Genomic DNA, 115,343 nt, shown 5'->3' with positions numbered 1-115,343 from the left:
TTCAAACGATCGTATCGGTGTAGCAGGGACAACCCCTGGCAAAGATATGTTCTGGGATATGATTTCGCTGTTTTATGATGTTGAGGCGAAGAAGGAAAGCGATACGACTATTAACGTCGTGCAAGATTATAGCGCCGATGAGGTGACCGGTACTGCCGCGTATAAATTTGATAATTTACCTGAGCGTAGCGTACTTAAGATATTGCCTGAAAACTACGATATGTCGCGTATTGCTGGCTTGGTTCGAGTTGTGGGTGGTGCTGGTACTGATACGGTGACCGTTAACGCGCGAGATAACGCGGGTTTGGATATAACCCTAGAGAAACAAGCATTAGAAACGGTTGATTTTGATTTTAATCTCACCAAATTAGCAGAATTGACCGATGGTACCGGCTTTACGCCGGATGATTTGAAGAGTGCTTTAATCCGCGCTCATAACGACACCCAAGTCGGTGTTCTGGATGACCTACTCAATGGTGATGTTGCCGAAGCCAGCGTTACCTTGTCGAAAGACTTGTTGGTTGAGGAGTTTACCGCACTCGAGTACCTCAACCCATTGCAGGCGGCTGTCACGGCATTGGCTAACACCAATCCCGTTGTCTCGGATACGACCTTTATTGATCGCTTAGATGGGTTTGTGAAGCGCGGTCTGCAGCTAATGGGTGAAAACCTGATTAGCACCTATGATTTCTCTCTCGATGTATTGGATGCTTTGCTGATTGACCCGATGCTGGATGAAATATCTTCTTCTAGTCTGAAGAGCGATGTTGTGGCTCGCCTTGAAGGCTTGAGAAGCTATCTTGATCTGTCCGGTGTCCGTGCGCAATTGAAAGATGGCAGTTTGCCGGGTGGTCGAGTTTATGACATCGCCTCTGACTCTGCGCTTAGAGTGTATAAGCAGACTCAACTGGATACCTCAATACGATCAACGAGTTATGAATATTCTCAGAATATTTGGGATAACGAAACCTGGGATGCTGCTTATGATTGGAATGCGTCGTTGGGCGAGTATGTTCGCCGTTTAGACCCTAACGCTGATGATGTGCAAGCACTAACACGTAATGATAATGGTTATGGGGATGGCCCGCAGGCGGATAGTACAGTCGGTAAAACCAACTATAACGTTGTCCGTGAGATTGATACCCGTGAAGTACTGGCGATTCATTACACTGTTGGAGATACTTCAGGAATCGAAGGGGTCAATTGGGTTAGTGGTACGGTGGGTAATACCGATGCGACCCGGGGTAAAGATATTCTGCTTAATAATCAGTATGCAGAGATCGTGGATAATCTGGATCATTCTTATTACAGCTATTCCTACTACGGGGTTGGTGCTCAGCACGAAGAAATTCTGGAAGCGGTTGCGCTACGTCGCTTTAATCAGGATAGCAGTGCCAATGATGTGGCGGCGAGCAATCAATTAGATGACGGCGTGTATCTCACCGCGGATAACTGGAAGGATTACGCTATTGCTGTTGGCCAGGGTGCCTTGGGCGATCTTGACTTCAACGATGCCAACGTTACGCATTTAATCGAAACCCTTGATGGTGGGCAGGCTCTGCGTACTGACGTAGAAGCACCGTTGCTGGATGGCTTAATCATTACCCGTGATATCAATGGCACTGCCGTGGATCACGAGATAAATATCAATGCTGTGCAAGACGACTATGGCTTCTATTTGGCCGAGTCGGTAGAAATAATCATGACGATCAACGAAACGCTGGTGGTCACCGATGAGTTTGTTACCGGTAAAGGCGCCGTTGAGAATGTTGTCGCTTTCGATACGCTGCAAGGCTTAGGGGAGTATGCCGTCCGCATGGTCGGTGTAGAAGACATAGTACTTAACCTGAATGCCGATGATGCCAATGACAACAGTCAGGTTATTGTTGATAAGGTCTCGGTTGAAAGCCTGCATCACGCAACGGACATTACGGTGAATACCGGTGCTGGTGACGACAAGCTTTTTGTTTCAGCCGCGGGTGCGGAGAATATTCAATTGAACTCGGGTGAGGGTAATGACTTCATCACCCTGTCTGATACCGGCACATACGCTGAAGTCAATGCGGGAGCCGATAACGATACGATTCGGGTTAATTACAACGCTACTGATTTGCAAACCAATTTGAATGGTATTGCTGGTGAACTCGTCTTACGCGGCGAAGCGGGCTCCGATTGGTATTACATTGGCCTAGCCGGTGAAGGTGAGTCAGTTATTAGTATTGATGACGATGCGGCTGATACCGGTTTTGATCGGGTCGCAATTCAGGGTACTGACCAAGCGGATAACTTTTTATTCCGTCCGGATACTATTTTTGCACTAGAGGTGGATGCCGATGGCAACCCACTGATCGGTGCGCCTATTCAACGTGTTAATTACAACATCGATAGTAATGATGAAATCAATGTCTATGGTCGTGATGGACATGACAGCTTCACCTTTGATGACACCACTGCGAAGATGTCGGTTTATGGCGATGCCGGTGACGATACCTTCCAAGTGGGTCAAGTATTTAATTCGGCTAGAAATAATGTTGAATCTGGTCTGGCGCCTGAGGATTATTTTGATACAACCTTGGTAACGCAGGGCTATATCAGTAATGGTATTAGCTATGATACGTCTCTTAATGGCGGTATTGGCGAGGACAACTTTATTGTCTATCGCAATGTCGCTTCTGTTGATCTCAACGGTGATGAAGATAACGATACTTTCTTAGTTCGCAGTTTCGTACTGGTTGATCCCGATGATGAAAACGCGCCGGTTACCAATATTAATGGTGGTCAGGGCGCTGACTTCATCAACTACGCGATGAATGCGCCGGTTAATATACGTGGCGGCGATGGTTTAGATACCGTGACTATTCTGGGGACTGAGTTTGGTGATGATTATGTCATTACCGAACAGGGCGTTTTTGGAGCGGGTCGCTTTATTGGTTTTGAGGGCATTGAGCGGTTAATTATTAATGGCATGGAAGGTAATGATAACTTCTATGTATATAGTACCAGTGAAAACCTCGATCTGAACCTGATCGGTGGCTTAGGCAGCGACACCTTTAATACCGCTGGCGGTAATGACGGTGAGTCGATTACCGTGGTGGCGGATGATCTACAAGGCCATAGTGGCTTGTTGGAACACACCTTAACCACGGGCGATACTCGCTTTCAGGCATTGACCCAAACCATCTCTGTCGATGTGATGGACGATGATGAAGCCGGCGTTATTGTTCGTCCCGTCGGTTCATCAATACGTACATACGAGAAAACCGTCGGCGTTGTTTTAGCCGATCGCAATAAAACCAATAACACCTATGAAGTGGTTTTGACCCGAGCACCGCAGGATGTTGTACGGGTGACTGCCAGTGCCGTTTTGGCGACAGAACTGGAATTAAAACAGGGTGGTAAAGGCGTTGCCTTGAATGGTAGCGAAGACACCACCACGCTATTGTTCGATCGTACCAATTGGTTTATTCCACAGTTGGTGACGGTCACCGCGCCCGATGATGATCTGGCTGAAGGTGTCCGTAATATCGTGATCCGCCATTCGGTGAAAGAGGGTGATACTGATCAGGATGGCGATGAGTATGATCGTATTCTGGTGGGGCAGATTACAGCAGAAGTGGTGGATGATGATTTAACATCCCATAAAGTGATTGATGCCAACCCCGATGTTGCCGTGACCTTAATGAGCAATAATCGTTATGAGGTCGCGTTATCGCAAGCGCCTACGGCGGACGTTGTGATAGAGATCGAAACGCCAGACTCAATGGAGACGGATAAAACAACGTTAACCTTTACTGCAGCAGATTGGGGGCCACAAGTGGTCGCCTACAGTGATGCTAGTGGCGGTGCACCGGATGGTCTGATTTCTCACTTAGTGATTACCGATGATGCCTTCTTTAGTGGGCAGGTCATGGGCAGCCTCGATGTGCGCTCGGTATCGCCAACCATCTTAATCGCTAAGAGTAGTAGTGAACCGTTGGTTGCTGAAGCGGTAGCCGCTTTGCGCAGTGATAGCTATGAGGTGATGTTAAGCCATCAACCGTCTGACAATGTGACGATTACCATTGCGAGCGATGGTCAGTTAGCCACCGATGTTACTGAGTTGACATTTACGCCCGGCAATTGGAGTGAGGCGCAAACGGTTACCTTCACCGCCATCGATGATACGGATGTTGAAGGTATTCATTATGGTCGCTTGAGTCATACCGTGAGCAGTGCTGATCCGTACTACAACGGTCTGGCGATGGGTGTGGTCGACGTGACTATTGCGGATGATGAATCACCCACGTTGCTGATTATTCAAGAGAATGGTCGTGCGCAGGTGACAGAAACCGATGCTGAGGGTGTTCTCGGTGAAGGCATGGTGCTGGTTGATAGTACGGGGCTTTCGGTGCAGGCGAGTTTTGGTTTGGCGGAAGTGGACGAGCTGCAAGGCAACGACACCGTCAAATCAGCTCAGGATTTAAGTGCCGCCCGTTGGACAACCGCTACCGATCCGACGATTGCCCATTCTATAGCTGCGCCGCACATTACCGTTAATGGTCGGGGTGATGGCTCGAAAGATTATTTCCAATTCACCGTTACCCAGCCAATGATTGATAACGCAGGTTCTGCTGGAATTGATTTCTGGGCCGAGGTAGATTCCGATTATGCCTCCGGTGATAGTGTTTATTGGCAGAGTAGAACTAACCTATTGACGTTGGCACAGGGTAAAACGTCGGTGTTGCCGGCGAACTATATCAACAACAGTTACATTAATTACAAGATTACCGAAGCGGGCACCTATTTTGTCGAGGTTGAAGGCAATATCAGCAATACCAATCCAGCATGGGAAGGTGTACCTGAAGGTGCTGATTATAAATTGCATCTCAGCCTGCCGCAGCAGGTCACTACGGAGTTCGATTTCAGCCAGTCACCTTTACTCGAAATAGAGAATGAAACGGGTTTTGCTAATGGCGTCGGCGGTCAGCTTATCAGTGATATTGATGGCGTTAGTGGTACGGGGAGTGACAATAAGGGCTGGTATACCGATCCTAACATTCTCATTGGTAATGCCGACGTAGGCGGTGTCATTAATGATTCGATGTCACACATCACCATTGAAGGTGGTGGCTCCTATAAAGCGGATAGTTACCTCTTCGAAGTCACGGATGATATGTTGTTCAGCCCCGCGGGCTCGGTTCATGCGGACGACTCCAACTTAGGCAGTAAAAGCGGTTGGTACACCTCTGCGGGTATAAACTTCCCAGCGTCGGTTAAAGTGGGAGACCAGTGGCATGTGACTGTTTCTGGTGTGACTTATGATGTTGAGGCGATGGGCACCAGTGGTGCTGACCTGGCTGCCTCATTGTTAACTCAACTGAACGGCTTGGATAGCTTCTTTACCGCAGCTATTGGGAGTTCTGCCGACGATGTAGTGATAACGAATATCGAAAACGGCTTTAAGCTGTCTATTATCCATGAGACGGCTTATGCCGCTGATCAAACCTCGATCTCTTTGCAAGAAACCAATGTCGTGCTAAAAGCGCCATCATTTGGTGTGGAAAATGGACAGGATTGGATAGTCACCATAGATGGTCAGGATTACACCTTTGATAAATCGTCCGGTGCTAACAACCTCAATACCGTAGGCGCTGGTTTAGTTGGCGCGGTTAAGGATGTGCTAGGTACTGATTATCGTATTAAATACGACGATGCTAGCAAAACCCTCACCGTGACGGACGATGCCAGCAAAGCGGTCAGCGTTCGCGTGGTTGATGATCGCTCTGTTGATGCGGGCTCAACCCAGTTAATTGAGCGTAAGTTCACTATCGACACAGGTGTTGCCAACAATCGTACTTGGTCTGTTACTGTCGATGGAGAAACGGCTGAGTACACGAGTAGCTATACCGATGCCGCTAATGCGCCAACATTGGCTGAAATCACGGACAATATTCAAGCACAACTGGATAGTAAGTTAAATGGTAACTACAGCATTACCTATACCAGTGGTAATACATCCTTTGTCGTGAAACGCTCGGATGGCAACGGCATGACGACATCCGATGCGCGTTTCTCTACTTCACAGGAAGTACATCAACAAAAACTGGTGCTGGATAGCACCCTTACTGCTGAAAACTGGCGCGTATTGTCGGGCGCTAGCGCGGTGGCCAGTAATGTTTCAGCTACCGATGTGGACATTGTTGGTGCGGATCTCGCTACACAGCTGACCGCAGGTGATTATGTTGCTCATTATGAAGCCTCGAGTAATACACTGATGATAACCCGAGATAATGGTGCCAGCCCAGATTTGACGTTGAACGCGATGGTGACTGAAGATACTGAAGCGTCTCAAAGCACCGTTAATGTGACGGTTTATTCTCAGGCTTTAACTATCGATTCTGGTTACAGCCATAGCAGTAGTGATGTTTGGACAGTAACGGTTAAGGATAGTAACGGTGATGATGTCTCATACAGCGGCGCTTCATTGTCGACCATTTATGGCATTGCTGGAGCGGCTGGTGGATTAGCGGGTGTAGCGACAGCACTGACCAATGGTTTAGCTGGGATTACGGTAACCGTCGATACGGGTGCCTTAGTATTTGTTGCCGATGATGAGAGCCGCGTCTCTGCGAGCTTGAGTATTGAAAATATCGAAGTTCTACAGGGTCCACAGGTCGACGATAGAGATCGTTGGGATACCTATGCGTTAGATCTTACTGATGATGCTCTACCCGCGGTGGGTGATGCTTGGTCGATTACGGTTAATGGCATCACTTATACGTATCTCGTGAGCCAAAGTGATATTGATGCGCCTGAGTCGATTAATGACAAGGTTGCTACCGGTTTGATGGACCTGCTTCATGCTGCAGGCCTGAGTAGCACTGTAACAACCATCGGCAATCGGGTGTTGATTGATACGGTCGATGACGCCCTTGTTTCAAATGGACGTAAGACTCAGGTTCAGGGCTTGTTCGATATCGATTACGGTTCTTCTTTTAGTAACAGTTCGACTAACGTCTATCAAAGTGAGTCATTTTCATCTTCAGGTAATATTTTTACGACTGTCACAGAGACCAAGCGTGTAGTAGAAACACGGGTGACCTCTACGCAATCCTATTTGCCGTACATGAAAGTGTTTGATATGACGTCTGGCGCTGTTAATGGCACAGAGATGACCTTTGATAAAGACTTTAGCTGGCTGGCGGACAACGGCAGCAGCAGTCAGGGAGACCCTATGTTGGAGTTCCTGTTTGCTAATAAAGGCACTTATCGAGTTGAAGTGGGTTATTCGGTTACCTATACCAGTGATGTGAATGTGCGCACGGAAATTACTACGCTGGAGCGATCGTTATTTAATACCACTAGCAATACATCGGTAACCACTAACGGTAATAGTTATTCAAATACCTACCTAGAAGGTATGACAGAGAACTATAAGCTGAATATTTCGCTCGAGGGTCATGCCACCGATAGTAATTATGTGAAGATGGATGGCATGTTATTGACGGTGACGTCGGGTGATAACGCAGGTCAGACAGCCATTATCGAAAGCTATGACGCGCTAACCGATACCTATAATCTCAAGTCCAATCTAGTGTTGAGCGCAGGTGATCGTTTCGAAGTGAGTTATCTGATGAGCGGTGTGGATGGCTACGCTAATGAAAGCTGGCAAGATGACTCTTATCAAGTGGTCTTGTCGGGTGCACCTATGGTGCTTGATCCAGTCACGGGCTTGCTGGTGCCGGATTTAGTTACCGTTGATTTTGCCGGTATTGAAACACGGACTTATCATAGTAATTACGCCTTCGAAGACGGTAAAACGGCCGAGCATAATCAGGTTCAGGTAGGCACAGACACATCGAGTATTACCTTTGTAGGTGGTACGCCCGGTGCCGGCCAAGTAGCTTGGGATGATATTCAAACGATTACCTTGTCAGCGGCCGATGACGACATTATTGATGGCGGTGATGCCCAAGTATTTGCTCCGTTAGGCGAGCGTCTTAATAGCATTCGCGGGCCGATCTCTATCGATGGTGGCTTGGCGGATAGCGCCGCTCAAACCCTAAATAACCCATTGCTATTACCGGAAGAAAACAACTGGTACAAAATTGAAGGTACGCTCGCATCGATCGATAATGTTGGCGGCCATATTGTAGTGACTGACATAGCTGCTGAATATTGGGATAAAGACTCATCTACACACAATCCTGGTTTTAATTTAGACATTGAGAATGGGCTGTTTGAATTGGTTATGGTTGATAATGCTAGTGGTGAAAAGGTCACCATGGAGATCGCAGCGCAAAATGGTCAAACCTTAACCTTAGTGGGAGACTGGCCAAATGGTATTGCACCAATGACGCGTGACTATTACATCAACCCAGTCAATATGAATACACGGGTGACTGAAGTCACTCAAGTTGATGTGCTTAATTTGTATAACAGCGCTAGCCCCGCAGCAGAAAGTGGTACCTTAACGGCGGATACGATCACTGGCTTTGGTATGGGAGATAACATCAGGCTGGGTGATGAAGAGATTCCCGGCGGAATTCGTTATGCCAATATTGAAACGCTGTCGATTGAATTGGGCGACAGTGTTGATGATTTGACGATTCAGTCTACTCATATAGGTAGTACAACAATTGATACTCGTGGAGGCGATGATCAAATTAGCGTTGAAACAGTGGCGGGTGCTTTGACACTTAGAACCGGTGAAGGAGACGATGTTATTACCGTAGGTAGCCAGCAACAATTAGCGGATGAGATCGCGGCATTGTTAGTGGTCGATGGTGGAGAAGGTGATAACCAACTGATCGTAAATGATACGGGTGATGTTGATAGTAACGACGTACTAGTTACTGATGACAGCATCACCGGTTTGGATATGCCATCGTTGGCGGAAATTCAATTACTCTACATACGCGCCGTATCGGGAAGTTATATTCTCGATATTGATGGTGTAGCTATTAGTATTCCCGATCTAGACGAAGCGACGTTATTGGCGGCTTTGAAAACGCACTTCAGTGCAGGTCCAGGCTTAGTGGTTGAACGACAGGATATTGTGAATGGTTATACCTTCACTATCACCTTCGGTGGTGAATTGGCCGGTGAGCCTATTTCACCGTTGGCCATTACCGATATAGCGGGATTGAATGCGGCAGCTGATGCGACCGTAGAGGTTAAAACCAGTACCGTCAGAGAAAGCTCGTTAACCGCTCAAACTGGACTGATTCAAACAGTAACCCCAGCAGCCTCAGGCGCTTATCAGTTAGAAATTCTGGGTCAATTAACCGCATCAATCTCTGTTACGGCCACTCAGGCGGAAATTATTGAAGTGTTAAGGCCAGTACTGAATCCGAATAACAAGCCCGTCTCGGTTGTAAACGATGACTTGTCGGATCAACAGGATTACTTGCCGTACACCGACAATATTTCAGTTATTCGAGTTGGTAATGAATGGCTGATTCAGTTCCGAGGTGCCTATGCGGATGTTGAAATTACGAGCGTTGTTGGTGATGCTACCGTTGAGAAACGCATGGATGGCATCAACTATTACAATATTAGCCAGCTGGATATTAATTTAGGCAGTGGCAGTGATATCGTCAATGTTCAATCGTCCCATCAAAACACAGAAACCAGCATTAACACTTTTGCGGGTGAAGACTCTATCTACGTTACCAGCAATGCTAACGCAGACTTGACCAATCAGTCTGATGCCCATGGTACTTTGGATGGTATTAATGGCTTGTTGAATATTGATGCGGGAAGTGATGAAAACGCGCTGTATATCAGTGATTTTGATGATGTTGATGCTGATAACGTGAGCTTGAGTCGTGAACGTCTTAGCGGCATGGCTTTAGGCGATATTACCTATACTGCGACCAACGGTAATTATAATAACGACTTAGTGATCTGGGCCGGCAAAGGTGCCGATCAAATCTTGGTTAACAGCGTGTATGTTGAAGGTGTTAGCGCAACCTCTCTATATGGTAATGATGGTGACGATATTATTACGGTAACAGCTAGCGATAACCTGTCGAATCCAGCTCATACAGCGTTGGCGTCACTTAGTGACAGTGAAGCTCGCCGTTTAGATATCTTTGGTAACAAGGGTGACGATAACGTTTATGCGGGTGCCGCTACGATGGCCATCCGTGTATATGGTAACGAAGATAATGACTTAGTTTTCGGTAGCCGAGGCGATGACATTCTGTATGGCAATGAAGGTGATGATCGCATTTACGCGAATGAAGGTAACGATATCGTTTACGGTAATGCGGGACGCGATACATTAGAGGGTGACGAGGGTAACGACAGAATAATAGGCGGTTCTGAAGACGATATTATCAGAGGTAATGCGGGTGACGATGTCATCTTGGGTGACAGCGGTAACGACATTATCTTTGGTGAAAATGGCTCGGCACAAAACGCTGCAGGCAATGATTTGCTCGCCAGTGAGTTGGATGACCTTTCATTGATTACCAGCGATGACCTCAGTGCTGATGGCAGCGATACGATCGATGGTGGTGAAGGCGACGATCGCATTATGGCCGGTTTAGGTGGCGACGTTGTCACTGATATGAGCGGCGATAATATTGTGCTGGGTGACTTAGGCGCAATCGACTATATCGATGTTAGCGCCATTAGTGCCGGTGTTGTTACCTTGGTTCGCTCAAGTAGCGCTCAGGGGGGTGATGACGATATCCGCGTGGGAAGTCTCTCAGGTAATAATATTGTGATGGGCGGTCAAGGCGCAGACTTTGTCGAGACGAGTGTTGGCCATGACCGTATTATAGGCGATAACGGTGAAATCGTTATCGGAAACGATGGCGTGATCCAGACGATTCAGACTACCGGCATTACCAATGGCGGTGATGATGTCATTATCACCACAGGCGGTAACAATACTGTTCTGGCCGGTCAGGGTAATGACCGAGTCACGGCGGGTGCCGGTGATGATGATATCTTCGGCGATAATGGCCTGATTGAGTATGTTGATGGGGTGGTGGTACGTTTGCTGTCGACGGATGTCGATGAGACAACCACCGGCTTAGATACCATTGATGCAGGGGATGGCAGTAACCGCGTGATCGGCGGCTTCAACTCCGATAGAGTGACCACCGGCGATGGTGTGGATGTGATCTTGGGTGATGCCGGTGAGTTGATCTATGTTGATAATGTTATTACGCGAGTAACGTCAGCGAAAACCTCAATCGGTGGTGCTGACACTATTCAAAGCGGAGATGGTGATAACGTTATTCTGGCTGGTCCCGGGGCGGATAGCGTTGTCACGGGTATCGGTGACGATGTCGTTCTAGGCGATACCGGTGAGGTGCTATTTGAAACGGGCCGACTACAAAGGATTGTGACTAGCAACGAGGGCGATGGTGAAGACCATATCAACACGGATGCTGGCGATGACATTATCTTTAGCGGCTTGGGCAGTGATGTTATCAACTCTGGCGCAGATAACGACATTGTGATTGCCGATACCGGTGTCCTGAATTATAACTTTACCTCAGAGCCTGCCGTATTAATCAGAAATGATGTCGATGCGAATTTAGGCGGGAACGACATTGTTAATCTGGGTGCTGGTAATGATATTGGGCTTGGTGGTGCCGGTTCTGATTCGATTCGTGGCGAGGAGGGCGAGGATGCCATCTTTGGTGACTTTGTTAATATTACAATAGCGAATTCAGGGCTGAGGGATTTCCAGTCTACCTTACCTACCTTTGGCGCCAGTGACATTCTGTCAGGCGGAGACGGGTTTGACATTATGGTCGGTGGTAGTGGCTTTGATTATTTCGATGGTAGTTTAATCACCGATGTCATTATCGGTAACTATGCGCGTATTCAGGATTCCGCAGACTTCACCTCTTTATTGATTGTTTCTGACCCGACTAACCGTGAAGTTATATCTTCTAGCCTGTTTAGCATCTATGGTGTTAATACGGATATAGCGCAAGAAGAGGATGATGACATCTTTATAGACTTTGGGGACTCTGGGGACTCTGACGCTGAGCCACTGCGTATTGATACGGCCTTGCGTTTAACGCCATTGTTGAATGGCGAAGAGCTTTCCCGCTTGTCTGATCAAGAGCTGCAAGAGTTTTTGCGGAATCTTCCACTGCTTGGAGTTGAGCAACGAAGAGGATCGGGTCATACATCTACACCTGTTAGCGTACCAGTCGAAGAGCAGAAACCTGCAGTTCCTGTCGCGCCAGATGATGCCATAATTCCAGTGGCTATGATGAATGAACGGCCAGCGCAAGATAGGTCTTGGCTGTCAACCGCTAGCGATTCTGAAAAGAGTGTTGATTGTGAAGCAACGGAGCTGGACCGTGAGTATGCCACACCGGCAAGTGAACCCTTATCGGATTCATTGGCCATTGGTCTGCTGTTAGCGGCTAATGTAGCAGGGCAGCGAGGATGGCGACTTGGGCGCTTAAGTAATGAAGACAATGTTATTCAGGGAGATTTGCAAGACTTGCGAAGAGCACAGTTCAGTCGGAAGTATTCGATCTGGCAGAAAAAGGATTTAACATGAAGTTATTTAAACGAAAACATTGAGGAATTAAGATGTCTGGCGATACGGTAGAAAATAAGAAAGCAAGTGGACCGACAATTCGTTGGGACGACAGCAAGATGCGTAGTACTTACGCCAATGTGTGTAATGTTTCCAGTACACGCGAGGAAGTGACGCTGTTGTTTGGTACCAACCAAGCATGGCGTGCAGGTCAAAAAGAAGTCGGTATTGAGTTAACGGATCGTATGATTGTTAGCCCTTTTGCGGCGAAGCGTTTATCGCTGTTGTTGAATGGTGTTGTGGAAGAATATGAAAAGCGTTTTGGTAAGCTTGATGATACCGGCGTAAATAAAAACTAATGAGTCAAGAGTGGGTTAGTTTATAAACGCTTCGGTATGTTTTGGCATGCCGATGCATTTTTATATTTAGACACATAAAAAAGAATCTATTTATGGGTGAGATCACTGCTTCGTTGCCTGACTCTATTCAGCAGCTGAATGGGTTGTTGGATACCCATCATGATAATTGGCATTTTACCTGGCTGGAGTGGCTGTGCGGTCAATTACCCCAGGTTCGCGTCGCATTAGTTGTTGCCGATGAAGCACACAGTGGACAGTTTCATTCGATGGCCGTTTGGCCAGAAGTGGGCACTCAGGATAAGTTACTACTGGATGCAGCGGACGAGACTCTGAAGTCAAAACAGCCGCTGATCATGCCTTTAGATGATGGTAAACATCATATTGGCAGTTACCCCGTTTTTGTCGATGGCGCGTTGCGCGCGGTCGTTACTGTGTTGCTGAGCGCTACAGATGAAGTGGAGTTACACAAGGCGTTGGCGGTGATTGAGTATTGCGCTGGATGGCTTGAGTTACGCTTATCTCGAAACCTGTTAAATACGGTTGCCCAAGATAATCAACGGCAACATATTGTTATCGATAGTATTGCCCATGTACTTGGCGAGCGTGATTTTGAGCATGCAGCGCTGCGCTTTGTAAATTTGATGGGGCAATATCTAGACGCCGAACGAGTCGTGCTCGGATTTGTTAAAAATGCTGAGTTAGAGGTCCATTCTGAGTCAAATAGTAGCGGCCATAGTAAGAAACATGAGTTAGTTAAATTAACGACTCAGGCGATGCAGGAAGCCGTTGATCAACAAGAATCTATCGTATGGCCCGCTCTGGATGGCCATAACCGGGTAACACACGCGCATAGTATTTTGGCGGTAGAAAAAGGGCAGCGCACTCTGATGACGATACCGCTGGTTGATAAAGAAGACTGTTACGGTGCGGTGCTCTTTGATCGGCCGATTGATCAGCCATTCAGCCAAGAAGAACAGCTTACGGCTGAAGCATTGACTAACTTTGTCGGCGTGGTACTTGAAGAGAAACGTCAGTCTTGTTTACCTCTGTATGCCTACGTTTATCGTAGTGTTAAAAATCAATTAAGTTTGCTGTTTGGCCCTGGTCATCTTGGCCGGAAAATTACTCTATTTAGTCTGCTCTTATTATCTCTCTTTTTTAGTCTGATGCCCGGCCGTTACAATATCAGCGCGGATGCTGTCATCGAGGGCGCTGAGATCCGTTCTATCGTTGCCCCCTATGATGGTTATTTACAGAATGCGACACTCAGGGCGGGGGATACGCTAAAACAAGGGGCGTTGTTAGCCGAACTGGATACGCGAGAATTACGCTTGCAGTTGATGAGCTGGGTCAACCAAGAGGCTACATCGCGGCGTAAGTATGAAGAAGCCTTAGCGAGAAATGAGCGCACGCAAGTGCAGATTAATAATGCTCAGGGTAAGCGGGCGCAGGCTGAAATAAAGTTGCTTGAATATCAGATATCTCAGGCGGTAATGAAAGCGCCATTTGATGCCTTGATTGTGTCAGGGGATTTGAGTCAGAGAATCGGCACTCTGTTACGACAGGGCGATGTATTATTTGAATTATCTCCCCGTCGTCACTTCAGGTTAGCCATGTATGTGGATGAATTTAGAATTAATGATATCCGTCAAGGGCAAACCGGTCAGTTGGTGTTGTCTGCTCTACCTGACCAGAAGTTTTCGTTTACCGTCACGCGTATAAACCCTATGGCTGAAGTGCTAGAAGGGGCGACGGTTTATCGTGTTGAAGCTGATTTTGATAATAAGGATGAGATGTTACGTGTCGGCCTTGAAGGGGTGGCGCAGATATATGTTGATGAGCGTCTGTTGATCAGTATCTGGACGCGCAGCATGGTTGATTGGATGAAACTTCAATTGTGGCGTTTCTGGGGGTAGTGCCGTTGTCTCGGTGCGCAGATAGGGAATTATCATGAGTGCTAATTTGTTTTCCAGTGATTGGTATCAAATTGCCGAATTGAAACCGCGGTTACGGCACCATGTGACGGTTAATGCCCACCGTTATCGAGGCAAACGTTGGTATGTTCTTGAAGATCATGTCACCGGTCAGGTGAGACGGCTTTCACCTCAGTCTTATCTTATTGTTGGTTTGATGAATGGCGAGCGAACGATTGATCGGTTATGGGAGCTCTCATCACAGCGGTTAGGCGAAGAGATGCCGACGCATGAGGAGATGCTGCAATTACTGGCAAGCCTGTATCAAGCCAACCTCGTCGGTATGGATACGAGTGGTGATATCAGTGAATTATTTGAGCGTGGTAAAGAAGCCGAACGCACGCGCTGGATGTCTAAACTGAAGTCTCCGCTATCCATTAAAATTCCTCTGCTGGATCCTGAACGTTTCTTGGTTGCGACGCAAAAATATATCAAGCCTCTCTTCTCTCTTACGGCGTTATGTATTTGGTGCCTCTTGGTTATTGGCATGCTTGTTATGGTGGGTCAGCATTGGGAGGAGCTAACCTCGAATGTGACCGATCGGGTGCTCGCGGCGGATAACCTAGTGCTTTTATGGTTTATCTACCCCGTGATAAAACTCATTCATGAGCTGGGACACGGTTATTGTGTCAAGCGAGGTGGCGGTGAAGTTCATGAATTGGGTGTTATGTTATTGGTGCTGCTACCCATGCCTTATGTGGATGCTTCGTCAACCAATGCCTTTGCGGATAAGAAACAACGTATTTTAGTCGGATCTGCCGGTATCATCGTCGAGCTGTTTATTGCTGCGGTGGCGATGTTTGTCTGGGTGAATGCTGAGCCGGGCCTCATCAAATCGATAGCGTACAATATTATCTTTATCGCTGGATTATCCACCGTGATGGTGAACGGCAACCCTCTACTTAGATTCGATGGTTATTACATACTGGCGGATCTTATTGAGATACCTAATCTTGGTCAGCGCTCCAATCAATACTGGGGATGGCTGACAAAGCGTTTTATGTTTGGCGTTAGTGGCTTGGCGTCACCGGCCTATGATCGGCGTGAAGCACTGTGGTTGTTTTTTTACGGCTTTGCCTCGTATATTTATCGTATGTTCTTGATGGTCACCATTGTGTTATTCGTGGCGCAGCAATATTTCTTTGTGGGTATCGTTCTTGCGGTTTGGGCGCTGATTGGTACTTTAATCGTGCCAAACTTTAAGCTACTAAAAAAAGCATGGCAGGACTCGGATATTCGCACTGGACGACGCAGCCCGACCGTGATGATTCCCGTGGCTGCAGGTATTGTTGTGCTTCTTTTATGTGTCATGCCGTTGCCGTTGACCACCAGTGTTGAGGGGGTGGTGCAGATGGACGATCAACGCCGAGTTCTCGCCGAGGAAAATTGCTTTGTCGAGCAGCTGCATAAACCCCCTGGCTCCATTGTTGTGAAAGGCGATTTACTGATCAGCTGTAGCAATCCTCAGTTGCGTACTGAACAATTAGTTTTGCAACAGCAGTACCTCGAGTCCAGTGCAGAACGACAAGGCGTCTGGAATGATCCGGTGCAGTTAAAAATATATGATGATCAACTGTCACGGCTCAATTTGGAGCTGAAAGAGAGCGAAGCGCGGTTAGCATCTTTAAATCTTTATGCTCAGTCTGATGGCATTTGGTCGCTCAGAAATGCAGCGGATCTAGTGGGTATGTTTTTGAAACGTGGTGATCTTATCGGCCATGTTATAACCAATGATCATGTTTCTATTCTGGGTATGGTGCCGGAAGCTGATATTGAATTAGTGCGCGATAAATCAGTGGCTATATCTGCGTTGCAAACATCGGATCTTAATACACAGTTAACACCCACTAGTTGGTCGGTTTTCCCTGCGGCGACTAAAGAGCCTGTCAGTGGAATACTGACTGAAACGGCGGGAGGGAGCATCATTATGGATCCTTCTTCCTCTACTTCGGACACACCGCAATCACTGAGGCAGTACTTTATCGTTGCGTTGGAGTTTGGGCACTTTCCCATGGTGTTTGTTGATGAGCGTATCCATCTGAAATTTGAGCATCCGCCAGAAGCTATTATGTATAGGCTGTACCGCGTGGTTCGGCGTACTTTCTTGGAGTACTTCGATGTCTGAATATGCGAGTAAACAACCGGTTATAGCAGGCTTACGCAACGAATATAAATGGCAGGAAAGTAATTGGCTCGATACTTTTCTGAAGAGATCAAAGGAGCGGTCAAAAAAATTAGGCGGCAAGTTGTTGCGACGCAATGAACGGATGGTGAAAGCAATATTCAAACGCTCGGCGGCGCTCGAACACTATACAGCGGATGAGCTTGCGTTAGCGTTGGATACTAGTCGTCAGAAATTACGGTTAGAAGGCATCAATACTGCAACGATTATCGAAGCGTTCTCTGTGATAAGAGAGGTTAGTGGTCGCGTATTGGGGATGCGTCACCATCATACACAGATTCGGACCTCCTTAGCGATGTTGCGCGGCGGCATTGCTGAGATGTCGACAGGCGAAGGGAAAACCTTGGCGGCCACCTTGGCTGCGGCGACTGCAGGTCTCGCCGGTATTCCGGTGCATGTTGTCACTATCAACGACTATCTGGCCGAGCGAGATGGTGAAGAGATGTTGCCTCTGTATCAAGCGTTAGGGCTGTCTGTCGGTATTATTATCCATGAAAGAGAGCTGCAAGAACGGCGCGAAATATACGCCTGCAATATATGCTATTGCAGCAATAAAGAACTCACCTTTGATTTTTTAAAAGACAGCTTAGTATTAGCCCATCGAAAAACCACACGTATTCAGCAAGCCTCATTACTGACGGGGGATGCCTCCTGGTCGGACAATTTATTACTACGAGGTTTGCATTTTGCTATCGTCGATGAGGCCGATAGTGTGTTTATTGATGAGGCCAGAACGCCATTGATTATCTCTGGACAAGAAAAGTTTGGTCAACGGGAAGAACGCTTGTTAAAGACCGCGATGGAGATAGGGACAAAGTATAAAAAAGAGATCGATTTTAAGCAGGATGAAAATTCAAAGATACACCTGACTGCTGCAGGGCATAAGTTATTAGTCGATTGCTGTGAACCGCTGGATGGCTTATGGAATAGTAGTTTCTATCGTGAGCCCTTAGTGAAGCAGGCTTTAGCCGCTTTGCACGTATACCATCTGGATAGGGACTATATTATTGATGATGAAGGGGCCGTCCAAATTGTCGATCTGTATACCGGCCGTGTGATGCCGGGGCGAAGTTGGGGGCAAGGCTTGCAGCAAATGATCGAAATGAAAGAGGGCTGCGAGCTGACTAAACCTCGGGAAACAAACGCAGAAATAAGCTATCAAAACTTTTTTAGAAAGTATCATCATTTATGCGGCATGACCGGTACAGTTCGCGAAGTTGCAGGCGAGTTATTGGATGTTTATCGGCTGCGCAGTGAAACAATCCCCTTGCTGAAAAGGAGTCAGAGGAAAAAAGGCTACTGTGAGGTGTATTTAACCGAGCAGGAAAAATGGCAACGGGTTGCTGAAGTGACCCGTGAACTGGTAGCAAAAGGCCAAGCGGTATTAATCGGTACTAACTCGGTTGCTTCATCGGAGGCGATTAGTGAGGTACTGACGAACGTATCGATTGAGCACAAGATATTGAACGCGCGGCAAGATAAAGAGGAAGCCGATATCGTTTCAGTGGCGGGTTATCCTGGCGCGGTGATGGTGGCTACCAGTATGGCGGGGCGAGGAACGGATATTAAGCTAACGGATGAAACTCGCGCATCAGGTGGTTTACATGTTGTTATTACAGAGCTTCAGGATGCTGCTAGGATAGACAGACAGTTAGCGGGTCGTAGTGCGCGCCAAGGAGATCCTGGGGCTGTCAGTGAAATTTTATCATTTGAAGATCAGTTGGTTAAAAAGATGGCCGGGCCGTTACTGCGAAAGCTTATACAGGCGATAAACACGACAGGTATCTTGTTGCCGCATCGGTTGGGTTATCGCATCCAGTTCAGTTGTCAGAAGAAACTATCACGAAGCCATTACAAACAACGTATGCAACTCATCAAAGTGGATACTCAACGTCAACGGACGTTGGCATTTACTGGAGATAAAAAATGAAAAAACAGCCTCTCATATTTACTGTTGCGATAGGCCTTTTCTTTACTCAACTTAGTAGTCTTCAGGCGGAAGAGGAAGAGCTAAGGTTGTCAACCTTGGGTTGCATGTTAGAGCCGAGTGAAAAGGTGGAGATCAGTTCGCCGGTGATGGGGGTGCTGGATAAGGTGATGGTTAAACGTGGAGATAGCGTTGAAAAGGGGCAGGCCCTATTTCAGCTCAAAGCGGGAGTTGAAAGGGAAGGTGTTCAATTAGCGAAAGTCAGGGCTGAGTTTGCTAAGCGCAAAGCACAACGTAATCAGGATCTTTATGACGACGATATTTTAACGGCGAGTGAACGGGATGAGATTGAAACAGAATTACTTATTGCTAAGTCCGAACTTCGCTTGAAGCAACAGGAGTTGTCGTTGCGTAAAGTTTCCAGCCCTATTAAAGGTGTGGTTGTGAATCGCTTTAATAATGCCGGTGAATTTGTTAACACGGATCCTATCTTATCCCTTGCAACATTAGATCCATTGCATGTCGATCTGTTATTGCCTGCCAGTTATTTTGGGCTGGTTTCGCTTAAGCAAGAGTTGTTGATTAAGCCTGAGTCAGAGACGATTGATGCAAACACCGCTACCGTGGTTATCGTGGATCCTTTGATTGACTCTGCCAGTGGTACTTTTCGTGTACAGTTAGTGATGCGAAATCCAGATGGTAACATTCCGGCAGGTATTCGCTGTACCGCGCAGACTATCAGCAAGCCATAGCAAGCGACGACTGCTCAATTGTTTGGGCTGGGCATGTAAAAGTCTCAGGTCGTCTTATTAGCAAAGCCCTAGCGGGTTTACGGGCCTGTTTAATTGACGGACATAGTGGCGATCTACCAATAACATAAACAGTAGCAACGCTTTTCTGCTGTTTACTGAAATAGAGATCCCCCTTGTCAGCACGGGTAAAATAAGTGAAACAGCGGATTCAAATGCCGTATCCGCTTCGATCTTTAACAGTATTAAATTACAGCGGTGGTATAATCCGCCCATCTTTAGCACGCATTGCGAATAGGTCATGAAAGAGATCATCCTGCTTAACATCTCCGGCCAAGACAAGCCGGGCGTCACATCGTCTATCACCAGTATATTGACTCAGTTTGATATTAATATTCTTGATATCGGCCAGGCCGTCATTCATAACACCCTGTCATTAGGCATCCTTATTGGGGTGCCTGAAAAGGCCGAGGCATCCAGCCTATTGCGGGATGTGTTGTTTAAGGCACATGAGTTGGATATGAATATCCGCTTCGAGCCGGTGACTGAAGATGAATACCAAAGCTGGGTGAATGAGCAGGGTAAATCCCGGCACATCATTACCCTGTTAGCCCGTAAAATTACCGCTGAGCATATCGGTAAGGTTACTCAGACCGCTGCTGATCATGGTTTGAATATTGATAATATCAGCCGCCTATCAGGACGTTTGTCTATCGATGAGGTCTCTAAAGGGCAAACCGGCGAAAAGACCCGCGCCTGTGTCGAGTTCTCGGTGCGGGGCGCGCCAGCGGATTCCGCTCAACTGCGTGAAGAGTTTCTCCGTATCGCCAGTGACCTCGATGTGGATATCGCCTTCCAAAAGGATGATATTTACCGACGTAACCGTCGCTTAGTCGTCTTTGATATGGATTCCACCTTGATTGAAGCTGAGGTGATCGATGAGTTGGCTAAAGAAGCCGGTGTCGGCGATCAGGTAGCCGAGATCACGGAAGCGGCAATGCGTGGCGAGATCGACTTCACCGAGAGCTTTAAACGCCGTATGGCGCTGCTGAAAGGGCTTGATGAAGCGGTATTAGAACGTATTGCCCATAACCTACCCTTGACCGAAGGGGTGGAAGAGCTGGTGTCTAAGCTGAAAGGTTTGGGCTTTAAAACGGCTATTCTGTCCGGCGGCTTTAATTACTTTGCCAACTTCCTGCAGCAGAAGATGGGGTTCGATTACGTTTACGCGAATGAGCTGGAAATCGTTGCGGGTAAGGTCACTGGTAATGTTACCGGCACCGTTGTCGATGGTAAGCGAAAAGCAGAGCTGTTACGTAAGATTGCAGAAAAAGAGGGCATTCGTCTGGAACAGACAATTGCCGTTGGCGATGGTGCTAATGATCTGCCAATGCTGTCGATTGCTGGCCTCGGTATCGCCTTCCGAGCGAAACCGCTGGTGCGCAAGAGCGCCAAACAAGCAATTTCAACGTTGGGCTTAGATGGCATTCTCTATCTGATCGGTTTTCGGGATCGGGACACCCTATAGGTGTCTGATCGGCTGTTGCTGTATCGTATTAAAAAACCGCCAATTGGCGGTTTTTTTTACTCAAAAAAATCGTAATTCATCTCTTCAGAAGGCGGTTGCAGGTAATACCCCTGAATATAATCAACCCCAAATTTCCAGAGCTTACCCATGAGTTGAGTGTCCTCGACATAGGGGGCAATATTGCTAATGTTGGCATGCTTAAGATCTTTAATGAGGGAAGCAAAGGCTTTGTCGAATTCTGTTGAATTACTCAGATCTTGAATATAGGAACCATCCAACTTCACGAGGTCGGGTTTAAGCTTGATGCGTAACAGTTCTCGGTTTTCAGAGATGCCGAAGTGCTTGATACAGAATTTACATCCCAGTTTTTTCAGCCCAAATCTGAAATGCTCTGCCTGTAGCTGACTGGTACTCAGATCCGATTCACTGATCTGAAATACGACTAACTCTGCGGGAATGCGGTGCTCTTTCAGTTTGTCGGCAATCCAGCTAAGTTCATCTTGGTCCTGATAAAAACTAGCGGTGAGATTGATAAATATTCGACAGCGCTGCTTATGTTTCAGCTGTTCTGTCATCCGGCTAAAGGTGTGTTCAATGACCCATTTATCAATCTGAATGCTGGTATCTGAATGATCCATCGTTGAGAGGAATATATTGGGTGACAGTGCTTCATCGTCATCATTCTGCTGCAGTCGAAGGAATACTTCATAGTTTCCCCAGCCGTTAGCGGAGGCCAGTGCGACGATGGGCTGAAACAGCAGCCGGAACTTATCATTTTTCAGCGCATCTTGAATCAGCTTGATAGATGAATCATCGATTTCGTCTAGTTCGTCTTCGGGTGTTTCAAACAGTTTGACGCAGTTTCCGCGCAGGCCATTATGGCGAGCCTCGTCGGCGGCCTGTCGAGCTCGGTCGATCAGCTCGATATAATGGGGTGCGTTATCATTAATGGTGCTGACACCGATACTACAGCTGGTTTGTACGCTGGTGCCGGCAACATCAACCTTTAGTTGTGCAACCGAGTTACAGAGTAGCTCAGCTAGTTTCATCGCTTTATCGGGACTAGGGTCGTGAAACAGAATGGCGAACACGTCGTCTTCTAACCGAGCGCAGATATGGGTTTTGTTAATTTTGCGTCGTAGCAGGTCGGCAACATCCGATAGGACAATGTCGCTACCGGTGACCCCTAGTTCCGATTGCAACGCACTATAGTTATCAAATCGAATATACAGAAGACTGCAGTCGGCCCCGCCGATCAGTGCACGGTGGGCGGCTTTCTCCAAGGCGTTAATAATGTAGTCTGCATCATATAGCCGCGTGGTAGGGTCGAGGTTTTCGAAGGTTGTTTCGTTGTCGTCGCTATCGGGGCTAATCATGACCTGTAGGCAGTCTTGATTCAAATAGTGCGCATGTTGAATCGTAAATGCCGCTTGAAAGTTGGTGCCATCGATACGGCGTGCATTCAGCTCTGTTTTGATGATGTGGTTGCTATTATCAAGGGCATCTTGCAGCGCTGTTTTTAATCGGTCACGATCTTTTAGGACAGTAAATTTATCGAGAGTTTGGCTTTCTAAATGATTGTTGTCTTCTAGCCCGAATAGCTCGGTAAAGGCCGGATTACTGTAGATAGGCGCTAGGCTTTTGGTCAGGTAGACGATCGGCAGGCTGGCGAGGTCGGCGAGGTGCTGACACTGTTTCTCTGTTTGAGCCAGTTCGGCTTCAAGAATACGTAAGTGCCGTCGCGTCTCAAGATGTTCTAACTGTCGCCGGATTTGAATTAACAGCAGTTCTTGTTCTTCCAGCGAGATAACGGTCGCCATGCGTGCCTTAAGGCCTTGTAAGAGTGCTTGGCTACTACTTTTGGGGACGAGTTGAATAATGGGGATATCTTTATTCAGCCGGTGAATAATCTGGGCTGCTTCTCGTGCGCCAAACTGGCCTTCGACCTGCGGGCTTAGAATCAGATCCCAGGAACGCTCACTCAGCGCGGCATTCAACTCTTCAGCCGATTGTACCTGCTGCCCACGGGGGGCCATCCTGGCGCCACGTAACAGGGTGATGATCGGATCTATCTCCTCAGCGGTTAGGCTGAGAAAGAGGATATGGACATTTTTACGTAACCGTTGGCGCTTCTCTGAAACAATCCTTTTAAACAGTCCGCTCGGAGCGCCGGTTGTTGCTTGCTCATTCATTGTATTCTTCTGCGGTTAAAACTCCCTAGTCCTTGAGTGTATCTCCTTTGAACCATTCTGTCAGTGGGCAATGCTGTAAAAAGCGGTTGTACTTGTATGACATCATAAAGCGGGTGATGAGCCGTTGCTCGCCGTTCGCACATCAAGAAAACATAACTTGTTTATCGCTTGGGATATCTGCTTTATGTTGAGCTAGGAGGATTTTTCTTTATCCTCTATAGACGGTAAGTTATCTGCGGGCTTCGCTGAGCGCATCTCAAATGGTTGTAACATTTGTCGAACCTTGAGGTTCTCGATGGGTATTGGACGTGAGAGTATTTTTTGAGCAGAGTGGTGAAGTAAGAAATGGCTGGGGTAGGATGATTGATCCTTATCGTCTGATGACGATAAGTCCGCTGCGGGCTTCGCTGTCGCTCGTCTCAAATTGCTTCGCAATTAGTCGAACCTAAAGGTTCTTGTGCAAACTGAAAGTTAGGCGTTATATTTGAGTATTGCAGAGGGAAAAGAAATGGCTGGGGTAGGAGGATTCGAACCTCCGCATGACGAGATCAAAACCCGTTGCCTTACCGCTTGGCGATACCCCAGCAAAGATGGTGGCAATAGCGGGACTCGAACCTGCGACCCTCGCATTATGAATGCGATGCTCTAACCAGCTGAGCTATATTGCCATCTATATAACAGTGGGTTTAATAACCGTCATATAAATATGATGGGTAACTATTTGGATGAAATCCCAATAATTACCAATCTCTACTTAATCCTAATAGATAGGTTAAGAAGTTGGCTGGGGTAGGAGGATTCGAACCTCCGCATGACGAGATCAAAACCCGTTGCCTTACCGCTTGGCGATACCCCAGCAATGTTGAAAAGTGAATGGTGGCAATAGCGGGACTCGAACCTGCGACCCTCGCATTATGAATGCGATGCTCTAACCAGCTGAGCTATATTGCCTTAGCACTTATCAAGGCCGCGAATTATTCTCTTTTTTGGTAATCATGTCAACTGATTAGCGGGAAAAAACCGTTAATTTATCTCGTGTGTGCGAGGTAAAAAAATAGCCATGCTGAATGACTCCAGAATGGCTATTTTTTGTACTGTAATTTACATCAAATAATACGGTTGATTCGCCTGTATACCGGTTTAAACGTTAAAACGGAAGTGAACAACATCGCCATCTTTCAGGATGTAATCTTTACCTTCTAGACGCCATTTGCCAGCATCTTTTGCGCCGGCTTCGCCTTTATACTGAATGAAATCTTCATAGGCGATCACTTCTGCGCGAATAAAGCCTTTTTGGAAATCCGTGTGGATAACACCGGCGCCTTCAGGGGCGGTAGCTCCCTCTTTGACGGTCCAGGCACGGACTTCTTTAACACCCGCGGTGAAGTAGGTGTGTAGGCCTAATAGGGAGTAGCCTGCACGGATCACCCGATCAAGGCCCGGTTCTTCCATGCCCATCTCTTGCAAGAATTCGAGTTTCTCTTCATCTTCTAGTTCAGAGATTTCCGCTTCCATCTTGTTGCAAATAACAACCACGGCGGCGCCTTCCTCTTCAGCCAAAGCGATCACTTTGTCTAAATGAGGGTTATTTTCGAAGCCGTCTTCCGCCACGTTGGCGATATACATGGTCGGTTTGATGGTCAGCAGATGGAACTGATGGATCTCTGCATGTTCTTCATCGTTTAGCTCGAGTGCGCGAACGGGTTTCCCCTGTTCCAGTTGGGCGAGCACTTTTTCCAAAATGACTTTTGATTTCAGTGCGTCTTTGTCGCCGCTTTTAGCGATGCGCATCACTTTATTGAGCTGTTTTTCAACCGATTCAAGGTCAGCCAGCGCTAATTCAGTGTTAATAATCTCGATATCATCAATAGGATCGATCTTATTCGCAACGTGGATGACGTTTTCATCTTCGAAGCAACGAACAACATGGGCGATGGCGTCGGTTTCGCGGATGTTCGCGAGGAACTTGTTGCCCAGGCCTTCGCCCTTTGATGCGCCTGCGACGAGGCCGGCAATATCGACAAACTCCATCGTGGTGGGGAGTACGCGTTCAGGATCGACGATGGCTTCGAGTGCATCCAGACGGGGATCTGGCATAGGTACAACGCCTGCATTGGGCTCAATCGTACAGAAGGGAAAGTTTTCTGCACCAATACCTGCTTTGGTCAGGGCGTTAAACAGAGTAGATTTGCCTACGTTTGGCAAGCCAACGATGCCGCATTTGAAACCCATGGCTATGATCCTGTCGTCAGTTGTTCGGCTTAAAGGAGTGTAAAGTGTTCATTGCTTTGTGCCAGTCGCCGCTAGCGGCTTGTTCCAACACTCGCAAGGCTTCATCGCAAGCGGCTTCCGTCATACTGAATTCAGAGGCGGGCGCTTTTTTGAGGACGAAACCAATAACTTCGCCCGCGCTGCCCGGATGTCCGATGCCGATGCGCAGGCGATAAAAATTCTTGTTGTTGCCTAGCTTGCTGATAATGTCGCGTAAACCGTTATGTCCACCGTGACCGCCGCCTAGTTTAAAGCGAGCAATGCCCGGGGGAAGGTCGAGTTCATCGTGAGCGACAAGAATATTTTCAGCAGGAATCTTATAAAAGTTAGCCAGTGAGGCAACTGCCTGGCCACTGAGATTCATAAAGGTTGTTGGGATCAACAGATGAACAGCTTTGCCATTCAGGTTGATCTTTCCATACAGGCCATGAAACTTTGAATCTGGCTTGAGCTGGATAAGATGCTGGGCAGCAAGCTGCCCAACGAAGTCGGCTCCGGCGTTGTGACGGGTCTGGTCATATTTTTGGCCTGGATTTCCCAAGCCTACGATCAGTTGTATCTGGTCTTGCATACCGGAGCCTGTGGTTCAGCTATTAAGCGCCTGCTTTAGCTGCGCGTGGAGCGTAAGCCTGAGCAATACCTTGGTCACGATCAGAACCGCGACGCAATTGTACAATCTCAACACCTTTAGGCAGAGATACGCTAGACAGGTGAATAACCTGATCCATATCAACGCCTGACAGGTCAACTTCCAGAGCTTCTGGCAGATCTTCAGCCAAGCAGCGAACTTTAGTAGTGTTCTGCTGGATGGTGAATTTACCTGATGCTTTACCCGCTGGAGACTGGTTAAAGTTAACGAAGTTCAGCGGCACGATGATTTCGATAGGCGTAGACTTAGTCACGCGTTGGAAATCGATGTGCATAACTGAATCTTTCGCTGGGTGGCGCTGCATATCTTTAACGATAACTTGCTCTTCTTTGCCTTCCAGGTTCAGTGTCAGGATAGAAGAGAAGAAGCTTTGATCTTCAAGCTGTTTAACCAGTACGCGGTTTTCCAGAGAGATAGACACAGGCTTTTTACGTTTGTCTCCGCCGTAAACAACAGCAGGAACAAAACCAGCATGACGTAGGCGGCGGCTCGCACCTTTCCCTTCGTCAGTACGAGGCTGTGCATTCAATACGAAATCGGTCATTTTGATACCTTCAATAAAAACAAAACTGCAAACACCTTGCGACCAGGTCTTTGCAGTTATTTCAGTAAGCCCGTAATGGGCGCGTTTTCCCCTGAGGGATGTTTATCAGCTACCGTTAAGCTCGTGGGCTTAACGGAACATTGCGCTAATAGATTCTTCGTTGCAGACGCGACGTACCGCTTCGGCCAACATAGGCGCCAATGTAAGCTGGCGGATTTGGCTGCATTGCTGCGCGGCTTCGCTCAGCGGTATGGTGTCAGTCACAACCAGTTCGTCAAGATCGGAACCGGTGATGTTGCTGATCGCAGCGCCCGATAGAACGGCATGGGTAGCATAAGCTACAACCTTGTCCGCGCCATTGGCTTTCAGTGCGGCGGCAGCTTTACACAGCGTGCCAGCAGTATCACACATGTCATCAACCAGGATGCAGGTACGGCCTTTAACGTCACCGATCAGGTTCATCACCTGTGCTTCGTTGGCTTTCTCACGACGCTTATCGATAATGGCTAGATCGCAACCGAGTTGCTTAGCAACTGCACGCGCACGAACCACACCGCCTACATCAGGAGAGACGACAATCGGGTTGTCGTAGCACTGACGTGCAATCTCATCTAGCAAGACAGGGGAGCCGTAGACGTTATCAACAGGGACGTCAAAGAAGCCCTGGATTTGATCGGCGTGTAGATCGACGGTCAATACTCGGTCAATACCCACACCGGCTAGCATGTCAGCGACTACTTTAGCGCTGATAGCAACACGGGCAGAGCGAGGACGGCGATCTTGGCGAGCATAACCATAATAAGGAATAACCGCGGTGATCCGGCTCGCAGAGCCGCGACGCAATGCGTCAGCCATGACGATCAGTTCCATCAGGTTGTCATTGGTCGGCGCACAGGTAGATTGGACGATAAATACGTCTTTACCCCGGGCGTTCGCATGAATCTCAACGCTGATTTCGCCATCGCTAAATTTCGTTACGGTGGCTTCGCCCATTGGAATATCGAGGCGTTCTACAACTTTTTCAGCCAGCTGGCGGTTTGCATTGCCAGTGAAGACCATCATTTTAGGCACGGTGTCTACCTTCTCGGATCTGCAGTCGTTTAATTGAGATTCGTTCATCTTATTTGGCGGGGCTTGCACTCTATTTAAACCTCAAAATAAAGGCTCAGGAGCCGCTTCCCGGCCAAGTTCTTTAAAATCGAAGCTATAACATAAACGCTCAGACTTAAATGTGGCTGGGGTAGGAGGATTCGAACCTCCGCATGACGAGATCAAAACCCGTTGCCTTACCGCTTGGCGATACCCCAGTAATTCTGATTCACGGATCTGGCCCGTAAACGAGGCGCGTATTTTCCTAGATGCTTGAGCCAAAGTCAAATGAATGGCATTGAAAAGGGCTGATTTTAGTGTGGTATTTGCCACTCTTTCGCAATAATCGTCAGTCGTAGGTCGTCGCGGCTGATGGTTAGCTTCTCAGGAAGTGGATGGCCTGTTTGATAATTATATCGCAAGTACTTGATTTTCCATCCGTTCTGAATGATTTCATCGGCAAGCTGTTGGGTTAAGCTGAGTTCGAAGGGATTGCTAGGCGCGGGAATCCCTAATATCCAATAGCGTACATCCTGAACAGGGAACTGCCAGCCGAGGGTGTCTTCCATCAGTTGTTCGGCGGAAGGGGCCCAAAGAGGCTGTTCGCCGGCAATGTCGATGCTGACGCCTAACTCATCGCCTTCTATGCGTGCGCCACCTTGGCCGAGCGGGCCGGTTAGGTCTATTTGGTAACGCTGTGGCGATTGCTCCCAATACAGGCTAGCACTATGGCTTTCAGCTGGCGCGCGAATGCCTATTTTACCGGTGAGCTGCCAGCTATCTGTCGCTTGCATCATCTGATAATGCTCACTCCACGGGCGTTCAGGGGTTGTCGTCGGTTGTGGTGTTAGGCCAGAACAACCTGATAGCAGTATCAACGCCGCTACAACCAGAATTCGTAAGCGCATGATTTAATCCTGAGGGGCGTTAATTGACTCTGCTGCTTCCTGCAAAAACTCATTACCCGGATGCTTGAGTCGCTCTTTTTTTAACAGCGCGAGAGCGGTTTTTTGATCGCCGGCCGCATGGTAAGCCTGAATCAGATGGGCGCTCACTTCAGGATCAGGAAAGCGCTGGTAAGCCTGCTGTAAGTAATCGACTGCTGCGTAGGGCTTGCCCTGTTTGAGAAGAATCCAGCCCATACTGTCGAGAATCGAAGGGTCGTTCGGGGATAAAGCGAGTGCGCTGTTAACGAGTTCGTAGGCTTCATCGAAACGGTCGGTATATAAGGATAGTGTGTAGCCTAGTGCATTGAGCGCCATGCTGTTATCCGGTTCCTGTTTTAAGACTTCGCGCAGGTCTTTCTCGATCAGGTCGATATCCTGTGGTGGCAGCGTCATGGCGCGGCTGTAGAGTAAATTCACATTGTCGCTATGCTGTTGCAAGGCTTCATCAAGGACACTGAGGGCGATATCCTTAAAGTCATGCAGATTTAACCATTCGGCTTCGATCGCATAGAGTGGAATATCAATTTCGGGCATGTTGTTGCGGGCCTCCTGCAAAATGGTTTGCAGTTGAGGGCGGTCGCTGGGATGGTCGAGTAGCGACGCAATGCGTCGATAGGCCGAGAGGATATTGGTGTTGTCTTTGACCTGAATAAAGTGGTCGATGGCTGCTGCTCGATTGCCATCATGTTGATCAATCAAACCAAGATAGTAATGCGGAGTGGTATTGTCCGGATACTGCTGAAGAAGTGTTTGCATGATGTTGCGGCTTTTTGCCACCTGATCATTTTCCAGTAAGAGCAGCGCCGTATAGAAGGTTAACTGGGGCTCCTCTGGGAAGGTTTCTACCAACAGCAGTGCTTGTTGTACTGCTTTTTGGGTCTGTTTCGATTGAAACAGTAGCTGTACATAGAGGGTAAATACTTGCTGGTCGGGTTGATCTGCGTTCATGTGCGGTTCGAGCACGGTGATCGCTTGGTTAAAGGCCCCTTGGCTGCGTAGCAGTTCTGCTTTTTTAATAACGGCTTCTAGGTATTCAGGGTCATCACTAATGGCGGCATTAAAGCGTTGTAGGGCCTTAACATTGTTACCCTGCTGAGCATAGAGGGTGCCTAATGTGGTCAGTAGGGTTGCATTGCTATTTTGCTGGGCATGCTCTTCCAAGAGACTAATGTAGGCGCGGGCTTCTTCGGGGCTGAACTGCTCTGCCTGGGCGCTGATGATCATGAGGGTCTGTTTATCGGACTGACTCAGTGCTTGTCGTAATAGGGGCAGTGCTGCTGCAAAATCGCCTTGATGTAGTAGCAGGCTGGCGGCGATTTGGTAGGGTTCCGGATTCTGTGGTTCGGCAATTTGCCATAGGCGAGCGGCCTCGAGCAACTCATCTGGACGTTGCAAGTATTGGGCGATGTAGGTGGCGCGCTGGGCAATTTCCGGATCTTTGGTCAGCTGTGATTGGTGCAGATAGTTCTCGAGTGACAGGTCAAATGCTTTACGCTGTCCAGCGATCTCGGCCACGATGAGATCGTATAGGGTCTCTCGATTGAGTTCGCCGGGTCGATATTCCACGGTTGGCAGCGGTGTTTCTAGCTGCTCTTCAACTTTGCTCTGGTGGCTAGAGCAACCCGTTAAACTCAATAATAGGCCGATCACCGCTACGGTCAGTGGCGTGGCTATTTTTGCTACAGATGTCGGTATAGGCATAGATGCTTTCATTTTGCTGTTATTTAGCTATCGCAAAGAGATTGATGGCTCCACTATAGATTAATCGTGGGGGTGTTGTCATATATGGGTGTAATTCGTAAAAAATTGATCTGATCCGTCACGGGTTTTTTAACCTTTGAGTCAATAAAGTGTATTATTACGCGCTATTTTCAACCTAGGTGTTATTTTCCTATATGGCTTTGCTCGCGTTAGGCATTAATCACAAGACAGCGTCGGTATCGATCCGTGAGAAGGTTGCTTTTGCACCGGAACAGATGGCGGATGCGTTGGCGCAAGCCTGTCAACTTGCCCATCTAAAAGAGGTGGCCATTCTATCTACCTGTAATCGAACGGAGCTGTATTGTTCGACAGAACTTGAAGGCACTCGGGCGCTGCTTGAGTGGTTGGGGAGCTATCACAGCCTTGATCCAGACGAGTTGCAGAGCTGCAGCTATGCCCACTGGGATCAGCATGCCGCACAACATATGATGCGGGTCGCCAGTGGTTTGGATTCATTAGTGCTGGGTGAACCGCAGATATTAGGGCAGCTTAAGTCCAGTTATGCGGTATCGCAGAGTGCCGGTGTGGTGGGCGCAGAATTAGACCGATTGTTTCAGCAAACCTTTGCCGTGGCGAAAAAAGTGCGTACCGATACCGCCATCGGCGAAAATCCGGTGTCGGTTGCTTATGCCTCGGTTAGCTTGGCGCAACATATCTTTAGCGACTTGAGTCAGAGTAAAGCACTATTGATTGGCGCGGGTGAAACCATCGAATTGGTGGCTCGACACTTGTCAGAGGCTGGGGTCAAGCAGATGATCGTTGCCAACCGGACATTAGCGCGCGCCGAGCTGCTGGCGGAAGAGTTTAATGCTCGGGCGATATTGCTCGGTGATATTCCCGAAGCATTGGAAGATGCGGACATTGTTATCTCCTCGACGGCTAGCCAGTTACCTATTTTAGGTAAAGGCGCGGTAGAGTCCGCACTGAAAAAACGTAAGCATCGGCCCGTATTTATGGTGGATATCGCCGTGCCGCGGGATATCGAGCATGAAGTCGCCGATCTGGATGATGTTTACCTTTATACCGTCGATGACCTTAAAGAGGTGATCGAGGAAAACGTTCGTAGCCGTGAAAGTGCTGCCCAAGAAGCGGAAGGGTTAGTGGAAGCGGGGGCGATGGAATTTATTCGTCAGTTACGTTCGTTGGATGCCGTTGAAACTGTGATGTCGTTGCGTCAGCAGGCAGAGAAATTGCGCGATGCCGAGTTGGAAAAAGCACTGCGTCAGCTGAATAATGGTAAAGATGCTGAAAGCGTGCTGCATAATCTGGCCCGTGGTTTAACGAATAAATTAATGCATAGCCCGACGGTTCAACTGCGCAAAGCCAGTGCCGAAGGGCGTGATGATTATCTTGAGATAGCCCAAGATCTGTATCAACTATCTCCCAATTTGAAAGAAGACTGATTAGTGATGAAAGAATCAATAGCCCTTAAACTCGAAAGCTTGGCTGACCGTTATGAAGAACTAGCGGCGTTGCTGGGGGATGCCGGGGTGATCTCTAATCAGGATAAGTTTCGCGCTTATTCGATGGAATATGCCGAGTTGGAACCGGTGGTGAAGTGTTTTCAAGCCTACCAGAAGGCTGAAGCCGACTTGGAAGAAGCTCGCTTGATGCAAGAGGATTCCGACCCGGATATGCGGGAGATGGCAAAAGAGGAATACTCGGCAGCGAAAGAGGCGATCGAATCCTTGGCGCAGGAACTGCAAATACTGCTGCTGCCAAAAGATCCGAATGATTCACATAACGTCTTTCTGGAAGTGCGTGCCGGTACCGGCGGAGATGAAGCGGCGATCTTCTCGGGAGATTTACTGCGGATGTACACCCGTTTTGCCGAGACTCAGGGCTGGAAGCTTGAAATTATCAGCGCTAACGAGGGTGAACACGGCGGTTATAAAGAGGTTATCACGCGGATTATCGGTAAAGATGTGTATTCCCGTCTGAAATTCGAATCCGGTGCGCATCGTGTTCAGCGGGTGCCCGAAACTGAATCCCAGGGCCGTATCCATACATCGGCCTGTACCGTCGCGGTGATGCCTGAGATGGATGAGGTCAGTGCCATTCAAATTAATAAGGCCGACCTGCGAGTGGACACCTTTCGGTCATCCGGTGCCGGTGGTCAGCACGTTAACAAAACCGATTCCGCGATTCGATTGACCCACATCCCTACCGGCGTGGTGGTGGAGTGTCAGGAAGAACGTTCGCAGCATAAGAACCGCGCCAAAGCGATGTCGCTGCTCGCCTCACGTTTACAGGCCGCCGAGCGCGAACGTCATGCGGCGGCACAGGCCAGTACCCGTAAGTCGTTAGTCGGTAGTGGCGATCGTTCCGAACGAATTCGCACCTATAATTTCCCTCAGGGGCGGATTACCGATCACCGTATTAACCTGACGCTGTATAAACTACAGGAGGTCATGGAAGGTGCACTGGGTGCGGTGGTCGACCCCCTCGTCAATGAATATCAAGCCGAACTTCTGGGCGCGTTGTCCGAAGAAGGCTGATCTGACTTATCATGAATATCATTGAAGCTCAGGGCTGTGCCGCCCAGCTTTCTACCTCTAGTGATAGCCCGGCGGTCGATGTCGAGCTATTGCTTTGCCATGTTCTCCAGTGTAGCCGAACCTTTCTGTTTACCCGCCGAGATCACCTGTTGAGTGATGCGCAACAATCGCTATTTGAGCAGTTGCTGCAGCGACGTGTGCAGGGGGAACCGATTGCGCACCTGACCGGCACCCGAGGGTTCTGGAGTCTGGATCTAGAGGTGAATGCGACGACCTTGATTCCTCGCCCCGATACCGAATGCTTGGTGGAGATGGCGTTGGAACTAATTCCGCCTTTGGCGGCCAGAGTATTAGACCTAGGCACCGGCACTGGCGCGATCGCCTTGGCGTTGGCATCAGAGCGTCCGGCGTGGTCATTGTTGGCGGTTGATCGGGTGGCCGAGGCTGTCGAACTGGCTGAACGTAACCGGCAGCGTGCCGAATTGACGAATGTAACGGTTTTGCAGGGTAGTTGGTTTGAACCGGTGGCAGGTGTCTTCGATCTGATTGTGAGCAACCCGCCCTATATCGATCCACAGGACCCACACCTTGAACAGGGTGATGTGCGCTTCGAGCCGCTGAGTGCCCTAATCGCCGAGGAAAATGGCCTCGCTGATATTCGTTATATTGCCACCGAAGCACGAACGTTTCTGGTTGATGGCGGGATTTTACTGTTTGAACATGGTTATGATCAGGCTGACAAAGTGCGGCAGCTCTTAGCAGACTTGGCATACAGCGATATTGAATCGGCGCAGGATTATGCTGGGAATGACCGTATAACCTGGGCTAAGTATCATTTGACGTTAGAAAAAGAGATTAAATAGAATGCTGAATGATGATCAGCTATTGCGTTACAGCCGGCAGATTATGCTGCCTGAGGTTGATATTGCCGGTCAGGAAACCTGGTTGCAGTCGACGGTGCTGATTATTGGTGTCGGCGGTTTAGGCAGCCCTGTGGCGATGTACTTGGCGGCAGCCGGCGTTGGCCGGTTAGTGCTGGTGGACGATGACAACGTTGAACTGACTAACTTGCAGCGACAGATTATTCACCGTACCTCGACAATCGGCCAGCCTAAAGTGTTATCGGCAAAAGAGGCATTGGCGGAACTGAACCCAGATATTCGAGTCGATGCTATTAATGATCGGTTAGCAGGTGAGGCGCTAGAGCAACAGGTGATCACGGCGGATCTTGTGGTTGATTGCAGTGATAACTTTACCACTCGTTTTGCGATTAATGATGCCTGCGTCAAACATAAAACCCCTCTGGTGTCAGGTGCGGCTATTCGGCTTGAAGGGCAGGTCGCGGTGTTTGATTCACGCCGCGAAGATGCACCCTGTTATCGTTGCTTATATCGCGAGGGTGATGAAGAGAATTTAACCTGCTCCGATAGCGGTGTACTAGCGCCGTTAGTGGGTATTATCGGCTCTGTCCAAGCGATGGAGGCGTTGAAAGTGCTCGCCGATGTGGGTGAGCCGTTGGTGGGCAAATTATTACTTTTAGACGGTCGTCATATGGATTGGCGAACACTAAAGCTGCGACGGGACCCTGAGTGTCCCTGTTGCGGAGATAACAATAATTAAAGAGGTACCGGATTTAATGGACGCAATTCGTCAGATATTAGAGCAAAGTAAAACGATCGCGATGGTAGGGGCGAGTCCCAAGTCGCATCGGGCTAGCAATCAGGTGATGCATTTTCTGTTGGCTAAGGGTTATAACGTGATTCCTGTTAATCCGCTCAAAGTAGGAGAAAAAATTCACGGCCGTGAAGTCGTGGCCTCCTTAGCGGATATCAAAGAGCCGATCGATATGGTGGATATCTTCCGTAATTCGGCTGAGGCCGGTGATGTGGTCGATGAAGCGATTGCTGTGAATGCCAAAGCGGTGTGGATGCAGTTGGGTGTTGTAAACGAACCGGCGGCTGAGAAGGCCGAAGCGGCGGGTCTTAAAGTAGTGATGGACCGCTGTCCTGCGATTGAAATTCCCCGCCTCTGATTGAGGCCTGTGCTGCCAGCGAACAGGTTTCGGCTGGCAGCAGTCTTATTTACTGTCTTGCTTGAGACTTCCTTGTTTTTTCTTGCCAGCTGGTCTGATTTCAGGTCGATCTATCTGGTGTCTGGGAAGCGATCACATACAATGGCTAATTTGTTAAGGGTGAAAAACTATGTCTATTGAACGTCAAGAAACCGCTCAGCGTATGAGCCGGATCGTTATCCATAACGATACTGTTTACCTCTGTGGTCAGGTGGCTAAAGATGCCAACGATGGCATTACTGAGCAGACAGCAACAATGCTGGATAAAGTCGATGCACTGCTAAAGCAAGCGGGCAGCGATCGTGAACATATCCTATCGGCAACTCTGTATATTCGTGATATGAAAGATTTCGCGGCGATGAATGCGGTTTGGGATAGCTGGGTACCGGAAGGTTATGCACCGGCTCGTGCCTGTGTTGAAGCGCGTATGGCTCGGCCAGAACTGCTGGTTGAAATCTCTGTGGTAGCTGCGCTAGCAAAATAGATCGTCAGTTGCTCGTCTAACCGAGCATCATCCGTCTGATATTCAGATCATCGGCTAGTCGTCTGGCATAGCCGATCATTTCCTCACTGCATAACGCCTGTGCTTTTGCCGGTAATAGGGCGCCGCTGTTGATCAGCATCTGTACCAAACCTTTATGTTCCTGCTGTAGCGCTAATATAAGCGCCGTATGACCCTGTGAGTCAGGCTGGTTAAGATCGGCACCGTACTCATTTAGGCGACTTAGGTGAAGCATAAGGCTAGCGCTTGGGCAAAATTTAAAGCAAGCAAAGAGAGCATGTTGAGGGTCGCTATCTGGATACCCCAGCGGCGCCTTTGCCTGCAGTAAGACGGTCATCAAGGCTAGGCTCTGTTGTGGGTGTTGTATTGCTTGATATAACAGCGGCTCAGATTGACTGGCGGTCAAGGGACAGCCTGCCTGAATGAGATGATCTAACGCCTTCGCCTGGCCGGCGCTAATAGCCAGTTCCGGCAAATTGTAATCTTGGTTTTGGTGGTTAAAGGTAGGTTCCGTCAGTTGCGCTTGATCTAGTTTCTGAAACTGTTTTTTTAGTTTCACCAGATCCCCTTCAATTACCGCTTGTTGCAGTTTATTGAGATGGCGTTGGGTAAAAAAGTTCATGGGCAGGAGGCTCCTTCGGTACGCCAGACCAACTGACGCAGTGGCTTGATCGCCAGTAGTAATAATATGATGGCGGCGATCCACTTGAGTGTCATAAAGGCCGCCGAGTCATGATCTGCCATGGCGATACCAACGGTGATGGATTGACTGCTAAGCAGGGCATCGGTTGCGAGCCCTAATAGTACCGCGCAAATACTGATGCCGCTGAGGTAGATGATGACGGCGCGTACACCTAATTCGCGGCTGAGGATGCCGAGCGCGGCAATGTTAGTGGCGGGGCCGACCAGTAGAAAGACTAAAATCGCACCGGGGGACATACCCGCGGCGAGTAGCGCCGCTGCCAGCGGCGTGGACGCGGTGGCACAAATATACAGCGGTAGACCCACTACCAGCATCAGCAGCATGGCGGTGAGCCCGCTACCCCACTGGCTAAGGCTAGATGGCTCAACGAGTGTGGCAACCACCGCAGCTAAAATCAGACCGACCGCCAGCCAAGCGGAAATATCATCCAAAATATCGATAACAGCGAACCGCAGCCCTGCCAAAATACCCGGTTGTTGGATATCTGAATCCGCTGTGCTGCAGCGGGTATCTTCTGACTCGCAACAGTCCGTTTGGGTTGATGCTTGCTGGCTACTGCAACAACTCTGTGTGACGGGTTCTTTTGCGGTGCTACTGCAGCAGCTGTCGGCCACCGGTGCAGGCTTGCTGCTTGCACAGCAGCTGCTGACTGAGTCTGGGTTAGCGTCGTTGTTGCTCGTGCTTTCTGCTTGGCTGTCGCGGTTGCTTGGTCGATCAAACAGGATAATCATCATGCCGCTAACGATCGCGCTGAAGATAGCTGAAATCGGACGGATAACCGCCATGACTGGGCCTAACAGAGCGTAGGTAACTGATATGGAATCAACGCCGGTTTCCGGTGTGGCGACTAAAAAGGCGACCGTTGCTGGTTTCGAAGCACCGGAACGGCGTAGACCGATGGCAGCGGGTAATACACCGCACGAACAGAGCGGCAAAGGGGCGCCGATAAAGGCGGCGCGAACAACCGCCCCAAGACCGTCGCCACTGAGCCACTTCTTCACTAAGTTAGTTGGGATCCAGCCTTTGAGTATGGCTGCCAGAATCAAGCCAAACAATAACCAGATGGCTGTGTCGAGAAACAGATTTAAAAGATTGTCAAAAAACGTCTGTAACATCACTATCTCCCCGTGTGAGCTGTCGGGTTTATCCTATTCGAATCAGATTAGATTCCATAAACGTAACAGATAGATACCACCACTGAGGGTAAATAATGAGCCTAGCGTGGTGGTCAAAATAATATTCGCGGCTAGCTGTGCGTTGCCGTTCATTGCCTTTGCCATGATAAAACTGGCGGCGGCGGTAGGGCAGCCAAATAACACAAACAGAACACCGAGCTCTTGATTTTCAAAACCATAGAGCCATGCACCGATGGTGAGTATTAAGGGGATGATGATCAGCTTAATCAGCGTGGCCCAGCTGGATTGGCCCGAGGTATCTCTTAGGCTTTTGAGGTTGAGTGAACCGCCGACGGCAAGCAATGCTAAGGGAAGTGTCAGGTTAGCAAGATAATGGCCAATTTTGTCGCCGACCTCCGGTAGAGCCCAACCAAAATATGAAAATGGCAGTGCCAGTAGAACCGAGATAATCAGCGGATTACGGGCAATCGCTTTGAGAGGGGCGGTGAAACTAGGGCCATTTTGGTGTTGCATAGGAAGTGATAACACCAGAACCGACAGGACGTTATAGAGCGGAATGACGCAAGCCAGTAGTAGCGATGCGAGTGCTAGACCGCTGCTACCAAACATATTAAAGCTGATGGCCAAGCCTAGGATGCCGAAGTTGCTGCGAAATGCACCTTGAATAAAGACCCCAAGGTCTTCCGGTTTCGTGATAAAAAGCTTACTGACCTGCCAGATGACCGCTACGCTGATCAGTGTGCTAATGATGAAATACCCCAGCAGCTTGGGGTTGAAAACGGCCTGAAAGTCCATTGTCGAGATGCTCATAAAGACGAGCATCGGTAGAGTGATGGTAAACACGAGTTTAGATGAGGTATTAACAAACCCCTGATCAATAACCCCGAGCCTTACGAGCAGATAGCCCAGTGACACGATAAAAAAGATGGGTGTTACGATGTTGCTAGTAAAAATCAGTGTATCTAGATAGAGGCTCAAGGCTATATGTCCGTTACGCTAACTGCTGATCGGTGGGCGTTAATAGGAGTCTACCATTTTTCGGTCTTATGCTGATATTCAGTTAATGCTTTATTGATGAAGTTTTGGGTAATCGAGTCGTTCTAGGGTGCCGCAGGATTCTGCTAACTCCTCCCAGCAGGTAATACTCAGGGCAATTTGCATAACGCCGCAGGTAGGCAGGTTGGCGATGTTTTCCTGGGTTAAATAATCACCGGCCAATGCTAGCGTCGGGTTATGGGCAACGACCATAAGGTGATGATAGTGGTCGGATTGTCCCTGTAGTAGATTGATCAGCGTTTCCACTCGGGCGTGGTAGAGCTCCGGCACCTCAATAATCTTATCTGTTGGATAATCCTGCGCGATGGCTATCTGCTCGGCGGTGGTGATGGCTCGGCGAGCCCCGCTACTCAGAATCAAGTCCGGTTGGATCTGCCATGCCTGTAAGCGGTCAGCCATCAACGGCAGGTCATGCTTCCCCCGTTTGTTAAGTGGCCGATTAAAGTCAGACAGTGTTGGATCTTTCCAGCTGGATTTAGCGTGCCGTACCAGTGTCAGCATTTTCATTAGGCTGTCCCGTAACTCTGCAGTGATAACTTCAGTATTAACTATGGATGCCTGAAAAGCTATTGCCTGCGGTCGATACTCATACCAAATGGTTTATTTCGTATGGGGATTCATAACGATGGGGTTTTACTGGCAAACAAAAGAAGTTAGCAACGAGAGCGGGGCGCCGTTATTCAGCTGGTTGAGATGTAAGGTAACACGCAGCTGATGGCTACTTGGCTAAATATTCTCAAACAGGAACAATCACAATCCCTTAATGCCGACAAAGAATAGGCATTAAGGGGGCGAATTAGGCGACCTGTTGACCCGGTTTGTAATTTAGCAGCTCCCAACGATGGGGGACGCTGATCAAGCCAATTTGTGCGTTGCAATCTTGACACATATACAGCGTATTGTTGTGTACGTGTTTAACCTCTACCAATCTACTGTGTAGGCTGATGCTTTGATGTTCCAGTAGTGACTTGCACTGTGGGCATAGACATGTCATTTGTGTTACCTCAAAACTATTTCGGAAAACTATTTCTGGATAGGCCTCAGTTCGGTCGTTGAGAAAGAGCTTATTCTGTAACGGGGTTAGAACTTGTGGCTGTAACAAAAAAGAGTCATTTATTATTTATATTGTGTCGCATTTATGAGACTAATCATAACATAAACAGAGTCATTTTAAATATGCTGAGATAAGTCACTGTTTTCAGTGCGATTAACACAATGTTGATGAGTTTTATCAGGGTATTATGAGTCTATTGGTTAAATTATAGACTATAAATTGAAAAACCAGCCGATTGGCTGGTTTTTTGTTGTCGCCGTTAAGCGACGCATGAATCGGGTTTCGTTTTTTTAGGCGCTTCCTTGGGATTAACCCCCGAGGTAAGCCTGACGAACCGATTCATCGGTTAGCAAGTTAGCACCGGTGTCAGTTTTAACGATACGGCCATTTTCCAGCACATATCCCCGATCGGCAATCCGCAATGCTTGGTTCGCATTTTGTTCAACCAGAAAGATGGTTACCCCTTCATCCCGTAAACGTTCGATGATATCGAAAATCTGTTGGATAATAATCGGCGCGAGTCCGAGGGAGGGCTCATCTAAGAGCAATAATCGAGGTTTGCTCATGAGCGCTCGGCCAATGGCTAACATCTGTTGCTCACCCCCGGACATAGTGCCGGCTCGCTGTTTATAGCGTTCTTCCAAACGAGGGAACAGATTGAGAACATACTGAGCGGTTTCATCGGCCTGTTCTTTAGTGCGGAAGTAGGACCCCATAAAGAGGTTTTCTTCCACCGTCATAGCGCTGAAGACTCGACGACCTTCGGGCACGATGGCAAGGCCTTTGCGCATAATCTCCGGTGTATTGAACGCACCGAGCTCTTCACCTTCAAAGATCACCTTGCCTGTTGATGCTTTTGGGTCACCACAAATAGTCATCATCAGAGTGGTTTTGCCGGCACCATTAGCACCGATCAGGGTAATAATTTCACCCTGATTGATCTCGACGCTGACATCATGCAATGCCTGAATCTGCCCGTAATGGGTGTTTACATTTTCGATCAGCAGCATCTTATTCTTCTCCGAGATAGGCTTTGATTACGTCGGAATTCCCTTTGATCTCTTCGGCAGTACCATTAGCGAGGGGAGTGCCCTGTGCAATGACATAGATATGGTCGGAGATACCCATCACCAAACTCATATCGTGCTCAATCAATAGGATAGAAATCTCATGCTCGTCACGCAGCCTGATGATCAGTTCATCCAGCTCTTTGGTCTCATTGGGGTTTAGACCAGCTGCCGGTTCATCCAACATCAGCAACTCTGGTTGGGTGACCATGCAGCGGGCAATCTCCAGACGGCGCTGCTGCCCGTATGAGAGGTTACCTGCTTCGCGGTTAGCAAACTCCAGTAAGCCCACTTCTTCCAGCCAGTGAGCGGCATGGTTCATCGCATCTTTTTCTAGGCGGCGATAATTGGGCGTTTTCAACAGACCGGACAGTAGGTTGGTATTCATATGCCGGTGCTGAGCAACCAGCATATTTTCAATCACGGTCATTTTTTGAAACAAACGAACATGCTGAAAGGTGCGTACCAAGCCTTTGCGGGAGATCTGATAATCTTTCAGACCCGCAATCTGCTGGTCCTTCAGCATAACGCTGCCTTCGGTGGGGATATAAAAGCCGGATAAACAGTTGAATACCGTTGTTTTACCCGCACCATTGGGGCCGATCACAGAAACGATTTGGCGATTCTTAACCTTCAGGTTCACGCCGTTTACCGCTACCAGACCGCCGAAGCGCATCGTCAGGCCGTTTACATCTAGCAGTAACTGACTCATTGTTGTTTTAACTCCAGATTGGGACGTTTCATCGGAACCAGTCCTTCAGGGCGCCAGCGCATCATGACCACCATCAGCAGACCGAAAAGCAACATGCGGTATTCAGCGAACTCCCGCGCCATTTCCGGCAGAATAGTCATAATAATCGCGGCAAAAATAATCCCCAGCTGTGACCCCATGCCTCCAAGTACCACAATCGCTAGAATAATGGCCGATTCAATAAAGACAAAGGACTCTGGGCTGATAAAGCCCTGTCTTGCGGCAAAGAAACAACCGGCAAAGCCTGCGGTTGATGCACCTAAGGTGAAGGCCGAAAGCTTGATGGCGGTACGGTTTAGACCGAGAGAGCGACAAGCGATCTCATCTTCCCGAAGGGCTTCCCATGCTCGGCCAATAGGCATGCGCATGAGCCGGTTAATCAAGTAGATCACACAGACGACCAGCAAAACGGCGATCAGATAGAGAAAGATCACTTTGTAGGAGCTGGAGTAATCCATATCGAAATACTCATGGAAGGTAACAGCGCCTTCCTCTTTTGCTCGGCGATTAAATTCCAAGCCAAACAGGCCCGGTTTAGCGATACCGGAGATACCGTTTGGCCCGCCGGTGAGGGAGGTCCAGTTATTCAGCAAAATACGGATGATCTCACCGAACCCAAGGGTGACAATCGCCAGATAATCGCCGCGTAAACGGAGCACTGGAAAGCCGAGCAGAAAGCCAAAGGCGGCCGCCATCGCAGCGGAAATTGGCAAACAGGCCCAGAATGACATGCCAAAATACTGGGATAGCAAAGCATAGGTGTAGGCACCTACCGCATAGAAGGCTACAAAGCCTAAATCCAGCAAGCCAGCAAGACCGACAACGATGTTGAGGCCTAGCCCGAGCATGATGTAGATCAGCGTCAGTGTTGCCAGGTCAACGGTGCCCCGTGAAACCATGAACGGCCAGATCAGCATGATGACAATCACTGCTGCGATCAGCCAAGGCTTAAGGGCGGCCATTTTCTCACCTTGCGGGAGTACGGCTTGGAAGTTGGGCTTGGGAATAGCGCCAAATAGGGCATCCACCTGAGCGCTGAATAGCTGTGACAGAAAGACGACGGCGATACCGCCAGCAATCCACATCCACTGTTCGGTAGTGGCGCCTTTGACGGCCAGCGTGGAGCCATCGGTATCTAGCTTTACGCCGATCATCAAGCACGACAGAATCAGTGAGATCCCCGCTGCGAAAACGGCGTTATAAAGTTTACTCGAGGTCATACTTTTTCTACCTCCGGCTTGCCGAGAAGTCCACTAGGGCGGAACAGCAGGATGGTTACCAGTAGTCCGAATGAAACGACATCTTTGTATTCCGATGGGAAAAATGCAGCGGTCATCGCTTCCGTGACACCGAGAATCAAACCACCCAACATCGCACCGGGAATCGAACCTATGCCACCGAGAACCGCGGCAGTAAAGGCTTTCAAGCCAGCAATAAAGCCGACAAAGGGGTTAACTACACCGTAATACAAGCCCAGCAGTAAACCGGCAATGGCCGCTAAGGCTGCGCCGACGATAAAGGTGAGGGCGATAATTTTATTGGTATCGATCCCCAGTAGATTCGTCATGCCCAGATCTTCCGAACAAGCGCGACAGGCGCGGCCCATCCGTGAGCGGGAGATAAACAGGGTGAGTAACGTCATACTGATGAAGGTCACAGCGAAGATGAGCACCTGCATGTAGGAGAGCGATACTTCAAACAGGCTAGGATCGCCGAAGTTCCAGCCACCGGTGATCTGTGGTGGTAAGGCAACATCGCGTGAACCCTGGGACAGAACCACAAAGTTCTGCAGAAAAATAGACATACCGATCGCGGAGATCAGAGGGATGAGTCGGTTCGTGCCCCGTAGCGGCCGGTAAGCCACCCGTTCCACCGTCCAGCCGTAGGTGCTAGAGATGAAGATGGCGACCACCAAGGCAATGACCAAAAGAATAGGAAGGCTTGCGATGCCCATGCCCATCAAACCTGCGATAACAATAAATGTTACGTAGGAGCCGATCATATAGATCTCGCCGTGGGCAAAGTTAATCATGCCGATGATGCCGTACACCATTGTGTAGCCAATGGCGATCAGCGCATAGGTAGAACCGATGGTTAGCCCGTTAATGAGCTGTTGCAACAGATAAAGCGAAAATTCTGACATTTGCAGGGACCAGATAAAACGAATCCCCGGTACCGGATCGCGGCACCAGGGAGTCGGGGTTGTCGAACTTCAGCAAATACTGCTGAAGCTTGCTAAACCATTGTTATTAAGACGAATTACTCAGCTGGTGTTTTAGAACCATCCTGATGTAGACGGTAGACCAAGAAAGTGGATTCGGTCAGGTCGCCTTTTTCGTCATACTTAACTTTGCCGATAGCTGTATCGAAGTCGTGCTCACGGATATAGTCAGACAGGACTTCAGCATCGGTTGATTTAGTCGCAGCCATGGCGTCGGTCATGACTTCAACTGCAGCATAAGCGGTGAATACGAAAGGACCGGTTGGGTCTTCACCTTTAGCCTTGATAGCGGCAACACGGGTTTCGTTGACTGGGTTTTGATCAAAGCTTTTTGGTGCTGTTGCCAGTACGCCTTCAGAAGCGGCGCCTGCGATTTTCGCTAGGTCTGAGTTAACGACGCCTTCAGGTCCCATGAACTGAGCAGTGAAGCCTTTTTCTGCGGATTGACGCAGAATAAGACCCAGTTCTGGGTGGTAGCCACCGTAGTAAACGAAATCAACATTCTCTTTCTTCAGCTTAGCAATCAGAGCAGAGAAGTCTTTGTCGCCGGGTGTAACACCTTCAAACATCGCGGCTTTAACACCTTGCGCATCTAGCAGGTCACGTACAGAGGTCGCGAGGCCTTCACCATATTGCTGTTTGTCATGGATGATAGCGATACGTTTTGGTTTCGCGTTTTCCATGATGTACTCAGCAGCCATAGAGCCCTGCAGGCTATCTAGACCGATGGTACGGAAGATGGTTTTGTAACCTTTTTCAGTGATCGATGGCGAGGTAGAAGCCGCCGTGATCATCAGGATACCTTCTTCATCATAGATATCAGTAGCGGGTTCAGTTGAAGATGAACACAGATGACCAACTACCTGAGTGATACCATCATTGACGATCTTGTTGGCGACAGCTACGGCTTGTTTAGGGTCACAGGCATCATCATAAACAACACCTTCTAGCATCATGCCATTCACGCCGCCGGCTTTATTGATATCATCAATCGCGGCCATTACACCAATCTTTTGCATATCTCCATATTGTGCAACAGGGCCAGTGGACGGTCCTGCAAGACCAATTTTAAGCGTTTCAGCTTGCGCTGCAGCGGTTAAGCCCATAATACAAACAGCGGTACTCAGGCTCAGTAATGTTTTGCGAAATTGATTCATCAAGCTAGTCTCCATTTATTGTTCTTGCAGAGGACACCCTGCGGGAGGAATAATATCTGAACATAATCGCTTAGCGTGATTCACGCTGTCGAATATAGTCGTAGATGCTTATACCAACATTAACGTCCTCTGACACAGTCTCTAACTCTACCTCCGGCTATCTATTAAATGCAATCGAAGTCGCGAGGTTTTATCAGATAATGTTGACCTGAAGCCCACTTTTTTAGCCGTTGGCAAAAAGTGTTAATAATATTGCCAGTATTTGTTATTGAGCATTTGACCGTTTTTGTTAATGATTCTTGTATCTTGCTGAGTATTCCTTAGCCGATGGACGAAGCGAGCCAGAGGCGAGACAGTAGGTTCCTGCATAATGATAATAATTGGGAAGAATATGGATCCAATCAGATCACTCATTCACTGTTTTGCGTTGGCGGCTGTTTTGCTGAGCAGCAGTGTTTCCGCACAGGCAGACGTCGATCGTCTCAATACCCCTGCGTTACCTTCTTACCGTGCCGATCAGACACTGATGTTGGATATTGCTAAGCACGGTGACCAGTTGCTTGCCGTGGGCGATCAGGGCGTGGTGATGCGCTCGTCCGATCAGGGGCAGCATTGGCAGCAGGTGCAAACCCCTTTCAGTGTCATGTTGACCTCGGTCTTTTTTACCGATGCGCAACATGCTTGGTTAACCGGCCATGATGGGCTATTTGCGGCGAGCCAAGATGGAGGCATGACGTGGCAGAAACTATTGGATGGCGATCAGATCAACCGGTTACGCCTACAGCGACTACAGGCGATCGCGGCCGAGCTTCAGTCTCAGCTGGATGCCGAGCCTGATAATGAATCGCTGATGATGCGATCGGATGATGCGACTTGGTACGCCGAGGATGCGGCAGCCGCAGTAGAAGAGGGACCGAGTATTCCACTGTTAGATGTTTGGTTTGCCGATCAGCAGCGGGGATTTGCGCTGGGAGCTTACGGACTCTTGCTGAAGACCGATGATGGTGGCCAGAGCTGGGCTTACTGGGGTGATCGTCTGGATAACCCCGATAACTTCCACCTAAACGCCATGATGGCGGATCATCGGGGGGATCTCTATATCGCCGGTGAGGCGGGGCTGCTCTTTCGTTCAACGGATAAGGGGATGCATTGGATCCGTATCGATACTCCCTACGAGGGGTCGTTTTTCAGTATTACCGAATTTAAACAACAGTTGTTTCTTATGGGATTACGGGGACATCTGTATCGCTCCGATGATGGGATTGATTGGCAAGCCGTCAAGACAGGCTATCAGGCGACGCTGCTGAGTGCCGTCGCGGAAGCGGACAAGTTAGTCCTGTTAGGGCAGGGCGGCTTGATTATTGAAAGCGCGGACGGACAGCATTTCACGCCCTTGGATAGCGGCGGGCGGCGTTCTTTGAGTGCTGGCGTGGCGGTCGACGGGGGTTATCGGCTGGTGGGTGAAGGTGGATTACTGAGCCTGGAGGCTGGAGATGAATAAGCTATCGCGGATATTGTTAGCCCCGATTAAGGGTTCTGAAGAGTTTGCCGAGCGTTTTCTGTTTCACCGCCGTTTACCGGTATTGTTGGTGTTCGCCGCATTGACGCTATTTTTAGCTTGGCAGGCGGTACAGATTCGTCCCGATGCGAGCTTTGTGAAGATGATTCCAACGTCGCATCCCTATGTTGAGAACTATCTTAAAAACCGTGACGATCTTGCCGGGCTTGGCAATAGTGTGCGGGTGGCTGTGGCGGTTAATGAAGGAGACATCTTCACTGCTGAGTTTCAGGAAACATTACAAAAAATCACCGACGAGTTGTTTTTTATCCCGGGCGTTGACCGTTCGGCGCTGACCTCCATTTGGACGCCGAATGTGCGCTGGACCGAGGTGACCGAAGAGGGCTTTGTCGGTGGCCCAGTGATTCCCGCGGATTATGATGGTTCCGCGGCGAGTCTGGAGCAGGTTAAGTTAAATATTCTACGCTCCGGCCAAGTTGGGCGTTTGGTGGCGAATGATTTTCGCTCGGCGATTGTGCAGGTGCCACTGTTTGATAAACATCCGGATACCGGCGAAAAGCTCGATTACCAGGCGTTATCGCAACAGTTAGAAACCTTGATTCGGGATAAATATCAGTCCGATCAAATAAGCGTGCATATTACCGGCTTCGCTAAAATTGTCGGTGATTTGATTGATGGTGCTGCGCAGGTGGCGGTGTTCTTCGGTATCGCCTTATTGATCACCTTAGTGTTGCTCTATCTTTATTCCCGCAGTATTACCGGTACTCTTGTGCCCCTAGCCTGTTCCGTGATTGCGGTGATTTGGCAGTTGGGGTTGTTAAAGCTGTTAGGGTTTGGGCTCGATCCATATTCCATGCTGGTGCCGTTTTTGGTGTTTGCTATTGCGGTTAGCCACGGGGTGCAGATTGTTAATACCATCGCCCTAGAGAGTGCCCGAGGGGCCGACAGTTGGTTGGCGGCGAGACGGGCATTTCGAGCACTGTATATTCCCGGTTTAACGGCTCTGCTGTCGGATGGTATCGGTTTCGTCACTCTGATGGTGATCGATATTCGCGTGATCCAAGACCTCGCTATTGCTGCATCCTTGGGGATTGCGGTGATCATTCTGACTAACTTGTTCTTGCTGCCGGTGATTATGTCTCTGCTAGGTATTGGTGAACGAGCCACTCAGCGGGCGTTGATTGCGGAACAGAAACAAGATAGTAACTGGCATCGCCTGACCTGGTTTGCTACGCCGACCGGTGCAAAATTTGCCGTGGTCGTGGCGGGTATATTATTGGTCGGTGGCCTCTATCAAGGGCAGAAGCTACAGATTGGCGATCTCGATAGCGGTGCGCCGGAGCTGCGTGCCGACTCCCGTTATAACGTCGACAATCGTTTTATTACGCAGCATTACTCGACGTCCAGTGACACCTTTGTGGTGATGGTCGGTACTGAGAAAGATCAGTGTTCTAGTTTTAATACCTTGTCGCTGGTGGACCGTTTTCAGTACTACCTGACCAATATAGAGGGCGTGCAGTCGAGCGTCTCCCTAGTGAATGTCTCCAAACGGGTGACCTCCGGCTTGAACGAAGGCAACCTGAAGTGGCGTACCGTTAGTCGTAACCAGTTGGTGATCAACGCCTCACTATCCTATGTGCCGGCGGGGCTGATGAACCCTTCGTGCTCTTTGTTGCCGGTGATTATCTTTTTGGATGATCACAAAGCGCAAACATTGCAACGACTGACAGGGAAGATCGAGCAGTTTGCAGCGCAGCATGATTCGGAACAGATACGTTTCGAGATGGCGGCGGGTAATTCCGGCTTTGAAGCGGCGACCAACGAGGTGATCGGTACCGCCCAGTATCAGATGCTGGCTTGGGTGTATGCGGTGGTCGGTTTGCTCTGTTTGCTTACCTTCCGTTCGGTGAAAACCTTGATCTGTATTATCGCGCCGCTAGCGCTGACCTCAATACTCTGTCAGGCACTCATGGCGAGTTTAGGCATTGGGGTGAAGGTGGCGACACTGCCTGTGATTGCGCTAGGGGTGGGTATTGGTGTCGATTACGGTATCTATATCTATTCTAAACTGAATACCTATCTTGTGCAGGGCATGGCGTTACCGGAAGCGTATTTGAATACGCTTAAAACCACCGGTAAGTCGGTTGCTTTTACTGGCTTAACGTTGGGGATCGGCGTAGTGCTTTGGGTCTTCTCACCTATTAAGTTTCAGGCTGATATGGGGATCTTGCTGACCTTTATGTTCCTCTGGAACATGCTGGGGGCCTTGGTATTGATTCCAGCGCTAGCCTGCCTGTTGAAGTGTGGTGCAACCGGCATCGAGGCGATCAGCACGACTGAAGCGGAGGTTAAAGATGTTGTTAAATAAACGATTATTACTGGTGCTTGATCAGCAGGACGATATTAGTTTGGCGCTGGAACGTTGTCATTTAATCGCTAGCCGTCTACAAAGCGCGGTGACTATCGTCTGGCTTGGCGATGATCAAGTTAAAGCTGAGCAGGCGATGGCGGAATTGATGACGGATGGCGTTGCCGTCGACTTACGCTACAGTACGCGGCATAAACTGTTAAAACAGTTGGCCGGGCTGTTGTCGCAGCAGTCGTTCGGGTTGCTGATCAAAAGCTGTGACCCGCGTGAATCCGGCTTTATGACCTCGATGGACGGTCATATTCTGCGTGACCTGCCCTGTCCGGTCTTGTTGGTGAAAGGTGACCAGCTTTGGCAGGATGGCGTAGTGATGGCGGCGGTGAATGCCTTAACCCATGATCCGCATCAGTTGCAGCTAAATGATGATGTCTTGATGGTAGCTGCTCAGATAGCCGTGGTCACCGAATCGGCGCTGACGACAGCGGTGGCTTGTCCTTCGGCGATGATGGGAGCCGATCCAGTATTGCAGTCGGAAAACCTGATACAGGCGAAGGCTCAAGAGGCGTTAGCCGCGCAGCTGAGCCGCTTGGCATTAACGGTGCAAGCTTCGGCGGTGGGTGAGGGGCCGGTTGAATATTGGATACCCGAAGCCGCTAAACAGCTTAAAGCGCGCTTGGTGGTGATTGGCACCCGAGCCCGTGGTGGTTTGAAAGGTGCGTTGATTGGTAATACCGCTGAGCGAATATTGTCGCGCTTGGATTGCGATATCCTTGTGCTGAGGGTTGGGCTGTCCGACGAAGTGGTGCCGTTAATAAAGTAGTGGCCGATTGTTCTCTATAATTTGTTTCTCTAAAAGCCCGTTTTTCGGGCTTTTTTGTTAATAAAATTTATCTATTCCATGTTTTTATTCTGTTGATATATAAGGGTTATTTTGTCGTTATAGGGTGCGTGATTTTTTGTGTTAGTGATAATGAAAGGTTTTGTTATTGGTAAATGCGGGCGCTTCATAGATCCTAGATCCATACAATAAATAACCAAAGATATCTGTACCGAAAGGCATCTGTATTTTAGATGCTGGCAGCGTGACAGGATCGATCGAGGTGTCATCATGCCGGAATACAAAGCGCCCCTAAGAGACATTCAGTTCGTACTGGATGAAATGTTGCAAAGTGAACAACACTATCAGAGCCTGCCGGGCTGTGAAGAAGCAACCCCCGATATGATTAACGCTATCCTTGATGAGGGAGCCAAGTTCGCCGAACGTGTTTTGGCACCGCTGAATCAGGTTGGTGATCAAGAAGGCTGTCAGTTGAATGATGGTGTGGTCACAACACCCACCGGTTTTAAAGAAGCGTATCAGCAGTTTGTAGAGGGCGGTTGGCCTTCACTCCCCCACGATCCTCAATGGGGCGGACAGGGTTTACCGGAATCCATTGGTATTATCTTAAATGAATTAGTCGGGTCGGCTAACTGGTCGTGGAGTATGTACCCAGGCCTGAGCCATGGTGCGATGAATACCATTGAAGCCCATGGTACCGACCCGCAGAAACAGACCTATCTGACCAAACTGATCAGTGGTGAGTGGACTGGCACCATGTGTCTGACCGAATCCCATTGCGGTACCGATCTGGGCATGTTGCGCACCAAGGCGGAACCTCAGGCGGATGGTAGCTATAAAATCAGCGGTACTAAGATCTTTATCTCCGCTGGTGAGCATGACATGGCCGATAACATTGTCCATATCGTCTTGGCGCGCCTACCGGATGCACCGCAGGGCACCAAAGGTATCTCCCTGTTTATCGTGCCTAAGTTTTTACCCGATACCGCCGGTGATGTTGGCGAGCGTAACAGCCTGAGCTGTGGCGCGCTGGAACATAAGATGGGTATTCATGGTAACGCTACCTGTGTAATGAACTTTGATGGGGCTACCGGTTATCTGATCGGGGCGGAAAACAAAGGTCTGAACTGTATGTTTACCTTTATGAACACCGCGCGGATCGGCACCGCATTGCAAGGGTTAGCCCATACCGAATGGGGCTATCAGAACTCTTTGGCTTATGCCCGTGATCGTCTACAGATGCGCTCACTGAGCGGCCCAGCCTATCCTGATAAAGCGGCCGATCCTATTATCGTGCATCCCGATGTGCGCCGTATGTTGCTGACGCAAAAAGCCTTTGCTGAAGGCGGTCGTGCTTTGATCTATTACTGCGCTCAATTAGTCGATAAAGCCCACTTGGCTGACGATAGCGAAGCGGAGACTCAGTTAGCCTTTTTGACCCCTATCGCTAAAGCGTTTCTCACGGAGACCGGTTTTGAATCCGCCAACCTCGGGATGCAGATCTTTGGTGGTCACGGTTATATCAGTGAGTGGGGCATGGAACAGAACGTGCGTGATAGCCGTATCTCGATGCTATATGAAGGCACCACTGGTATTCAGGCGCTCGATCTTCTGGGTCGTAAAGTGTTGATGACCCAGGGGGAATCACTGCGATCCTTCACCAAGGTTGTGCATAAGTTCTGTGAGTCTCAGGCCGACAATAAGGCGTTGACTGAATTTATTAGCCCACTGTCGCGCCTAAACCGCGAATGGGGTGATCTAACCATGCGCATTGGCATGAAAGCGATGCAGAACCGTGAAGAAGTGGGCGCCGCCTCGGTCGATTATCTGATGTATTCCGGCTATATCACCATGGCCTATCTATGGGCGCGAATGGTGGCCACCGCACAGGAAAAACTGGATGCGGGCGTGGGTGATCAAGCTTTTTATCAGGCAAAACTAAAAACAGCGCGCTTCTATTTTGAGCGTATCTTGCCACGGACGAAAACCCTAGAAGCGACCATCGATTCTGGCGCAGACAATCTGTTGGCGATGGATATCGCTGAATTTTCTAATTGATTCCCTTTAGCTGAGTAAGATGAAACGACTTCAATCTAAAGCAGTTAACAGTAAAGCGGGCCGCGCAGTTATTTCGGGCCTGCTAACATTAAATTACCGTTTGCGACGGATAACGAAAAAATCATCGCAGACAAAAGAACGTCAGGAGATAACCACAATGACCGATATTCAAAGCTTATTTGCACAGATGGTTGGACGATTTGATAGTGCCGCGGCAGCCGGTTTAGAAGCGGTATTTCAATACCGTTTGGATGAGGGCGATGCGTATTATGCAGCGATCTCTAATGGCGAGTGTACCCTCGGCGAAGGCGAACATGATGAGCCGAGCGTCACCTTGTTAATGGACACCGAAACCTTTAAAGAGGTGCTTGATGGTGAAACTAACGGCATGCAGGCTTTCATGGCCGGTCGTATTCGGGCCGAGGGCGATATTATGCTGGCGACTCGATTGGAAACATTGTTTCCGGTTAGCTGAGGACACTCTGTTTCCAGTTAGCTGAGGGCTCTATCAGCTGCATTAGATCACTATTGTGGCTGATTTTATTCGACTTTTTTATCTGAGTACTTATGCTGAAGTAAATAGGTTGAGCAGTTAATCCTAGACCAAACAAGATAAAAAAAATAACAACGGACGGGATCTGAACATGGATCATAAAACACGCGGCGATTGGATTCCTGAAAGTCTGAATCCACGAGGCTATCAAACATTGACCGACGTTATGACGCGGATGGTCAGTGATTATGCCACTAAACCCGCATTCACCAGTTTCGGGTATGCGATGAGTTATGCCGAGCTGGGCAGGTTGTCAGATGCGTTTGCGGTGTATCTGCAACAGGAAACCGATTTGCAGCCGGGTGACCGGATTGCCATTCAACTACCGAACCTCAATCAATATCCGGTTATTTTATTTGGCGCGTTAAAGGCCGGCTTGGTGATCGTGAATACCAACCCGCTATATACCCCCCGTGAATTGGAAAACCAGTTTAAAGACTCCGGTGCTAGAGCATTAGTGGTGTTTAAAGGGGTGGCCCATAACGTCGATAAAATTATTGCCAATACCAGTTTGAAATATGTATTTACCACTCAAATTGCCGATCTGCATCCGCCGTTAAAACGGCTGTTGATCAATTCGGTCGCTAAATATGTGAAGAAGATGGAGCCCGCATACCATCTGCCGCAAGCGATTGAATTGCGTCAAGCGTTAGCGAAAAAGGCCGGGCAAAAGCCTCAGCTAGTGGCTAAGCAGTGCAGTGATATTGCGGTCTTACAATATACCGGCGGTACCACAGGCATCTCTAAAGGCGCGATGCTGACCCACGCCAACCTGATCTCGAATTTCTTACAGGGGGTCAAGTTGATTTCTGATGCGGATGAGAACTGGGCCGAAACGGTGGTTTCACCATTACCGCTGTATCATATCTACGCTTTTACCCTGTCGATGGCGGTGCTCGAACTCGGCGGTAATAACCTTTTAATTGCCAACCCACGTGATATTGGTGGTTTTGTTAAAGAGTTACAAAAACATGCGTTTTCTGCCTTTATCGGCTTGAATACGCTATTTGTAGCGATCTGCAATCATAAAGACAGTAGCAAAATCGACTTTAGTCATCTGAAAGTGACCCTGTCCGGTGGTATGGCACTGACATTGTCAGCGGCGAAGTCTTGGGAAGAGATGACCGGCTGTGAAATACTTGAAGCCTACGGTTTGACAGAAACCTCTCCGGCGGTGGCGATGAACCCACCGGCTAATATCCGGGTCGGTACCATTGGACCTCCGGTGGCTGAGACTGACGTGAAGATTATCGGTCTTGATGGTCAAGCGGTCGGGGTTGGTGAAGTGGGTGAACTCTGCGTCAAAGGGCCTCAGGTGATGCTCGGGTATTGGCAGAAAGAGCAAGCCACCCGTAGCTGTTTTACCAATGATGGTTACTTTATTACCGGCGATGTGGCCACCATTGAAACAGACGGCTATATCCGCATTGTGGATCGGGCGAAAGATATGATCAATGTATCCGGTTTTAATGTTTATCCCAATGAAATTGAGGATATTGTCACCTTGCATCCAGGGGTGATTGAGTGTGCCGCGATAGGTTTGCCGGATGAACACAGTGGCGAAATGGTGAAGCTCTTTGTCGTCGCTAAGGATGAACTGACCAGTGAAGATATTCGTGACTGGTGTAAAGAGCGTTTGACCCCCTATAAAGTGCCTAAGGTCGTTGAGTTTACTGACGATCTGCCTAAGTCCAATGTAGGTAAGGTGCTACGACGCTGTCTGCGTAAAGACAATACCGGTAGCCATGCTGCCTAATACCGGAGGTTGTGATGGCACTTTCTCAACCGGTGCGGCGGGCGCTAGAGCACCGTCGTAGTATCGAATGTTGTGGCTTTAAGAGGGAAGATGGTCTGTGGGATATCGAAGCGCGCATGACCGATGTAAAAACCGACACAGTGGCTTTACCTATTCGTGGTGAAGTCCCTGCGGGTGAACCTTTCCATGATCTGGGTATAAGGGTCACACTCGATCAGCAGTTTTTAATCCATGAGGTTGAGGCGTTTATCGATGCCTCTCCTTTTCCTCTCTGTCCTAAAATCACGGTCGCATTTAAAAAGTTAGAGGGCACCCGTATTGGTGCGGGGTGGTCGCGGCAGTGTAAAACACTGTTGGGCGGTCATCGCGGCTGTACTCATTTGAATGAGCTACTACCGGTTGTTGCAACGACGGCGGTCCAGACACTTTGGCCGAGCATCGACGCTGATGTGATGGAGCTCGGCGCGCCGCTGATGATCAATAGCTGTCATAGTTGGGCGCAGAACAGTGAGGTAATAAGCGTTTTACTGCCTGATTATTATAATCCCGTCGATCCCGATAGTGCCGATGCGGCTCAGAAAAACCCGAATTAAATAGGAGCTCACTGTGAGCGAGATATTAAAAATCACCACTGAAGGTCGTATTTGTCAGATCTTAATGAATCGGCCAGATAAAAAAAATGCGCTAACACTGACGATGTATCAGGGGTTAACCGATGCAATGTTAGCCGCTGATGCAAATCCTGAGGTCAGGGTGATTATGTTAGGTTCTACCGGTGATAGTTTCTGTGCCGGTAATGATATTGCTGATTTTATCGCGGCGTCTAGCCAGCCAGATGCGATTAAAGTGCCGCTGTTCTTTTTACAGACCTTAGCCTCGTTGGCAACGCCGATAATCGCGGTGGTGCCTGGCGCGGCGGTGGGCATCGGGACAACGATACTGCTGCATTGTGATATGGTGATCGCCAGTGATCAGGCGCGTTTTCAACTGCCATTTGCCCGCTTAGGCTTAGTGCCAGAAGGCGGCTCTAGTCTTTTGTTACCGCAGTTAGTCGGCCATCGACGTGCTTTTGAGTTGCTGGTGATGGGGGATTCATTCAGTGCTGAGACGGCCCAAACATTGGGCTTAGTCAATCGGGTAGAAACGGCACAAGACTTAGCCGAGCGTGCGCTGCTCGACGGGACTAAGTTAGCGGCACTGGCTCCCGAGGCGGTCCGCCAGAGTAAGGCGATGCTGCGTAGCCATAGTCAGTCTCAGTTGGAGGCGGTGCTGGTGGCCGAGGTGAAACAGTTTGCCGAGCGCTTGAAGTCTGAAGAGGCCCGTGAAGCATTGATGGCCTTTATGCAGAAGCGCGAGCCAGACTTCTCCCGCTTTTGATCGATAAGCTGAACAGGGCCCTTAGCGCAGAGGTTACTGATTGCCTTTATGGCGCAGTAGAAGATCGCCATAGAGGGCCTTGATCTCGGCAATATCCTTTTCACTGTCACCGCTAGTGTAATAGGCGGTATAGATACCCGCCCGTCGAGTGCGCCAGTCGATATAGGTTGCCATCACCGGTACACCGGCTTGATGGGCGATATAGTAAAAACCACTTTTCCATTCATCGACCTGGGAGCGAGTGCCTTCAGGGGCGATGACAAGATAGAGCTGATCCGCTTGTTTCAGCCGAGCCGCGGCCTGCGAAACAACATTCACCGACTTCGACCGATCAATCGGAATACCACCGAGCCACATCATGAGGCGTCGGAACGGAAACTTAAAAATCTGTACTTTCCCCATCCAATAGATCGGCAGATCCTGACTAAATCCCAGCATGAGTGCGTAGGGGAGATCCCAGTTACTGGTATGCGGTGCACCGATAAGCACGCATTTATCGGTCCCTTCAATCGCTGAGAAATCTACCTGCCAGCCTTTCATGTTAAGGAATTTGCGCGATAACCAGCGAAGTGGCGGGTGAAATAGTGTGCTGTTAAAAATAGTTGAATGCATGGAGTGATCAGTAAATAGCTGCGGCGTTAGTGATCATTGTAGTGTTATTTGGCTTAATCGGATACGAAATGGCCGGTATTGTCCGAGCTGGTATCCCCTCGATCGACGTTGAAAAAATAAAAAGCCTCTTCTTTAACCCTGTCTGCTCAAAAATGTTATTTATCTGTTTTTATATAACTGTTTGTTTTATATCGATATATATCTTGTATAAACGATTTTGTTACTGATTAAGGTTATTTTTGTTATTGCTGGAAAATCATCTGAGTCTAGTATTAATAAGCCTGAGCTGTACGTAGTTTTATCTCCCTGTTTTTTGATATGGCAGTCCGGCGTACAGAAGAGGAGTCAGGTTCCTTACTATGACTAACAATAATTATCCTGAGTATGGAGTGCACCATGCAATTTGAAGGCAAGGCTATTCGGGTTCAGGAGATCGACAGCGGTTTTTATGAGCTGACATTTGATCTGAACAATGAGCCAGTGAATAAATTTAATCAGCTGACCCTCGGTGAGCTGAAAGAGGCGGTGACACAACTTGGCGCCGTGGAAGATATCAAAGGGGTGCTGTTTAGCAGTGCCAAAGAAAGCTTTATCGTTGGTGCGGATATTACTGAGTTCAGTTCGCTATTCGGTCAGGGCGAAGAAGGGTTAATTGCCGGCTTGCTGGAAACCCACGCTATTTTCAATGCGGTAGAAGATCTACCTTGCCCAACGGTCACAGCGATTAACGGTTTGGCGCTCGGTGGTGGTTTTGAACTCTGTCTAGCGACCGATTATCGGGTGATGGGTAAAAACGCCAAAATCGGCCTGCCGGAAGTGAAGCTAGGTATCAATCCGGGTTGGGGTGGCATCGTCCGTTTACCTCGTCTTATCGGTATTGATAATGCCCATGAGTGGATCTGTACCGGTGTTGAAAAGCGTGCGGCGGCGGCTCTGAAAGATGGCGCGGTCGATGCGGTGGTTGAGCAGGATCAGGTACGCGACGCTGGCATCAGTCTGTTGCGCCAATGTGCGGCGGGTAAGTTTGATTACGCGGCACGACGTACAGTAAAACAAAGCGCTGTGAAGTTGAATCAGATTGAACAGATGATGGCCTTTGAAACGGCGAAAGGGATGATTGGTGCTAAAGCTGGGCCACATTATCCTGCGCCGTTACAAGCGGTTAAGACCATCCAGAAATCCTGCGGCATGAGCCGTGATAAAGCGATTCTGGCTGAAGCCCAAGGCGTTGCTAAACTGGCCTCCGGTCCGGTGGTGAAAGCGCTGGTGGGTCTGTTTATGAAAGACCAGTATGTTAAAAAAGTCAGTCGAGGCTATGAAGCGAAAGCGGAAAAAGTGAAGCAGGCGGCGGTGTTGGGTGCTGGTATTATGGGCGGCGGCGTCGCTTATCAGTCGGCTTCCAAAGGCGTGCCGATCCTGATGAAAGATATCAATGAGTCGGCGATTCAGCTGGGGCTGGATGAGGCCAATAAACTGCTGGCCGGTCAACTTAAGCGGGGTCGCATCGATGCGGCGAAGATGGCGACCACCATCAACCGTATCCGTCCAACCCTGAGCTACGGCGATTTTGCCACCGTTGATCTCGTGGTTGAAGCGGTAGTGGAAAATCAAAAAGTCAAAGCGATGGTGCTAGCCGAAACTGAGCAGCATATCGCCGATGATGCGGTGTTGGCGTCGAATACCTCGACGATCTCCATCAATGCCTTGGCTAAATCACTGAAGCGCCCCGAAAATTTCTGCGGTATGCACTTCTTTAACCCTGTGCATATGATGCCGCTGGTGGAAGTAATTCGGGGTGAAAAAACCTCAGATGCCACCATCGCGCGCACTGTCGCCTATGCGTCGGCCATGGGTAAAACCCCGATAGTGGTGAATGACTGCCCAGGGTTCTTAGTCAATCGCGTGTTATTCCCCTATTTTGGCGGATTTAGCGGTCTCCTGCAGGGCGGTGCTGATTTCCGTCAAGTGGATAAGGTGATGGAACGCTTCGGTTGGCCAATGGGGCCTGCTTATCTGTTGGATGTGGTCGGGATCGATACGGCCCATCATGCCGATGAGGTGATGGCGGCGGGCTTCCCTGAGCGTATGTCCCATGAGGGCGAATCTATCATTGATCGGATGTTCTCACTGGAACGCTTTGGTCAGAAAAACAACAAGGGTTTCTACCGTTACGAATTAGATCGTAAGGGTAAGCAGGCAAAATTGCCGGATGATACCGTTGATTCCCTGATTGATGGTGTGGTCGGTGCTAGCCGTGAGTTTGACGATCAAGAGATTATCGAACGCATGATGATCCCGCTGTGTATCGAAACGGTTCGCTGTTTGGAAGAGGGTGTTGTTGCGTCGCCGGCGGAAGCCGATATGGCGATGATTTACGGTATTGGTTTTCCTCCTTTCCGGGGTGGTGTGTTCCATTACCTTGATGAGATGGGATTGGCCGCATTCTGTGACATGGCGGCTAAGTATGCTGAGTTGGGGCCTTTATATCAGCCAACTGCGCAGATGCAGCAGATGGCAGCCGCCGGCACCACTTACTTAAATAACACAGCTAACTAAGGAGGAATCGAAGATGAGTCTGAATCCAAATGATGTAGTCATCGTCGATGCGGTGCGTACCCCAATGGGTAAGTCCAAAGGCGGTTCCTTCCGGAATGTCCGGGCTGAAGCTTTATCCGCAAGGGTGATGAACGGTTTGCTGGAACGTAACCCTAATGTTAATCCTGTTGAAATTGAGGATGTGATTTGGGGCTGTGTTAACCAGACTAAAGAGCAGGGCTTTAATATTGCGCGTAATGCGGCGGTTTTAGCCGGTTTGCCCCATAGTGTTGCTGGGCAGACGGTTAACCGTTTGTGTGGCTCCTCGATGTCGGCGTTACACACCGCGGCCCAAGCCATTATGACTGGCAACGGCGATCAATTTATCGTCGGTGGCGTTGAGCATATGGGCCATCTGGATATCCTACACGGTATCGATATCAACCCGCAGATGAGCACCCAGGTTGCCAAGGCGGCGATGATGATGGGGCTGACGGCTGAGATGCTAGGCAAGATGAACGGCATTAGCCGAGAGCAGCAGGATGCCTTTGGCGCCCGCTCTCATCGTCTGGCCGATGAAGCCCGTCGTGAAGGACGATTTGATAATGAGATCGTTGCTGTTGAAGGTCATGATGAAAATGGCTTCAAATCGCTGCTTGAACAGGATGAAGTGATTCGTCCCGAAACGACCGTCGAAACCCTTGGGCAGTTAAAGCCTGTCTTTGTCCCTAAGGTGGGTACGGTAACGGCGGGCACCTCCTCAGCGTTTTCTGATGGTGCCTCTGGGATGTTGATTATGTCGGCGGCTAAAGCGCAGGCACTTGGGTTGAAGCCGCGAGCTAAGATCCTGTCGATGGCGGTTGCTGGGTGTGATCCTTCGATTATGGGGTTTGGGCCGGTACCGGCAACGCAGAAAGCGTTGAAGCGTGCAGGGCTGCGAATCGACGATATCGATTATGTTGAGCTCAATGAGGCCTTTGCGGCGCAGGGGCTGGCGGTGCTTAAAAACTTGAAGCTACTCGAGCAGATGGAAGAACGGGTTAACCTCAATGGTGGCGCGATCGCATTGGGCCATCCGCTGGGTTGTTCTGGTACTCGAATCTCCACGACATTGCTGAACGTGATGGAACAGAATGATGGCACATTAGGGCTAGCTACGATGTGTATCGGTATGGGACAGGGCATCGCAACGGTGTTTGAACGTCTGAACTAAGCGTTTTTCGCAGACTGGCGCTACTTTAGAGCCGCTTGCTGTGTCACTGAAAACCCCGGATACTGTGATCTGTTGTCACAATATTCGGGGTTTTTTATTTGAATTTTTTTGCCCATCTAGTGCTGGCTAAACCGACGGTTCAATCCCGGGTCGGTAATCTGCTGGGGGACTTTGCCCGTGGTGTAGATATCCAGACGTTACCTGAAGCGGTATTCGAGGGGCTGATGAATCATCGGCGGGTGGATCAGTTTACGGATCAACATCCGGAGGTGATTCAACTGAAACGCTATTTTAGCACTCAGCGGCGTCGCTTTTCGGGTATTGCACTGGATGTCTTGTTTGATCACTTTATGCTTAAACATTGGCAGCAGTTTAGTCATGTTCCACTGGATCAGGTGATTGAGGCGCTCTATGAGGATCTAATCATGGGTCAATCATTGATGCCCGCTCGTATGCAGCAGGTGACTCAGCGACTGGTCGATACCGATTGGTTTCGGGCTTATCAACAGTTAGACGGCGTTGCGTATGCGTTGGATCGCATTGCGGGCCGGATTCGCTTTCGCCATGAGTTCAATGGTATCGGTGAGGAATTGACACTTCACTATCCACAGCTTGAAGCCGGTTTTAGTGTGTTTTTTATCGATCTGTGCGATCGCTTTCCATCACCGTTAATCGACTCAGGAAAGCGAGAGAGATAAGCCTTGAAGCAGGCTTAAACGGCCTCTGGGGTTACTTGCCGTTGCGTTGTGCTAGACGCGCTTGTAGTGAGCTGATCAGGTCTTGCTGGCCATACACCTTGTTGCTGACTGCGGGTGTCGCCGTTTTACGGTAGCGGTCAATGGTATGGGCTATTTTTTGCTCTTTACTCTGGCCGGTATTTTGGCTGACGCGGGCCATGGTAAAGGGTTTGGCGGTCAACGGTTGACCGGTCGCGGCACGGCTTTTTTCCTGCTGCATCACTGTCAGTTCGGCTTTTTTAGCGATGTCCAGATCCAACTCTAGCCGAGTTTCCTTGAGCGCTTCAGGTGCTTTTTTCACCGAGAGTGGCATGCTGCTACGCATGGCCGATTTAGGCTTCGGCTTAGGGGCGGTTTTTCGCATACCCTGCGCGCGGGCGTCAATTCGTGCCATGACGGCAGCCATCTCTTGGGCTTCAGCTTTTTGCCGAGAGATTTTCGTGGTCTCGCGGGCTTCCCGTTCCTCAACGATCTTCTCTTTAATCTCTTTTTCTAATTTAGCGGAAGAGACTTTGCCTACCGCAAGCTTAGGGGCTGTAGAAGTCGCTTTAGGGGTTTTAATGCCCGTGCTTTTGGCTTTATTTTTCGATGATTTACTGCGCTTGCGGAACTCCATCTCGGCAAGCACTTTGTTCATCGCCATCGTTTCTTGACGCTCACGGACGATTCTTGCTTCCAGTTCGGCATCGCGCTTACGAGCCAGCAGCTTGAGATCCGCTTCGGTGGCCGGAGTCTCGCCTGCTTCCCCTGTTGGTTTAGCAATTTCACTCTTTAACAATGCTTGCTGTTCAGCCTCTTCCAGCAACGCTAGCGCGGCTTTACGCTCAGCAGCGCTCTGACGGTGTACTTTGCTGGGTTTCGGCTTAGTGATGAGCCCCTGCAAGCTTTTAGCATCGAAGGTTTCGATCGCATCGGCGGTAAGCTCACGGGCTTCGCTGAGATTATCGGCGAACCCCCATTCAGAGAGTGCAAAGCTCTGGGCTCCTGCATCGCGAATATCATTGTAGAGTTCTGCCTCTACACCGGATTCGGCTGCAATCAGCAGCGTCTCCCAATGACTATCGATATCACTTCGGGTTGAACCGACATAAACCTGTTTGGAAACTGTGTTGGTGATGGTGAAAATAATCAAGATATTACCCAGAGCCGCTGGCAAAAAGAGGGCGTATTATAGAGATCAGAAAGGCAAAGGTAAGACTTGAAATTTAGTTTTTTTTCAGACTTTAATACGGATGCCGCTATCTGTCTGATTTAATAGTTTTTTCAGGCGAAATGGCAGTGATGATGGGCTGCAATAAAAATGAAATTAAATCGGCTTAGCGACTTAATTGTGCGATTCTCTCCGCTAACTGTTTATATTCCGAATAGGTATCGACGGTGAGTTGGCGTAGACCATAGGGAACCTGCGCCAAACCTTGGGTGGTTCCATTCGGTAAAATAAGTTGCCAAGCGGTTTTGAGTTGTGGGTCCTGAGCTAATAGCTGTTGGCAGGCTTGGCTAGCCCAAATCTCAGGGAGTTGGGTATTGGCTTGCGCTTCTTGCAGACAGGCATTAATCAGAGGGCGCTGTTGCTGCAGGTAGACCGCGGCTGATCGAGGGTCGGTTAGTTGTATAGCCAACGCCTGTTGTGCCACGAGCGGTAGTGTCAGCGCGATAATTAAGCGATAGAAAGCGGACAAATGGCTGCTCCTCATAGGTGTGAGTGACAGTTTATCCTATTTTTGTTGCGGGCTCAGCGGTGTCGACCGCCGAGCCATTGTTTTATTTGAATAGGCTGAGTTGCTCGGCATACCCTGCGGCAGCCATTTGCTCTAGTGGAATAAACTTCATCGACGCAGAGTTCATGCAGTAACGCAGTCCGCTGGGTTGAGGGCCGTCATTAAATACATGCCCTAGATGGGAGTCCGCGTAGGGGCTACGAATCTCCGTACGGGTCATGAAGAACTGTGTGTCGCTGTGCTCAGTCACCGCCTGTGGCGTAATCGGGCGGGTAAAGCTCGGCCAGCCAGTACCTGATTTATATTTATCCTTAGATGAGAAGAGTGGCTCTCCGCTAACGATATCCACATAAATGCCTGTCTGTTTATTATCCCAGTATTCATTGTCAAACGGTCGCTCGGTGCCCTCTTCTTGGGTAACTTTATATTGTATCTCAGTTAGGGTTTGGCGCAGCTGCTGTTCTGACGGCTTTTCGAAATGCATATAAGCCGAGCCGTCTTTCATCTCGTGACTCGCCGATTTCTGTTGCTGACCACGACCAAACTGAGTGAAGTCGGGATGCAGATCTTCGCCCCAGGTTTTTTCTAGGTACTGATCGCGGCCTGAATTAAAACGGTAGTATTTGTAGCGAATCGGGTTGTGCTGATAGTAATCCTGATGATAATCCTCTGCAGGGTAAAAGACGGTCAGTTTGGTTAGTTCTGTCGCTAACGGTTTGCTGTAGCGTCCTGAGCTTGCAAGCTCGGCCATCGATTTTTCAGCGATAAGACGCTGCTGTTCATTATGGTAGAACACTCCTGGACGGTATTGATTGCCTCGATCAACAAAGGAGCCGCTGCCATCGGTTGGGTCCATCTGTCGCCAGAGTGATTGCAGTAGTCCCTGATAGGTAATCACGTCAGGGTTATAGTAAACCTGTACCGCTTCGGTATGACCGGTGGAGCCGGAAGACACCTCGCGATAAGTTGGATCTACTTTATTGCCGCCGGTATAGCCGGAAATCGCATCTTTCACGCCGGGTAACTTTTCGAAGCCGGCTTCGGTACACCAGAAACAACCTCCGGCAAAAGTGGCGACTTTAAGCCCTTGCTTTTGCAAGTCTGCGCGTACGATTTTATCGGGTGCTGCGGTCACGCTCAGCACGGTAATACCGGCTAAGGCGGTTAGTAAAATGGCTATCTTTGTTTTCATTGGTTATCTCCGCATGGGTCACTGTATAGCGAAATAATACTCGAAGGGAGTGAAACCAAACTGAAAAGCTAAGGGAAATAACATCGGTTGTCACTAAGGCACGCGCTTGTCTAAAGGTGTATATAAATAGGGCTGACAAAAGGCCTATTTATTAGGCTAGAGTCGAAGCTGTGGCGCTTGTGAAGTAGGGGAGTGAGGGACTATAGTAGTGGTATTAACTTGGGAAGTTTATGGGCAGATTTCTAGGTTGTGCTGCTGAGAATAAATGGGATTTATTCTCTCTTCCTTATTGCTAGTCTGGATTTTAATGGTGCTTGGATGCCTTACACTAATGAAAATATCGTATTGAATGAGTTTCCCGCGCTTGAACAAGATAGCGTTATTCAGGTAAGTGATGCTGGGGGCTGTTTTAAGTATATTTCCCGTTTTTTCGGTATTGACGGTAAAGTGATCATCACGCGGTTGCCGTCGGTGACTCAGTTATCTAAAAACGGTATGGGCTCCGACGAACTGACCTACAGAGATACCTTCACTAAACGGCGTAAGCTGGTGATGCGTATTATCTCGAATGGACGGATTTATGCGTTTGAATCCGAGGTGATCGATCTCTTTCTGCAGGGTGGCCGTCTGTTGATGACCAGCTATCCGGATAATATTCAGTCCCGTAGTTTGCGCAAAGAGCCGCGCTACCCCTGTGCGATTACCGCTGAGTTGGTGGTTGGGGATGCGACGGTTAGCGGTATCGTGATTAACTTCAGTACCGGTGGAGGTTTGTTAAAACTGGCCGAAGGCGGGGATTTGGATGTTTTGCAAGAAGCCCGCAGCGAGAAGACAGAGTGTCTGCTGAAACTGCGGTTGCCGTTTGATGAGAAACCGTCGGAAGTGCACTGTAAAGTGAAGTCGCTGTCCCCTGAGAAACAGGCAGGTCTAGCCTTTAGCGGTGATAATGAAGTGATTGACCGCTATATCCATGCCTTAAACCTCGAATCGATCGGTGATTACTTCTAACCCGACTCGGTTATTATCTTCATCTGGTTAACTAAGCACTACTTGGGTGTTGCCATCTTGCCGCACACTGCCTATGGCGCAGGCTTCGCTATAACCCGCCGCCTGTAGCTCGGCGATCACCTTATCAGCTTGATCTGCACTCACCGCCGCGAGCAAACCGCCGGCTGTTTGTGGATCAAATAACAGCTCGATGTTCGCTTCGCTATCAAAGTCATCGAGGTTGGCAATTAACGCGTCAAATTGTCTGTTTTTCGGGTGAAGTGAGCTGAGCAGTCCTGCACGCAGGCAAGCTAAGGCACCGTCCATCACCGGTAGGTTGTCCAACCATAGACGTACACTCAGATTTGAACCCTCTAGCATCTCAGATAGGTGGCCGAGCAGACCAAAACCGGTGATGTCGGTGCAGGCGTGGGCACCCGCTGCAGAAAGGATCTGGCTGGCGCGGTAGTTGGATTGCAACATATGTTGCAACGCTTGACTGATCCAGCGCCCTTTCGCTTGGCTACGCATATCACTGGCGAAGAGTGTGCCGGTACCGAGAGGTTTGGTAACGATTAATCGATCACCCGGTTGAATCCCCTGTTTGGTCAATAACTGCTGACGGTCTGCAAGGCCGTTGATGGTAAAGCCCAGTGTGAGTTCGTTGCCTTCCGAGGTGTGTCCGCCAATTAAACCAATGTTGCAGTCGCTGAACACCTTGCTGGCACCGAGTAAGAGGTGGCGCAGTCGTTGTTCGACAATCTCATCGCTAGCGTGGGGAATACTGACAATCGCCTGAGCACTATGGGGTGTGGCACCCATGGCAAAAATATCACCCAGTGCATGGTTGGCAGCGATTTGGCCGAACAGAAAGTCATCGTTGACCAGTTGACGAAAGCTATCGACAGACTGTACCAATAACTTATCCGCAGGCACATCGATGACGGCTGCATCATCGGGGCGGTTAAGACCGATCTCAATATTGTTTGTTGGACGGGGAAGCTGTTTCAATACTCGGTTAAGGATGCTATGTCCTACCTTTGCACCACAGCCCCCACAGCGCATGTCGGGGTTTTCGATAGTCAGTGTCGCGCCGGGTGTTTGATCTGGTAGTTCAGTTAAGTCGCTGAAACGGCGCATAAAGGTTTGATCAATATTGTCTTTCCAGCGCCATACCCAAGCGCCTGCGAAGCTAAAGGGGCCACGTGAAGCAACCGCATAGCGGTCGCCGGTACTGATCAGACTGAGAAACTGCTTTTGTGGCTTATAACGGGTGAGCGGTTGTCCTGAGAGTGCGGCCTGAAGGTTACGCAGCAGTGGCGCACCCTGTCGGACGGCGAAGACCCCCGCTTTGGGGCGGGGATAGTTAACCATATCGGCGATATCACCGGTGGCAAAAATCTCAGGGTGGGACACCGACTGCAGATAGTCATTGACTCGGATGCAGCCATTATCATCGCACTCCAGCCCCGCTTTTGCCGGCCAGTCTGCGCCACGGGCCGTCGTGGCCCACAGAATTTCATCGAGCGAAATGCTCTCCCCGTCGGCGTTGATCACTCGGCCCTGTTTAACCCGCGCCACCCGAAAGCCCGTGTGCACCTCGATATGACGCTCTTTTAATACGCTGATATAGCGATTTTGTACCCGCTTATTCTGAGCCGAGAGGATCTGTTGTGGGCCGCAAATAACGTGGAAATGCAAATGGCTAGTACGGCGTTGTTGTTTGCCGAGCATTTTCTGCAGTTTATATTGCATGGCCAGCAGTACTTCCACCGCGCTAGCACCCCCGCCGACGGTACCGATGTGGATATCTTGGTTGTCATCCCCCTGCATGATGCGATCTTGCAGGTCATCCCAGTAGTCGAGTAGCTCTTTGACCGGTTTTACCCCCGTGGTGAATTCACTGGCGCCGGGGATGGTGGTTAGGGCAGGGGTTGAGCCGGTATCAATGCTGAGCAGGTCATAACTAAAATCAGGGTGGTTGAGACACTGGACGGTGCGGTTGACGGGATCAATGCCGGTGACAGCATCTTCAATAAAGTCGATACCGGCGTAACGGCAGAAGCGTCCTAAGTCGATATGCACCTGATCAAAACTGTAATGGCCAGCAATTAACCCCGGTAGCATGCCTGAGTAAGGGGTTTGCACTAAGTTTGATATCAGAGTGATACGCACACCGGCGGGTTTATCCATTGCCATCATCAGTAGAGCGATGACGTGAGCATGTCCACCTCCGATAAAGATCAGGTGCTTATTAGCAGGGATGGGGTCCAGTTGCATGGGGTACTCGGTCTGTGTGAATGTTGGCTATATAGTAGCGAATAAATGACCGGAGATAAGAAAAAAATACCGGGTGTGTGCACCCGGTGAATATTAACAAGAGCCTGACAATGCCAGCGGCCATTCGTGGTGAGTGTGTAAAGATAAACACTCAGGCTAAAAATCGAATAACCGATGAATTATCAATGCCCGAAAGAAAGGCGGGAGGGCTGGCCAAATCAGCCTTCCCGCCGTAGACAGATTACCGGTGAGGTGAGAGCAACCTGTCTGTTCTAACGAGCGAGATTGATGTTAATGCAAATGAGAATGCTTATCAATAAGTTTTTGTAATTTTATTGCATAGAAACTAACCCGACTCTGAAACACCCGTGTTAATAGGTGGTTGCGCCGGTTTCGCAGTGGCTATGCAAAGGTTTTCCCATAGGATATCCACAGAATAAGGGGATAACCTCGGCGTGTGTATTAAATGGGTTGTTATGTCCGCTTTTGTTCAGTGCATGCTGTCCATTGAAGTGTTATCTATGGGTTAAAGCATCTTGAACGCTACAGTGGATAACAAAAAGAGGAGCCGGTTGTTCTATTTTGGCTTTTTGGCGTGAAAAAGAGTGAAAACGGCGTCTTGTGTTTAAGGTCTGTGGGTAAGTTGGAGGAAGTTATTCAAAAGTATCAACCGAGATATCAACAGAATTGAGCGCATTAAAAGCGTTGTGGGTAACTGTTATAGCAGGGGCTGCTCTGGACGGATGAAGCGGCGAAGCCTGTGTGAACTGGCAATCACAACAGGCTCGCCGAGTAGCATAAACTGGAGAATAAGCGAGGTTATTCGACCTTTTTGAGTATAGCAACACCCTGTTTATAACCTAAGCCGCCATTGCCATGTACAGCGCCTAACTGGCAGTTTGCACTGGCGAGCAGTTGCTGGTGCATCTCGATCAGGTTATTGAGTGCAGGGTTGTTCCAGGGCCCTTTAGCTAGATTCATACCGCCGGTAATGGTAATTAGGTGTTGCTCGAGGAAGGCGGGTAGTTGCGCTAAGTTATCCACGAGTCCGCTGGCCAGTAAAAAAGCGATCGGTACAACGGGATAGCAGGTATAGACTTCTAATAAGGCATGCCCGTCACGAAACTGCTGAGCAAAGTCGATGCCGGCTTGCTGACAGGCAGATTGATAAGCCTTTTCGAGGTGGTCATAGCTGGCTATCTGTTCGATATAGTCTTTTCCATCACCCGGTAGACAACCTAGCCCTGCCGCAGCGACTTCGATGCTGTCCTGAGGGGATATGTTGAGGGCTTTGGCGGCGGCTGGGTTGCCGATCAATAAGCGGCCGCTAAAGTCGATTAGCGGGTTAGCACAATCCACACCGCGAAACAGCGGTGTAATTAGGTTATACCAGCGTTCATCCGGCAGTTGGGTGGATAACTCAGTGGTCAGGCTTTGATAACGGCGTTTATAGTTTTCAAATAGGTCATCGGCTAACTGCCGAAATTGCTCAGGGCTACTGTTATGCCGCAGGATAAATTGTTCGGCTAATTCGTTATAGGCCTGTGTTAGCGGGTAGTCATTACCATAGACGGCCATTAGATCCAGCCGTTGCTGGCGATCGTAGCCGCTGCGTAAGTTGTCGGCACCGCTAATCACGATGGCATCGGTCGCACCGCTGTTAATCAGCAGTTTAGCGTCCGCTAGGGCTTCAATGGGGCCGCAGCCGCTGCGGTAGTGATTCGGCAGTAGTTTGCTGTGCCAAGGGGTGCTAAGAGGATCGATCACCAGTTCTGTTATGCGGAGCCCCTGTTGTTTTAGGGTGGCTTCCTGCGTTAAACAGTGCTGTAAAGAGCCGTGGTTATCGACAGTTTTGGCGGAGGCAATAATCAGGGCCTGAGTCATAGTATAGTGTCCTTGGAGAAAGGCACTAGTCTATCAGGGTTTTCCTGTATATGGTAAGGGCCGCAGCGAAAGCGCAGGCCCTTTTATGATTACGGTATGCTGAGATTACTTCGTGAGAAGACGGATGCCATTCTCTTCGATAGCGATCTTTCGTTCTTTATAAAGACGACCGATCGACAGCTTAAAGGCTTTTTTGCTGCAACTGAACAGACGCTTGATCTCATCGGGCGAGGTTTTATCATTCGCCGCGATAAAGCCGTCATGATCTTCTAGCAGATGCAAAATGCGTTTACCGAGATCATCGGTTTTGCCATAACCTAGCTGTTGTAGGCTTAGGTTAATTTTGTCATCCGGGCGAACCAGCTTGATAAAGCCTTTCATCCGCTGGCCGTAACGTATCGGTTTGAAAACATCATCGTCATAGATCACGCCCCAGTGTTGGCCGTTAATGATCGCCTTATAACCGATATGGGTGTGTTCTTCGATAATGAGATCAACCTGTTGTCCCTTCTCATAACTGTGGGGATAGTTGTCGAGAAACTTATTCAGCTTAGTCGATCCTGCGATGCGGTCGGTTTCCTGATCCAGATAGAGGTAGACGATCTGTTCTTGATCTTTTTCAACGGTTTTCTTCTGTTCGCTGAAAGGTACCAGTAGATCTTTCGGTAGCCCCCAGTCGAAGAAAGCACCGGTGCGGTTAAGATCAAGGACTTTCAGGCAGGCAAACTCACCAATCTGAGCCTTTGGCGTCTCGGTGGTTGCGATGAGCATGTCATCGGAATCACGATAGATAAAGACCTCTAACCGGTCACCTGGTTGTGTGTTTTCTGGTACATAACGTTGAGGTAGCAGAATTTCACCAAGCTCTTCGCCGTCAAGATAGACGCCGAACTTAACTTGTTTGACCACTTCCAGATTATTGAACCGGCCGATCATTGCCATGGGGGTTGTGCCTCTAGGTAAAATAAAACGGAGCCTAATATCTTTGGCTCCGAGATTGAATCAGGTATCGATGTGATCAGGAATGAGTTTCTAGGAACTCAGTGTCCAGTTTTAGCTCGTCATTGCTGTTCACGCCTACGCCGCGTTGGCGAATGTTGTCAGCAATGGCTTTGGCTTCTTCCAGTGAGTGCATATGGTAGGTACCGCACTGATATTCGTTGAGTTCGGGGATCTGATTTTGTTTTTCAACATGCAGCACATCATCCATCGATTCCAACCAAGCGTTAGCCACTTTTTGCTCTTCGGGTGTACCAACTAGGCTCATGTAGAAACCGGTGCGGCAGCCCATCGGTGAGATGTCGATAATTTCAACGTCATCGCCATTGAGGTGGTTACGCATAAAGCCGGCAAACAGATGCTCAAGGGTGTGGATGCCTTTTTCGCTGAGTATCTCTTCGTTGGGACGGCAGAAGCGAAGATCAAAAACAGTGATGGTGTCGCCATGAGGGGTAGTCATATTCTTAGCAACACGAACCGCTGGCGCATTCATACGGGTGTGATCAACAGTAAAGCTATCTAGCAGAGGCATGTGTAAATCTCTCAGAAATAACAAATAGTATAGTCGAAGATTATCCCAGTATTATGCGGGGAAATTAACCCTTAGTGGTGTATTTCTTTTCAATCACTCGGCGATCACGATTCCCGTATCCGGTTTAATAACTTTCGCGCTGGAAATCCTAACCGTTTTTCCAGCTTTTTGGCGCCGTTCAGTAGAGCCCTAGGGTTCGATTCCGGCTTGCCGCCCTTGAAACCAAAGGCGATCAGGTTGCCGCTATCGACGGTGCAGCATAACCAGTTATCGCCGAATAGATCGGAAAGCTGCTGATTAGCCCGAGGGTGATAGCCATGCCCTTCATCCCAAAGGTTTAGCACGAGCACCCCTTGATCGCTTAACAGGCGGTAGCATTGCTCAAGATACTCTTTCTGCAATTGTTGATGTTGCATGCCTGTATCACTAAATAGATCGGTAAAGATGAGATCATATGTGCTGTTTTGCTGGCACAGGTACTCCATCGCATCACTAATGGTAATGGTGAGTCTGGGGGTGTCTGGTAGCTGAAAGTACTCGGTTGCGGTGTTGAGTACCTGTTGTCTAAGTTCTGCCACCGTGATCTCTAAGTTGGCGGAATAGCTGAGCAGGGCGTGTACCAGTGAACCGCCACCTAAGCCTAGCATCAGTGCCTGCTGTGGCGCGGGTTGATATAGCAAGCCTAACAGCATGACCTGTAAATACTGATACACCGGATAGTCTGGTCGACTGCGATCGATACGGCTCTGCTCGCCGCCAGAGCCAAAACTCATGTAGCGATAAGGGCCATCATCATAGACATAAATAGGGCCGTGCTCATCGAACTGACGGGTGATCTCTGTTCCCTGCATGGTGCTCAAACAATCATTCTCCAACAATATTTAAACTCAAATCCTGCGCATGCCATCGAGAGAAGGTTCTCTGCTGATGGTCCCTAGGCTGTTTTTCTCTCTAACCACTTAGTTGAACGGCAGGGTGACATAGTTTGATCTACTATTAATCACCGCAGTAGGGATAAAACAACTAATGAGGGATACACTCATGAAGCAAAGTGAATTGGTGTTAGCGCATTGTATCGGGTGTGGCTGTGATGATCATCACAGTTGTGATACGGATGATGGCAAATGTACCTGGATTATTGTTGATCGGGAGTTGAACGTGGGGGTTTGTAGCGGTTGTGAAGAGGCATTGGCCGCTTGGCAGCAGGGAGCAAGGACGGCAGCGGCGGTGCAAGCACGCGGGAGTCATCATCACTATTGATCGCTGAGCGGATATCACCCGCCATGCTGACGGGCTATTTTATCCGTATGTTAGATAAATTAAAGGAGCCAATGGCTCCTTTAGTGTTTTATGCAGGCTAATCAGGTCAACGGTTGAGTGTTGATTACCGTTAGCAGGATTAACGTATCCCCATTCGGCGGATCGCCTGAGGGGTAAAGTCGCTATGTTTGAAGCGAGCGTTAAAGTCGAAACCGTCACCCTCTTCATTGGTCAGGCTACCCACAAGGTAACGTCCGGATTGAAGATCATAAAGCACTTCAGCGGCTAACCAAGGCACCTGAGCGTCTTGATACTGCATTTCATGGGCTTCACCGACACGCCACAGTTGTCCACGGCCATCATAGTGATCAACAACCGCTGCCTGCCAGGTATCTTCATCGATATAGAACACCCGTTTAGCATAGATATGACGCGCACCTTCTTTCAGCGTGGCTTCAACTTTCCAGACCCGGTGCAACTCATAGCGACCTAACTCTGGGTTCATATGACCCTTTTGTAAGATGTCGGTGTATTTCAACCCACGGTCAGCCAATTTGTAGCTGTTGTACGGGATATAGATCTCTTCTTTGCCCGCGAGCTTCCAGTCGTATAGATCCGGTGCGCCGTTAAACAGATCGAGGTTATCCGAGGTCCGTTGTCCATCGGAGGCGGTGCCCGGTGCATCATAGGCAATCTGAGGAGCCCGACGTACCCGACGTTGACCAGCATTGTAGATCCACGCCTGACGCGGTTTAGCGATCTGATTTTGTGCTTCATGTACCAAGAGCACGTTACCCGTTAATCGTGCGGGTGCTTTAATCTGCTGCACGAAGTAAAAGAGAATATTGTCATCCTGTTCGGTACGGCCCTCTTTTAGGTAGTTTGGCCAAGACATCTTTTCGGTGATTTTTACGGGTACAAAGTTGCCATTTTCATGCACCGGCACCTGTACAAAGGTACGTTCCAATGAACCACCACGGTAACGAGACATGTGGTTCCAGATCGCTTCTAAACCATTCCCCGGAATAGGGAAGGGGATACCTTCGAGCGTATTAGCACTCAGGCCGTTGCCGTTATCCGTGAGTTCTGAGTTAACCGCATTGGTGCGGGCATTCTCATACTGAGTCACTGGCAGAGAGGCACTGCGGTGGGTCGGATAGATGTTCATCCGAAAGGTGTCGGGGTATTTAGCAAACATGGCGAGCTGACCGGGGGTCAGGTGTTGTTTATACTCGGCGGCATTATCGGCGGTAATGGTCATGAGTGGTTGCTCGCCGGCATAAGGGTCTTTAAAACGCTCCCCGCCAGCCGGTAAACCACCTTTCCACGCAGGTATAGTGCCGTCGGCATTGCCAGCCATCTCAGCTCCGAGAGGGGTTAACGTATGGCCGAGTTTGGCCGCTTCAGCGTCGGACACTGCCGCGATAGATTGCAGGCTGAAACTCAAGCCCATCACTGAGCCAAGGATCAGTGCCGTTGATTTAAACGTCATAATAAATTCTCCTATTTTCCTTAACTCTTAGAAAGAGACTGATGCACTGAGAGAAAGAAAATCGCGATCACTAATGGCGTTGTAGTCACCGCCAAAGAAGTTGGTATAGCCTAGTTGTACTTGATATTGATTAAGATAATCGGCAGTTAGGCTAAGAGAAACAGTTTTTTCACCTTCATTAAAGGCAGATCCAGGTTCAGGGCCGTAACCTTTAATGCCCTGCTTAAAGCTAATTTCAGGTTTAAGGTTAACCCCGGAAATCGCGTTTGGATAGGAAAGGTTTGCTCGGACGACATAACCATAAGAGTCTTGTGTGACAAAACCATCGTTGTCACCAGCAGCATAACCAAAGATACCGTTTCGACCATATTTAATGGCTGTGGCGCTTTCATCGAGATCATGTACATGGGTCCAGCCTAGTTCGCCGATTAATGTCATTCGGCTAGCGCCCATGACTTGGTCAACAAATTTAACAAAAGTTGTTTGTACCTGAGTGACATCGAACATAGTGTAGCCATGAATATCATCGCCAAAACCAGTTGAAGAGACTAATCCATTAGCTGGATTGCCAGCAGCAGTACCTAGGGTCAGCATTGAGGCTACTAACATAGGGCCGTTCATCTGCACGGGCACGTCCATCTTATGGCTTACTTCACCGGACCAAGCGATATCGCCTAGGCTGGTGCTGAAGCTCAGCCCGATCATTTTGGTCTCTTCTGGGTATTCAATAAAGTATTGTGATTGGAATACACCTGCATTATTGGGTATGGATACCACAGATGCTAGATCGGCTTTAACGCCGCTAATCAGAGGAAGGCGGCTGTGATATTGTGCTAGATAAAGACCAAACTCAGTGCTGTTGAGTTCTTCTGCGTAATATCTAAATGCCACACCAAATTGGCCGCTATCATCCGGCTCTCTGATACCATCATTGGCGCGGTTGACGACAAGGTCAGTGTTATAGGGCGCACTACCATCAAAGTTATTGAAATAAGCGTCGTCTGAAGATGCTCCTGTGGCGGGGATTGCGGGTGAAACGACGCGTATGCCGTTACAGCCTTCTGCCGTAAAATCGTTAGTGGAAAAGTAGGTGCCGCAGCCGTCGATTGCTGTTTTTTCCCATTCAAGCTGATAAAAACCTTCGACACTGAGATTGTCGGTGAGCCCCAAAGAGGCAAATGCCATATTGACGGGCAGTAAGCCTTCTTTTATCTCTGCACCAGCACGACGAAACGCGCTGACATCGAAGGGGTTAATGACGTTAATGCCGCCCTGAATAAAGGTGCTTTCGCCCCAGTTAACCACCTGTCGGCCCAGTCTTACATCCAATGGTTGTTCGTTTAATGTGAATGAGCCAAAGACATAGGCATCGAGAACTTCAGCGCCGGAGAACTTGGCGTAATCGTTGAAACTACTATCGTCTAACGAGCTGTTAGCCGCATAGCTATTCGGTATGTGGCCGTGGTCGACTGAGCCATCACTCTGTGCTTGGTCATACCAGTATTTGCCGCGGACAAAGATGCCAATATTCTCTTTGCGTAATTCAAGCTCGTGAACGCCCTTGAATACGGTAGAGAAGGCATCGCCTTGAGAGTAGTTTTGTGTTCCATCATCATAAGAGCCAGAACCCGCGCTGGTTCCGCCGTTCGCTTTTGATATCAGCCCCTCATCGGCGTCATTTAAACGCCAACTGGAACCAAGGGATAGCTGTGAGTCAAAGCGTCCTTCTATCTCGCCAAGATTAAATTCGACCGCCATCGCTGGGCTTGCGAGGGTTGTGGTTAGTATGGCAAGGGTGACACTCTGTGCGAGTTTGTTACGCACTGGTGTGGCTTGACATAGGGTAGGCATCAGTATCGATCTCTTTGCCATTTGGTACACCTTTTCGGTAGCTTGTTATTTTTGTTTGTTCAGCCAGACCCGGTTACACGGGATATTAGCCAGCCTACTGATCAGGTTGATACCTGCGGCTCGCGTGATCTGAATAAGGCAGCTTAAATCATCCTTCATTCGTGTTGCTCTTCTCAATAACAATAGCTGTCATTATCACTGACAAAAAATGTCTCGGCTATTTTTTTTGGTTTTTCATGATATAAGTTAAACGCATCGTACCTATATTTTGTAACATTAAAGAAAGTAAGAGAAAAGAAGAGAAGAAAGATGGAAAAGACCATCACCGTTCCAACCGGTTATGTCCGGTATCTGCTGTCTCAGGTAGAAAAACAGGGCTACAACCTAGATGAGCTGTTGGCCGAAGTTGGCATAGATCCGACAGAAATCGAACAGAGAACCGAATTTTCTGCTGTCAAATTCGGTCAGCTTTATCAGCGTATTATGTGGACCGCGCAAGATGAATCATTTGGTATGGTCTCGGGAGGGCGAGTGCCGAATGGGACTTTTCGCATGATGTGTCATGCGATTATTCACTGTTCCACCTTAGAAAAGGCGATCTACCGCAGTAGTGCTTTCTACGAGATTTGCCGAGGCACGAAAGTGAAGCCGCTATTAGTGCGCAAAGGCCGTTATGCCAAGCTTTCCTTCGCGCCGGTTAGTTCCGTACCCGCCGAAGAGGTGCGTGAATTGTTGGAAAATGAACCCGCGGGGGTAGTCCGGACAGGCCTGTCCATGTGGCACCATTTTATCAGTTGGTTGATAGGCTCAAGACTGGATCTGAAAGCCGCGTACTTCACCTTTCCGCGGCAGGAGGATAGTTATCATTATGAGACACTGTTTCAGTCAGAAGTTAAGTTTGATCAGCATGATAACGCCATTGTGTTTTCGGCCCGCTATCTTGATTATCCTATTATTCAGAATGATGAAAGCCTAAGAGCCTTCCTGCAAACGGCGCCTTATCAGTTAATTGTGATGGTGGATAACGACCAAAGCCTGCGTTCGCAAGTTAAGGTGATGTTAGGCAAAGACTTCAGTCGGGAGCTGCCTGGAGCGGAGGAGGTGGCATTTAAATTGAACATGTCGGTGTCCACCCTGCGTCGTCGGTTAGCCGATGAAAACAGCTCTTATCAGAAGATAAAGGATGACTGTCGTAAGAAAGCAGCGATCAACTATATGGATTCGCCTCAACTTTCGATTAACGATGTGGCTGCGTTGATGGGCTTTGATGAGCCGTCGGCATTTTTTCGCTCATTTAAGAAATGGACCGGTATGACACCGGGTGAGTATCGCCGTAGTGCAACTTATGGTGAAAAGTACCGTTTGGGCATGAATTAAGGGTTAAGAATATGGGTTGAGGAAAAGATATGAATATTTTTAGTCAAATATTCACTTTTTCTATTCCCAAGTGTTGACACAAACGCGGAATCCTTTAATATACGGCACCTCGCTGGAGGGGTGGCTGAGTGGTCGAAAGCACTGGTCTTGAAAACCAGCGAGGGTTAATAGCCCTCCCAGGGTTCGAATCCCTGCCCCTCCGCCATAGCGAGAAACGTTGTTCCTCGATAGCTCAGTTGGTAGAGCAGTAGACTGTTAATCTATTGGTCGCTGGTTCGAGTCCAGCTCGAGGAGCCACAACGGGTCGTTAGCTCAGTTGGTAGAGCAGTTGGCTTTTAACCAATTGGTCATAGGTTCGAATCCTATACGACCCACCACTTCTCTTAACGGAGTTGTGGTATGGGGAAAAAAGAAGTTCGGTGTGGGTCGTTAGCTCAGTTGGTAGAGCAGTTGGCTTTTAACCAATTGGTCATAGGTTCGAATCCTATACGACCCACCACTTCTTATAAATGGCCACCATTGGGTGGTTTTTTTATGTTTGAAATTTGTGCGCTTTAATATAGGCACCTCGTTGGAGGGGTGGCTGAGTGGTCGAAAGCACTGGTCTTGAAAACCAGCGAGGGTTAATAGCCCTCCCAGGGTTCGAATCCCTGCCCCTCCGCCACAACGAGAAAGGTTGTTCCTTGATAGCTCAGTTGGTAGAGCAGTAGACTGTTAATCTATTGGTCGCTGGTTCGAGTCCAGCTCGAGGAGCCATAGTGGGTCGTTAGCTCAGTTGGTAGAGCAGTTGGCTTTTAACCAATTGGTCATAGGTTCGAATCCTATACGACCCACCACTATTTTATAAATGGCCACCATTGGGTGGTTTTTTTATGCCTAAAATTTATGCTGCGCACAGGATTGGAGAGCCGCTAGGTTCGAGCCGATCGAAGCGAGACAGCCTGACGCTTGTGACAGCGTCCTACAAGGCGAAGTCATCCTGTAATCCTCACCACTTCTACTAAATGGCCACCGTTGAGTGGTTTTTTCATGTCTAATATTTTGCTCCGATAACGTCATAACCGGTTGTTTGTCTGCTAATAAAGCGCATGATGAATAGCAGCGTTATTTTCCTGTGTTCTCCATACCCTCTGTGGTAAAAATACGGCTTGTTCTGCCTATGGAATGGGTTGGAATGCAGGGCCGATGAATAGTTATCAACAAAATATCCATGTGAAGGCACTATAAGCGAATGAAGGCACGATTAATTACACAGGAAGGTTACGACAAGCTTAAGGCGGAACTCGACTACCTGTGGCGTACAGAGCGTCCAGAGGTGACTCAGAAGGTGACCTGGGCGGCCAGTCTTGGCGATCGCAGTGAGAATGCCGATTATCAGTACAATAAAAAGCGGTTACGGGAGATCGATCGCCGAGTGCGCTATCTGCGTAAATGTATCGATGAGTTAGGTGTGGTGCACTACGCCCCCGAGCAGGAGGGCAAGGTGTTCTTTGGCGCCTGGGTCGAGATTGAAAACGACGATGGCGAGGTAAAACGGTTTCGCATCGTTGGCTATGATGAGATCTTTGAGCGCAAGGATTACATCTCTATCGATTCACCGATGGCCCGCGGCCTGTTGAAAAAGGCCGTTGGCGACGAAGTCGCCATCAGGACGCCGGCCGGTGAGGCTTATTGGTACATCAATCAGATTGAGTATGTGCAATCCTAGCGATTGATCGGTTGCTGACGGCGTTAGATGCTAATCAAGAACCGATTTAATCCATAACCACCCACGATCAACATCACAAACAGAATCGACGCTAACAACATCGGTTTAGGCCCCGCCTGTTTGATCGTCACCCAGCGGGTTTGTAGGCCTAGGGCTGCCATCGCTAAGGCTAGGCTGAACTGGCTGGCGGTTTTTAAGAGGCCTAGTAGTTGTTCGGGGAGCACGACGAAGCTATTAACGCCGGTGGCGGCGATAAAGCCAAACACAAACCAAGGGATGATCACCTTACTTTTGCCCGTTTGACCCTCGCTGGTGCTGCTTAGAAATGAACTGAGTAGCAGAATGAAGGGCGCGAGCATCATCACCCGAATCAACTTAACGACCACCGCTGTTTGTAGGGTTTCGGGGCTGATTGATTCGCCGGCCGCTACGGCTTGAGCGACTTCGTGAACGGTGCTGCCGATATAGATGCCAAAGGATTGCTCGGTCATGCCTGCAAACTGATAGATCAGTGGATAACTAAACATTGCCAGTGTGCCAAACAGCACCACGGTTGCGACGGCGATGGTGATATGTTGCTGTTTGGGTTTTAGCACGGATTCGGTCGCAAGAACCGCCGCTGCACCACAGATAGCACTACCGACAGAGGTTAGAATCGCTACATCTCGGTGCAGCTTGAAAAACTTGATGCCGATCCAGGTGCCAAGGCTAAAAATAGTACAGATCATTACTGCATCTAATACCAGTGCCTGCCAGCCGACGGCAAAGATCTGCTCTAAGCTCAGACTAAAGCCAAACAACACAATACCCGCGCGTAGTAAGCGTTGCTGACAAAACTGGCTGACCCGTTGGTCATTCTTACTTTGAGGTTTGTGATCAAAGTGTCCCCAGATGATGCCCATTAAGATCGCCAAGGGTAGCGCGCTTAAACCTAACTGTGCGATGGCATCTAGGCTGGCAAGCCCGAGGGCTAGGGCTGCAATAAGTGGTAGTAGAATGATCCGAGGCACGAGTAGCTCTCCGTATACGCTAATTAGCGGGTGGTCATTTAGGGTGACGGAGCCATCTTCCCGTGTTTATAATGTTTAGTAAAATGGATGTTTCTAACACTAGATATAAGAAAAACCGAACAATGGCGATTTCGTTTAGGCAATTAAAGATATTTGAAGCGACCGCGCGGCTGGGGCGGCTCACGGCGGCGGCAGATGAGCAGGCGTTGAGTCAGTCGGCTGCGAGTCAGGCATTGAAAGAGTTAGAGCTGATGCTGGGCTACCGGTTGTTTAGTCGCGTCGGCCGTGAGTTGGAGATCACCGATGCGGGGCAGCAAGTGTTGCCTCGGGTGCGGGATATTCTGATCAACGTAGCTAGCTTGAAAACGCCTTATAGTAGTGGTGTCAGTGGGCCTTTTCGGGTGGCCGCCAGTGTCACCATTGCCAGCTATCTGTTTCCGTCGGTTATGTCGGGGTTTTTAGAGGGACATCCAGATGTCGAGCCAAATCTACAGATAGCCAATACTCAGGAAGTGATCGAGCGGTTGGAGAAAGGCCAGGCTCATATCGGCTTGATCGAGGGGCCGGCCTCCCATCAACAGTTGCAAATCCTGCCCTGGCGAGAAGATTATTTACAGGTGTTTTGTAGTCAGTCACACCCCTTAGCACAGCAGGGGAGATTATCGATCGAGCAGATGCCTCAGCAGCGTTGGATTTTGCGGGAGCAGGGGTCAGGCACTCGGGCGGTATTTGATCGGGCGATGCAGCAGGTGGGTGCTCAGGTGGGGCCTGTCATGGCGCTGAATCGTCAGGAGGCGATTAAGCGGTCAGTAAAGGCTGGGTTGGGTATCGGCTGTTTGTCGCAGCTAGCGATCGCTGATGAGCTGCAGCGAGAGGAATTGGTGGTGTTGCAAACGCCATTAGCATTATCCCGTCATATGTCGGTGGTTGTACCGCCAGAGGTGCATACGAACCAGTTGGTTCAGGCCTTTATCGCATATCTGGCATTGCCTAGCACTTCGGTCGATTAGCCGAGGTTGGCTGCTCTTGGCTGATAACGGATGATTAAACGGAATAAGTCTTAGAAACAATTAAAGAAATTCGTTTTAAAGCCGATCTATAACTGACTCTATTTTAACCCTGAGATGTGGTTTTTTGATGCAGCTAGAACGGATTGAGCAGTTAGAACAGCGGATCGAGAGTTATACCTCGTCGTTGACCCAAGCGGTCAACGAGGGACGGGGTGCACAATTCTCTATGCTGTTAAGCTTGATCAATGCCACGGAAGACCAGACCCAAAAAACGAAAACCTCAACCAGCGGCTTCAGTTTGCCGACCGACGAGCCAGTGGCTTATCCCGACCCTGATTCACTCTATACCGATGAGGTGGTAAGCCGTTTGAATAGTGCGGTGAATGAAGATCACCCAGGGGATTTTGCTTATTTGCTGAGTCATCTTTCGGTACAAGCGAACACGCCGTACCGCGCCGCAACCGCGGGCGATGATTTTGCGCGCATGGGGTTGGCATCGGCAGGCCGTTTGATGCTGGATGAGATTGATCGTTCGGGGCAGCAGTTTAGCGCCAGAGCTTAATCCGGCTAGCGCTTAGCTAAGGTCTAGCCATCTGTTATTTAGCTCTGCCAATTAATTTTTTCAATATTTCCCTGCTCAACCTTCCACCACTCATCGGGATCATCACCGGATGTCCATCCACTAGCAATACAGCGAATCTGAGTATCTAGCTCGCGGGCGGCCTGCTCTGCGCAGTCGAGGTCTTTGATCCAAGGGGTTTTGTCTGAGTTAAACCAAACGCTGGTCCAAGCCTTACCTGAGACTTTCTCATGAATCATGATGGGAACCTTCTGGCCATCGATAACACCGTTGAAATGGTGTACCTGTCCCTGTTCAAACTCCCGTGTCACAGCACTGCAGATCTCTTCTAGCCAGCGGGTGATGCGCTCTAGTGAGCGGTCTTTGATATAGATCTCAATATCGGGGTGGCGTTGGTTATCGGTCATGGTGAGCGTCTGTGTTCTTGTTGGGTTGAATGTCGGTTAACAGAAAGCGAAAAATTCTCAGGATGCTCAGGCTAATATAGCCGAAGGCTGCGATGATTGCGCCGCCAATTACAAAAATCAGGCCGATCAGGGCAATAATATCTCGCTGCATGCTGTCTGCTAAGAGAAATTGGGCGAGCACTAAGGCAATAAAACCGAGCATAAAGAGGCCGAGGCCGGCCATCAAGATGGCAAGGTTTTGTTTGATATTATCGGCGCGGCGTATCAGGCGTAAGCGCAGGCGCTGCTTTAGGCTAGACTGACGCATGCTTCAGATTCGTCGAAAGCGTGCCAGACGAACATCCAGGGTGAGCTCTAACTGTGGTAATGCGGCAAGGCGCTCCCGCGCGGTTTGGGTAATGCGCCAACCGTGGGGTGTCATCGCTAACAGCTGATCAATCTGGGCTGGGGTCGGCAGCCTGAATTGATAGCTAATGGTTTCGGTGGCCAAATGCTCAAAGGATTCGCCCAATACGGATTCTGGGGTAAAGCCGGAGTGGCGTACCTCATCGTAGATTAGGTTGCGTAGTTCGATTAGGTGATCCTCGCCGGGGTAAGCGATCAGGAGTTCTGCGCCGGGTTTTAGGGTGCGGCTGAACTCCTCAGGCATCAAGCGGCTGAACAGTACCGATATCAGATCCAGTGATGCATCGGCCACGGGCATACGAGCGCCGGAAGCGACCATCCAGGTGATCGCTTTGCTCTGGCGGCAGGCTGCTTTAATGGCATGCTTGGAGATATCCAATCCGGCTAGCTGATAGTCAATATTGCGCTGATCCAACTGTTGTTGCATCCGCAGGGTGTAGTAGCCCTCACCGCAGCCCATATCCAGTATCCGAGGGGATGACTGTTCAGCGGCGCGTTCCGCTAAGCGTGAGGCGATGGTATCGGCAAGCTGTTGATAATAGCCAAGGGCTAAAAATTCATGTCTAGCGAGTACCATCGCGGCATTATCGCCGGGATCTTTTGAGCGTTTCTGATTGGCGAGTAATAGATTCCAATAACCCTGTTTCGCCGCATCATAGCTATGCCGTTCGGGGCATTCGAGATGTTTCAAATCGCCCTGTAGCGGCTGTAGGCAGACGGGGCAGTTTAGATCAAAGCTCATCAGGATTACCGTGCCAATAACTTGGCTAAAATATTCTCATACAGTGATGAGAGAGTATCGAGATCCGCCGCTTTGACGCGCTCATTCACCTTATGAATCGTGGCATTAATCGGGCCCAGCTCAACGACCTGTGCCCCAGTTGGCGCGATAAAGCGCCCATCGGAGGTGCCGCCGGAGGTGGATAGCTCTGTATCTAAGCCGGTGATCGATTGAATAGCATCGACACAGGCATCGACAAGGTCACCCCGATCGGTAATGAAAGGGTGGCCGCTGAGGGTCCAATTAATATCAAAGTTCAGGCCGTGGCGGTTTAGGATGGCGTAGATCCGCTCTTTGATCTGTTCGGCGGTGACTTCGGTAGAGAAACGCAGATTAAACTGCACATTAATCTCTCCTGGCACAACATTGGTAGCGCCGGTGCCCGCATGAACGTTGGAGATTTGGAAGCTGGTGGGAGGGAAGAATGCATTGCCTTCATCCCAGACCTCACAGGCCAGATCATTTAGTGCCGGCGCGGCGAGGTGGATCGGGTTTTTCACAAGGTGTGGATAAGCAACGTGGCCTTGTACGCCATGGATCGTTAGGTCGCCACTAATGGAACCCCGTCGGCCATTCTTGATAACATCACCGACTTTCTCGGTACTAGAAGGTTCGCCAACAATACACCAGGTGATTTTCTCGTTGCGCGCTTCTAAGTGATCGATGACTCGAGTGGTACCGTTAACGAACGGGCCCTCTTCATCGCTGGTGATCAGTAGGGCGATAGAGCCGTCATGATCGGGGTGGTGCTCAATAAAGCGCTCCAATGCCGTGACGAAGGCGGCTAGGCTGCCTTTCATATCGGCGGCGCCTCGGCCACAGAGGAAACCATCCTCAATAATCGGATCGAACGGTGGGTGGCTCCAGTTGGCTTCAGGCCCTGTCGGCACGACATCGGTATGACCCGCAAAGCAGAATAGGGGCCCTTCGGTGCCTCGACGCGCCCAGAAGTTGGTTACTTCTTCAAACTGCAGACGTTCGGTATGAAATCCCAACGCGGCTAGCCGTTCGATCATAAGTTCCTGACAGCCGTCATCTTCCGGTGTCACGGAGCGACGTGAGATCAGTTGTTTGGCTAGTTCGATAGTCGGAGAAAGTTGGGTCATAGGGCTTACCTTAACGTCGGGCAATGAGGGGAGGTCGGGTGCTACCTCAGGCAGCACCCGTAAAACTGCGTGCTTAGTTATGAGCGTGCAGTTCTTCGTTCAGCTCGATAGCCGATTTGTTGGTCTTCACTTCGATGCGACCGTTCTGTGAGTTCCGACGGAACAGTAGGTCGGGCTTGCCGGCCAGTTCCGCTGCTTTAACAGTGGCTACTTCGATGTTCTGATCATCCAGCAGGGTGACTTTTGAGCTAGAGGTCACGTACAGACCCGCTTCAATGGTACAGCGATCGCCCAATGGCAGACCTAAACCAGCATTGGCGCCCAGTAGGCAGTTTTCGCCAACGGAGATCACCACATTGTTACCGCCGGACAGGGTGCCCATCGTAGAGCAACCGCCACCCAAGTCAGAACCGTTACCGACCACAACCCCAGCGGAGATACGACCTTCAACCATGCTGACGCCTAGGGTGCCGGCATTGAAGTTGATGAAACCTTCATGCATCACGGTAGTGCCTTCGCCGACGTGTGCGCCGAGACGAATACGGGAAGTCGCCGCTAAACGAGTACCGGCAGGGACCACGTAGTTAGCCATTTTAGGGAACTTATCCACTGAGTGAACATCGATAATGCGGCCCTGAGCGCGTGCCGCCAGTTGGCGTTTTGGCAGGTCATTCAGCGAGATAGCGCCTTCGTTTGTCCAAGCAACGTTAGGTAGTTTGCCGAACATGCCGTTGAGGTTGAGACCGTGAGGCTTAACCAGACGGTGTGACAGCAGGGTCAGCTTGAGGTAAACCTCAGCGGTAGATTCTGGGTCAGCATCGGTTTCTAGCACGGTCAGAATCATTGGCTGATGGGTGCCTTTGCAGATCTCGATGATCTCGGCCTGATCTTCAGCATCGATGGCTAAAAAGGCTGATTCCAACGCGCTTAGCTGCTCTGCAGATAGTTCAATCGCTTGGTTACCGCCGGTGTAGCCTACCGCATCGGTGGCTGCTTTGATCAGTGCGTCAGAAGGATTGAGGAGTGGGCCGTTATAATAAACTTCCAGCAACTCACCGTCAGATGATTTAGTGCCAATACCTAGGCCGAATGCAAATGTACTCATGTGTGAAACTCCATAGAACTTGTCATAAGACCTTAGCGTAAGGTCTTTAATAATAGGTGTAGCTCAGGGGCCTTCATTGAAGGCCCCTGATGCAGAATATGTTTTTATGGCAACAGCGTTTGGTAGTCGCTCTCTTTAAAGCCGACGATGAACTGTCCATCATGGTTCAGTACGGGACGCTTAATCAGCGTCGGCGTGGCGAGCATCTCTCGGATAGCCGAGCTCTCGTCGATGTTATTTTTGACCTCATCACTGAGGGCGCGCCAACTGGTGCTACGCTTATTGAGCAAGGTTTCCCAGCCCAGTGTGGCAATCCATTCACGCAGTTGGGCTTCAGTGAGGCCATCTTTGCGAAAATCGTGAAAGCTAAAGTCGATCTGATTCGCCGTTAACCAACGTTGGGCTTTCTTCACGGTGTCGCAGTTGGGGATGCCATACATAGTGATCATTCTAGCCTCCTCAGTTTGTCAGTGATTCGACAAAGCGGCGGATACGCCACGCGGCTTCAACGCACTCGTCGAGAGTCGCCACTAATGCCATGCGTACTCGGTTAGCGCCGGGTAGGTTGCCTTCCTGATCTGGCCGGGAAACATAGCTACCGGGTAGTACGGTGACATTTTGTTGCGCAAACAACCCCTGTGCGAATAGATCATCAGCGATCGGTGTGGCTGCCCATAGATAGAAGCCTGCATCGGGAAAGTCGACATCCATCACCGGTTTTAGAATCTCAACCACAGCGGCAAATTTTTCCCGATACTTATCACGGTTTTCCAATACGTGGGCTTCATCGTTCCAAGCGGCAATGCTAGCCAGTTGAGTTGGAATCGACATAGCGCAGCCGTGATAGGTGCGATAACTGGTAAAGGGTTTGATCAGCTGTGCGTCGCCTGCGACAAATCCAGAGCGCAGCCCCGGAAGATTTGAGCGCTTCGACAGGCTATGAAAGACGATACAGTTTTTATAATCATCTCGACCCAGACGAGCGCAGACTTCTAATAGACCGACCGGTGGTTGTGCTTCATCGAAATAGATCTCGGAATAACACTCATCGGAGCCGATGACAAAGTCATACTGATCAGATAGTGCAATCAGTTTAGCCAGTGTATCTGCATCGGTCACCGCCCCGGTAGGGTTGCTCGGCGAGCAGAGTAGCAGTAATTGACAACGCTGCCAGACCGACGCTGGTACAGCATCGAAATCCGGTACAAAGTTATTCTCTGCGGTGCAACTCAGGTAGTAAGGCTCGGCACCGGACAGGTAGGCGGCCCCTTCATAAATCTGATAAAACGGATTTGGTGACAGCAGTAACGGTGTTTCATTATTTGCTGGTGCTCTGTCGATCGCACATTGGGTAAAGGCAAAAATCGCTTCCCGCGTCCCCAGTACCGGTAGAACATTGAGTTCGCCGGTGAGGCTGCCACTTTTGAGTGAGAAACGACGGCTAGCCCAATCGGCGATGGTCTGACGTAGCTCAATGGTGCCAGCGGTGGTGGGATAGTTAGCCAGTTTATCCAGATTGTTTTTCAGTTCATCGAGCACAAAAGCCGGCGATGGGTGTTTGGGTTCACCGATAGAAAGGGCAATATGGTCGAGTTCGGTTGGTGGGGTTACCCCGGCTTTCAGCTTAGCCAATTTTTCAAATGGATATGGCTGAAGCTTCTGCAGATCTGGATTCATTGAAATGCCTTGTAATTAGCCGCTGTCAAAAGAGCGAAAATTATACCGGATGGAAGTCGGCAGGCCAATGAAACCCAGCATCAATTAACGTTTATCTCTAGAAAAGAGCGACGGGGCTAGATGAATGGCTAGGTCTGCATACCGGCGGATATGCAGATTGCTATAGATGCTGGGATTAGCTCGGAGTGCTGTGTTGCCCCCGGATGACGTTTTTTAGTATCGCTTTGCCATTTTCAAGGGTGACCAGTAACGCCGGTACCACCAATAGAATCAGCACCGTACCGAAGGCCAGTCCAAACACCAGTGACGTCGCCATGGGAATCAAAAACTGGGCCTGTAACGAGGTTTCGAACAGAATCGGTGTGAGCCCGGCAATGGTGGTCAGTGAGGTGAGTAATACGGCCCGCAGGCGCTGGCAGGCCGCTTCAACGATCGCTTTATGCACCTCCATACCCTGTTTGCGCAGCTTCTGGTAAAACGTGATCAATACGATCGAATCGTTAATCACGATACCGGATAGGCCGAAGCAGCCAAACAACGACAGAATAGTAAGGGTTTGACCGGTTAGTACATGTCCGGCAATCGCGCCGGTGAGCCCCAGGGGGATCGCCAGCATCACGGCGAAGGGCCAGCTATAGGATGAGAATACCCAGCTGAGGATAATAAAGATTAGCAGCAGGGCGATTAATAGCCCCATCTGCATATCGGCGAGGGTTTCTCGCTGATTTTTATTCCGCCCTTCAAAGCTCGCCTGCACGCCAAACTCGGAGGTGATCTGCTGAAGTTTACCCGCCTGTAGGTCGGCGATTATTTCGTTGGCATTGGCGACCGTCTCATCGAGATCCGTGCTGATCTTGATGGCTAATTGGCCATCGATCCGTTGCAGTCGGTCGAGCCCCTGTTTATCCGCAAATTGCACCACGTTTGCCAAGGGCGCACTACCGCCGGACGGTAAGATAATAGGTAGGTTCTCTAAGGCGCTGAAACGGTCTCGTTCGTGATCGGGCAACACGACTCTGACTTCAACCTCATCTTCACCGCGATTGAAAATCTGCACTAGTTGACCATCAAAGGCGGCTCTGAGTTGACGACCGACAGCACTGAGGGTCAAACCTGAGGTTTTGCCCTCCGGTGTGAGTTGGTAAATTAACTGGGATTTACCAAAGGGGAGGTCATCGTCAACATTGCTGACACCGTCATATTGACGCAGGCTGTCCTGCACCGCCAGTGATGCGGCTTTGAGTTTGTCGACATCGGAGCCTATCAGCTTCACCTCAAGTGATTTTCCCGGTGGGCCGGTGCGGTTGAGATCGATGGTGAATTTTTCGATACCGGCGGGCAGTATGATTTTACGCCGCCACTGGCTAATGATCTCACTGTTAGTGATTTCACGGCTATCGATGGGGGTGAGCTGCACATAGAGAGCACCAAATTCATCACCCTGATTCGACCCTTCACTGGTGCGGCTACTGTTGGTTTTGCGGTGAATTTGCAGCGCCATTTTGACGAGATTGCCACCGAGATCCTGTTCAGTTTGCCGCAGTGTCTGATCCAGATGTTGAAGGAAACGGTCTACCTGATCTGGACTGCTACCGGAGGTAAACTGAATATTGGCGTTCAGGGTTTCCATCTCAACGGCGGGGAAAAAGTTGAATTTTATCCGCCCGCTACTGACCAGGCCAATGGCAATAATAAAGGCGGCAAAGGCGATGGTAATCGTGACCCAACGAAACTCGATGGCATTTTCAACCCAGCCTCGAAAGCGGCCATTCTTAAAATTATTGAAGGCGGCATCCAGTTTGATACGGATGGCGGAAGGGTGGAGGTCGGCGGCTTTATGTAAACTGTGATGCAGATGGCCGGGCAGAATCAAAAAGCATTCCACCACCGAGGCAAGGATGACGCAGATCACCACGGTGGGAATATCGATAAGAATATTGCCAATAATGCCGCCAATTAATAATAGGGGCAAAAACGCTGCAATGGTGGTCAATGATGAGGCCATGACCGGTGCGAGCATGCGGTGTGCCCCGCCGATGGCGGCTTGTAACCCCGGTTCGCCCATCTGTAGGTGCGTAAGGGTATCTTCTCCGACGACAATGGCATCATCAACAATAATACCCAGTGCCATGATCATGCCGAATAGACTGATCATATTGATACTGCCACCGATACCGTAAAGCACGGCTAGGGTGGCCATAAAGGAGACCGGAATACCGATGGTGACCCAGAAGGCCACGCGGGCATTGAGGAACAAGAATAGAATGGCGATAACCAGCACTAAGCCGCTGACGCCGTTTTTGATCAGCAGATTGATACGGTCTTGAATCGCTTCATAGCCTTCATCAAAGGCGATCAGTTGAATATCCGGCGGCAACGTTGGGGTTCGTTCTGCTAGCCACTCGCGCATAATAGCCGCGGCTTTGAGGGTGTCATCGTTTTCGGTGCGTCGTAACAGTAGTTGAATGGCCGGTTGGCCCTGATAGCTCAAATAGGTTTGGTTGTCCTGATTGCGCCAGTCAATGGTGGCAATGTCGCCTAGTCGCAGTAACTGGCCATTGTTGTCGGTAATCAAGGGCAACTGGTTGAAACCGGTGACATCCCGTTGTTGGCTGAGACTACGAATCTGGCGTGAGCCGTCCCCTTGGGCCGCTGTGCCTGCGGGGAGGTCGACGCTACGCAGATTAATAATCTGAGCCACGTCACTCAGGCTGAGGTTGAGTTCATGCAGCCGGCTGGATGAGATCTGAATGGCGATCTCTTCTTCAGGTAAACCGACAAAATCGATTTTACGAATGCCTCGCTGCAGTAGTTCCCGCTCGTAGGTGCGGGCCAGAATACGCAGTTCCTGTTGGCTGGCGGTGGGGCTAGTGATTAATAAGCGAGCAATATTGTCATAGCGGATGACCTGCTGCACGATCGGTTTTTCAGCGTCGGCCGGTAGATTGGTGATGCCATCGACTTTCTGCTTAACTTCATCGAGGATATAAGCGACATCACTGTTCTCTTCTAACTCGATACGAATGGATGCGGAGCCTTGGGTGGCGGTTGAGTAGAGTGTGTCGATACCGTTGACCGATTTTAACTCCCGTTCAATCGGTAGAATAATGGAGCTCTCCACATCTTCGGCGGCAGCGCCGCTCCAGGGAACGGCCACGGTGATAATGTCGAGCTCAAAGGTGGGGAAAAACTGGGTGTTGAGCTTTTTTAGCCCCCAGATGCCGGCCAATATCATCAGCATCATCAGCAGGTTGGAAGCCACCCGGTGCTCGGCAAACAGGGAGATTAGGTTCTTGAGAGGCCCTTGGCTGCTCGACATCATCTACTCCGTTGCTGTCGCGGCTGAAACGGGCTTGTCATTGGCAATCTCGACTAGCAGGCCGGTCATAGCATTGGGTAGCTGCGTCGCTAGGATTAGATCACCGGGTTGCAGTTGTTCACTGTGCACTAATACGTTGGACCGGCCATCGCGATCACGTCTGTCGCCCACTCGGGTGACGGTGTTGGCCTGTAATCGATTGTCTTTGACGGTGTAAATTCTATTGGTGCCAAAGATCGCTTGTGGCGGTAACGAGAGTAGATTGTGCTGTTCTGGCATGGTGAGCTCGAGTGAGACAGACCGCCCCGGTTCGCCACGATAATCATCGGCATTAATACGAAATAAAGCATCGACGCCGGCGCTGCCGCTGTTCATCGCGGCCGCAAAGCGCTCAAGGGTTAGATCAAGGGATTGGCCATCGAGCAATGCGGTGGCCATGATGGCTTTTCCCTGTTTGAGTTGTTGGTGTAGCTGCGGCAGATAACGGCTAGGAATCTGCGCTCGCACTTCGAGAGAGCCGGTGTGATAGACCGTTAAGATAGGGTCACCACTGCGTACTCGTTCTCCGGCAGCGATACTGATCTCGGCAATCCTACCGGTGAACGGGGCCGTTATCTGGCTACGCTCTAAATCCAGTGCAGCACTGTCACGCAGGGCGATCGACTGTTTCAGTTGTGCTTCCAGTTGCGCCAGTTGATTGGGATGGTCATCAATGGATTGTTGGCGACTGTTGAGCGATAGGGCTTGCAGTTGCTTGGTACGACGGGCGTCATCCAGTTGATTTTGGCTGGTGAGGTTGCGGCTGTTAAGGTCCTGATAACGTTTCAGGGTGCGTTGGGTCAGGTTGACGAGCTCTTGCTCAATTTTGAGAGCTTTAATATTTGCTTGATAGCTGACCTTCTCGGCGGCGATGAGGGCTTTGATGCGATCAACGTCGGCTTGTTTTTGGGCGAGCAGTAGCGAGGCATCACGGTTATCAAGCTGTACCAGTAGTTGTCCTTCATGGACGTTGTCGCCCTCGGCCACGAGGCGTTTCTCGACAAAGGCGTTAATCGAGGAGGACAGGGTGCTGCTGCTGGGTGACTCGATGCGGCCATAGAGTGATAACTGTGGCGAATAGCTGGCCGGTGCTGCTGGAATCACCCTAACCGTCCAAACTTTTTCCTGCGGCGGCTTTGAGGGGGCGGTTGGCTTCGTCATTTTTAGGATCGCAAAGGTAGCCACCGCACTGAGTAAAATCACTAGGGGTAGTAGCCATCGCTTATTATTCTGATACCAAGATAAAGATTGCTGTTCCGCCATTGCCTGCCCATCTGTAAGCTGTGGTTATTGATTCATTGATCATAATACATCGGTTTAGGTGAGTTAGTAGCATTGTTCTACCTTTACAATTGTTGGGTAGATGTTAGCTTTACGTCTAAAGCGGTGTTTTAGATGACAGGAGAGAGTGATGCGAACAGAATCCGTAATGGCGCTTGATCCCACGGGGTTTCACCGGGTGGTGTATCACGAATGGGGCAGTGCCGATAATGAACGGGTATTGGTTTGCGTGCATGGTCTGGCGCGAAATAGTCGTGATTTTGATGAATTAGCGCGGGCACTGTCACGAGATTATCGAGTGATCTGCCCCGATATGCCGGGTCGCGGGGAGAGTGACTGGCTACCCCCTGGGATTGCGTATGATATCCCTCGCTACATGAGTGATATGGCGACATTATTGGCCCGTTTAGATGTTGAACAGGTCGATTGGGTCGGGACATCGATGGGCGGCATCATCGGTATCTGTTTAGCTGCTCTGCCTAACTCGCCGATTCGCTCTTTGGTATTGAATGATATCGGCTGCTTTATTGATAAAGCGGCTCTGCAGCGGATTGCTGAGTATTTAGGCGATCACCGTTTTAGCTCCGTGGCTGAGATAGAACAGTATATGCGGCGTACCTATAGCGCCTATCAGGGGCTGACGGATAAACAGTGGCAGCATCTGGCAAAATATGGTCATCGCCGGATTACCGAAGAGCCAAACACGGATAAGCCTTATGGTCTTCATTATGATCCACGGATCGCCGAGCAGAACCCCGATGTTCAGGGACAAGATATCGATCTGGAGCCATTTTGGCGTCAAGTGAACTGCCCGCAGCTATTAATCTGGGGGGATCAGTCCGATGTCTTACAGGCCGATACGGTGGCGCGGATGCAGTCGTTGCGGCCCGAGATGGATCTCTATCGCATACCTGGTATGGCCCATGCACCCTCGTTGATGGAAACCGAACAGATAAACGCAATACAGCAGTGGCTGCGAGATAATCGGGTCAATAACTAGGAGACCATATTATGAGTGCACTGTGTCAATGGCCCAAGGATCAGCTTTGTCTGACGAAAGAAACACGGGAGGAAGCGATCCGTCGAGTGGAGCGTGCCTTCGCTTCGACCCTCGAATCATTAAAGGTCGATATCGGCCTCGTGGAGTTGTTGGAAAGTATCTATGTACCACTGGGTGCGTGGCTGGTGGCGCGTAAAGAGCAACAGCAGGGGCCGCTGGTGGTCGGTATTAATGGCGCTCAAGGGGCGGGTAAATCCACCCTGTTTAACTTGCTAGAGGTGATTCTCGAAGAGGGGTTTGATCTTAAAGTGGTAGGCCTATCCATTGATGACCTCTACGAAACCCGAGAGGCGCGGGAAGGCTTGGCGCACAGAATTCATCCGTTATTGAGTACTCGCGGCGTGCCGGGTACCCATGATGTGGAGCTCGGTATCGAGCTGATTCGCGGACTGAAAGGTGAGTTCGGTGATGAGGGGCGGAATGTTAAAATACCCGTCTTCGATAAGTCGATCGACGATCGCTGTCCACCGGTTTTATGGCAGGAGTGGCATGGTAAGGCGGATGTGATTGTCTTAGAAGGCTGGTGTGTTGGCGCTTCGGCCCAGCCGGAGGCGATGCTGGCCGAACCGGTGAATGACTTGGAACGTAGCGAAGACCCATTAGGATTCTGGCGAAGCTATGTTAATCAGCAACTTGATGGCCGTTATAAAGCGTTATTCGACATGATAGATGTGTTGATTATGCTGAAAGTGCCGAGCATGGAGTCGGTATTTGAATGGCGTTCTCAACAGGAGAAAAAACTGGCCGAACGGGTACGTTATTTTTATGACACCCAGCAGCCTACCGAACATCTACGGATTATGAATGAGCGCGAAATCAGACGGTTTATTCAGCATTACGAACGACTGACTCGCAATATGCTCGAAGAGATGCCAACCCGAGCGGATGTCTGTCTCGAGCTAAATGAAAATCACAAAATCGGTAATATCCGTATCAATAAGTCGATTTAAGGAAAAAAGATGAAACGTTTAGTGCTGGCCGGCGTATTGACGCTGCCATTGGTGTTGAGTGGCTGTCAGAGTGCGTACTACTCTGCGATGGAGCAAGTGGGTATTCATAAGCGGGATATTCTCGTGGATCGGGTTGAAGATACCCGCAGTGCTCAGGATGATGCCCAGGAAGAATTTACCTCTGCTCTCGAGCAGTTCCGTCAAGTGGTGAATTTTGAGGGTGGCGAGTTAGAGTCGGTCTATAACGATATGCAGTCAGCCTATGATGATAGCGAGGCGGCGGCGACATCGGTGAGCGATAATATTCGTCAGGTTGAAGAGGTTGCTGAGGCGCTATTTGATGAGTGGCAGGATGAGCTAGAGCAGTACAGCAGTCAAAAACTACGGCGTCAAAGTGCCCAAACCCTCAAAGAGACTCAAGCTCGATATAACGCACTGCATACTCGCCTGAAAGGGGCTGAGTCGAAGATGCAGCCGGTATTATCCGCTTTGAAAGATAATACTCTGTTTCTCAAACATAACCTGAATGCACGGGCGATCGGCTCTTTAAAAGGGGAATTCGGTGGCATTAAACGGGACATCGACCGGCTCTTGGCTGAGATGCAACGTTCCATCGAGGCTTCAGATCAGTTTATTAAAGAGATGAAACAGTAATACTGTGCCGATGCTCGCAAGCGAGTAGATAAGTCGCGCTATTTTCGCGACTTATCCACTGGTTATATCGGTTGATTATATGGCTATCAGATGGGCAGGAAGGTCATTGAGGCGGCGCTCTGTACGACCCGGGTGATATTGCGGTTGGTGGTGTCGGCAATTAGCAGGGCCATCATATCTTGCAGGCTGATCATCTTGCCAAAGATGCGCTCATAACTGAGATTGCGGATGCCGTTGCTGGCGGTGCCGTTACTCAGAATATAGCGTTCACCATTGCTGTCTTTACGGTTGTTGAGCTGCCAGGAGACAGTCTCTAGGTTGCGGGCGCTGTTATACAGCTTCTGCTGATCAATCTCATCGAGGATAAAAAATTCATCTTGATGATTATAGGCCGCGTACAACATGCTGCTGATACCCGCCATTAAAGCAAACACACGATCCCCCCGATACCCTTCATCAAAGCTCAGGGTAATCGCCGCAGTACTCTTGGCACCATCGAGTTCACGGAATCCCTTGATTCGCTGATCGCTAAACAGCTGAGCTAAACGTTGTTCAACGGTGGTACCCGCTGGTGCTTTGGCCAGTTCCCGTGGATTACGTTTATAGAGCTTGATCGTAAGCTGCCGGCAGAGCTTGTGGAGCTCTTGAATATGCATATCGGTGACGCTGTCGATATCACTCTTGGCGAGGTCGCTAAGCTCAAAGTTGTTGGGGGAGTTGTTGGCACAGCCTGTGAGGAACAGCAATATTACGATGCTGCCAATCTGTAAGTGTTTGAAGAGCTTCACTGGTCGGGCTCCTGTTCATGCAGTTCAAACTCAAATCCTGAACTGACCGGCTGCAGATTATCGGCAGGGGTGCTGAAGGCAATCCCTCCCTGAACCAAGCTTTCTAGATTAGTTGTTTCTACTTTTAATCCCTTGAATAGCCCAAATTCGGCATCGATGCCACCAATATTCCAGAACTGACTGGCTTTGGTGACTAAGGCACGATAGCGCTCTTTAATATTGACGAAGAGTTTAACGGTTTGATTGTCCTCGCTGAGTGCATAGCCCGAGACATAACCGACCGGCATCCCGCGGAAGTAAATCTTACTATTGATATCAATGGACCCGAGTTGTGCTGTTTCCAAAACGATATTTAGGCCCGGTAGGTTACGTGCGGTGGGGGTTTCCGCTAATCCGGTAAAGCTCAGTTGTTGCGCGCCGTCACCGGGCAGTGCTTCGATATGATTACCGGCGATCAGTGTTTCTGGATAATCCACCCCAGACAGGTTGATACGGGGCGCGGCAATCCAGAAGCGTGAACCTTGGCGAGCCAATAAACGACCTTCTTGTGTGAGGGCAATGTGTGTTTCTGCACGGCCCTGACTATCGAGTAAGCGTACCTGTTCTACGGAACCTAGCGCGACACCTTTGAAATAGACCTTGGCGCCGACGGTAATGTTGGGCCCCGGCGGGAAGGTAACGGTGATATCAGGCCCGCCCTGTAGGGCTTTCTGTTGCTGATTGTAGAGCTTAAACAGTTGGCGAGGTTTGGCGGCCTGGCCATTATCATTGAGGTTAGCAAAGGCGATACCGCCGCGCAGTAACGTTTGCACAGACTCACTGTGGATTTTAACCCCGCGGGCGCTGAGGCTGGCATCGATACCGCTGGCGTTCCAGAACCGGCTTTGATCGGTCACCAAGTGGCGGTAGGGTTTATCGATCAGCAGGTGGATGATCACGCTGTCATCATCGGCCAACGCATAATGGCTGACGGTTCCCACCGTGAGCTGTTTGTATAACACCGGTGCGCCACTGGTTATAGAGCCAAGGCTGTCAGCTTTGACTCTAAGTGCTAACTTATCGGCGTTCTCGCGGTAGAGTAGTCGCCCCTGTTGGCTGGCGTTATCGAAGTTGCGGAACAGGTGGAATTGGTATTCCTGTGAGACCTCTTTTTGATCCTCGGTATCCGGGGTGAAAAAGGCGATACCACCATTGATGACGCTGTCGAGAGAGCCGCTATCGAGTTCAACCCCGTCTACGCCCGCAGTGACTTTGATGCCACTCTCTTCCCAGAAGCGGCTGTTATGTTTGACCAGTGAGGCATAGCGGTCTTGAATGGTGGCGAAAATTTGCACCTTGTGTCCGTTGGCGCTGAGTTCATATCCGGTCACTTCGCCCACCGGAATCTGCCGGTACATGACGGGGGAACCGTGATCGAGGGAGCCTAAACGATCGCTTTCTAAACGGATATTCAAGCCACTAATACTCGGCCTGTGCGCGGGTGGGCTATCGAGGGCGGTAAACTCAAATTGCGTTTCGCCGGTACCCGGTTGTAGTACGATCGGTGCTCCTTTGATGAGATCGCCGATATTTTGTAACCGGTTAAGGGAGAGTTTTGGGGCGGGTAGCCAGAACTGACTGCCGCTGCGTAACAGGGGCCGAGCACGGGGATCAATTAGCAGTCGAGCATTGAGCGTTTGTAGGTCTTCACTCAGTTCTAGTCGCTGTACGCGGCCGATGCGGATGCCTTCGCTGACCACTCCGGTGCCTTTATGTATCTTGGTGCGCGCGGGGAATTGAACATTGACGACAATACCGTCTTCGGCGGCCTCGAAATCGGCGAACAGATGAAACTTATGCTCTGGCGTGAGTTTGCTTTCATCCCCTGGAGGCGTGTAGAAACTGATTCCTCCGGCAATAATGGAGGCTAAGGAGCCGAAGCGAAGATCAATACGGGATAGGTTAGCTTTGAGGCTGACACCACTGGCGTTCCAAAAACGGGTGCTGTCGGTAATCAGGTGCCGGTAGGCGGGTTCGATATACAGTTCAATGCGGATTCGTTCGGCATTATTGGTTAGGCCAAAGTTAATCACTTCCCCTACCTCTATCTGGCGATAGTAGACCTTTGCCCCCCGCTGAATGGATTGGGCGGAGTCGGCCAGTAGCGATAGATATAACCCTTCGCGGTTCTTTAAGGGCGGAGGTGGTTCATTATCAGCGACAAAACTGAAATGTTCTTCGCCTTTCCCCGGTTGCAGTTCGATGTAATAGCCGGAGAGCAGGGTGTCCAAGCCTTTGACACCACTGAGTGATATTTGCGGTTTTACTAGCCAGAAGCGGCTGCCTTCGACGAGAATCTCTTCCGCCTCTTTCTCCATTTCGATCATGGCGGTGACGCTTTTGAGGTCTTCATTGAGCTTCAGGGTTTTGATCATGCCGGCAGGAAGCCCACGGTACATAACCCGTGTGACACCCGCTTCCAACCCTTCCGCGGTATCAAACTGAACCTCAATCATAATGCCGGCATCTTGGTAGCTTTTGATCACGAGCCAGCCGGCAATGATTGCCGCGAGAAAAGGCAGCAGCCATACCACTGAGGGCGCACGGTGGCGTTTTATCAATGGTTTTGCAGGGTTATCAACTTCAGGGGTGCTCATGGTGTGTCCTTTTCATCGCTGTTATCGGATGGCAAATCCGTAACGCCGTTATCCCAAATCAGTCGAGTATCAAAAATGATCGCCGAAAACATCGTTAACAATACCACCACGGCAAATGCTGTGGCGCCATCGTTGCCTTCAATATGGGCAATATTACCCAATTGCACCAGCGCCACCAATATCCCAATGACAAAGATATCCAGCATTGACCAGCGGCCAATCCATTCGATGATTCGAAACATCAGGGTTTTTTGACGTAGGTTTGTCTGCAACCGAAACTGCACTGTACATAATAAAATGGTCATGGCGATAATTTTTAATACCGGCACGACAATACTGGCGAAGAGAACCACCAAACCGATCAGCAGCATATCCTGATCTAATAGGTGGAGAATGCCGCCTAAAATGGTGCTCGGCTCTCCCTGACCAAATGATTTGAATGTCATAATAGGCAGCATGTTGGCAGGTAAAAACAGTATTACGGCGGCAATCAAACTGGCCCAGCTCAGGTTCATCGAATTGGGTACCCGGCTGTGCAAGCGGGCACCACAGCGATCGCACAACTCGCCTTCCAAACTGAGGGGGTGGAGCTTTTCACAATCGATGCAGAGCAGGTAACCGCTCTCTCGGGCGCTTTTGAAACGGGGTTTATCGGTCATCAGTCGCTCGCTTCTGCCGCCGTAGATCGATCTGATGCCAGATCTGATGAGGATTAAAAAAGACGCTGCTGAGGGTTGTGACGACAATCAGGGCGGCAAGGCTGTATAGCCCCAAACCAATATGAAGGTCGGCAATATCCTTGAGCTTGATAATCGATATCAGCACACCAAGCATAAAGATCTCCAGCATACCCCAGCCCCGCAGATGCTGATAAGCATGCATTGCCTGACGGAGTAATCGTCCCTCCCGGCGGTAATGAAGGGTAAAGCTGATATAAAACAGGATCACTTGTTGAAACAAGGGCACCACAATGGCAAAGAGTAGAATCAACAGGGCGACCAGCACGAGTCCGCCATCGAAGAGTGACAGGGCGCTTTGCAGAATAATCTCACTCTGGCTCTGGCCAAATACCTGCAAACTGAGAATCGGAAAAATATTGGCCGGAATAAACAAAATCAAACCCGCGACCGAAAGGGCGAGTAAGCGTTCAATGCTGTTGATGCTGGTGTAAAAGATACGGGCGTGGCAGCGGGGACAGATAACATCTTCGTTAGGTTTGTTTGCGACCCGTGTCATCAGCAGATCACATTCGTGACAAGCGATCAGTTGTTCAGGAGTGCCATGCATTGCGATATAAGCCGTTGCTGAAAACAGAACCTAGAGTATGCCAGATTTGTGACATTCAACCCATAGCCAAATGTTTATAGCCGCCTTTATTGCCGAGAGACGGCTAAGCCTTGTTAGCTGGAGTAGGCTTCGCGTCTATCTCCGTGATGTTGAACCCATAGTGAAGTATTATAGGCACTTACACCGTCTGCGAGTGAGGGCATCAGGCCTTCATGCAGATAAGTCCATCAGAATATGTGAGTTGTCAGGTTATCTATGAGTCAATCCGATCAGGGTGATTTTAAAGCCCTGCGCCGAGAGTATGTGGCGCAACCTCTTAACCGGCCCGATCTAGCGGCCGATCCAGTACAGCAGTTCGCTGATTGGATGCAAACCGCAACGGAATATCGGCCCGATGATGCCACATCGATGACGCTGGCAACGGCCGGTGCTTCAGGGATGCCTTCTGCGCGTATCGTACTGTTGAAACACTTTGGTGCGGATGGTTTTGCTTGGTATACCGATTATCGTAGTCATAAAGGGCAGCAGCTTGCGGAAAATCCTCAGGCCGAGCTGATGTTTTATTGGTATGGCCTCGAGCGGCAGATACGTATTCAGGGGCGGGTAGAAAAATTATCACCGGAACAGGGCCGTAAATATTTTAATGAACGCCCGGTGGGTAGCCGGATTAGTGCGGCCATTTCACATCAGAGTTCGGTGATCGATAGTCGTGAAAGCCTTGAGCAAGCGGTGATTGATCTACAACAACGGCACCCCGATGGTGATATTCCTTACCCTGAATGTTGGGGCGGATACCGTTTAATACCCACTCATTTTGAATTTTGGCAGGGGCGTGAAAGCCGACTACATGACCGTTTTAGCTATACGCTAGTGGACGAACAGTGGCAGATAGATCGACTCTCTCCTTAAAGGGTAAAGGATTTTATTATAATGACTGAACAACTATTATCCTGTGTCGAAGTTGAACCGACACAGACGGCGATGGCGAGTGTTATCTGGTTACATGGGCTTGGCGCCGACGGCCATGATTTTGAAGCGGTGGTTCCCGCATTAAACTTGCCTGATGCATTACCTGTCCGCTTTGTCTTTCCAAATGCGCCGGTACAGCCGGTTACCGTGAATGGTGGCTGGGAGATGCCTGCATGGTATGACATTCTGGAAATGACACTGGAGCGTAAGATCGATGTTGCAGGTTTGCTGCATTCCGTTAGCCAGATTAATCGCTTAATCGAACGGGAGATCGCCCGAGGCGTAGCCGCAGATAAAATCGTTTTGGCGGGTTTCTCTCAGGGCGGCGCGGTGGCTTATCATGCGGCGCTGTGTTTTCCTCAGCGGTTAGCGGGCCTACTAACACTGTCAACCTATGTTGCCACTGCCGAGCTGATTAAACAGCATCGTAGTGAGGCGAATCAGGCGCTACCGATTGCGATTCACCACGGCACAGCCGATGATGTTGTGCCTATCTCTCTTGGGCAACAGGCAAATGAACTGTTACAGCAGTTGGCATATAAACCCCAGTGGCATAGCTGGCCGGTTGATCATAGTCTTTGTCTAGAAGAGATTGAAGCGATCGGCGAATGGCTGACAACACTATTAACGATGGACACTCTTTAAATGAATATTAGTAACAACTGCTATGTTGAAATCCATTACGCCCTCTACAATACCGATCAAGAGGTGGTTGATAGTTCACGTGATGCCGAGCCTCTGCCTTATATTCAAGGCAAGGGCAATATTATCCCAGGGTTAGAACAAGCACTGGAAGGGCGTACCGCAGGCGATACCTTTACGGTCACTATCGAACCGGCATTAGGTTATGGTGAGCGCGATGAAGAGCAGGTGAGTATTATTGATGCCGAATCTTTTGCTGGCTTTGAGGGAATCCATGAAGGGATGCTCTGCCAGGTAGAGGGTGAAGATGGTGAGCCACAGCTGGTGACGATTATGAGCATCGATGAAGAGGAAGGTGAGGTGACGATCGATGCGAATCATCCATTTGCCGGACAGACGCTCAACTTCGAAGTCGAAGTGATGAGTGTTCGTGATGCGAGTGATGCTGAATTACAGAATGGTTTAGGCTAAGCCTAAGCCTATCGTCAGGGTTAAAACTTAAATGACTATCTCACTCAAAGGAGCATTATAGATGCGTTTACTCTTAGCTTTGCTGCTTCCATGGCTGCAATTTTTCACCATAGGCAAGCCTATTGCCGGCATTATCTGTCTGTTGCTGCAATTAACCCTAGTTGGTTGGTTGCCGGCGGCTATCTGGTCTGTGTATGCATTGAGTCAATACAAAACCGATCAAAAAATAGAAGCGGCTATCAGGGATAAATAATTCTCTGATCGTCTCTTTAATATCTTGAGGGGCCGCTTTTTCTCATCAAGGTTAAAAATACTGCATAGTGAATCAAACGGCCTAATCATAGGTCGTTTTTTTATTTCAGCTTCCAGCCGCCTCGAATAGTCTCTGTTGGCTAATAGCTGCTGCTATTCGCCAAGGCTAAACCTTTTCTTGCCATTCCATATCGCCAATCTGCACATTTAGCCATTCAAAGCCGATGCGCCGTGCAACGGCGGCTGCGCCATCGAGACTCTTGAACTCTCGCTCTTTTCTGGATCTTTGCAGATCTAAGGTCAGCACCTCTCCCTGCTTTGTGATGAATTTTAGGCGCCAACCCCGGGCAATAGAGACGGGTGCCGCTTGGCAGGAATCAAATACTCCAGCTTTAAATAGAAGCTTAATTTCTCTCTCTTGCATCATCAATACCTTTTTTATCGACGTTAAAAACTTATTAAGATAATTATATAACAATTATTGATTAATCAATAATTTATAAGGATGTTTTATGATTGCTAACTATATGTTTTTAAAGACTTTTTAAATTATTTTTAAGCTGTTTGTTAATGATGGGCTTTTTGGATTTAAGTTATTGATTTATATGTATTTATTTTGAATGTGCGGTGATTGTATTTTCCTATATAAAACGGAATTTATAATGGTTTTATCTATCGTTATCTAATAATGAAGTGTCATAAGTTATTACTAATAGGTAATTTTATTATTTTGTCGATTTGATTAGATATTTTGATAAATGCTAGAGCCTGTCACCAGGCAGATCAGGCAGATCAGGCAGATCAGGCAGATCAGGCAGATCAGGCAGATCAGGCAGATCAGGCAGAGGAGGCGACAAGAGTTGAAAAGATCTGAAAGGAGGTGCATCTGCGTTGTTATCGCGTGGGTAGGGATAGCCAGCGCTTATGAAAACGCTTTAATGAGATAAAAGGGGTGATATCAGGTCTTTGTCTATCGACCCTGTTATCTAATAAGCCAGGCCGGAATTGGTCTTAGAGGCCATGTTTTCTGGCTACAGCTTTGTTATATCTGATTGAGTGAATCGCGTATGAGTGTGATGGCGATGAACGTTGATTTTTGTGTTGTAGGGACTATCTTGAGTTATAGGAGTACTTATTGAGTTACATCAATATTCTCTTGCGACATCGAGAGTAATATCAGTATCAAGATAGGAACACAAAAAAGGTAACTGTTATGGATCCGTATACGTTCGAAACACTTTGGCCTAGTTTACTAGGTGTTGCCGCTATGGCTGGCGCCATGATCTGGGCGTTTATCAAAATACGCAAGCTCATGAACGAAGACAGTAAAAAGTAAAATACTGCTGGAATAGCATGATCGATATAGCAAAAAGGCCGCATGATGCGGCCTTTTTTGGGTCTGTCGTTTATCGTCGGCGGGTTTTAAGCGGCCAACGAGCGTGAACGATTATACAAAGGCCGCGAAGCGTTCATCCAGAGGGGTGTCAGCAAGATGGTTGATATAGTTGCTCATGATTTTTTGTGACAAACCTAATACGATTTCTAACAGGTGTTTAGGGCTATAACCCGCCGCGTAAAAAGCAGCAACGTCGGCTTCATCAATCTGGCCGCGATTACGCACGATCAACAAGGTTGTATCGTGAAGTGCCTGTAGCTTAGCATTTGGCATCGGTTGGCGATTACGTAGCGCAGCGGTCAATGCATCATCCACTTTCATCATCTTGGCAATGGCAGCATGGGCCGGTACACAGTAATGGCACTCATGTTCTACATTGATTGACTGCCATACAACGGTTAATTCGTCGGCATCAAATGAGCTTTCGGTAAACCACTTATGCAGCATTTGATAGGCTTCTAGTACGACAGGAGACTCTGCCATCACGCCGTGCAGACTCGGTAGCGAACCAAAGGCTTTAATGGAGTTTTGCAGCAGTGGCTGGCTTCCTTCGGGAGCAGATTCGAGGGTATGCACTTTTAAATTATTCATTGTATGAGTCCTTGGGGATTATTAGCTGGCATGAGAGAGTGATGCCTAGCAACTTGATCAACTGTTCAGGTAGTTAGATTATTTGATTTTGAACGTATGTTCAAGTTAAAATTTGATCATTCGTTCAAATAGAGGGCCAATGATGGCTAATGTTGCTAAATATAATCGTGATGACGTGATCCGTAAGGCGATGTTGCTGTTCTGGGAGAAGGGCTACAACGGGACTTCTACGCGAGATCTGCAACAGGCTATCGATATGCGGCCAGGCAGCATCTATGCCGCGTTTGGTAGCAAAGAGCAGCTCTATCGTGAAGCGTTAGTCTGTTACTCCCAAGGGATGGCGGAAATGCTTGGGCAGCGAATTGTCAGTGCGGGTTCTGCTCTCGGCGGTTTAGAGCTGTTCTTCCGCAATGTGGTGATCGATCAGTGTGATAGCAATCCTAGTGAGGTGTGTATGTTGGTTAAGACACTCACCGAGGTCAATGATGATCACCCAGAGCTGATGGAGCTGTCGCGGGAACTATTGAAACGTACCGAAGATCGTTTTGCCGATATTCTGCAGCAGGCGAAAGAGGCTGGAGAGATTGCCACACATGCGAATCCGCGCATTCTCGCAAGGCATTTACAGGTACAGATGATAGGCTTGCGAATCTATATGAAAACCAGTCGTAACCCCGAAAGCTTAAGTGAGCAGATCACCACGATATTCGCTAATATAAAACGTTAATCACTTAACTTCTGTTATCGGCGGTTATGTTGGTACTTAACGATTAGATGATTAACGTATAGTATGCTGATAGAACCCGATGCAAGGTTAAAATACTTAGATGAAACTTAAAAACAGACGATGGATTGTAGTTTTTTTTGCGGGATTACTCAGCTTATCCGTATTATCGATAACCGGTTGTCAGGAAGAGCCAGAGCCAGAGCCCGAGGCTAAACCGGTCGTGTTAACCATTGATACGACCGACCCTCAGGCGTTTGTCCGGCATATCGTGGGTGAATATTTAGTGATCACCGACCAGCTCGTATCTCAATATCAACACTTCAAAGCAGCGAAAGATACCCAGGGCTTCATCCTTTATCGCAACAATCATTGGACGCCGACGTACATTGATAGCAAGCGGAGTTATGAGAAAACACTCTTCAATCAGAAAGCTTATATTTATCGTCAGCAGCTCAATGGTTTGTTTGATCTCTTTTTTGAATTGCAAAAGCTGTCAATCTTGCTGAAGCATAGTTTGTTAAAAGAAGATTGGGGGTTAGAAGAACAAGCTATGTCTCGTATCGCCAAGGACCGGTTGCTCATGATGAAGTACCTTAAAGCGGAGGATGTCGGTAAAGGTGTCTTTCGTTCTTCCACCGATAGCTAGATGTTAGCTTCGGGCCACTTTGACGATTAACCATATGCTAGCGAATGGTTGGCGCGCATCTTCTAAGACAAGCATCGCTGTCAGCATGTTAATGGCGTATATTACGCCTCAGTGCTATTGATTCAGCGGCTAGCGTCTGCTGCAAAGTTCCGTTTTGTTTTAACGTCTGATTCTGTTTTATAGCTAAGTTTAGTCTTGAGTCAAAGGAAGAATAACTATGTATGGACTTGAAATTTCAATCGTTGTGATTGTCGTTTTTGCGTTAGCGTTGGTGTTTGCGGGTGTCAAAATGGTGCCTCAGGGGCATTGCTGGACGGTTGAGCGGTTTGGTCGTTTTACGCGCTCCCTGAATCCTGGTTTACACCTACTGATTCCTATCGTGGATGCGATCGGTTCGAAGCAAAATATGATGGAACAGGTACTGGACGTACCACCGCAGGAAGTGATCAGTTCCGATAATGCGATGGTCACGACGGATGCCGTGTGTTTCTTTCAGGTGCTGGATGCCGGTAAAGCTGCCTATGAGGTCAATGATCTGCCCCGAGCTATGCGTAATCTGGTGATGACCAATATCCGTGCGGTGTTAGGTTCGATGGAACTGGATGAGATGTTGTCCAACCGAGATGCGATCAATATCAAGTTGCTGGGTAAAGTGGATGAAGCGACCGATCCTTGGGGCATTAAGGTGACGCGTATCGAGATTCGCGATATCTCTCCACCCCAGGACTTAGTGGATTCCATGGGTAATCAGATGAAAGCCGAGCGGGATAAGCGGGCGACTATTCTGGTTGCAGAGGGTCAACGGGAAGCCTCTATTAAAGTGGCCGAAGGACAAAAACAAGCGGAAATTCTGCGTGCAGAAGGCGAATTGCAGGCAGCGATTTTGAATGCCGAAGCGCGGGAGCGGGAAGCTGAAGCCGAGGCGTTGGCAACTAAGGTGGTCTCCCAAGCGATCAGTGAAGGCAATCCGCAGGCGATCAATTACTTTGTGGCGCAGAAGTATACCCAAGCGCTGCAAGCGATTGGTGCTGGCGAGAATAGTAAGGTGGTGATGATGCCGCTGGAAGCGAGTAGCCTGATTGGCTCGATTGGCGGTATCTCTGAGCTGCTTAATACGACTAAAGCGAAAGACTGAGATGGCTGATTGGTTTAATACCCTAACCCAGTGGCACTGGTTGATTCTCGGTATCGTCCTGTTGATTCTGGAAATGCTAGGTGCCTCAGGCTTTCTAATCGGCTTGGCCGTCGCTGCTTTAGTGGTCGCGGCAGTGGTTGCATTAGGTGTGGTCGATAGCTGGTCTTATCAGTTGCTACTGTTTGCGCTGTTGGGTATCACCTTTACCGTTCTATATTGGCGCGTGTTTCGTACCTTTAACAGCCAAACTGATGAGCCATTATTAAATGATCGGGCGGCACAGTTGATTGGGCGTAAGTTTGTGCTTGAGCAAAATCTAGAGAATGGTCAGGGGCGGGTGCAGGTAGGTGATACTCTGTGGAAAGCTGAAGCCGACACCACACTGCTGGCCGGCACCAAGGTCGAGATCTATGCCAGTGAAGGCATGATGATTAAACTCCGCGCCTTAGATCATTAACGCCGATGACGCCCTAGCCAGGTAGACATCACAGTCTGACAGAGCATGATCCTTTTTCTGGGGTCGTGCTCTGGTCTTAAACGACATCGAATATTGGTGGGCTCTGCGCATCAGTTAGTTGTTGTACCCAGCCAAGCTCCAGCCAACGAAACAGATAGGTTAGCAGGGTTTCTGCTGTATTGACCGCATCGGTTTGGGCGGTGATTTCCGCGGCCTTCTCAATATCGCCTCCCTGAAGAAAACAATCCAATAATACCTGTTCAAGCGTATCCACGGACCGAAATTCGGTGAGTCTTTCAGGGTTACGCCAAATAACCCAATATTCGGTCTGTTGAGTGACATTAGGGGGTGTCCGTTCGGCTTTGATCGATTGCCATATTTCAACCACATTCATATCGGCATTAAACAGTTGCAGGCTAGGATGAAACCGAAGCTGCAGTGTCGGCCATTGTTCTGGCGGAATCTGTTGTAGGTCTGCTACCGAAACAGTGTCGCGATCGGCTGCATCAAATGAGCTGAGCAGACCCCGTTCAAAACGAGCGAGTTCGGCGATATGGGGATATTGGCTAAAGAAAGTGTCACTGCGCAGGTAATCTGGTAATCGATCACAATAGTGGCGTAGCGAGCGGAAAGTGCTGGGGTGAGCATCGATATAGCCTTCGGTCATCTGCTCGAACAGTTGATCGCCTAGATAACTGCCGAGTACGGGGTGATCATTATCGATCACCTCCCGCAGACGAATACGATAACCCGATTGATAGATCGATAAGCGTTGCCGAGCATCGAGTTGTTGATCGCCGATAATATAATCGGCAATGTCATCGTTGTTACCCAGTAGTGCTTTCATCATCTGCTGCTGGCGCAACTGTAAAGATCGTTTCATTAGCCGGCAACCTCGCGAATCAGCGGTTTGCTACTGTGTACTTCTGCGGCGATCTGACGGGCAATATTAAGCTCGTCGATCAATTGAGTGAGGGGAGGAATATTATCATCCCGTTCGATCATGGTGCTGACGGGGCCGAAGCGTTGTAAGGCTTGGCGGTAAAGCTGCCAAACGGGATCGCAGACATCATGATCATGGGTGTCGATCACATGGGTGCCGTAATCACTGTGTCCGGCCAGATGGATCTGTCGAACCCGCGCAGGGTTAACGGAATCCAAGTAGTCTTGGGCATCGAAGTAATGGTTGCGGCTGCTGACATAGATATTATTGATATCCAATAACATCAGGCAATCGGCCCGTTCCACGATTTCGTTATAGAAGGCCCATTCACTCATGACGGAGTCGGTGTAACTAATATAACTGGACACATTTTCGAGCAGTAATGGCCGGCCGAGAGTGTCCTGAACCTGTTTTATTCGCTCAACAATATGATTGATCGCCTCTTCGGTATAGGGCATCGGTAGTAGATCGTGACTATTGATACCGTCCAGACCTGTCCAGCAGAGGTGGTCTGATATCCACTCGGGCTGTACCTCATTGGCGAGTTGTTTTAAGCGTTGTAGATAGGCGTTATCTAAGGGTTCGGTTGAACCGATCGACATAGAGACACCGTGCATCACCATCGGGTAACGTTCGCGGATGGCGTGTAGGTAATATTTGGGCTTGCCGCCGGCCACCATAAAGTTTTCTGAGATGATTTCAAACCAATCGACATCGGGCTGCGTGTTGAGCACATCTTGGAAATGTGGGGTTCTTAAACCCAGCCCAAAGCCTAAATTATGGTCGGTCATAATATCTCCTGCAGAGAAAATTGAACGCCCCGAAGGACGTTCATGCGGATGTTGCTAAGGGTGTTACTTTAGGCTCGGTTTAGCTTGGCAGTTGTGTTATTTAGTGGTGCCGCCAATATCGTCACAGGATTTCTCGGTGGTCATAACAAAACCGGTACCTTTACATGAACCCTGTCCTGCACAAGCATTATCTGCTGTTTTACAATCATTATGGCCTTTACAGACATTAATGCCAAAGCACTGGGTCAGATCTGCTTTAGCGATTTGATCGCGCCAGTCATCTCGTACGTTACCACCGGCATCGGTACAGGCTTTCAGAGGCATAGTAACAAAGCCTTGTCCTTTACACGCGGACTGTCCTTTACAATCATTATCGGCTGTTTTGCAATCATTGTGTCCTTGGCAGGAGTTAACGCCATAACAATGTCCCAGTTCAACGGTGTTGCCACTAGCCATGGGGGCGCTGCTGGTGCTGGCTGAGGTTGATCCCATACAGCCGGCTAGGCCTGCGGCGGCAACAGCGATGGCTGCGCCGGAAAAACTGCTTTTAAGATTACTGTTCATTATTGTTATTCCTATCGTTAAGTAACCGCGCGATTGGCTTAATGCTGACAGTCTGATCAGCGATACGTGGCTTATTGGTCTTGTTAAAGGTTATTTGAGCAGCCTCGTTAACGCATTGGAGAGATTAATGTTTAACGGAAGCTGCACCAGTATTGATGACCAACTTGAAATCAACCTGAAAAGTGGCCTGTTCTTGTCATATTAAAACGTTAAACTACTCAGACAGATTAATAGTGCTGCAACCTTTGACTAGTTTGCCGGTCTCAGCTGGGTGGTAAGGTAGGATTTTTAAATGTGTCAGATTGAGAAAGAAGCAGAGGTTTATGCAATTTCCAAACAGCGAGGCTGAAGCTCGATTACAGCAAGATATTCAGCAGACCGTACTAACCGGTATTCGCAATTATTTTCGTCAATGTCAGCAACGGGTGCCTGATTTTGTTGCGTCTCACTTTAGCTATCCTGCGGCCTTAAAAACGAATCGTGTTGCTTTTGGTATGGATATCTTACGGGCGCCGGTTAATCTCTTTTGGGCGCCACTATATGCGTTGGTGAGTCTGGTGCGTTTTTTTGTTGGGCGCTCGTCTCGGTTGAGCGGTTTACATCGCTTGTTGGGGCGTTTTCCGGCGGGATTTACCACTCAGGTGCAGAGTCATATTAGTGATTTAGTACTGCGAGATTTATTACGTCATGATCAGGCTAACGAGTCGCTGAGTTGGCATATTGCTGAAGCCTTGCGCGAACTTTATCAGCAGCAAGGCCCGAGTAATGCCGATATTAGTCAGTTTCACCGACAGGCAGAACCTATTATTGAAGATGCCTTAGCGCAGTACCGGGTTACCCGAACGGCTTCGGCGGATATTACCAATACACTGTCATGCACGGTACTGGGGGCTTTTGCGTTTCAGAAATTTACGCCGGGCGGGATCGGTATTGGGCTGATGTTGGCGAGTATCATCAGCACGCAATTAGCGAGTCGTGATTTTTTCTTAGGCGAAACCTTGGGTAGTGCCTATTATAATGCTTTTCCCCCGTCACCTTCGATCGGCGTGACTTTGGCCACCATCGCTGGAGTCTTAGCACTGTTGTCGGCGGGCGCTGCGCTCAGTGGTGTGATATCCGACCCCGTACAAGCGGCGACGGGGTTGCACCGTTATCGGTTGACCAAGATGCTTAAACATATGGAGCAGGATCTACTCCAACAGAGCAGCAGTAGTTTTCGCCCTAAAGATCAGTATATTGCGCGGATTATGGAGTGCTTTGATCTACTTCGGGCGGGAATGCTGTAAAGAGCTTTAGCTAAAGAGCTTTACTTAAAGTGCTTTGTTTAAAGGCTTGTTTATGACGAGCTTATGCCGGCGCGGTAAATTGCTGCCAGCCTTCTAATAGCTCGATAAAATCTTCCAGACCGCAGCTGGCGGTTGATTCCTGATCATAAAACTCTAAATTATCGTCGGGTACCTCTGTATCGTCGTAAGCATCCAGTGCGTGGGCGCGGACAATCGCTTCATTCTGATTCAGCACCAAATTATATTCCGAACCTTCCATCACATAGTCGAGACGTTGTTTCTGTTTTAGTGACTCAGTGATACGCAGTAAGTCGGCAATAACGGCTTGGCGACTCCTAAGTTCATAAGTCAGCCAGTAACCTAGGGCTTCATGGCCCATAGAAAACTCAGCACAGAATGCGCCGTAAATATCGTGGGTAAAATCGTAGTCCACAATGATGCTCCGTCGTTAGTGTTAACACAGAAAGAATCAGTTAACCGGAGCGGGAGAATAGCACAGACTGTCTAAATAGCGCAGTGGTCCAAGATTTTCACCGATGGCTTAGTATCAGACGTTCAGCTAATTCCTGTGAATGGGTGGAGAACGGGATGATTGGTGGCGCTATCGGCATGCTAGGGCGTTATTGATGCAGTAAGAGGGGCTGTATTACTGTGGATGCTGGGTTTAATGGCTTCGATGGTCTTGATAAAAAGCCCAGTCGAGGGACTGGGCTTTGATAAGCAAGCCGTCAACACACATGAACGCTGGCTTGCTAATACTATTCACCGGACATCACCCCGATGAATAGCCCCTTCAAACCGAATCCTTGGGTTTTATTCAGTGGAGATGATTTTTTATAAGACTCGTCAGTTGTGGTTCTGGATTAAATCCGTTTGGCTCAAGTATCTTGACCGGAAAAAAGCACATCAACGACTTCACGGAAGTGCGCAGCGCGTTTGGAAATTTCCACCGGCACGTTTAAGCGGCGGGCAATATCACTGGAGGAGATCACACCACGGATCTCATGTTTTTGGGTATCAACCACTAACATATGCGGGGTGCCAGTATGTTGCAGTGTGCGCAAAAGGTCACCGATGCTGGCATGGTTGACCTCGCTTAATGGAATCGCATGCAAGCGATCCCGCGGCGTCATTATCTCTTTTATGGAGATATCATGCCGTTTGAGTCCAGCAGAGGTTGCGATACTCATCGCTGCCCGGCTTTCTAAATCGGCGATGGTGAGCAGTCCGCGAAAGTTTTCGTCCTTATCGATGACCAGCACCGAGCGCACATGGACTTTGCGCATCATTTGCCGCGCTTCATCGATGGACACATCCTGTTCCATCATGAGGGGTTGGACTTTCTCAAAGTCGGTCATGACTTCAACCGCACTGGTTTCTAGCGTGTATTCGTGCAGTTCTTCAGGACGGGTAATGTGTGCGGAAGCATCCAGAAGAATGGTTTTTAATTCGTTGTAATTATTCATAGCGTAATCCTGCCTTAATGGCTGTCATCAACAATATAAAAAATAGAGATGTAATCAGAATTAGCTAAGAAAGGGTGGTGCTCGAGGGGAGGGTGCTATCCAGCGAGGAGAGGCCGGGTGCGATGAGTCGCTGTCCGTCTGTACGATGACAGAACCTGATTGGCGGGGATCATGGTTGGTGGTTAAAACCAGACCGCCGGGTTGGTCATCATCGATGGTGGCCGGTAACAATGCTTGTAAGGCATTGCTTTGATTAACGGAGAACAGTTGTGACGCGAGTGGCTCTAGTATCAGCCCTCGGTTCTGCATCTCGATCAGAACCAACAACAACATACACGCAAGCCCAAAATGAGTTTGGCGATGTGTTTCTTGGGATGATGTGATGCAGGTCATGTGCTTCATGAATTCTAGTGTAGAGTAAAATTAACAGCGAGGGAATCCTGAAACGAAAAGATTCTCGATTGCGTTTAATGATGAATAGCTTGTTGATACGGCGGCAAAAGGGCTAGCGCTCAACGGTTTTAGGCGGATAGCGGCAAGCGGTCATGATTTGCCGCGTTAAGGGTTTTAGTGGCTTAAACCTTCCGCTTTGATCTTGATAAGCAACAGGTTTTTATCACTGAATGTTAAGTTAGGTTAAGTTATGTAAAGAATGGGCTAATAAGCTCAAAGTGGTGAAGAAAAGCCTTCGAAGGCCTCGCAAATAGCGCCAATCGGTATACTCTTTGCAAATAACGAATTGCTTTAAGTCTATTAATCTAAGTAAGGAGAGAGCCATGAGTATTGCAGGTATTCAGGCGGGCGGCTCTTCGATGATGGGGATGCAAAAACCTCCTTCACCGGATGAGTTAGCATCGCAAATGGTGAGTGCTGTTGAAGAGGGCAGTATCGATGCTGAAACACTCGTTGCTAATTTAACGAGCCGTTTTGGTGAAGATGCTGCTTCAGTGTTGGCTGAAGATGGTTCTATCGATGTTGATGAACTGACGTCACTGCTGAGTAATTTCGACCCAAGCAAAGGCAGTGAAGCGCAGGGGATGGCGCCGCCTCCGCCACCTCCTTCTCAAGGTATGGTGTCTAGTGAAGAGCTGCAGTTGAAATTGACGGAAGAGTTTGGCGAAGAGGCGGTGGCATCGATTTTCGAAGATGATGGCACGGTCAATTTTGATGAGCTGATTTCGCTATTTCAGAGTCAGGAGAGTACTAGCACCGGTTTCCTTTTGGATACCTCTGCTTGAACTAGGATGTCAGGATGGGGCTGATGGTTGTCTGTGAGGTCGTCTATGTCGGTGCGGTAAGTGAGTACTGACATAAGGAACAACCACTGAAGATTTTTTGATCCTGAAGTCTGATTTTTGTATTTAGTTATCCATAAAACTCGGCCGAGAGGTCGGGTTTTTATTGCTTTATCGTGCGCTTAAATTGGGCACTTTTATGCCAATCCCCTGTAACAGATAAAATCTTTAGTTGTTCCTGCTAAATAGCATCCACGGCTAATTATTGAGTTGCGCGGTCTGTCTGACTAGAAAAACGGTGTGCTATTTAACGCTGGGTTTGTGAGTGCCAGGGGTTGAGTGAAGCGCGGTCGCGGGGTACATTCCCATATCACTATCAAATATTACTATTAAATATTAATTCGTCACCCGATTGTTTAAACAATCACGCCGTTGGTCAGGACGACTAGGAAATAACATGGATGCACTTCTTACGGGCGAATCGTCGTCTGTTACCTATGGCTTGCGAAAGCCTGTTTTAGCTTCTGCGATAGTTCACCTTTCTGCCACTGATGAAAGCGCGGAACAGCGTCAGCGGTGTTCAATACTCACTCTCAAGGCTGACCGCACCCGTCAAAATATCGATATTAATGAGCGTGATAAAGCCTGTGGCGGGGAGCGTTAATGATGGAGTTTTTTGTTTTATTGTTTCTGGTTGGTGGCGTATTTTTGTATCTGCTGACCACTAAGAAACAGCAAGGAAGCGCGGACAAGAGCACTGCAGAAAGCTTACCCGAGGATGCAGATTTAGTTCCCTCTGCGACCTTGGGGGTTCCGCAAGAGCTAGGTTATCGTAAACGGGGCGCACTTTTTACGCCAGCGGAGCGTTCCTTCTATGGGGTGTTACTCCAAGCTATCGACAGTGATCAATACCAAGTATTTGGCAAAGTCCGGGTAGCCGACCTGTTGGAACCTCAGCCGAGCCGTAACCGTAGTCAGTGGCAAAAAGCCTTTAATGCGATCAGTGCCAAACACTTCGATTTTGTTATCTGCAATATCGATGATCTAACCCCCGTCGCCGCCATCGAACTGGACGACAAAAGCCACAACCAGAAACATCGCCAAAAACGCGATGAATTCTTGATGAAAATCTGTAAACAATCGGGTTTCTCGTTGTTGAGAATTCCTGCGCAGTACGCCTATAAAACGGATGTGCTGAAGATGATGTTGGCGAAGGAGTTGAGCGGTTTTAAGATTAAGCCAAGGGCTAACGACTGAACATCAAAAGGAAAACTGCTGTGAATCATTCGAGAGGATGACGATCAGTCCAATATTTTAAGTCAACTTTCCTTCTATACGGTTTATACCGAGGGTCTCTGAATCTATAATGCCGCCGGCATAGGAAAAGCCTTAAGCCGCTGTAAAAATCGGAATTTATTAATTTATTGCCTCACGTTGTGCTCAGGCGTCACTTGATTCCTAGGCGTGAGCGAAATGAACATGGAGAACGTTCAATGAAAAAAACGTATATAGCAGTTGCTATCGCAGCCGCTGCTGTTGTCGGTTATGCAGGTGTTCAGCAAGTCAGCTACCAAGATCATGTTAGGGCTGGCGTTGAAAAGCTTGTAGAGCAGCTTAATGATACGACTATTTTGGGTGAACAATTTGATGTGACTATCAAGTCTCAGCAAGGAGGGCTTATGTCCTCTTCCGGTGTGATTCTCCTCAATGATAGTAATACGCGGCGGCCCACCGAGTTCCAAGTCGAGTATAGGGTCAATCACGGCCTAGCCACTCTACTGGCAGGTCCTTCTTACACGGCGAAGATCACTAACCCTGTCATGAAAGGGAATGATGAAAAGACCATCACCAGCCTTGTTTTGGATGGTCAGCCAGTTGTTGTCGAAGGTTACATGAAAGGCGATAGCATCGATGGGGAGATGATTATTCCTAATATCGATTTCGCCGAAAACAGCAGTGCGATGACGGTTAAGCCCATAACGGTTGAGTTCTCTGCCGATAGCTTTGATGAAGAAGGCCGTCCCGAAAATTTTGAACTGACCGCTAATATGCCTGAGTTCATGCTCAAAGAACGTCATAGTGCCATCGGATTATCTGGTGGAAAATTGTTCATGAACAATAGTTTTGATGGCGAAGAAGGTGAAGGCCAAGCGACGATTGAGATTGCAGAAGCCTCGATTGACGGCGTTAGCATTAAGTCGTTTGGCGTCGATATCGCGAGTAAAGTGGATGATGAATTCACCACTAGCCTGGCGGTTAACTTAGGTAGCTTAGAAGGGGAAGGACAGAGCCTTTCTGATGGCGAGTTGAAATACAAAATTTCCGGCCTAGATGGCAAAGCTGTTGTGAAAATAATAGAAGTTGCTCAGGAAGGTGCCAGACATGGCTGGAGCGATCGGGAAATGAAGCACGCCGTCGAAGGTGTTCTGAATGAGCGCGCTGACCAGTTGCTTGCCCAGAACCCACAGTTCGAGCTTCAGAGCTTTCAGTTCAAGCAAAATGGTGCCGACATTATCAATGCTAGCGGTGTTGCAAAGCTGGATGCTGAAAAACTGCCTGAGCATTATGTCCAAGACGGGTTAAAGTCTCGTCGAGGTCCTGATCCACAGGCCCTAATGAATGCGGCTTTTGTCGATTTCAGCGCTAGTTTTGGTAAGGAAGCCAAAGATTTGGTTGGCATGTTCAACCCGATGGTGGCGGCTATGCTTGAGGCAAACGGTGACCAGTTCACATTCAAGCTTGAAAAAGGGCAGATGACTATGAATGGTGACAAGATCTAGGCAGCCTAGGTTAAAGCTATTGCTGCAGTCATTCTCTGGGAGAGGAAAGGGATTACTGATTGGCAGGTCTCGTCAAGCATGCTAAAGCGTCATAAAGAGGATGCGACTGTGAGATTCAATCGCCGCAGGATGCGGCGCCTACCGTCGGCCTTAGCTCTGTTGCATCATTTATAACCAAAAAAAGCCCAGCATCTCTGCTGGGCTTTTTTCTTTTTAGGACTACGAGCAAGTCGCGAAGCGACGTTCGAACGACGGTCCTTACAGCGCTTCGATTTTGCCGTACTGCTCGCTTAATTGATCAAGCGACGTCTTATACTCTGCAAGTTTCTCACGCTCTTTAGCAACCACTGCTTCGGGCGCATTAGCAACAAACTTGTCATTGCTAAGTTTGCCTGCCAGACGACCCGCTTCTTTCTCTAGCTTATCCATCTCTTTTTTCAGACGGGCCAGTTCAGCGGTTTTGTCGATCAGACCAGCCATCGGCACAAGTACCTGCATATCACCGACCAACTGTACCGCTGACATCGGCTCTTCATCGCCGGGGTTAAGCCAAGTCACCGATGCGAGTGAGGCGAGTTTGGCCAAGAAGGCTTTATTCGCTTCAAGACGGATTTTGTCGTCGGCGCTGCCGTTTTTGATCAGGATATCCAGCTCTTTCGCAGGGGAGATACCCATCTCACCACGGATGTTGCGCACGCCGGTGATCACACCTTTCAGCCAGTTGATATCCGCTTCAGCGGCATCGTCATGCTGGGTGTCATTCGCCACCGGATAAGGTTGCAGCATTATGGTGTCACCTTCCACGCCAGCGATCTCTTTAATCGACTGCCAGATCTCTTCGGTGATGTATGGCATGATCGGGTGCGTCAGACGGAGAATGACCTCTAGTGCCCGTACCAGTGTATGACGAGTGCCACGTTTGGCCGCTGCAGAGGCATTATCGTCCCACAAGACCGGTTTAGACAGTTCAAGGTACCAACCGCAGTATTCGTTCCAGATAAAGTCGTAAAGCGTTTGCGACGCGAGATCGAAACGGTATTCGTCAAAGTGCTTGGTGACTTCGGCTTCGACTTTCTGTAGCTCACTGGCGATCCAACGGTCGGCCAGAGATAGCTCCATCTCGCCGCCGGCTTGACCGCAGTCTTCGCCGTCGGTGTTCATC

Annotated in this window: 97 protein-coding genes and 12 tRNA genes (2 of these 109 cut by a window edge); 54 read left to right on the top strand and 55 right to left on the bottom strand. The window is 49.2% G+C overall.

What is annotated here, in order from left to right:
• From EH243_RS06190 to serB, 7 genes are all read left to right on the top strand, one after another.
• On the top strand, positions 1 to 12,523 hold the 3' portion of the coding sequence (locus EH243_RS06190; protein WP_164549056.1) for a DUF4347 domain-containing protein. 25,271 nt of this gene lie to the left of the window's left edge; 12,523 of the gene's 37,794 nt are visible here — the last part of the coding sequence; its start codon lies beyond the left edge, outside the window; it ends in the stop codon at positions 12,521 to 12,523.
• 32 nt (positions 12,524 to 12,555) lie between these two features.
• Positions 12,556 to 12,861: a DUF3467 domain-containing protein gene (locus EH243_RS06185; protein WP_126157769.1), complete on the top strand. Its 306-nt coding sequence runs from the start codon at positions 12,556 to 12,558 to the stop codon at positions 12,859 to 12,861.
• A gap of 92 nt (positions 12,862 to 12,953) precedes the next feature.
• Positions 12,954 to 14,777, top strand: a complete 1,824-nt coding sequence (locus tag EH243_RS06180) for a GAF domain-containing protein (RefSeq protein ID WP_126157768.1) — start codon at positions 12,954 to 12,956, stop codon at positions 14,775 to 14,777.
• Positions 14,778 to 14,811: 34 nt separating this feature from the next.
• Positions 14,812 to 16,959, top strand: a complete 2,148-nt coding sequence (locus EH243_RS06175) for a peptidase M50 (RefSeq protein ID WP_126157767.1) — start codon at positions 14,812 to 14,814, stop codon at positions 16,957 to 16,959.
• Positions 16,952 to 18,946, top strand: coding sequence for a preprotein translocase subunit SecA (locus EH243_RS06170; protein WP_126157766.1), 1,995 nt, complete (start codon positions 16,952 to 16,954; stop codon positions 18,944 to 18,946). The genes EH243_RS06175 and EH243_RS06170 overlap by 8 nt, the downstream gene beginning before the upstream one ends.
• Positions 18,943 to 19,695: an efflux RND transporter periplasmic adaptor subunit gene (locus tag EH243_RS06165; protein WP_126157765.1), complete on the top strand. Its 753-nt coding sequence runs from the start codon at positions 18,943 to 18,945 to the stop codon at positions 19,693 to 19,695. Before EH243_RS06170 ends, EH243_RS06165 begins: the two co-directional genes overlap by 4 nt.
• A gap of 298 nt (positions 19,696 to 19,993) precedes the next feature.
• Positions 19,994 to 21,220, top strand: coding sequence for a phosphoserine phosphatase SerB (gene serB, locus EH243_RS06160; RefSeq protein ID WP_126157764.1), 1,227 nt, complete (start codon positions 19,994 to 19,996; stop codon positions 21,218 to 21,220).
• Between the two features lie 56 nt (positions 21,221 to 21,276).
• On the opposite strand, the gene EH243_RS06155 is transcribed toward serB, so the two are convergent.
• From EH243_RS06155 to EH243_RS06100, 12 genes are all read right to left on the bottom strand, one after another.
• Positions 21,277 to 23,412 (bottom strand): EAL domain-containing protein, encoded by a 2,136-nt coding sequence (locus EH243_RS06155; RefSeq protein WP_126157763.1) that lies wholly within the window; start codon positions 23,410 to 23,412, stop codon positions 21,277 to 21,279.
• Between the two features lie 509 nt (positions 23,413 to 23,921).
• Positions 23,922 to 23,996 (bottom strand) — tRNA-Gln (locus EH243_RS06150).
• 7 nt (positions 23,997 to 24,003) lie between these two features.
• Positions 24,004 to 24,080: transfer RNA gene (locus EH243_RS06145), tRNA-Met, on the bottom strand.
• A 113-nt stretch (positions 24,081 to 24,193) separates the two neighbouring features.
• Positions 24,194 to 24,268, bottom strand: a tRNA-Gln gene (locus EH243_RS06140).
• 18 nt (positions 24,269 to 24,286) lie between these two features.
• Positions 24,287 to 24,363: transfer RNA gene (locus tag EH243_RS06135), tRNA-Met, on the bottom strand.
• A 189-nt stretch (positions 24,364 to 24,552) separates the two neighbouring features.
• A complete protein-coding gene (ychF, locus tag EH243_RS06130; RefSeq protein ID WP_126157762.1) occupies positions 24,553 to 25,644 on the bottom strand; it encodes a redox-regulated ATPase YchF in 1,092 nt (363 codons plus the stop codon).
• A gap of 16 nt (positions 25,645 to 25,660) precedes the next feature.
• A complete protein-coding gene (gene pth / locus EH243_RS06125) occupies positions 25,661 to 26,254 on the bottom strand; it encodes an aminoacyl-tRNA hydrolase (protein WP_126157761.1) in 594 nt (197 codons plus the stop codon).
• A gap of 22 nt (positions 26,255 to 26,276) precedes the next feature.
• On the bottom strand, positions 26,277 to 26,876 hold the full coding sequence (locus EH243_RS06120) for a 50S ribosomal protein L25/general stress protein Ctc (protein ID WP_126157760.1): 600 nt from the start codon (positions 26,874 to 26,876) through the stop codon (positions 26,277 to 26,279).
• Between the two features lie 129 nt (positions 26,877 to 27,005).
• Positions 27,006 to 27,947 carry a ribose-phosphate pyrophosphokinase gene (locus tag EH243_RS06115; protein WP_126157759.1) on the bottom strand — a complete coding sequence of 314 codons (942 nt, stop codon included), beginning with the start codon at positions 27,945 to 27,947 and terminating at the stop codon, positions 27,006 to 27,008.
• 161 nt (positions 27,948 to 28,108) lie between these two features.
• A tRNA-Gln gene (locus tag EH243_RS06110) sits at positions 28,109 to 28,183 on the bottom strand.
• A 96-nt stretch (positions 28,184 to 28,279) separates the two neighbouring features.
• Positions 28,280 to 28,873 carry a lipoprotein insertase outer membrane protein LolB gene (gene lolB, locus EH243_RS06105; RefSeq protein ID WP_126157758.1) on the bottom strand — a complete coding sequence of 198 codons (594 nt, stop codon included), beginning with the start codon at positions 28,871 to 28,873 and terminating at the stop codon, positions 28,280 to 28,282.
• A 3-nt stretch (positions 28,874 to 28,876) separates the two neighbouring features.
• Positions 28,877 to 30,613, bottom strand: coding sequence for a tetratricopeptide repeat protein (locus tag EH243_RS06100; protein WP_164549055.1), 1,737 nt, complete (start codon positions 30,611 to 30,613; stop codon positions 28,877 to 28,879).
• A gap of 194 nt (positions 30,614 to 30,807) precedes the next feature.
• Here EH243_RS06100 and hemA point away from each other — a divergent pair, with 194 nt between their 5' ends.
• From hemA to EH243_RS06070, 6 genes are all read left to right on the top strand, one after another.
• A complete protein-coding gene (gene hemA / locus EH243_RS06095; protein WP_126157756.1) occupies positions 30,808 to 32,076 on the top strand; it encodes a glutamyl-tRNA reductase in 1,269 nt (422 codons plus the stop codon).
• A gap of 6 nt (positions 32,077 to 32,082) precedes the next feature.
• Complete coding sequence (prfA, locus tag EH243_RS06090) at positions 32,083 to 33,171, top strand: peptide chain release factor 1 (RefSeq protein ID WP_126157755.1); 1,089 nt, start codon at positions 32,083 to 32,085, stop codon at positions 33,169 to 33,171.
• Between the two features lie 11 nt (positions 33,172 to 33,182).
• Positions 33,183 to 34,034 carry a peptide chain release factor N(5)-glutamine methyltransferase gene (gene prmC / locus EH243_RS06085; protein ID WP_126157754.1) on the top strand — a complete coding sequence of 284 codons (852 nt, stop codon included), beginning with the start codon at positions 33,183 to 33,185 and terminating at the stop codon, positions 34,032 to 34,034.
• Position 34,035: 1 nt separating this feature from the next.
• Positions 34,036 to 34,791 carry a HesA/MoeB/ThiF family protein gene (locus tag EH243_RS06080; RefSeq protein ID WP_126157753.1) on the top strand — a complete coding sequence of 252 codons (756 nt, stop codon included), beginning with the start codon at positions 34,036 to 34,038 and terminating at the stop codon, positions 34,789 to 34,791.
• Between the two features lie 16 nt (positions 34,792 to 34,807).
• A complete protein-coding gene (locus tag EH243_RS06075; RefSeq protein ID WP_126157752.1) occupies positions 34,808 to 35,203 on the top strand; it encodes a CoA-binding protein in 396 nt (131 codons plus the stop codon).
• A 169-nt stretch (positions 35,204 to 35,372) separates the two neighbouring features.
• Positions 35,373 to 35,726 carry a RidA family protein gene (locus EH243_RS06070; RefSeq protein ID WP_126157751.1) on the top strand — a complete coding sequence of 118 codons (354 nt, stop codon included), beginning with the start codon at positions 35,373 to 35,375 and terminating at the stop codon, positions 35,724 to 35,726.
• A gap of 16 nt (positions 35,727 to 35,742) precedes the next feature.
• On the opposite strand, the gene EH243_RS06065 is transcribed toward EH243_RS06070, so the two are convergent.
• From EH243_RS06065 to EH243_RS06025, 9 genes are all read right to left on the bottom strand, one after another.
• The gene (locus EH243_RS06065) at positions 35,743 to 36,366 is read right to left on the bottom strand and encodes an ankyrin repeat domain-containing protein (RefSeq protein WP_126157750.1); all 624 of its coding nucleotides are present in this window, start codon (positions 36,364 to 36,366) and stop codon (positions 35,743 to 35,745) included.
• A complete protein-coding gene (locus EH243_RS06060; protein WP_126157749.1) occupies positions 36,363 to 37,562 on the bottom strand; it encodes an SO_0444 family Cu/Zn efflux transporter in 1,200 nt (399 codons plus the stop codon). Before EH243_RS06060 ends, EH243_RS06065 begins: the two co-directional genes overlap by 4 nt.
• A 42-nt stretch (positions 37,563 to 37,604) precedes the next feature.
• Entirely contained in the window at positions 37,605 to 38,561 is a 957-nt protein-coding gene (locus EH243_RS06055; RefSeq protein WP_126157748.1) for an AEC family transporter, read from the bottom strand.
• A gap of 90 nt (positions 38,562 to 38,651) precedes the next feature.
• On the bottom strand, positions 38,652 to 39,146 hold the full coding sequence (locus EH243_RS06050) for a SixA phosphatase family protein (protein WP_126157747.1): 495 nt from the start codon (positions 39,144 to 39,146) through the stop codon (positions 38,652 to 38,654).
• Between the two features lie 855 nt (positions 39,147 to 40,001).
• Entirely contained in the window at positions 40,002 to 40,703 is a 702-nt protein-coding gene (locus EH243_RS06045) for an ABC transporter ATP-binding protein (protein WP_126157746.1), read from the bottom strand.
• A 1-nt stretch (position 40,704) separates the two neighbouring features.
• Positions 40,705 to 41,472 (bottom strand): high-affinity branched-chain amino acid ABC transporter ATP-binding protein LivG, encoded by a 768-nt coding sequence (livG, locus tag EH243_RS06040; protein WP_126157745.1) that lies wholly within the window; start codon positions 41,470 to 41,472, stop codon positions 40,705 to 40,707.
• Positions 41,469 to 42,731 carry a high-affinity branched-chain amino acid ABC transporter permease LivM gene (locus EH243_RS06035; protein WP_126157744.1) on the bottom strand — a complete coding sequence of 421 codons (1,263 nt, stop codon included), beginning with the start codon at positions 42,729 to 42,731 and terminating at the stop codon, positions 41,469 to 41,471. Before EH243_RS06035 ends, livG begins: the two co-directional genes overlap by 4 nt.
• Positions 42,728 to 43,654 carry a high-affinity branched-chain amino acid ABC transporter permease LivH gene (livH, locus tag EH243_RS06030; RefSeq protein WP_126157743.1) on the bottom strand — a complete coding sequence of 309 codons (927 nt, stop codon included), beginning with the start codon at positions 43,652 to 43,654 and terminating at the stop codon, positions 42,728 to 42,730. The genes EH243_RS06035 and livH overlap by 4 nt, the downstream gene beginning before the upstream one ends.
• A 116-nt stretch (positions 43,655 to 43,770) precedes the next feature.
• Positions 43,771 to 44,889, bottom strand: coding sequence for a high-affinity branched-chain amino acid ABC transporter substrate-binding protein (locus tag EH243_RS06025; RefSeq protein WP_126157742.1), 1,119 nt, complete (start codon positions 44,887 to 44,889; stop codon positions 43,771 to 43,773).
• A 391-nt stretch (positions 44,890 to 45,280) separates the two neighbouring features.
• Here EH243_RS06025 and EH243_RS06020 point away from each other — a divergent pair, with 391 nt between their 5' ends.
• The 8 genes from EH243_RS06020 to EH243_RS05985 all read left to right on the top strand — a co-directional run bounded on the left by EH243_RS06020 (position 45,281) and on the right by EH243_RS05985 (position 55,358).
• Entirely contained in the window at positions 45,281 to 46,390 is a 1,110-nt protein-coding gene (locus EH243_RS06020) for a WD40/YVTN/BNR-like repeat-containing protein (protein WP_164549054.1), read from the top strand.
• Complete coding sequence (locus EH243_RS06015) at positions 46,383 to 48,776, top strand: efflux RND transporter permease subunit (RefSeq protein ID WP_126157740.1); 2,394 nt, start codon at positions 46,383 to 46,385, stop codon at positions 48,774 to 48,776. The genes EH243_RS06020 and EH243_RS06015 overlap by 8 nt, the downstream gene beginning before the upstream one ends.
• Complete coding sequence (locus tag EH243_RS06010) at positions 48,763 to 49,596, top strand: universal stress protein (RefSeq protein WP_126157739.1); 834 nt, start codon at positions 48,763 to 48,765, stop codon at positions 49,594 to 49,596. The genes EH243_RS06015 and EH243_RS06010 overlap by 14 nt, the downstream gene beginning before the upstream one ends.
• Before the next feature lie 288 nt (positions 49,597 to 49,884).
• A complete protein-coding gene (locus EH243_RS06005) occupies positions 49,885 to 51,672 on the top strand; it encodes an acyl-CoA dehydrogenase C-terminal domain-containing protein (RefSeq protein WP_126157738.1) in 1,788 nt (595 codons plus the stop codon).
• 157 nt (positions 51,673 to 51,829) lie between these two features.
• Positions 51,830 to 52,147, top strand: coding sequence for an SCP2 sterol-binding domain-containing protein (locus EH243_RS06000; protein ID WP_126157737.1), 318 nt, complete (start codon positions 51,830 to 51,832; stop codon positions 52,145 to 52,147).
• Positions 52,148 to 52,316: 169 nt separating this feature from the next.
• Positions 52,317 to 53,981: an AMP-binding protein gene (locus EH243_RS05995; RefSeq protein ID WP_126157736.1), complete on the top strand. Its 1,665-nt coding sequence runs from the start codon at positions 52,317 to 52,319 to the stop codon at positions 53,979 to 53,981.
• Positions 53,982 to 53,995: 14 nt separating this feature from the next.
• A complete protein-coding gene (locus EH243_RS05990; RefSeq protein ID WP_126157735.1) occupies positions 53,996 to 54,574 on the top strand; it encodes a DUF2889 domain-containing protein in 579 nt (192 codons plus the stop codon).
• 13 nt (positions 54,575 to 54,587) lie between these two features.
• Positions 54,588 to 55,358 carry an enoyl-CoA hydratase gene (locus tag EH243_RS05985; RefSeq protein ID WP_126157734.1) on the top strand — a complete coding sequence of 257 codons (771 nt, stop codon included), beginning with the start codon at positions 54,588 to 54,590 and terminating at the stop codon, positions 55,356 to 55,358.
• Between the two features lie 33 nt (positions 55,359 to 55,391).
• On the opposite strand, the gene EH243_RS05980 is transcribed toward EH243_RS05985, so the two are convergent.
• Positions 55,392 to 55,970 carry a 1-acyl-sn-glycerol-3-phosphate acyltransferase gene (locus EH243_RS05980; protein WP_126157733.1) on the bottom strand — a complete coding sequence of 193 codons (579 nt, stop codon included), beginning with the start codon at positions 55,968 to 55,970 and terminating at the stop codon, positions 55,392 to 55,394.
• A 396-nt stretch (positions 55,971 to 56,366) separates the two neighbouring features.
• Here EH243_RS05980 and fadB point away from each other — a divergent pair, with 396 nt between their 5' ends.
• The 3 genes from fadB to EH243_RS05965 all read left to right on the top strand — a co-directional run bounded on the left by fadB (position 56,367) and on the right by EH243_RS05965 (position 60,416).
• The gene (fadB, locus tag EH243_RS05975; RefSeq protein ID WP_126157732.1) at positions 56,367 to 58,526 is read left to right on the top strand and encodes a fatty acid oxidation complex subunit alpha FadB; all 2,160 of its coding nucleotides are present in this window, start codon (positions 56,367 to 56,369) and stop codon (positions 58,524 to 58,526) included.
• 13 nt (positions 58,527 to 58,539) lie between these two features.
• Positions 58,540 to 59,718: an acetyl-CoA C-acyltransferase FadA gene (gene fadA / locus EH243_RS05970; protein WP_126157731.1), complete on the top strand. Its 1,179-nt coding sequence runs from the start codon at positions 58,540 to 58,542 to the stop codon at positions 59,716 to 59,718.
• Between the two features lie 98 nt (positions 59,719 to 59,816).
• Positions 59,817 to 60,416, top strand: coding sequence for an acyl carrier protein phosphodiesterase (locus tag EH243_RS05965; RefSeq protein ID WP_126157730.1), 600 nt, complete (start codon positions 59,817 to 59,819; stop codon positions 60,414 to 60,416).
• A gap of 31 nt (positions 60,417 to 60,447) precedes the next feature.
• Here EH243_RS05965 and EH243_RS05960 read toward each other — a convergent pair whose 3' ends face one another.
• From EH243_RS05960 to msrB, 3 genes are all read right to left on the bottom strand, one after another.
• Complete coding sequence (locus EH243_RS05960) at positions 60,448 to 61,587, bottom strand: GIY-YIG nuclease family protein (protein WP_126157729.1); 1,140 nt, start codon at positions 61,585 to 61,587, stop codon at positions 60,448 to 60,450.
• A gap of 184 nt (positions 61,588 to 61,771) precedes the next feature.
• Positions 61,772 to 62,134 carry a hypothetical protein gene (locus EH243_RS05955; RefSeq protein WP_126157728.1) on the bottom strand — a complete coding sequence of 121 codons (363 nt, stop codon included), beginning with the start codon at positions 62,132 to 62,134 and terminating at the stop codon, positions 61,772 to 61,774.
• An 82-nt stretch (positions 62,135 to 62,216) separates the two neighbouring features.
• Positions 62,217 to 63,365 (bottom strand): peptide-methionine (R)-S-oxide reductase MsrB, encoded by a 1,149-nt coding sequence (msrB, locus tag EH243_RS05950; RefSeq protein ID WP_126157727.1) that lies wholly within the window; start codon positions 63,363 to 63,365, stop codon positions 62,217 to 62,219.
• Between the two features lie 318 nt (positions 63,366 to 63,683).
• Between msrB and EH243_RS05945 the strand changes: the two genes are divergently transcribed.
• Entirely contained in the window at positions 63,684 to 64,373 is a 690-nt protein-coding gene (locus EH243_RS05945) for a PilZ domain-containing protein (protein ID WP_126157726.1), read from the top strand.
• Between the two features lie 27 nt (positions 64,374 to 64,400).
• Here the strand turns inward: EH243_RS05945 and selD are convergent, their stop codons facing one another.
• The 5 genes from selD to EH243_RS05920 all read right to left on the bottom strand — a co-directional run bounded on the left by selD (position 64,401) and on the right by EH243_RS05920 (position 70,898).
• The gene (gene selD / locus EH243_RS05940; protein ID WP_126157725.1) at positions 64,401 to 66,632 is read right to left on the bottom strand and encodes a selenide, water dikinase SelD; all 2,232 of its coding nucleotides are present in this window, start codon (positions 66,630 to 66,632) and stop codon (positions 64,401 to 64,403) included.
• 819 nt (positions 66,633 to 67,451) lie between these two features.
• Complete coding sequence (locus tag EH243_RS05935; RefSeq protein ID WP_126157724.1) at positions 67,452 to 68,516, bottom strand: hypothetical protein; 1,065 nt, start codon at positions 68,514 to 68,516, stop codon at positions 67,452 to 67,454.
• Between the two features lie 105 nt (positions 68,517 to 68,621).
• Entirely contained in the window at positions 68,622 to 69,458 is an 837-nt protein-coding gene (locus EH243_RS05930; RefSeq protein ID WP_126157723.1) for a CvfB family protein, read from the bottom strand.
• Between the two features lie 76 nt (positions 69,459 to 69,534).
• Positions 69,535 to 70,047 (bottom strand): S-ribosylhomocysteine lyase, encoded by a 513-nt coding sequence (gene luxS / locus EH243_RS05925; RefSeq protein WP_126157722.1) that lies wholly within the window; start codon positions 70,045 to 70,047, stop codon positions 69,535 to 69,537.
• A gap of 104 nt (positions 70,048 to 70,151) precedes the next feature.
• Positions 70,152 to 70,898, bottom strand: coding sequence for a spermidine synthase (locus EH243_RS05920; RefSeq protein WP_241235010.1), 747 nt, complete (start codon positions 70,896 to 70,898; stop codon positions 70,152 to 70,154).
• 190 nt (positions 70,899 to 71,088) lie between these two features.
• Between EH243_RS05920 and EH243_RS05915 the strand changes: the two genes are divergently transcribed.
• On the top strand, positions 71,089 to 71,307 hold the full coding sequence (locus tag EH243_RS05915) for a hypothetical protein (RefSeq protein WP_126157720.1): 219 nt from the start codon (positions 71,089 to 71,091) through the stop codon (positions 71,305 to 71,307).
• 139 nt (positions 71,308 to 71,446) lie between these two features.
• Here EH243_RS05915 and EH243_RS05910 read toward each other — a convergent pair whose 3' ends face one another.
• Both EH243_RS05910 and EH243_RS05905 read right to left on the bottom strand, forming a co-directional pair.
• A complete protein-coding gene (locus EH243_RS05910) occupies positions 71,447 to 72,799 on the bottom strand; it encodes a DUF1329 domain-containing protein (RefSeq protein WP_126157719.1) in 1,353 nt (450 codons plus the stop codon).
• Positions 72,800 to 72,826: 27 nt separating this feature from the next.
• Complete coding sequence (locus tag EH243_RS05905) at positions 72,827 to 74,671, bottom strand: DUF1302 domain-containing protein (protein ID WP_241235005.1); 1,845 nt, start codon at positions 74,669 to 74,671, stop codon at positions 72,827 to 72,829.
• 288 nt (positions 74,672 to 74,959) lie between these two features.
• Here EH243_RS05905 and EH243_RS05900 point away from each other — a divergent pair, with 288 nt between their 5' ends.
• The 9 genes from EH243_RS05900 (at position 74,960) to greB (ending at position 77,735) form a co-directional block, all read left to right on the top strand.
• A complete protein-coding gene (locus EH243_RS05900; protein WP_126157718.1) occupies positions 74,960 to 76,027 on the top strand; it encodes an AraC family transcriptional regulator in 1,068 nt (355 codons plus the stop codon).
• A gap of 114 nt (positions 76,028 to 76,141) precedes the next feature.
• Positions 76,142 to 76,232: transfer RNA gene (locus EH243_RS05895), tRNA-Ser, on the top strand.
• Positions 76,233 to 76,248: 16 nt separating this feature from the next.
• Positions 76,249 to 76,324: transfer RNA gene (locus EH243_RS05890), tRNA-Asn, on the top strand.
• Between the two features lie 4 nt (positions 76,325 to 76,328).
• A tRNA-Lys gene (locus EH243_RS05885) sits at positions 76,329 to 76,404 on the top strand.
• 46 nt (positions 76,405 to 76,450) lie between these two features.
• A tRNA-Lys gene (locus EH243_RS05880) sits at positions 76,451 to 76,526 on the top strand.
• 74 nt (positions 76,527 to 76,600) lie between these two features.
• A tRNA-Ser gene (locus tag EH243_RS05875) sits at positions 76,601 to 76,691 on the top strand.
• Between the two features lie 16 nt (positions 76,692 to 76,707).
• Positions 76,708 to 76,783 (top strand) — tRNA-Asn (locus tag EH243_RS05870).
• 4 nt (positions 76,784 to 76,787) lie between these two features.
• Positions 76,788 to 76,863 (top strand) — tRNA-Lys (locus tag EH243_RS05865).
• A gap of 395 nt (positions 76,864 to 77,258) precedes the next feature.
• Positions 77,259 to 77,735 (top strand): transcription elongation factor GreB, encoded by a 477-nt coding sequence (greB, locus tag EH243_RS05860; RefSeq protein ID WP_126157717.1) that lies wholly within the window; start codon positions 77,259 to 77,261, stop codon positions 77,733 to 77,735.
• Positions 77,736 to 77,758: 23 nt separating this feature from the next.
• Here the strand turns inward: greB and EH243_RS05855 are convergent, their stop codons facing one another.
• Positions 77,759 to 78,745, bottom strand: a complete 987-nt coding sequence (locus EH243_RS05855; RefSeq protein WP_126157716.1) for a YeiH family protein — start codon at positions 78,743 to 78,745, stop codon at positions 77,759 to 77,761.
• 122 nt (positions 78,746 to 78,867) lie between these two features.
• Between EH243_RS05855 and EH243_RS05850 the strand changes: the two genes are divergently transcribed.
• Together EH243_RS05850 and EH243_RS05845 are read left to right on the top strand one after the other, a co-directional pair.
• Positions 78,868 to 79,755, top strand: a complete 888-nt coding sequence (locus tag EH243_RS05850) for a LysR family transcriptional regulator (protein WP_126157715.1) — start codon at positions 78,868 to 78,870, stop codon at positions 79,753 to 79,755.
• Between the two features lie 127 nt (positions 79,756 to 79,882).
• On the top strand, positions 79,883 to 80,317 hold the full coding sequence (locus EH243_RS05845) for a hypothetical protein (protein ID WP_126157714.1): 435 nt from the start codon (positions 79,883 to 79,885) through the stop codon (positions 80,315 to 80,317).
• 38 nt (positions 80,318 to 80,355) lie between these two features.
• On the opposite strand, the gene EH243_RS05840 is transcribed toward EH243_RS05845, so the two are convergent.
• The 9 genes from EH243_RS05840 to EH243_RS05800 all read right to left on the bottom strand — a co-directional run bounded on the left by EH243_RS05840 (position 80,356) and on the right by EH243_RS05800 (position 90,437).
• Positions 80,356 to 80,742, bottom strand: a complete 387-nt coding sequence (locus tag EH243_RS05840; RefSeq protein ID WP_126157713.1) for a hypothetical protein — start codon at positions 80,740 to 80,742, stop codon at positions 80,356 to 80,358.
• Positions 80,732 to 81,049, bottom strand: coding sequence for a hypothetical protein (locus tag EH243_RS05835; RefSeq protein ID WP_126157712.1), 318 nt, complete (start codon positions 81,047 to 81,049; stop codon positions 80,732 to 80,734). The genes EH243_RS05840 and EH243_RS05835 overlap by 11 nt, the downstream gene beginning before the upstream one ends.
• 3 nt (positions 81,050 to 81,052) lie before the next feature.
• Positions 81,053 to 81,889: a putative RNA methyltransferase gene (locus EH243_RS05830; RefSeq protein WP_126157711.1), complete on the bottom strand. Its 837-nt coding sequence runs from the start codon at positions 81,887 to 81,889 to the stop codon at positions 81,053 to 81,055.
• Positions 81,890 to 81,894: 5 nt separating this feature from the next.
• Positions 81,895 to 83,034 (bottom strand): succinyl-diaminopimelate desuccinylase, encoded by a 1,140-nt coding sequence (gene dapE, locus EH243_RS05825; RefSeq protein ID WP_126157710.1) that lies wholly within the window; start codon positions 83,032 to 83,034, stop codon positions 81,895 to 81,897.
• A gap of 73 nt (positions 83,035 to 83,107) precedes the next feature.
• On the bottom strand, positions 83,108 to 84,139 hold the full coding sequence (gene dapD, locus EH243_RS05820; RefSeq protein ID WP_126157709.1) for a 2,3,4,5-tetrahydropyridine-2,6-dicarboxylate N-succinyltransferase: 1,032 nt from the start codon (positions 84,137 to 84,139) through the stop codon (positions 83,108 to 83,110).
• 104 nt (positions 84,140 to 84,243) lie between these two features.
• The gene (locus EH243_RS05815; protein WP_126157708.1) at positions 84,244 to 84,588 is read right to left on the bottom strand and encodes an ArsC family reductase; all 345 of its coding nucleotides are present in this window, start codon (positions 84,586 to 84,588) and stop codon (positions 84,244 to 84,246) included.
• A 10-nt stretch (positions 84,589 to 84,598) separates the two neighbouring features.
• A complete protein-coding gene (dapC, locus tag EH243_RS05810; protein WP_126157707.1) occupies positions 84,599 to 85,816 on the bottom strand; it encodes a succinyldiaminopimelate transaminase in 1,218 nt (405 codons plus the stop codon).
• 175 nt (positions 85,817 to 85,991) lie between these two features.
• A complete protein-coding gene (locus tag EH243_RS05805; protein ID WP_126157706.1) occupies positions 85,992 to 89,135 on the bottom strand; it encodes an efflux RND transporter permease subunit in 3,144 nt (1,047 codons plus the stop codon).
• 3 nt (positions 89,136 to 89,138) lie between these two features.
• On the bottom strand, positions 89,139 to 90,437 hold the full coding sequence (locus EH243_RS05800; RefSeq protein ID WP_126157705.1) for an efflux RND transporter periplasmic adaptor subunit: 1,299 nt from the start codon (positions 90,435 to 90,437) through the stop codon (positions 89,139 to 89,141).
• Positions 90,438 to 90,585: 148 nt separating this feature from the next.
• Here EH243_RS05800 and EH243_RS05795 point away from each other — a divergent pair, with 148 nt between their 5' ends.
• The 3 genes from EH243_RS05795 to EH243_RS05785 are packed head-to-tail and all read left to right on the top strand — an operon-like array spanning position 90,586 to position 93,119.
• The gene (locus EH243_RS05795; RefSeq protein ID WP_126157704.1) at positions 90,586 to 91,455 is read left to right on the top strand and encodes an alpha/beta fold hydrolase; all 870 of its coding nucleotides are present in this window, start codon (positions 90,586 to 90,588) and stop codon (positions 91,453 to 91,455) included.
• A gap of 11 nt (positions 91,456 to 91,466) precedes the next feature.
• On the top strand, positions 91,467 to 92,465 hold the full coding sequence (locus EH243_RS05790; RefSeq protein WP_126157703.1) for a hypothetical protein: 999 nt from the start codon (positions 91,467 to 91,469) through the stop codon (positions 92,463 to 92,465).
• Between the two features lie 9 nt (positions 92,466 to 92,474).
• Positions 92,475 to 93,119: a DUF2959 domain-containing protein gene (locus EH243_RS05785; RefSeq protein WP_126157702.1), complete on the top strand. Its 645-nt coding sequence runs from the start codon at positions 92,475 to 92,477 to the stop codon at positions 93,117 to 93,119.
• A gap of 86 nt (positions 93,120 to 93,205) precedes the next feature.
• Here EH243_RS05785 and EH243_RS05780 read toward each other — a convergent pair whose 3' ends face one another.
• The 4 genes from EH243_RS05780 to EH243_RS05765 are packed head-to-tail and all read right to left on the bottom strand — an operon-like array spanning position 93,206 to position 97,830.
• A complete protein-coding gene (locus EH243_RS05780; RefSeq protein WP_241235004.1) occupies positions 93,206 to 93,907 on the bottom strand; it encodes a hypothetical protein in 702 nt (233 codons plus the stop codon).
• Complete coding sequence (locus tag EH243_RS05775) at positions 93,904 to 96,543, bottom strand: PqiB family protein (protein ID WP_126157701.1); 2,640 nt, start codon at positions 96,541 to 96,543, stop codon at positions 93,904 to 93,906. The genes EH243_RS05780 and EH243_RS05775 overlap by 4 nt, the downstream gene beginning before the upstream one ends.
• Entirely contained in the window at positions 96,540 to 97,202 is a 663-nt protein-coding gene (locus EH243_RS05770) for a paraquat-inducible protein A (RefSeq protein WP_126157700.1), read from the bottom strand. Before EH243_RS05770 ends, EH243_RS05775 begins: the two co-directional genes overlap by 4 nt.
• Positions 97,192 to 97,830 (bottom strand): paraquat-inducible protein A, encoded by a 639-nt coding sequence (locus EH243_RS05765; RefSeq protein ID WP_126157699.1) that lies wholly within the window; start codon positions 97,828 to 97,830, stop codon positions 97,192 to 97,194. Before EH243_RS05765 ends, EH243_RS05770 begins: the two co-directional genes overlap by 11 nt.
• A 255-nt stretch (positions 97,831 to 98,085) precedes the next feature.
• On the opposite strand from EH243_RS05765, the gene pdxH reads away from it, so the two are divergent.
• From pdxH to EH243_RS05745, 4 genes are all read left to right on the top strand, one after another.
• On the top strand, positions 98,086 to 98,739 hold the full coding sequence (pdxH, locus tag EH243_RS05760; protein ID WP_126157698.1) for a pyridoxamine 5'-phosphate oxidase: 654 nt from the start codon (positions 98,086 to 98,088) through the stop codon (positions 98,737 to 98,739).
• 21 nt (positions 98,740 to 98,760) lie between these two features.
• On the top strand, positions 98,761 to 99,444 hold the full coding sequence (locus tag EH243_RS05755; RefSeq protein WP_126157697.1) for an alpha/beta hydrolase: 684 nt from the start codon (positions 98,761 to 98,763) through the stop codon (positions 99,442 to 99,444).
• Positions 99,445 to 99,912, top strand: a complete 468-nt coding sequence (locus EH243_RS05750) for an FKBP-type peptidyl-prolyl cis-trans isomerase (RefSeq protein WP_126157696.1) — start codon at positions 99,445 to 99,447, stop codon at positions 99,910 to 99,912.
• A gap of 61 nt (positions 99,913 to 99,973) precedes the next feature.
• Positions 99,974 to 100,165: a YqaE/Pmp3 family membrane protein gene (locus EH243_RS05745; protein ID WP_126157695.1), complete on the top strand. Its 192-nt coding sequence runs from the start codon at positions 99,974 to 99,976 to the stop codon at positions 100,163 to 100,165.
• A 165-nt stretch (positions 100,166 to 100,330) separates the two neighbouring features.
• On the opposite strand, the gene EH243_RS05740 is transcribed toward EH243_RS05745, so the two are convergent.
• A complete protein-coding gene (locus EH243_RS05740; protein ID WP_126157694.1) occupies positions 100,331 to 100,588 on the bottom strand; it encodes a hypothetical protein in 258 nt (85 codons plus the stop codon).
• 789 nt (positions 100,589 to 101,377) lie between these two features.
• On the opposite strand from EH243_RS05740, the gene EH243_RS18765 reads away from it, so the two are divergent.
• Positions 101,378 to 101,500, top strand: coding sequence for a hypothetical protein (locus tag EH243_RS18765; RefSeq protein WP_277600697.1), 123 nt, complete (start codon positions 101,378 to 101,380; stop codon positions 101,498 to 101,500).
• Between the two features lie 111 nt (positions 101,501 to 101,611).
• Here the strand turns inward: EH243_RS18765 and EH243_RS05735 are convergent, their stop codons facing one another.
• Entirely contained in the window at positions 101,612 to 102,151 is a 540-nt protein-coding gene (locus EH243_RS05735; protein ID WP_126157693.1) for a carboxymuconolactone decarboxylase family protein, read from the bottom strand.
• A 139-nt stretch (positions 102,152 to 102,290) separates the two neighbouring features.
• Here EH243_RS05735 and EH243_RS05730 point away from each other — a divergent pair, with 139 nt between their 5' ends.
• From EH243_RS05730 to EH243_RS05715, 4 genes are all read left to right on the top strand, one after another.
• Positions 102,291 to 102,878, top strand: coding sequence for a TetR/AcrR family transcriptional regulator (locus EH243_RS05730; RefSeq protein ID WP_126157692.1), 588 nt, complete (start codon positions 102,291 to 102,293; stop codon positions 102,876 to 102,878).
• Between the two features lie 100 nt (positions 102,879 to 102,978).
• Positions 102,979 to 103,524 carry a hypothetical protein gene (locus tag EH243_RS05725; protein WP_126157691.1) on the top strand — a complete coding sequence of 182 codons (546 nt, stop codon included), beginning with the start codon at positions 102,979 to 102,981 and terminating at the stop codon, positions 103,522 to 103,524.
• Positions 103,525 to 103,741: 217 nt separating this feature from the next.
• Positions 103,742 to 104,659 (top strand): SPFH domain-containing protein, encoded by a 918-nt coding sequence (locus EH243_RS05720; RefSeq protein ID WP_126157690.1) that lies wholly within the window; start codon positions 103,742 to 103,744, stop codon positions 104,657 to 104,659.
• A gap of 1 nt (position 104,660) precedes the next feature.
• Positions 104,661 to 105,116: an NfeD family protein gene (locus EH243_RS05715; RefSeq protein ID WP_126157689.1), complete on the top strand. Its 456-nt coding sequence runs from the start codon at positions 104,661 to 104,663 to the stop codon at positions 105,114 to 105,116.
• A gap of 76 nt (positions 105,117 to 105,192) precedes the next feature.
• Here the strand turns inward: EH243_RS05715 and EH243_RS05710 are convergent, their stop codons facing one another.
• The 3 genes from EH243_RS05710 to bufA2 form a co-directional block, all read right to left on the bottom strand.
• The gene (locus EH243_RS05710; protein WP_126157688.1) at positions 105,193 to 105,999 is read right to left on the bottom strand and encodes an HvfC/BufC N-terminal domain-containing protein; all 807 of its coding nucleotides are present in this window, start codon (positions 105,997 to 105,999) and stop codon (positions 105,193 to 105,195) included.
• Positions 105,999 to 106,850: an MNIO family bufferin maturase gene (bufB, locus tag EH243_RS05705; RefSeq protein WP_126157687.1), complete on the bottom strand. Its 852-nt coding sequence runs from the start codon at positions 106,848 to 106,850 to the stop codon at positions 105,999 to 106,001. The genes EH243_RS05710 and bufB overlap by 1 nt, the downstream gene beginning before the upstream one ends.
• 96 nt (positions 106,851 to 106,946) lie before the next feature.
• Entirely contained in the window at positions 106,947 to 107,414 is a 468-nt protein-coding gene (gene bufA2 / locus EH243_RS05700) for a BufA2 family periplasmic bufferin-type metallophore (RefSeq protein ID WP_126157686.1), read from the bottom strand.
• Positions 107,415 to 107,737: 323 nt separating this feature from the next.
• Here bufA2 and EH243_RS05695 point away from each other — a divergent pair, with 323 nt between their 5' ends.
• The gene (locus EH243_RS05695) at positions 107,738 to 108,700 is read left to right on the top strand and encodes a DUF6635 family protein (RefSeq protein ID WP_126157685.1); all 963 of its coding nucleotides are present in this window, start codon (positions 107,738 to 107,740) and stop codon (positions 108,698 to 108,700) included.
• 61 nt (positions 108,701 to 108,761) lie between these two features.
• Here EH243_RS05695 and EH243_RS05690 read toward each other — a convergent pair whose 3' ends face one another.
• The 3 genes from EH243_RS05690 to EH243_RS05680 all read right to left on the bottom strand — a co-directional run bounded on the left by EH243_RS05690 (position 108,762) and on the right by EH243_RS05680 (position 110,499).
• Positions 108,762 to 109,133 carry a YacL family protein gene (locus EH243_RS05690; RefSeq protein WP_164549053.1) on the bottom strand — a complete coding sequence of 124 codons (372 nt, stop codon included), beginning with the start codon at positions 109,131 to 109,133 and terminating at the stop codon, positions 108,762 to 108,764.
• A gap of 445 nt (positions 109,134 to 109,578) precedes the next feature.
• On the bottom strand, positions 109,579 to 110,166 hold the full coding sequence (locus tag EH243_RS05685) for a CBS domain-containing protein (protein WP_126157683.1): 588 nt from the start codon (positions 110,164 to 110,166) through the stop codon (positions 109,579 to 109,581).
• 60 nt (positions 110,167 to 110,226) lie between these two features.
• Positions 110,227 to 110,499 carry a hypothetical protein gene (locus EH243_RS05680; protein ID WP_126157682.1) on the bottom strand — a complete coding sequence of 91 codons (273 nt, stop codon included), beginning with the start codon at positions 110,497 to 110,499 and terminating at the stop codon, positions 110,227 to 110,229.
• A 443-nt stretch (positions 110,500 to 110,942) separates the two neighbouring features.
• Between EH243_RS05680 and EH243_RS05675 the strand changes: the two genes are divergently transcribed.
• The 4 genes from EH243_RS05675 (at position 110,943) to EH243_RS05660 (ending at position 114,181) form a co-directional block, all read left to right on the top strand.
• A complete protein-coding gene (locus EH243_RS05675; protein ID WP_126157681.1) occupies positions 110,943 to 111,404 on the top strand; it encodes a hypothetical protein in 462 nt (153 codons plus the stop codon).
• 454 nt (positions 111,405 to 111,858) lie between these two features.
• A complete protein-coding gene (locus EH243_RS05670) occupies positions 111,859 to 112,065 on the top strand; it encodes a hypothetical protein (protein ID WP_126157680.1) in 207 nt (68 codons plus the stop codon).
• A gap of 2 nt (positions 112,066 to 112,067) precedes the next feature.
• Positions 112,068 to 112,658 (top strand): DUF2726 domain-containing protein, encoded by a 591-nt coding sequence (locus EH243_RS05665; protein ID WP_126157679.1) that lies wholly within the window; start codon positions 112,068 to 112,070, stop codon positions 112,656 to 112,658.
• Between the two features lie 236 nt (positions 112,659 to 112,894).
• On the top strand, positions 112,895 to 114,181 hold the full coding sequence (locus EH243_RS05660; protein ID WP_126157678.1) for a DUF945 family protein: 1,287 nt from the start codon (positions 112,895 to 112,897) through the stop codon (positions 114,179 to 114,181).
• 258 nt (positions 114,182 to 114,439) lie between these two features.
• On the opposite strand, the gene EH243_RS05655 is transcribed toward EH243_RS05660, so the two are convergent.
• On the bottom strand, positions 114,440 to 115,343 hold the 3' end of the coding sequence (locus EH243_RS05655; RefSeq protein ID WP_126157677.1) for a valine--tRNA ligase. The gene runs 1,952 nt beyond the window's last position; the window shows 904 of its 2,856 coding nt (coding positions 1,953-2,856); the start codon falls outside the window, past its right edge — the gene reads right to left on this strand; its stop codon occupies positions 114,440 to 114,442.

The sequence above is a fragment of the Amphritea opalescens genome, from assembly GCF_003957515.1.
Taxonomy (GTDB): domain Bacteria; phylum Pseudomonadota; class Gammaproteobacteria; order Pseudomonadales; family Balneatricaceae; genus Amphritea; species Amphritea opalescens.
This window is presented reverse-complemented; position numbering and strand designations above follow the sequence as displayed.

Coding starts and splice junctions, on each gene's coding strand:
- EH243_RS05680 (WP_126157682.1), bottom strand. CDS start 110,499: ATGTTGTTGTTGGTTCTGATCGAGATGCAGAACCGAGGGCTGATACTA.
- prfA (WP_126157755.1), top strand. CDS start 32,083: ATGAAAGAATCAATAGCCCTTAAACTCGAAAGCTTGGCTGACCGTTAT.
- EH243_RS05910 (WP_126157719.1), bottom strand. CDS start 72,799: ATGACGTTTAAATCAACGGCACTGATCCTTGGCTCAGTGATGGGCTTG.
- EH243_RS05800 (WP_126157705.1), bottom strand. CDS start 90,437: ATGGCGGAACAGCAATCTTTATCTTGGTATCAGAATAATAAGCGATGG.
- EH243_RS06170 (WP_126157766.1), top strand. CDS start 16,952: ATGTCTGAATATGCGAGTAAACAACCGGTTATAGCAGGCTTACGCAAC.
- EH243_RS06025 (WP_126157742.1), bottom strand. CDS start 44,889: ATGAATCAATTTCGCAAAACATTACTGAGCCTGAGTACCGCTGTTTGT.
- luxS (WP_126157722.1), bottom strand. CDS start 70,047: ATGCCTCTGCTAGATAGCTTTACTGTTGATCACACCCGTATGAATGCG.
- EH243_RS05905 (WP_241235005.1), bottom strand. CDS start 74,671: ATGGCAAAGAGATCGATACTGATGCCTACCCTATGTCAAGCCACACCA.
- EH243_RS05720 (WP_126157690.1), top strand. CDS start 103,742: ATGTATGGACTTGAAATTTCAATCGTTGTGATTGTCGTTTTTGCGTTA.
- EH243_RS05725 (WP_126157691.1), top strand. CDS start 102,979: ATGAAACTTAAAAACAGACGATGGATTGTAGTTTTTTTTGCGGGATTA.
- EH243_RS05945 (WP_126157726.1), top strand. CDS start 63,684: ATGCCTTACACTAATGAAAATATCGTATTGAATGAGTTTCCCGCGCTT.
- bufB (WP_126157687.1), bottom strand. CDS start 106,850: ATGACCGACCATAATTTAGGCTTTGGGCTGGGTTTAAGAACCCCACAT.
- EH243_RS05795 (WP_126157704.1), top strand. CDS start 90,586: ATGCGAACAGAATCCGTAATGGCGCTTGATCCCACGGGGTTTCACCGG.
- EH243_RS05685 (WP_126157683.1), bottom strand. CDS start 110,166: ATGAATAATTACAACGAATTAAAAACCATTCTTCTGGATGCTTCCGCA.
- EH243_RS06050 (WP_126157747.1), bottom strand. CDS start 39,146: ATGAAAATGCTGACACTGGTACGGCACGCTAAATCCAGCTGGAAAGAT.
- EH243_RS06065 (WP_126157750.1), bottom strand. CDS start 36,366: ATGAACTTTTTTACCCAACGCCATCTCAATAAACTGCAACAAGCGGTA.
- lolB (WP_126157758.1), bottom strand. CDS start 28,873: ATGCGCTTACGAATTCTGGTTGTAGCGGCGTTGATACTGCTATCAGGT.
- livG (WP_126157745.1), bottom strand. CDS start 41,472: ATGAGTCAGTTACTGCTAGATGTAAACGGCCTGACGATGCGCTTCGGC.
- EH243_RS05695 (WP_126157685.1), top strand. CDS start 107,738: ATGCAATTTCCAAACAGCGAGGCTGAAGCTCGATTACAGCAAGATATT.
- livH (WP_126157743.1), bottom strand. CDS start 43,654: ATGTCAGAATTTTCGCTTTATCTGTTGCAACAGCTCATTAACGGGCTA.
- EH243_RS06020 (WP_164549054.1), top strand. CDS start 45,281: ATGGATCCAATCAGATCACTCATTCACTGTTTTGCGTTGGCGGCTGTT.
- EH243_RS06010 (WP_126157739.1), top strand. CDS start 48,763: ATGTTGTTAAATAAACGATTATTACTGGTGCTTGATCAGCAGGACGAT.
- dapD (WP_126157709.1), bottom strand. CDS start 84,139: ATGAGTACATTTGCATTCGGCCTAGGTATTGGCACTAAATCATCTGAC.
- EH243_RS05995 (WP_126157736.1), top strand. CDS start 52,317: ATGGATCATAAAACACGCGGCGATTGGATTCCTGAAAGTCTGAATCCA.
- EH243_RS05660 (WP_126157678.1), top strand. CDS start 112,895: ATGAAAAAAACGTATATAGCAGTTGCTATCGCAGCCGCTGCTGTTGTC.
- EH243_RS05710 (WP_126157688.1), bottom strand. CDS start 105,999: ATGAAACGATCTTTACAGTTGCGCCAGCAGCAGATGATGAAAGCACTA.
- EH243_RS05815 (WP_126157708.1), bottom strand. CDS start 84,588: ATGATCACTATGTATGGCATCCCCAACTGCGACACCGTGAAGAAAGCC.
- EH243_RS05805 (WP_126157706.1), bottom strand. CDS start 89,135: ATGTCGAGCAGCCAAGGGCCTCTCAAGAACCTAATCTCCCTGTTTGCC.
- hemA (WP_126157756.1), top strand. CDS start 30,808: ATGGCTTTGCTCGCGTTAGGCATTAATCACAAGACAGCGTCGGTATCG.
- EH243_RS06005 (WP_126157738.1), top strand. CDS start 49,885: ATGCCGGAATACAAAGCGCCCCTAAGAGACATTCAGTTCGTACTGGAT.
- EH243_RS05740 (WP_126157694.1), bottom strand. CDS start 100,588: ATGCAAGAGAGAGAAATTAAGCTTCTATTTAAAGCTGGAGTATTTGAT.
- EH243_RS05735 (WP_126157693.1), bottom strand. CDS start 102,151: ATGAATAATTTAAAAGTGCATACCCTCGAATCTGCTCCCGAAGGAAGC.
- EH243_RS06175 (WP_126157767.1), top strand. CDS start 14,812: ATGAGTGCTAATTTGTTTTCCAGTGATTGGTATCAAATTGCCGAATTG.
- EH243_RS05990 (WP_126157735.1), top strand. CDS start 53,996: ATGGCACTTTCTCAACCGGTGCGGCGGGCGCTAGAGCACCGTCGTAGT.
- EH243_RS05665 (WP_126157679.1), top strand. CDS start 112,068: ATGGAGTTTTTTGTTTTATTGTTTCTGGTTGGTGGCGTATTTTTGTAT.
- EH243_RS05750 (WP_126157696.1), top strand. CDS start 99,445: ATGAATATTAGTAACAACTGCTATGTTGAAATCCATTACGCCCTCTAC.
- greB (WP_126157717.1), top strand. CDS start 77,259: ATGAAGGCACGATTAATTACACAGGAAGGTTACGACAAGCTTAAGGCG.
- serB (WP_126157764.1), top strand. CDS start 19,994: ATGAAAGAGATCATCCTGCTTAACATCTCCGGCCAAGACAAGCCGGGC.
- EH243_RS05715 (WP_126157689.1), top strand. CDS start 104,661: ATGGCTGATTGGTTTAATACCCTAACCCAGTGGCACTGGTTGATTCTC.
- msrB (WP_126157727.1), bottom strand. CDS start 63,365: ATGAAAACAAAGATAGCCATTTTACTAACCGCCTTAGCCGGTATTACC.
- EH243_RS05835 (WP_126157712.1), bottom strand. CDS start 81,049: ATGCGTCAGTCTAGCCTAAAGCAGCGCCTGCGCTTACGCCTGATACGC.
- EH243_RS05670 (WP_126157680.1), top strand. CDS start 111,859: ATGGATGCACTTCTTACGGGCGAATCGTCGTCTGTTACCTATGGCTTG.
- bufA2 (WP_126157686.1), bottom strand. CDS start 107,414: ATGAACAGTAATCTTAAAAGCAGTTTTTCCGGCGCAGCCATCGCTGTT.
- EH243_RS06185 (WP_126157769.1), top strand. CDS start 12,556: ATGTCTGGCGATACGGTAGAAAATAAGAAAGCAAGTGGACCGACAATT.
- EH243_RS05770 (WP_126157700.1), bottom strand. CDS start 97,202: ATGACCGATAAACCCCGTTTCAAAAGCGCCCGAGAGAGCGGTTACCTG.
- EH243_RS05845 (WP_126157714.1), top strand. CDS start 79,883: ATGCAGCTAGAACGGATTGAGCAGTTAGAACAGCGGATCGAGAGTTAT.
- EH243_RS05935 (WP_126157724.1), bottom strand. CDS start 68,516: ATGACTCAGGCCCTGATTATTGCCTCCGCCAAAACTGTCGATAACCAC.
- EH243_RS18765 (WP_277600697.1), top strand. CDS start 101,378: ATGGATCCGTATACGTTCGAAACACTTTGGCCTAGTTTACTAGGTGTT.
- EH243_RS05755 (WP_126157697.1), top strand. CDS start 98,761: ATGACTGAACAACTATTATCCTGTGTCGAAGTTGAACCGACACAGACG.
- EH243_RS06075 (WP_126157752.1), top strand. CDS start 34,808: ATGGACGCAATTCGTCAGATATTAGAGCAAAGTAAAACGATCGCGATG.
- EH243_RS06100 (WP_164549055.1), bottom strand. CDS start 30,613: ATGCCTATACCGACATCTGTAGCAAAAATAGCCACGCCACTGACCGTA.
- EH243_RS05730 (WP_126157692.1), top strand. CDS start 102,291: ATGATGGCTAATGTTGCTAAATATAATCGTGATGACGTGATCCGTAAG.
- EH243_RS05830 (WP_126157711.1), bottom strand. CDS start 81,889: ATGAGCTTTGATCTAAACTGCCCCGTCTGCCTACAGCCGCTACAGGGC.
- EH243_RS06165 (WP_126157765.1), top strand. CDS start 18,943: ATGAAAAAACAGCCTCTCATATTTACTGTTGCGATAGGCCTTTTCTTT.
- pdxH (WP_126157698.1), top strand. CDS start 98,086: ATGAGTCAATCCGATCAGGGTGATTTTAAAGCCCTGCGCCGAGAGTAT.
- EH243_RS06015 (WP_126157740.1), top strand. CDS start 46,383: ATGAATAAGCTATCGCGGATATTGTTAGCCCCGATTAAGGGTTCTGAA.
- EH243_RS05900 (WP_126157718.1), top strand. CDS start 74,960: ATGGAAAAGACCATCACCGTTCCAACCGGTTATGTCCGGTATCTGCTG.
- fadA (WP_126157731.1), top strand. CDS start 58,540: ATGAGTCTGAATCCAAATGATGTAGTCATCGTCGATGCGGTGCGTACC.
- pth (WP_126157761.1), bottom strand. CDS start 26,254: ATGCAAGACCAGATACAACTGATCGTAGGCTTGGGAAATCCAGGCCAA.
- dapE (WP_126157710.1), bottom strand. CDS start 83,034: ATGACCCAACTTTCTCCGACTATCGAACTAGCCAAACAACTGATCTCA.
- EH243_RS06070 (WP_126157751.1), top strand. CDS start 35,373: ATGTCTATTGAACGTCAAGAAACCGCTCAGCGTATGAGCCGGATCGTT.
- EH243_RS05745 (WP_126157695.1), top strand. CDS start 99,974: ATGCGTTTACTCTTAGCTTTGCTGCTTCCATGGCTGCAATTTTTCACC.
- dapC (WP_126157707.1), bottom strand. CDS start 85,816: ATGAATCCAGATCTGCAGAAGCTTCAGCCATATCCATTTGAAAAATTG.
- EH243_RS06000 (WP_126157737.1), top strand. CDS start 51,830: ATGACCGATATTCAAAGCTTATTTGCACAGATGGTTGGACGATTTGAT.
- EH243_RS05930 (WP_126157723.1), bottom strand. CDS start 69,458: ATGGCAATGATCGGCCGGTTCAATAATCTGGAAGTGGTCAAACAAGTT.
- ychF (WP_126157762.1), bottom strand. CDS start 25,644: ATGGGTTTCAAATGCGGCATCGTTGGCTTGCCAAACGTAGGCAAATCT.
- EH243_RS06180 (WP_126157768.1), top strand. CDS start 12,954: ATGGGTGAGATCACTGCTTCGTTGCCTGACTCTATTCAGCAGCTGAAT.
- EH243_RS06060 (WP_126157749.1), bottom strand. CDS start 37,562: ATGTTACAGACGTTTTTTGACAATCTTTTAAATCTGTTTCTCGACACA.
- EH243_RS06120 (WP_126157760.1), bottom strand. CDS start 26,876: ATGACCGATTTCGTATTGAATGCACAGCCTCGTACTGACGAAGGGAAA.
- EH243_RS05785 (WP_126157702.1), top strand. CDS start 92,475: ATGAAACGTTTAGTGCTGGCCGGCGTATTGACGCTGCCATTGGTGTTG.
- EH243_RS05840 (WP_126157713.1), bottom strand. CDS start 80,742: ATGACCGATAACCAACGCCACCCCGATATTGAGATCTATATCAAAGAC.
- EH243_RS05675 (WP_126157681.1), top strand. CDS start 110,943: ATGAGTATTGCAGGTATTCAGGCGGGCGGCTCTTCGATGATGGGGATG.
- EH243_RS05920 (WP_241235010.1), bottom strand. CDS start 70,898: ATGCAGGGAACAGAGATCACCCGTCAGTTCGATGAGCACGGCCCTATT.
- EH243_RS06035 (WP_126157744.1), bottom strand. CDS start 42,731: ATGACCTCGAGTAAACTTTATAACGCCGTTTTCGCAGCGGGGATCTCA.
- EH243_RS05765 (WP_126157699.1), bottom strand. CDS start 97,830: ATGCATGGCACTCCTGAACAACTGATCGCTTGTCACGAATGTGATCTG.
- EH243_RS06045 (WP_126157746.1), bottom strand. CDS start 40,703: ATGCTGCTGATCGAAAATGTAAACACCCATTACGGGCAGATTCAGGCA.
- EH243_RS05790 (WP_126157703.1), top strand. CDS start 91,467: ATGAGTGCACTGTGTCAATGGCCCAAGGATCAGCTTTGTCTGACGAAA.
- EH243_RS06155 (WP_126157763.1), bottom strand. CDS start 23,412: ATGAATGAGCAAGCAACAACCGGCGCTCCGAGCGGACTGTTTAAAAGG.
- selD (WP_126157725.1), bottom strand. CDS start 66,632: ATGCAACTGGACCCCATCCCTGCTAATAAGCACCTGATCTTTATCGGA.
- EH243_RS05980 (WP_126157733.1), bottom strand. CDS start 55,970: ATGCATTCAACTATTTTTAACAGCACACTATTTCACCCGCCACTTCGC.
- prmC (WP_126157754.1), top strand. CDS start 33,183: ATGAATATCATTGAAGCTCAGGGCTGTGCCGCCCAGCTTTCTACCTCT.
- EH243_RS05775 (WP_126157701.1), bottom strand. CDS start 96,543: ATGAGCACCCCTGAAGTTGATAACCCTGCAAAACCATTGATAAAACGC.
- EH243_RS05915 (WP_126157720.1), top strand. CDS start 71,089: ATGAAGCAAAGTGAATTGGTGTTAGCGCATTGTATCGGGTGTGGCTGT.
- EH243_RS05850 (WP_126157715.1), top strand. CDS start 78,868: ATGGCGATTTCGTTTAGGCAATTAAAGATATTTGAAGCGACCGCGCGG.
- EH243_RS06080 (WP_126157753.1), top strand. CDS start 34,036: ATGCTGAATGATGATCAGCTATTGCGTTACAGCCGGCAGATTATGCTG.
- fadB (WP_126157732.1), top strand. CDS start 56,367: ATGCAATTTGAAGGCAAGGCTATTCGGGTTCAGGAGATCGACAGCGGT.